This window comes from Variovorax boronicumulans (genome assembly GCF_040544675.1).
Lineage (GTDB): Bacteria > Pseudomonadota > Gammaproteobacteria > Burkholderiales > Burkholderiaceae_C > Variovorax > Variovorax boronicumulans_D.
This window is the reverse complement of the sequence record NZ_JBEPKK010000008.1, coordinates 109,191-221,404: the sequence shown is the minus strand read 5'-3', so window position 1 is coordinate 221,404 and position 112,214 is coordinate 109,191. Positions and strand designations below refer to the sequence as shown.

Here is a 112,214-nt window from a genome sequence, read left to right as displayed (position 1 = left end):
CTGATGATGATCGCGGTGGCCTGGGGCTTTCGGCGCGCCACGCCGTCGCGCGTGGACCGGTGGTTCCGGCGGATGCAGCTGGTGTCTGCCGGGGCCTACAGCCTGGGCCACGGCGGCAACGACGCGCAGAAGACCATCGGCATCATCTGGATGCTGCTGATCGCGACCGGCTATGCCTCGGCGAGCGATTCGACGCCGCCGACCTGGGTCATCGTGAGCTGCTATGTCGCGATTGCCATGGGCACCATGTTCGGCGGCTGGCGCATCGTCAAGACGATGGGTCAGAAGATCACCAAGTTGAAGCCCGTGGGCGGCTTTTGCGCCGAAACCGGCGGCGCGCTCACGCTGTTCCTGGCAACAGCGCTGGGCATTCCGGTGTCGACCACCCACACCATCACCGGCGCCATCGTCGGCGTGGGCTCCGCGCAGCGTGCAAGCGCGGTGCGCTGGGGCGTGGCGGGGAACATCGTGTGGGCGTGGATCTTCACGATCCCCGCCTCGGCCTTCGTGGCTGCGATCGCCTACTGGCTCAGCATGCAGCTGTTCTGACGGCTACTGCGAGATCTTTCGGCCTTCTTCGATCTGGTGCTCGAAGTAGCGCTGGAAGCTGAACACGATGCTGGCCATCAGGATCGTGCTGCCGAAAAAGAGCGACATCACGACCGCGCCGATGGTGAACCAGTTCGTCTGGCCCGGCCTGGCATCCGCCGGCGCGCTGGTGTTGAAGCGGGCATTCCATTTCTCGGGCGTCATGAGGCCATAGACGATGGCCGTCAGGGCGCAGCCCGCAATGGTGAAGCCCAGCAGCGGGATCAACGCCCAGCTCAGGCCGTCGTCCACGCCGTACATGCGCACCCGCTCGATGCCGTAGACGCCGAGCGCCGTCGGAATGGGCAGCAGCCAGCCCAGCCAGTCGCCCATGCCCCGCAGGTAGAAGCGGTGCAGCCCCAGAGGGCCGCCGAGGAAGGATAGCCAGGCGGCGGTGGTCTTGTTTTTCATTCGGGTTTGGTGGTGCTGCCTTCGCCGAGCACTTTTTCCATCAGGACCACGTCGCGCCATTCGCCGAACTTCCAGCCGCAATCCTTGAGCACGCCCACATGCGTGAAGCCCTGGCTGCGGTGAACGCCGACGGAGCCGACGTTGGCCGAGTCGCCGATCACGGCAATCAGTTTGCGCACGCCGACCGCTTCGGCGGCCTGGGAGAGCGCCGACAGCAGTTGGGCGCCGAGGCCCTTGCCGCAGGCGGCCTCGGAGATGTAGATCGAGTCTTCGGCAGAGAAACGGTAGGCCGGCCGCGGCTTGAACCAGTTGCAGTAGGCAAAGCCCAGCACCTCGCCGTCTTGCTCGGCAACCAGGTAGGGCAGGTTCTTGCCGAGCACGTCGGCACGGCGCGCGGCCATGTCGGCGGCGGACGGCGCCTCGGTCTCGAAAGTGCCCGTGCCGTGCAGCACGTGGTGGGCGTAGATGGCGGTGATGGCAGCGATGTCGTCATCGATGCTGGGACGGATGGTGAGGGGCATGCGGTGGAAAAGCGACGAAAAGGAGACGGAAAGGGGTCGTAAAAAGACGGCGCGGCGCCGAAAACTCGGAGGAAACGCGCAGCGGGCTATAATCGCAGGCTTTTCAGCGTGTCGCTGGCCGGGTGGCCATGTCGCGTGTCTCGACGCTGGAAGAACATTGTGACCGAGCCTTCTCAGCTAGAAAATCTAGAGATGGGGCTTGTTGCACCACCCAAGGATAAATCATGGTCGTCATTCGACTCTCCCGCGGCGGCTCCAAAGGCCGTCCGTTCTTCAACATCGTCGTGTCGGACAAGCGCGTTCGCCGCGATGGTCGCTTCATCGAGCGCCTGGGTTTCTACAACCCGACCGCCAAGGAAAACGAAGAAAGCATCCGCATCGCCCAGGACCGCCTGACCTACTGGAAGAGCGTTGGCGCGCAAGCCTCGCCCACGGTCACTCGCCTGATCAAGCAAGCTGCAGCCGCAGCCCCCAAGGCGGCAGCCTAAGCGCCGACACGGCGATGTTGCCCGCACTCGAAGCCGCCGCATTGCCGGCGGACGCGATCGAGGTAGGCCGCATCGTCGATGCATGGGGCATCAAGGGCTGGTTCAAGGTCCTGCCCCACAGCGCCCAACCCGAGGCGCTTTTTTCTTCCAAGCGCTGGTTCCTGCAGGCTCCCGGAGCTGCTGCGAACGCCGCCTTCCGGCTCGCGATCCGCGAAGCCAAAGAACATTCCGACTGGGTCGTCGCATCGTCCGAAGACGTGCCAGACCGCAACGCCGCCGAGGCCTTGCGTGGCGCGCGCGTTTTCGTGCCGCGCTCCAGTTTCCCCACCGCCGGCGACGATGAGTACTACTGGGTCGACCTGATCGGCCTGTCGGTGGTCAACCGCGAAGGCGTGACGCTCGGCGCAGTGCGCGAGCTGCTGGCCACCGGCCCGCAGACCACGCTGGTGCTCACCGCCGAAGAAGACGGCAAGACCGTCGAGCGCATGGTGCCTTTCGTCTCCGTCTTCGTGGACAAGGTCGATCTGGCCGGCCGTCTCATCACGGTCGACTGGCAACCTGATTTCTGACGGGGCCTCGCGCGCATGCGCTTCGACGTCCTCACGCTCTTTCCCGAACTGTTCGCGCCTTTCATGGCCAGCGGCGTGACGCGCCGCGCCTACGAATCCAATCAGGTCGAAGTGGTGCTCTGGAATCCCCGCGATTTCGCGCAGGGCAATTACAAGCGTGTGGACGACCGCCCATTTGGCGGCGGCCCCGGCATGGTGATGATGGCCGAGCCGCTCACGGCGTGCCTCGATGCGGCGCTGGCCGCTCGCGGGGCGGATGCGCCGGTCGTGCTGTTTTCGCCCATCGGCGAGCCACTGCGCCACGAAGCGGTCGAGCGCTGGTCGGCCAGCGAAGGCGCGGTGCTGGTGTGCGGCCGCTATGAAGGCGTCGACCAGCGCTTCATCGACTTGCGCGTCACCCATCAGATCAGCCTCGGCGATTTCGTGCTCTCCGGCGGCGAGATTGCGGCGATGGCGCTGCTCGACGCCGTCGCTCGCCTGCAGCCGGGCGTGCTCGGCGACGAAGCCAGCCATGTGCAGGACAGCTTCAATCCCTCACTCGACGGCCTGCTCGACTGCCCGCACTACACCCGGCCTGAGCAATGGAGCGGGCAGGGCGTTCCGGCGCCCTTGCTCTCGGGCCACCATGCGCAGATCGAGCGTTGGCGCCGCGACCAGCGCCTGGCCATCACGGCTGCTCGCCGCCCTGAATTGATCGCCGCGGCCCGCGCCGCCGGTCGGCTGGACAAGGCCGATGAGGCCGTGCTGAAAAAAAAGCTATAATCTCGGGCTCCCCGATCCTCTGCCCGGCCGCGCCTGGCCTTTTGCACCGTGCGGTGCAAATGCCAACAAACACCAACGGCGCCTTTTGTGTAGCCCGACACGATCGAACATCAGGAAATCATGAACCTCATCGAAACCCTCGAGCAGGAAGAAATCGCCCGCCTCGGCAAGAAGATCCCCGATTTCATGCCCGGTGACACGGTCATCGTCAGCGTGAACGTCGTTGAAGGCACCCGCAAGCGCGTGCAGGCCTACGAAGGCGTCGTGATCGCCAAGCGCAATCGCGGCCTCAACAGCGGCTTCACCGTGCGCAAGATCTCCAGCGGCGAAGGCGTGGAGCGTACGTTCCAAACCTACAGCCCGCTGATCGCCGGCATCGAAGTCAAGCGTCGTGGCGATGTGCGCCGCGCCAAGCTGTACTACCTGCGCGAACGCAGCGGCCGCTCGGCACGCATCAAAGAAAAGCTGCCCGGCAAGTCGAACGCAGCATCGGCCGCCAAGTAAGCCGCCGTCCTGCAGTGCAAAAAGCCGCCGCTCTGGCGGCTTTTTGCGTTGTTGCCGCAGCTCGAAGACAACTTTTGATTTTTCCGCTCTACTCGTTCAACCTGGCTCCGGTACCTTTCAGCTCTTGACCACTTCACCCACTCTCCTGCAGGCCGATTCCGTCGAACCCGTCAATGCCGTGGTGCCGCCCACGTTGATGCAGTTCGACCCGCGCAACGCGCCGTTCGTGGTCGGGAGTGACGGGTTGCAGGCTGTCGCTGCCGAGCAACTGACGGCGCAGGCACTGCGAGCGCGATTCGCGTCACCGCCCGACTGGACGCCCGAGTTGCGCCTGGAGCCGCGCATGACCGACCGCGCACCCGCGCAAGCCGCCGTGCTGGTGACGATCGTGCAGCGCCCGCAGGGTGCGACCGTGCTCCTGACCGAGCGCACCGCGCATTTGTCGACGCACTCGGGCCAGGTCGCGTTCCCGGGGGGCCGCGTAGACCCCGAAGACGCCAACATTGCAGCCGCCGCCTTGCGCGAGGCCTGGGAAGAAGTCGGCCTCTCGGCGCAATACATCGAAGTGCTCGGCAACCTGCCGACCTACACGACGGTCACCTCCTTCATCGTGACGCCGGTGGTCGCGCTGGTGCAGCCCGACTTCGAACTCACCATCAATCCCCACGAGGTGGCCGACGCCTTCGAGGTGCCGCTCGCGTGGCTGATGGACCCGGCCAACCACCGGCACCACACCGTGCCCGCGCCCGACGGCACCCGGCGCCAGTGGTACTCCATGCCCTACCAGGACGGCCCCGACGAGCGCTTCGTCTGGGGTGCCACGGCCGGCATGCTGCGCAATCTTTACCGCTTCCTGAGCGCCTGAAGCTTCAGGCGCCCTCGCTATCATCGAAGGATGAGCTTCTTTGCCATCCTGTGCGCGTTGCTGATCGAGCAAGTGAGGCCGTTGGGTCCTCATAACCCTGTGTACGCCGCTGTTCTCGGGTGGACCCGCTGGACCAGCCGAAACTTCGACGCAGGCAAACCCCATCACGGATGGATCGCCTGGGGGCTCGCGGTTTTTCTGCCCACGCTGGTGGCGCTTGGCGTGCACTGGCTGCTGGTGCTCACGCTCGGACTCCCGTTTGCGGTGCTCTGGAGCATCGCGGTGCTCTACGTCACGCTGGGGTTCCGGCAGTTCAGCCATCACTTCACCGACATCCGCGATGCGCTCGACGAGGGCGACGAGCCGCTCGCGCGCTCGTTGCTCGCGCATTGGCAGGGCGTCGATGCCGCCGATCTCAAGCGCAGCGAGATCGTGCGCCATGTCATCGAGCATTCGGTCATTGCCGCGCACCGCCATGTGTTCGGCGTGCTGGCCTGGTTCTCGGTGCTTGCCGCCATCGGCCTGGGGCCGGCGGGTGCGGTGTTCTATCGCATGAGCGAGTTCGTCGCCCGCTATTGGGCCCACAAGAACGGCGCCGCTGTGCAGCCTTCGAGCGTCTCGGTGCAGCAGGCCGCCCGGAGCGCCTGGCACGGCATCGACTGGCTGCCCGCCCGCATCACCGCGCTGGGCTTCGCGGTGGTCGGGAGCTTCGAGGAGGCCATCGACTGCTGGCGCAACGATGCACGACGCTTCCCGAACGAGAACGACGGCGTGATCCTTGCAGCCACGTCCGGCGCGGTCAATGTGCGCCTGGGTGGCGGCGCGCTGAGCCCCATTCCCATCTCCGATCCATTGCCGCGCGCCCAGGCCGGCGAGTCGCTGGCCGATGGCCGCCCTGCCGACAGCGGCAGCACGCCGGGACGCGAACCCGAGCCTGCTCATCTGCGCAGCGTGGTCGGCTTGGTCTGGCGCTCGGTCGTGATGTGGATGGTGCTGCTGGCCTTGCTGACGCTTGCGCGCCTGCTGGGCTGAGCGACCGGCTGAACCGAGTGCGATGACCGCCGCAGTGCCGTCCTTCTGGAGCCCGCGCATCGGTGCGCTCGAGCCCTACGTGCCCGGCGAGCAGCCGCGCATCGCCAATTTGGTCAAGCTCAACACCAACGAGAACCCTTATCCACCGTCGCCGCTCGCGGTCGATGCGATCCAGCAGGCGGCTGTGAACGGACTGGAGCGCTATCCCGATCCAACGTCGCTCGCGCTGCGCGAAGCGGTTGCCGAGCGGCATGGCCTGAAGGCCGACCAGGTGTTCGCGGGCAACGGGTCGGACGAAGTGCTGGCGCATGCCTTCTTCGCCTTCTTCCAGCAGTCCCAGCCGCTGCTGATGCCCGATGTGAGCTACAGCTTTTACAAGGTCTATGCCCAGCTCTACGGCATCGATTGCGAACTGCAGCCGGTCGACGAAGGCCTGCGCATCGACGTCCAGGCCATGGCCGCGCGGGCGCGCAGCGGGTGCGCAGGCATCGTCATCGCGAACCCCAACGCGCCCACCGGCATCGGACTGCCGCTGTCGCAGGTCGAAGTGCTGCTCGCCGCTTGTCCCGACCGCGTGGTGCTGGTGGACGAGGCCTACGTCGATTTCGGCGGCCAAAGCGCGCTGCCGCTGATCGAAAAGTATCCGAACCTGCTCGTTGTGCAGACCCTCTCCAAGTCGCGCTCGATGGCGGGGCTGCGTGTGGGTTTCGCTTGCGGCCAGCAGCACCTGATCGACGCGCTGGTGCGCGTCAAGGACAGCTTCAATTCCTATCCGCTCGACCGTCTCGCCACGGCGGGTGCGGTGGCGGCGCTGGAAGACGAGGCGTGGTTCAAGACCACACGCGACAAGATCGTCGACACCCGCGAAGGGCTGCACCTGCAGCTCGAAGACCTGGGCTTCGAGGTGTTGCCGTCGCAAGCCAACTTCGTGTTCGCGCGCCACCCGCGACGCGATGCGGCCGAACTGGCCGCGCTGTTGCGCGAGCGCGCGGTGCTGGTGCGGCATTTCAGGCAGCCGCGCATTGCGCAGTACCTGCGCATCAGCATCGGCACGCGGGAGCAATGCAGCGTGCTCGTGCAGCGCTTGCAGGAGATTCTCAACCTGGGCCCTTGAGGCAAGTCTTCTCGATGTCGACCATTCACACCGATCCGCGAGCCGAGGCGCGCGCATCCTTCTGGCAAGCCTTGAGCGACCGCATCGAGAGCTTGCGCCCTTTGGCCGGCCATGAGCTGGTGAATGCGCTGAACGAGCTGCTGCAGCCCTTCTTCCCGAATCTGGCCGTCGAGGTGATGGGTGATCCGCCAGCTTTCACGCTGGTGCTGACGGCACACGGCGCCAAAGACGAGTTCGAGGACCTCATGGCGCTGGCGCAAAGCGCGCCGGCGTTGCCCCAGATCAAGGTGGAGGCCTTTAGGCAGCGCATGCGCGACGGCTTCAGCATGCGCATGAACAATTTCGAGCTTGCCTGTTCGGACGTTCTCGTGAAGCACGAACCCCACAGGGGGCTGGTGGCGCTGGAAATCGGCTTTGCCAAGCCCATTCCGATGGACATGCGGGACCACGCGCGTCAGATGAGCCTGATCATGCTCGACCACATCCTGGGCGAATACGACTTCGCGGTGAAGGTTGGACCTGTCGACCATGTGGCGCCCGATGCGCAGGCCGGTTTCGAAGGCGTGCCGCTCGATGACTTCGTGCATCTTTTCGATGCGTGCTGGCGTGGGGACCTGGGCCACACCGGCGTGTTCCCCGTTGGCGAGCACGACTGGTCGGGCTTGACCGCCACGCGTACGTCCCAGGACGGCCATGAGGTCGAGGCGGTCGTCATGCGCAACGATGCCGCGAATGCGCTGCTCGGACGTGCGGACCTGGGGCATCGGCTTTCGGCCTCGATTCCCGTCGAATCAGGTGAAGAGCTGGACGAAGCCCGCGTCTACGAGGACCGGCTCTCCAGCCTGCTGCAGACGCACGGGGAGGGCTGCTGCACGCACGTGGTGCTGGAGGAGGGCGTTCGAACCGTCCACTTCCAGGTGGCCGATCCGGAGACTGCCATTGCGCATGCGCAATCGGTGCAGGCGGAGTCCGATTTGCCCGTGACCCTCGGCCTTGTCTTCGATCCGAGCTGGAAGTCGTACCGCACCTGGCTGACCTGAGCACCGGCTGCCGCGCTCCCGTGCATCAGTAGCGCGTCTGGCTCAGCTCGGCGAACAGTTCGCCGTAGATCTTGTGGCGCGATGCGCTGATCGGCCCCGGATGCGTCGGCGTCTCTACATTCGAGAGCACGCCGCAGCCCGGTTCGTGCAGGTGCGTGCAGTTGTAGAACTTGCAGTCGCCGGTGTGCTCGGCGATGTCGGGCATCAAGCCGGCAAGCTGCATTGGCTCGATGTGGTTCAGGCCGAATTCCTGGAAGCCGGGCGAATCGATCAGGCCGGTGGTGCGGGCTTCATCGATCCAGTACCAGGTGGTGCTGGTGGTCGTGTGCTTTCCTGAATTCAGCGCCTGCGAAATCTCCTGGGTCAGCACGGTCGCGCCCGGCACCAGCAGATTGGTGAGCGTGCTCTTGCCCGAGCCGGAAGGGCCGAGCACGAGGGTGGACTTGCCGGACAGCAGTTTCATCAGCGACGCGTAATCCGCCTCGCCCGATGCCCTGAGCGAAAGCGGCAGCACGCCGTGGTGCATGCGCCGATACGGGGCCAGCTTGGCCCAGGCGCGCTCGAAGGGTTCGACCAGGTCGCTCTTGTTGAGCGCGATGATCGGCGTGATGCGTTGGGCCTCGGCCGCAATCAGCGCACGCGCCAGTTGATGCTCGGAGAACTCCGGCTCGGCCGCGATCAGGATCAGCACGTGGTCGAGATTTGCCGCAAAAGACTTGGTGCGGATTTCGTCCTGCCGGTAGAAGAGGTTGCGCCGCGGCAGCACTTCTTCGATGGTGCCTTCGTCTTCGGTGGCCTGCCAGCGCACGCGGTCGCCGACCACGGCCTGGCTCTTCTTGCCGCGCGGGTGGCAGATCAGCCGCTCTCCCATCGGTGTCTCGACAAGGCAGTGACGCCCGTGGCTGGCAACGACCAGACCGTCGTGCAGCGCCTTCCCGAGGTTGTGGGCGCCGGGTGTGGTGGCGGCGCGGCCGGGCTTAGCCACAGGCAGGCTTCCTCACGGGGCGGGGCTCGCCACGAGTGCGTCGGCTTGTCGCGCGCAATCGAAATCGGTGACCGAGAGGCCGTGCACATCGTGCGTGTTGAAGCGAACCACGCAGCGGTTGTAGTGCACCGACAGGTCGGGGTGGTGGTCCTGCGTGTGCGCCACAAGTGCCAACGCATTCACGAAGGCGATGGTCTCGAAGTAGTTCGCGAAGGTGAAAGTTTTTTCGATGGCGACATCGGCGCCGTCGCCGGTGAGCTTCCAGCCGTCGAGCTTGGCGAGGCCGGAGACTATCTCGGTGGCACTCAGTGCCTGGCGGGGAGGGAGGTTCTTCCAGTCCTTGGGTTTGAACATGCTGCTCATGAGGGTCTTCGAATGAAAAGGTGGTCGAGGGTCAGGCCGCGGTCATGCGCGCAAGGCGCTCGGATGCCGGCGGGTGGGAGTAGTAGAACTTGACGAACACCGGGTCGGGCGTGAGCGTCGAAGCATTGTCCTGGTAGAGCTTGAGCAGGGCCGCGGAGAGATCGGCGCCGCTGGTCTGCGCCACGGCGTAGGCATCGGCCTCGAACTCATGCTTGCGCGACAGGCGCGCCGGAAGCGGTGCCACGAAGAAGCCGAACACCGGCACCGCGAGCATGAACAGCAGCAATGCGAGTGCGCTGTTGGGGGCGGCCGGCGACAGGTTGGGCTGCACGCCCAGGCCCGTGTAGAACCAGACCTGGGTCGACACCCAGCCCAGCAGCGCAAAGCCGGCCAGGCTCAGCGCGAACATCGCGACCAGGCGCTTGACGATGTGGCGATGCTTGAAGTGGCCGAGCTCGTGGGCGAGCACGGCTTCCACTTCGCCGGCATTGAGCTGGCGCAGCAGCGTGTCATAGAACACCACGCGCTTGCTGGCGCCGAAGCCGGTGAAGTACGCATTCGCGTGCGCGCTGCGGGTGCTGCCGTCCATCACGAACAGGCCCTTGGCCGCAAATCCGCAGCGTTGCATCAGCGCCGTGACGCGCGCCTTGAGCATGGGGTCGTCGAGCGGCTTGAACTTGTTGAACAGGGGGGCGATGAAGGTCGGGTAGATCAGCATCAACAGCAGGTTGAAGCCCATCCATGCCGCCCATGCCCAGAGCCACCACAGCGTGCCGGCCGCGCCCATGAGCCACAGGATGAGGGCGGCAATCGGCAGGCCGATCAGCGCGCCGATCAACGTGGACTTGACGGTGTCTGCCAGCCAGAGCTTCCAGGTCATCTTGTTGAACCCGAATCGCTCTTCGAGCCTGAACGTCTGCCACAGCGTGAACGGCAGTTCGAGCAGCCCGCCGATCGCTGCGAAGGCAGCCAGCAGCACGAGTTGCTGCACCATGCCGCCGCCCAGCCACACCAGCAGGAGCTTGTTCAGGATGTCGAGCCCGCCGAGCAAGGTCCAGCCCAACAGCAGGGCGGCGCTCCAGGCCATCTCGACCAACCCGAAGCGTGCCTTGGCCACCGTGTAGTCGGCCGCCTTCTGGTGGGCCGAGAGCGTGATGGTCTGCGCGAAGGCTTCGGGCACGGTGCCACGGTGCTGCGCCACATGGCGCACCTGCCGCGAAGCCAGCCAGAACTTCACGAGCAGGCCTGCGACGAGCGCGGCCGCGAAGGCGATGGTGAAGATGAGCGAATAGGACATGGAGCGGCGAGTTTAGTCCCCGGCAATCCAGGCTCGCCCCCAGGCTGCGCGCACTTCGTGTCGCTTCTCCAACCCCCTGCCGGGGGCAACACCGGAGGCCCGGCAAAGCCGGTTCCTCGGTGTTTCTGGAGGCGCGGGCCTTCGACGACAATCCCGCGATGCCCGAATCCCTTGACCCGACGCCCCCCGCAGCCGTGCCCACCCTGAAGAAAAGCGACCAAAATCTGGTCTGGCTGGACTGCGAGATGAGCGGCCTCGACCCCGAAAAAGAGCGCCTGCTCGAAATCGCCGTGGTCGTCACCGGCCCCGACCTTACGCCCCGCATCGACGGCCCCGTGCTCGTCATCCACCAGAGCGACGCCGTGCTCGATGCCATGGACGCCTGGAACAAGGGCACACACGGCCGCAGCGGCCTGATCGACAAGGTGAAAGCGTCCACGCTGGATGAAGCCGCGGCCGAGCAGCAACTGCTGGAGTTCATCGCCAAGTACATTCCCCGAAGCGGCTCGCCGATGTGCGGCAACACCATCGGGCAGGACCGGCGCTTCCTGGTCAAGTTCATGCCCAAGCTCGAAGCGTACTTTCACTACCGCAACCTCGACGTCAGCACCCTCAAGGAACTGGCCAAGCGCTGGAAGCCTTCGGCCTACAGCGCTTTCAAGAAGCAGCAGGCGCACACGGCGCTGGCCGATGTGCACGAGTCCATCGAAGAACTCGCCCACTACCGCGAAACCTTCCTGCGCCTGACCGATTGAGAAAGAAGTTAGGTAAAAACCCGAAGCCGTGCCATAATCGCAGGCTTCGATGATCTGACAATGTCACAGGACACAGATCAGCGTCTCTTGCATCTCCCTATCTTGCACACCGCGCCCGATCGCAATTGCTGATCAAAAAGGGCCACAGCCTCAGGCGTTAGCCAGAAGCTGAATGTCGTTGGATGGTTGATGTTTTTAACCACCAACGGGGCGCCGCCTACGGCAGCGCTCGCGTTTGAGATTGATATCTACATGACCGACGCTTTTGAAGCGCAGGGCGAGTTCGCGCCTGTGCAATCCTCTACCAACAACGAATTCATCGCCGCTGTGTCCGAAGCGCCGATCCTCGAGGCGCTCGACGCAGCCGCTCCCGAGATTGCCGCGGTCGAACAGGAACCCAGCCTGCCCAACGGCTTCGTCCGCCTGGGCCTGGCTCCCGAACTGATCGCCGCCGTGGCCGACCTGGGCTTCACCCAGCCGACCACCGTGCAAGACAAGGTGATCCCGCTCGCGATGGGCGGTGAAGCCGGCCAGGACGGCAAGGCCCGTTTCGTCGACCTGATGGTCTCCAGCCAGACCGGCTCGGGCAAGACCGCGGCTTTCCTGCTGCCCGTGCTGCACACGCTGCTCAAGCGCCAGGCCGAAGCCGAAGCCGAAGCCAAGGCCGAGTTCCAGCGCCTGGCCGCCGAAGCCGCTGCCCGCGGCGAAGCCGTGCCGAAGAAGCCCAAGCGCAAGGACCCGACCAACACCCGCCATTTCAAGGCCGCCACCCCTGGCGCCCTGATCCTGTGCCCGACGCGCGAACTCGCCCAGCAAGTGGCGCACGACGCCATCGAACTGGTCAAGCATTGCCGCGGCCTGCGCATCGCCAACGTGGTGGGCGGCATGCCTTACCAACTGCAGATCGCCAAGCTGCAGAACGCCGACCTCGTGGTTGCCACGCCCGGCCGACTGCTCGATCTGCAGCGCTCGCAGCAACTCAAGCTCGACCAGGTCAAGTTCCTGGTGGTCGACGAAGCCGACCGCATGCTCGACCTGGGCTTCTCCGACGACCTGGCCGAAGTCAACCAGCTCACCATCGAGCGCCAGCAGACGATGATGTTCAGCGCCACTTTCGCGCCGCGCATCCAGCAACTGGCCCAGCGCGTCATGCGCGAGCCGCAGCGCATCACCATCGACAGCCCGCAAGAGAAGCACGCCAACATCAAGCAATCGCTGTACTGGGCCGACAACAGCCAGCACAAGCGCAAGCTGCTCGACCACTGGCTGCGTGACACCAGCATCAACCAGGCGATCGTGTTCGCCAGCACGCAAGTCGAATGCGACGGCCTCGCCAACGACCTGCAGCAAGAAGGCTTCAGCGCCGTGGCGCTGCACGGCGCCCTGAGCCAGGGCCTGCGCAACCGTCGCCTGATGGCACTGCGTCAAGGCCAGGTGCAGATCCTGGTGGCCACCGACGTTGCCGCCCGCGGCATCGACGTGCCGACCATCACCCACGTCTTCAACTTCGGCCTGCCGATGAAGGCCGAGGACTACACCCACCGCATCGGCCGCACCGGCCGTGCAGGCCGCGACGGCCTGGCGATCACCTTTGCCGAGTTCCGCGATCGCCGCAAGATCATGGACATCGAGCAATACAGCCGCCAGCAGTTCAAGGCTGAAGTGGTTGCCGGCCTTGAGCCGCAACAGCGCATGCCGCAATCGCGTCCCCCGATGGGCGAGTACCGCGGCGGCCGTGGCGACAACCAGTCGCGCGATCGCAAGTTCGGCAACGGCGGTGCAGGCGGCGGCGGTGGCGGTGGCTATCGCGGCAACAACGGTGGCGGCTATGCCGGCGCCAGCGGCTTCAACGACCGCAACGCACGCGGTCCGGCGCCGAGCCAAGGCCAAGGCCCGCGCGGCTTCCAGGGCGGCAACAACGCCGGCTTCGGCGGCGGTCGTGACGACGGCGGCAACAACGGCGGTGGCGCCGGCTACGGCCGCAAGCCGGGCTGGGGCGACAGCGCGCCGCGTGGTGGCCACGGCCATGGCGGCGGTCGCGGCGACGGCGGCTTCGCTCCCCGTGAAGGCTTCGCTCCGCGCGAAGGTTTCGCACCGCGCGGCAATGGCGCAGGCCATGGCGGCCCGGGCAAGGTTTTCGTGCCGCGCGACGCCCAAAAGCGTGCGTTCAAGCCCACGCGCTGATCCATTGCAGAGCGGCCAACCGGCCGCCTTGCCCCAAAAGAAAGCCCGCGCTTCGCAAGAAGCGCGGGCTTTTTCGTTGCGGGTTTCCGAGGAGGCTTTTGCGTCAGAGTTTGATTGACATCTGAATCGATGAAAAGTAATGTAATGACGCATTGCTCCCCGGTCCGCGCCGCGGCTGCCGGTTCATCGACATCTGCTTTTCAAACTTCGAATATGAAAATTGCGATTCTTGGCGGTGGTCACGGCGCTTACGCAGCCGCCGCGGACCTGTCCGAAGCCGGTCACGAAGTGCGCCTGTGGCGTCGCGATGCCGCGGCGCTGGAGCCGGTCCTGCAAACCGGCGCGATCACGCTCAAGGATGCCGACGGCACGCGCGAGGTCCCGCTGGCGCTGGCCACTGCCGACATCGGCGTAGCGCTCAAGGGCGCCGAGCTGATCGTCGTCCCTACCCCTGCCATCGCCCAGCACGACATCGCGCTCGCCATGGCGCCGCATCTGGTCGACGGGCAGGTCGTCTTCCTGCCGCCGGGCACCTTCGGCAGCTATGTGATGGCACGCACGGTCAGGCAGGCCGGCAACCTCGCCGACGTGGCTTGGGCCGAAACCGGCACCTTGCCCTACCTCGCACGCAAGCACGGCGAACGCGAAGTCAACGTCACGATCCGCGCCATCCGGCTGCCGACCGGCGTCTACCCAGCCCGCAAAGAGGCCGAGGCGATTGCCGTGATCCGCGAGGCCTACCCGGCCGTGCATGGCTGCGGCGATGCGCTCTCAGGTGCCTTGATGAACGCCGGCCCCGTCATCCACCCGCCGCTGATGGTGATGAACGCCGCACCGCTGCAGCACTTCGAGCGCTGGGACATCCACAACGAAGGCACCCAGCGCGCCGTGCGCGACGTGACCGACCGCCTCGACCGCGAACGCATGGCGGTGCGCGAGGCCTTCGGCCAGGGCGCGCCGCATTACCCGCTGGCCGACCACTACAACAACGACCAATGGATGTACGGAGACGCGCACAAGCAGCTCGTCAAGTCGGGCGACTGGCGCGAGAACATCGACCTGCACACGCACCGCTACATCACCGAGGACACCGAGCTCGGGCTCGCGTTTCTCGCCTCGGCGGCTCGCCACGCAGGCGTGGATGCGCCCATTGCCCACGGGCTGCTGGCCATCGTTGGCGGTTTTCTTGGACGCGAACTGCGTTACGGCCCGCGCACCTTCGAGGGCCTCGGGCTCGCGGACCTGAGCGCGGCGCAGCTCAGGCAGAGGCTGCACGATGGCGAATGAGCGCGCCTTGCCCCGCTTCGCCGCCGTCGGCGCCGGCCGCATGGGGCGCGGCATTGCGATCGCGTTCGCGTATGCCGGCCACCGCATCTCGCTGATCGACCTGCGCCAGCGTGATGACGCTGCCTGGCTGCGCCTGCGCGACGAGGCGAAAGCGGAGATCGAGGCCAGCCTCGCCGGCCTTGCGCAACTCGGCGTGATCGCCGAAGCGCAGATCCAATCCATCGCCGCCCGGGTGGACTTCGTGGATGCCGCCGCCGCGCCGCACGCGCTCGCTGCGGCCGAACTGGTGTTCGAGGGCGTGCCCGAAACCATGGATGCCAAGCGCGAAGCCTTCGCGCATCTCAACCGCCATTGCCGCGACGACGCGATCCTCACGTCGACCACGAGCAGCATCCTCGTGACGCAGCTCGCAGCGCTTGTGCGCTTGCCCGAGCGCTTCCTCAACATGCACTGGCTCAATCCGGCCTACGTGATTCCTGTGGTGGAACTCAGCTGCCACGCCGGCACCGATGCCGGCGTGCTCGCGCGCACCAAGGCGCTGATGGAAGAGATCGGCAAGCTGCCGGTGGTCTGCGGCGCGTCGCCGGGGTACATCGTGCCGCGGCTGCAGGCACTGGTGATGAACGAAGCGGCCCGCATGATCGAAGAGGGCGCCGCCACCGCCGAAGAGATCGACAAGGCCACGCGCTACGGCCTGGGCCTGCGCTTTGCGGCGCTGGGCGTGGTCGAGTTCATCGACTTCGGTGGCTGCGACATCCTGCATCACGCGAGCCGCGAGATGTCGGCCTCGATCGACAAGGGGCGCTACACCGCGCCGGCCATCGTCGATCGCATGGTCGAAGAGGGGCGCCTGGGTCTCAAGAGCGGCAGCGGCTTCTACGACTACGAGGGCCGTGACATCGCGGCGTACCGGCGCGATGTGCTGTCGCGCACGCTCGGCGAACTGCGGCACGCGGGGCTGTGGCGCGCGGCCGCCGAAGAGACGCGCTCATGACGGCGATTCGTCGCGCCTTCGCCGACCTCTCCGTGGGGCAGGTGCACTACGCGACTTGCGGCGATGCCGATGCGCCGGCCGTGCTGCTGCTGCATCAGTCGCCGCGCAGCTGGGCCGAGTACCGCGCCGTGCTTCCGCTGATCGGTGTGCGGCACCGCGCGATTGCGATGGATACGGCGGGCTTTGGTGATTCCGCGGATGGCGGCGTGCCCGCGAGCATCGGGCAATGGGCGCGCGTGGCGTGCGAACTGCTCGATGCGCTGAACATCGCGCGCGCCGATGCCGTGGGCCATCACACAGGCGGTGTCGTCGCGATGGAGCTGGCCGCTGCATTTCCAGATCGGGTGCGCAGCCTGGTGTTGTCGTCCACGCCGTATACCGACGAGGCGTTCCGCACGGCGCGCGCGCAGCGCCCGCCCATCGACGAGGTGGCGCCGAGCGAAGACGGCAGCCATCTGGCCGCGCTGTGGCAGAAGCGCCAGGGTTTCTATCCGCCAGGCCGCCCCGATCTGCTCGAAGCCTTCGTGCTCGATGCAATGAAAGTCGGTCATCGCGTGGAAGAAGGGCATCGCGCCGTGGCCTCGTACCGCATGGAAGAGCGCATCGGCCGCGTGACGCAGCCAACGCTCATCATCCGTGCCACCGACGATCCGTTCGCCGCGCCTCATGCGGCAGAGCTGAAACACCATCTGCCTCACGCTCGCATCGTCGACATCGAAGGCGGCATGGTTCCGTTGCCCGACCAGATGCCGCAAGCCTTCGCGCAAACGGTGCTCGACTTTCTCTCGACGCGGCCATGAAAGCCGTACGTATCCACGGCTTCGATGCGGCGCCTGTGTTGGAGGAGGTGGCGGAACCTGAAGCCCGCCCCGGTCGCACCATCGTGCGCATGCAGGCGGCCACGGTCGGCCACATTGACCGCACCGTCTGGCGCGGCAGTTTCCTGCGGCATCCGCCCTTGCCCTACACACCGGGTGTGGAGGCCGCCGGCATCGTCGTCTCGAGCGAGCGGTATGCCACTGGGCAGCGCGTATGGCTGCGCGGCAGCGGGTTGGGCACGCTATTCGACGGCACCTGGTGCGAACTAATCGACGCGCCCGATGAAGCGCTCGACCCGCTGCCCGATGCGCTGCCGATGACGCTGGGTGCGGCGTTCTTTTCGCCGACCACATCGGCATGGGTCGCCTTGCATGAAGTCGCAAAGCTGCAGCCTGGAGAGCAAGTGCTCGTGACAGGTGCAAGCGGCGCCGTGGGTTCGCTCGTGATGCAACTCGCACGCGATGCAGGCTGCGCCGCGACACCGGTCGATCCGAAGGCCGCACCGCCCGAGCTTGCCAGCGCGGACCTGCTCGTCGACACGGTCGGCGGCAATGTGCTTGCAGCCGCTTTGCCGGCCGTGCGACCCGGAGGCCGTGCCGTGCTGGTCGGCTACACCGCGGGTCCGGCGCTGTACCTCGACATCGCGCATTTTCTGCAGCGCGACGTTGCGCTGCTGCCGCTCAACATGTTCAGGCGGGAGGCCGCCGGCAGGGCCGCAGCTCCCGACTTGCTGGCACGGCTGGCCGATGGCCGCCTGCATCTCGACGTGCAGAGCTTTGCGCTCGCCGATGCTGCGGTTGCGCTCGACTGGATCGCGCAACGCGGCCACCGGGGGCGTGCGGTGCTGGTGCCGTAGGCGCGCGCAAAAAAGCCGAGGCGCTTCAGTCTTCTTCCGGCTCCTCGAGCGGCACATGCACGTGCAGGTCGATCATCTGCCGCAGCGTCTGCTTGAGTTCCTCGGCACGCCGCAGGCCGAAGGGCTCGAGCACGCGCCGCTCATGCTCGCGCGCCAGTTCCATCAGATGCTCAACCGCCTTGAGACCCTTGCGCGTGATGCGCACCAGGGTGATGCGGCGATCACTTTCATGGGGCAGCCGCTCCACCTGGCCGCGCGATTCCATGCGGTCCAGGAGGCGCGTCACCGTCGGCTGCTTGGTCACCGTCACCTGCGCGAGCTGGCCGATGCTGATCGCTTCGCTGCCCGCCAGCGAGGCCATCACGCGCCACTCCGACACCGAGAAGCCTTGCTGGCGCGCCACCTCGTGGAATTCGGAAGAGATCAGCTGGCTGGCCTGCGCCAGCAGCGCCGGCAGGTAGTCGTCGACAAAACGATGCGGTGGCGATTCGACGGGTTGATCAGCCATGAAGGCACCTCGCGGCAGCCGCGGGCACGCTGCTTGCATGTCTAGGGTAATTCATGATTGTGGATACATTCATTTGTCAACATTATAGAAAGCGTGATGTGGCACCTGAAGCGCATCCTCCCACGAGAAAGAAGAAGGACCCACATGGCTGAGCGTTCGTTCGTCGAGGAAGTCAAGAAGCTGCGGCTTGCTGGCGGAGATGTGTTTCGCGGTGAGGGCATTCTGGCGGTCACCAAGGCCTTGCTGGAATCAGGCGTGTCCTACGTCGCGGGCTACCAGGGCGCACCGATCTCGCACCTTATGGACGTGCTGGCCGATGCGCAGGACATCCTTGCCGAGCAGGGCATCCGCTTTGAGAACAGCGCGAGCGAGGCCACCGCTGCCGCCACGCTGGCCGCCTCGGTCAACTACCCGCTGCGCGGCGCCGTCACCTTCAAGGCCACCGTGGGCACCAACGTCGCATCGGATGCGCTGGCCAACCTCGCCTCAGGCGGCGTGACCGGCGGCGCTCTGATCATCGTGGGCGAAGACTACGGCGAAGGCTCATCGATCATGCAGGAGCGCAGCCATGCGTTCGCGATGAAGTCACAGATCTGGCTGCTCGATCCGCGCCCCAACCTGCCGAGCATCGTCGATGCGGTGAAGACGGGCTTCGATCTCTCCGAGGCCAGCAACACGCCCGTGATGCTGCAGCTGCGCATCCGCGCCTGCCATGTGCACGGCCACTTCATCGCCGGCGACAACAAGCGCGCCAAGTTCACGCTGCAGGAAGCGCTGGAGAACCCGCAGCGCGACGTGAGCCGCATCGTGCTGCCGCCCGCGAGCTTCGTGCACGAGCAGGAGAAGATCAAGGACCGCTGGCCTGCGGCTGTGCGTTTCATCGAGGAGCGCCAGCTCAACGAGTTCTTCTCGGAAGACGCCGACGACATCGGCATCATCGTGCAGGGCGGCAGCTACAACACGCTGCTGCGCGCGCTGGAGCGGCTCGACCTGGCCGACGTGTACGGCAACACCAAGGTGCCGCTGTATGTGATGAACGTGGCCTACCCGGTCATCGAGAGCGAAGTCATCCGCTTCTGCGAAGGCAAGCGCGCGGTGATGATCGTCGAAGAGGGCCAGCCCAATTTCGTCGAGCAGAACCTCGCGACCATCCTGCGGCAAGCCGGCTCGACCACCGCATTGCACGGCAAGGACATGCTGCCGGTCGCCGGCGAATACACATCCTCCGAACTGCTCAAGGGCGCACGCACCTTCTGCGAGCGCTATGAACGCCTCGCCCCATTGCCCGTGCCCGTCGCGGTGCGCAAGGTGATCCCGCTCAAGGAGGTGGCCGCCATCGGCGTCGATGCCGCACCCGAGCCGAGCATCCCATCGACGGCACTCGGCGATGTCGTGCATGCACGCCCGCCAGGCTTCTGCACCGGCTGCCCCGAGCGCCCGATCTTCAGCGCGATGAAGCTGGTCGAACGCGAACTCGGTGCGCACCACGTGAGCGCCGACATCGGCTGCCATCTGTTCTCGATCCTGCCGCCCTTCAACATCGGCAACACCACCATGGGCTACGGCCTCGGCGGCGCGGGCGCTTCCGCATTGAATGCGCCAGCGGGCAAACGCGCCATCTCGATGATGGGCGACGGCGGCTTCTGGCACAACGGCCTCACCAGCGGCGTGGCGAACTCGGTTTTCAACAAGAGCGACAACCTCACCATCGTCGTCGACAACAACTACACCTCGGCCACCGGCGGGCAGGACATCCTCTCGTCGAACGCCGTCAACAAGACGCGCAGCACCGGCCATGAGATCGAACGCGCCGTGCGCGGCGTTGGCGTGGAGTGGGTCAAGACGCTGCGCCGCACCTACGACGTGGCCGGCATGCGCGATGCGCTCAAGGAAGCACTCACCACCACGAAGAAGGGCCCCAAGGTCCTGATCGCGCAGTCGGAGTGCATGCTCAACAAACAGCGCCGCGAGAAGCCGCTGGTGCGCAAGGCCATTGCCGACGGCAAGCGCATGGTGCGCGAGAAGTTCGGCGTCGACTCCGACACCTGCACCGGCGACCACTCGTGCATCCGCCTGTCGGGCTGCCCGTCGCTCTCCATCAAGCCCAACCCCGATCCGCTGCGCACCGACCCGGTCGCGACCGTGCTCGACAGCTGCGTGGGCTGCGGCGTGTGCGGCGAGGTCTCGCATGCCGCCGTGCTGTGCCCTTCGTTCTACAAGGCGCAGATCGTGAGCAACCCCAGTGGCTGGGACAAGCTGCGCGAGCGGGTGCGCTCTGCCGTCATCGGCTGGCTGCAACGCGGCGAAGCGCGCCGCCGCGAAACCTATGCCTTCTGAAGCCATGGCGAACAACAAAGCCCAGCCGATCAAGATCGCGATCCTCGCCATGGGCGGGGAGGGCGGCGGCGTGCTGGCCGACTGGATCGTGGACATGGGCGAGGCCAATGGCTATGTGGCCCAGACCACTTCGGTGCCGGGCGTGGCGCAGCGCACCGGCGCGACCATCTACTACGTCGAGCTCTACCCGATTGCGCAAGCCGATGCCGATGGCGGACGCCCCGTGCTGGCGCTGATGCCGTTGCCGGGCGATGTCGATGTGGTTCTGGCTTCTGAATTGATGGAAGCCGGCCGCGCGGTGCAGCGCGGGCTGGTCACGAACGACCGCACCACGCTCATCGCCTCCACGCACCGCGTTTTCTCCATCGCCGAGAAGAGCGCGCTGGGCGACGGCCGCGTCGACAGCGCGCAACTGCTCGCACACACCGCCAAGGCCGCCAAGCGCTTCATCCGTTTCGACATGGCGCAAGCGGCCGAGGCATCGGGCAGCGTGATCAGCGCGGTGCTCTTCGGCGCATTGGCGGGTTCTGGCGTGCTGCCGTTCAGCCGTGCGCAGTTCGAAGCGACCATCGAGCGTGGCGGCGTGGGCGTGAAGCCCAGCCTGAAGGCCTTCGGTGGCGCCTTCGCCCGCGCACAGGCCGGCGACGACGGCGAGACACCGACCGAGGTGCCCGCCGCAATGCCGGTGCCGCAGCCGCGCCACCCCGTTGTGCGCGCGCTGGTCGAACGCGCGCAGCGCGACTTTCCACTCGCCGCGCAAGACTTCCTGCTCGAAGGCGTGCGCCGCCTCATCGACTACCAGGACACGGACTACGCCGCCCTGTACCTCGAACGCATGTCAACTATCGCTGCATTGCCCGGCAACGACGAGCACCGCTTGCTGCGCGAAACCGCGCGACACCTCGCGCTTTGGATGTCCTACGAAGACACCGCCCGCGTGGCGGCCCTCAAGACCCGAGCCACCCGCTTCGAGCGCGTGCGCGGCGAAGCCCGCGTGCAGCCCGGCCAGGTGCTGGCAATCAACGAATACATGCACCCGCGCCTGCAGGAAATCTGCGAGACGCTGCCGGGGGGCATCGGCCGCTGGCTGATGGGTTCCACGCTGCCGAAGAAGCTCGTCGAGCGCTTCACGCAGCACGGCCGCGTGATCCAGACCAGTTCGCTGCGCGGTTACCTGATGCTGCGCACGGTCGCCGCCATGAAGCGCTGGCGCCGTTCGACGATGCGCTACGCCGAAGAAAACCGCCGCATCGAGGAATGGCTGCGGCGCATCGCCGCCACCGCGCAGCGCAACCCCGAACTGGCGGTGGAACTCGCGCAGTGCCAGCGCCTGGTCAAAGGCTACAGCGACACGCACGAGCGCGGCATCCGCAACTACGACACCGTGATGCGCGCCGTCGAGCGCGCCGGTGCGCAACTCGCCCCCGCCACCTTGCGCGAGCTGCGCGATGCGGCGCTTGCCGACGAACACGGTCACAAGCTGCAAGCCGCACTGGCGCAGCACGCACTGGCCTGAAGAGACAACGGACGCACCATGACCGCTCCCGCCGCCACGCTCCAGCTTCGCGTTGCCGAAGCGCGCCAACTCAATCCGCTGATCCGCATGCTGCGCCTGCGCGCCGAAGACGGCCGGCCGCTGCCCGGCTTCGCGGCCGGCGCCCACATCCGCGTACAGGTGACGCTGCCCGACGGCAAGACCGACTGGCGCCATTACTCGCTGATCAACTTCGCGACCGCGCGCAACGCCACCAATGCACCCACCGAATACGTGATCGCCGTGCGCAAGGAGGCCGAAGGCCGCGGCGGATCGCGCTTCATGCACGAAGGACTCGGCGAGGGCGACACGCTCGCCATCGAAGCGCCGAAGAACGACTTCCCGCTGCACACCGGCCCCGGCGGCTCGGTGCTGGTGGCCGGCGGCATCGGCGTCACGCCGCTCGCCACCATGGCCGCGCGCCGCCGCGCCGAACAGGCCCCGGTGCGCATGCACTACGCCGGCCGCAGCCGCGAGCTGATGGCTTTCCTGCCCGAGCTGCAGACGCTGCTCCGCGACGACCTGCGCGTGCACGCCGACGCCGAGGCCGGCGCACCGCTGGACATCGACGCACTGCTCGACGATGTACCGGCCGGCGACCGCCTCTACGTCTGCGGCCCCAAGGTCATGCTCGACGCGGTGCTCGCCCGCACCCAGGCACGCGGTTGGGACCATGACCGCGTGCACTTCGAACTCTTCACCGAGCCGGTCGCGGAAGCGGGTGACCAGCCCTTCGAGGTCGAACTCGCCCAGTCGGGCCAGCGCTTCACCGTGGCGGCCGACCAGAGCATCCTCGATTGCCTCATCGACAACGGCTGCGACCCGATGTTCGACTGCAAGCGCGGCGAATGCGGCGTGTGCGCCGTGCCCGTGATCGAAGGCGAGATCGAACACCGCGACTACGTATTGACCGCGCGTGAGAAGGCGGCGGGCAATGTCATGCAGATCTGCATCTCGCGCGCCAAGGGTGCGCGCCTGGTGCTCGACATCTGAAGGAGCCAGGAGAAACATGCCTTCGTACAAAGACAACCCGGATGCCGTCCGCGCGCTTGTGCAGAACGACCGCGTGCACCGCGACCTGTACACCAGCCAGGAGCTCTTCGAGCTGGAGCAGGAGCACTTCTTCGCCAACACCTGGAACTACGTCGGCCACGAGAGCCAACTGCCCAAGCCCGGCGACTGGATCAGCAACGAAATCGCCGGCCGTCCGCTGATCGTGGTGCGCCACACCGACGGCAGCGTGCGCGCGATGATGAACCGCTGCGCCCACAAGGGCTCGCGCCTCGTGAGCGCGCCCTGCGGCAACACCGGCAAGTTCTTCCGCTGCCCTTACCACGCGTGGACCTTCAAGACCGATGGTTCGCTGCTGGCAATCCCGCTGAAGACCGGTTACGAGAACACCGCGCTGCATGAATGCGAATCGGCCAAGGGCCTGACGACCTTGAAGCATGTGCGCAGCCACCGCGGCTTCATCTTCGTGAAGATCAACGACGCGGGCCCCGACTTCGAGGCGTACTTCGGCGATTCGCTCAGCTCCATCGACAACATGGCCGACCGCTCGCCCGAAGGCGAACTCGAAATCGCCGGCGGGTGCCTGCGTTTCATGCACCAGTGCAACTGGAAGATGTTCGTAGAGAACCTCAACGACACCATGCATCCCATGGTGGCGCACGAGTCATCGGCGGGCACCGCGAAGCGCATGTGGGCCGACAAGCCTGCCGACGAACCCAAGCCGATGGCGGTGGAGCAGTTCGTGCCCTTCATGTCCGACTACAAGTTCTTCGAGGACATGGGAATCCGCACCTATGACCACGGCCACAGCTTCACCGGCGTGCACTTCAGCATCCACAGCAAGTACAAGGCGATCCCCGCATACGACGACGCCATGAAGGCGCGCTACGGCGAAGAGAAGACCGCGCAGATCCTCGGCATGGCGCGGCACAACACGGTGTACTACCCGAACCTCACGATCAAGGGTGCGATCCAGGCCATTCGTGTGGTCAAGCCGATCTCGGCGGACAGGACGCTGATCGAGAGCTGGACCTTTCGCCTGAAGGGCGCGCCGCCCGAGCTGCTGCAGCGCACCACCATGTACAACCGCCTCATCAACTCCCCGTTCTCGGTGGTGGGCCACGACGACCTGCAGGCCTATCGCGGCATGCAGGCCGGGCTGCACGCGAGCGGCAACGAGTGGGTGAGCCTGCACCGCGACTACGACCCGTCGGAGCTGAAAGGCGGCGAGATCACCACCGGCGGCACCAACGAACTGCCGATGCGCAACCAGTACCGCAGCTGGGTCGAACGCATGACGGAGACGATGTGATGACGGCCTCGGACATCACCCGCCAGGACCTGATCGACTTCGTCGTGAACGAGGCGCACCTGCTCGACACCCGCCGCTACGAAGAGTGGAACGCGCTCTTCACCGACGACGCCTTCTACTGGGTGCCGCTGGTGCCCGACCAGGAAGACGGCCTCAACCACACCTCGCACCTCTACGAAGACAAGCTACTGCGCGACCTGCGCATCGAGCGCCTGAAGAGCCCGCGCGCGTTCTCGCAGCAGCCGCCGAGCCGCTGCCACCATCTGCTGCAGGTGCCGGTGGTCGAGACCTTCGATGCCGAGGGCAACCGCTTCGTGGTGCGCACCAGCTTCCACTACACCGAGTCGCAGGGCGACGAGCTGCAGTTCTACGTGGGCACGTTCTTCCATCACCTCACCGTGCAGGACGGCGCACTGCGCATGACGCTCAAGCGGGTCAACCTGCTCAACTGCGATGCGGCGCTTCTCGCCGTGCAGCTTTTCATCTAGGGACGTGATGCCACACACCACCGTCCATCAAGTCTTCGCGGCGACGGCCGAGCGCACGCCGCAGGCCGAGTTCCTGTTCACCGAAACGGTGACAGCCACCGCATACGGCGTCGCCGCCGGCGCCATTCGCTGGGGCGAGGCTGCGACAAAGGTCGAGCGCTTGCGAGCGGCCTATGCGCAAGCCGGCTACGGGCACGGCCACCGCGTCGGTCTGCTGCTGGAGAACCGGCCTGCGTTTCTCTTTCATTGGTTCGCGCTCAATGCGCTGGGCGTGAGCGTGGTGCCGATCAACGCGGAGATGCGTTCGGCCGAACTGGTCTACCTGATCGGCCACAGCGAGATCGGCCTGGCCGTCACGCTGCCGGAGCGCGCCACCGACCTGCACGCTGCCGCGGCGCAAGCCGGCGTGCCCTTCGAGACCATGGGCCCCGACGACGCAGTGCCCAGCGCGAAGAGCGCCGCACCCCGCGCCCACGAGCCCATCGGTGGCGATACCGAATGCGGCCTGCTCTACACCTCGGGCACCACCGGGCGCCCCAAGGGCTGCATCCTGAGCAACGCGTACTTCCTGCGCGCGGGCGAGTGGTACGCCGCGCTCGACGGCGTGTGCAGCATCCGTCCCGACACCGAGCGCGTCATCACGCCGCTGCCGCTCAACCACATGAACGCGATGGCGTTCTCCACCATGGTGGTGCTGGTGGCGGGCGGCTGCCTGGTGCAGCTTGACCGCTTCCATCCGAAGACCTGGCTGGCGAGCGCCCGCGAAAGCGGCGCGACCATCGTGCATTACCTCGGCGTGATGCCGGCGATGCTGTTGTCGGCGCCCGCATCGGCTGCCGACCGCGACCACGCGATCCGCTGGGGCTTCGGCGCCGGTGTAGACCGCAAGAACCACGCTCCCTTCGAGGAGCGCTTCGGCTTCCCCCTGGTCGAGGCCTGGGCCATGACCGAGACCGGCGCTGCCGCCTGCATCATGGCCAACCGCGAGCCTCGCCTCGTGGGCACCAGCTGCTTCGGCCGCCAGGAAGATTTCGTGCAGATCCGCCTCGTCGGCGAAGACGGCAGCGAGGTCGGCATCGATGCCCCGGGCGAACTGCTCGTGCGTTCCACCGGCGACGATCCCCGGCGCTACTTTTTCTCCGGCTACCTGAAGGACGAGGAAGCCACGCGCGAAGCCTGGTCCGATGGCTGGTTCCACACCGGTGACCTGGTGCGCCGCGATGCCGAGGGCAACTTCTTCTTCGTGGACCGCAAGAAGAACGTGATCCGCCGCAGCGGCGAGAACATCTCGGCCGTCGAGGTCGAGAGCGTGCTCAACCAGCATCCGGCCGTGAAGACATCGGCCGTGGCCGCCACGCCCGATGCGGTGCGTGGCGACGAAGTGCTGGCCTGCATCGTGATGCGCGAAGGTACTGACGCATCGCACCGCGAACAGATCGCCGCCAGCATCGTCCAGCATGCGCTCGCGCAACTGGCTTACTACAAGGCGCCGGGCTACGTCGCCTTCGTCGATGCACTGCCGCTCACGCCGTCGCAGAAGATCCAGCGCGGCCAGCTGCGCGAGATGGCGCAGTCGCTGCCGGGGCAGGGCCACTGCATCGACACACGTGCGATGAAGAAGAGACAGGTGGGACAGGCATGACCCGCAACCGACTCGCCTACGAAGGCGTCGCTGTGGCCGTGCCGGTCACCGTGCCCTACGTGCGCTACTCCACGCGCACCGCGCACTGGTTCATCGGCCAGGCCGTCGAGGCGCTGGTGCAGGCCAGCGGCGTGCCGAAGGAACAGATCGACGGCCTGTGCCTGAGCAGCTTTTCGCTCGCGCCCGACACGGCCGTGGGCGTCACGCAGCACCTGGGCCTGTCGCCGCGCTGGCTCGACCATGTGCCGACCGGTGGCGCTTCGGGCGTGATGTGCCTGCGCCGTGCCGCGCGTGCGGTGCAGGCGGGCGATGCCGACATCGTCGCCTGCGTGGGCGCCGACACCAACCACGTCGACTCGTTCCGCCAGACGCTCGGCAGCTTCAGCAACTTCGCGCGCGATGCGAGCTATCCCTACGGCTCGGGCGGGCCGAACTCGATCTTCGCCTTCATCACCGCCAACTACATGCGCATCTACGGCGCCACGCGCGAGGACTTCGGCCGCATCTGCGTGGACCAGCGCACCAACGCGCTCGGCAACCCGAACGCGATGTTCAAGAAGGCGCTGACGCTGGAGGAGTACATGGCCGCGCGCCCCATCTCCGACCCGATCCATCTCTTCGACTGCGTGATGCCCTGCGCCGGCGCCGAAGCCTTCCTGGTGATGAGCGAGGAGCGCGCACGCGACCTGGGCCTGGCGCACGTGGTGATCCGCGGCGCCATCGAACGCCACAACGCCTACGCCGAAGACCCGGTGATGGTGCAGGGCGGCTGGCGCAAGGACCGCGACGACCTGTACGCGCAGGCCGGCGTGCAACCCACCGCGTTGGATTTCGTTCAGACCTACGACGACTATCCCGTCATCGCGATGATGCAATTCGAAGACCTGGGCTTCTGCGAAAAAGGCGAAGGACCGGCCTTCGTGCAGTCGCACACCATGACCTTCGACGGCAGCTTTCCGAACAACACCAGTGGCGGGCAGCTCTCGGCAGGTCAGGCGGGTGCGGCGGGCGGCTTCCTCGGCATGGTCGAGGCGATCCGGCAACTGACCGATCAAGCCGGTCCACGTGCGGTGCCCGACGCGCAACTGGGCCTCGTCGCAGGCTTCGGCATGGTGACCTACGACCGCTGTCTCTGCACAGGCGCCGTCATCCTCGGGAGATCCGCATGACCATGCCGATGATGCGCCCCCCGCGCAAGAACCCGGTGCTGCGCACCCGGCAGATGAACCTGCCACCCGGCGCGCGCGGCCGCGTCGCGCTCGGCCTCACGGCCGCCGCCGCAGAAGGCCGCTTTGAACTGCAGACCTGCGAAGACTGCGGCACCGTGCAGTACCCGCCGCGCGAGGTCTGCCACAAGTGCCTGTCGGCGTCGCTGCGCTGGCGCGCGCAGAGCGGCGGGGGCGAATTGCTCGGCAGCACCACGCTGCACCACAGCAACGACCTGTTCTTTCGCGAACGGCTGCCCTGGCGCCTGGGCTTGGTGCATCTCGACGTCGGCCCGACGCTCATGGTCCACCTGCACGGCGAGGTTGGCGATGCGCCCACGCGCGTGCGTGTCGGCGCCCGGCTCGACCGCGCGGGCCAGGCCGTTCTCATTGGTTTTCCGAATGAAGGGAGTGCCCATATGGCCGACGACAAGATGCTGCGTGAAATGACCAGCGACCCCAAGTTCCGCAAGGCGCTGGTGACCGACGGCAAGACCGAAACCGGCCAGGCGATAGTGCGCGCACTGGTGAAGGCCGGCGCCGACATCGTCTGGGTCGGCCACGCCGAGCCCTGGAAGAAGATGGGCGACGGCCTGGACGACATCTCGGCACTGCCGCAGGTCACGCTGGTGCCGCTGGATCTCACCAACGGCCGGCAGGTGACCGAACTCGCGGGCTCCATCGGCGGCAAGGTGGACATCGTGATCAACAACGCCGAGGTGCACCGCACCTTCGGCATCGGCGCGCGCCGCGGCACGGATGTGGCCAAGGCCGAGATGGACATCAACTACTTCGGCCTGCTGCGCCTGGCGCAGGAGTTCGGCCCCGCACTCAAGGGCCGCTCGGCCGATGGCGTAACGGGCGCGACCGCGTGGGTCAACCTGCTGTCGATCTACGCGCTCAGCAACTTCCCGCCGCACGGCACCTTCAGCGCCTCGAAGGCCGCGGCGCATTCGCTTGCGCAGTGCCTGCGCGCCGAGATGCGGCCGGCCGGCATCCGCGTGATCAACGTGTTCCCCGGTCCCATCGACGACGAATGGAACCAGCACACGCCGCCGCCCAAGCTGGCGCCCGCCGCGCTGGCCAACGCCATCGTCAAGGCGCTGCGCGACGGTGTCGAAGACGTCTACCCGGGCGACGTGGCGCAGGAGTGGCTGGAGCGCTGGCGCGACAACCCGAAGGTGCTCGAGCGCGAACTCGCGGCTGGCGGCTGAAGAAGGAAACCACGATGACAACAACCACCGAACTGATGTCCGCCGCAGAAATCCTCGGCGGCCTCGTGACCGCGATGGCCAGCGGCCGCATCCGCGTGATCGACCTCACGCAGACGCTGACGCCCGAGTTCCCGCAGATCGCGCTGCCGCCCGAGATGGGCCAGTGCTGGCCCTTCCGCATCGAGGAAGTGTCCAAGTACGACGAGCGCGGGCCGGGCTGGTACTGGAACAACTTCTCCTGCGGCGAGCACACCGGCACGCACTTCGATGCGCCGATCCACTGGATCTCGGGCCGCGACCTGCCGAACAATTCGGTCGACACCATCCCCGTGCAGAACTTCGTGGCACCGGCCTGCGTGATCGACTGCTCGGCGGATGTGCAGGGCAACGACGACTACCTGCTGAGCGTGGCCGACATCGAGCGCTATGAAGCCGCGCACGGCCGCATCCCGAAGGGCGCGTGGGTGCTGATGCGCACCGACTGGTCCAAGCGCAGCGACCCCGAGGCTTACCAGAACTTCGATGAGACCGGCCAGCACACGCCCGGCCCGAGCACCGAGGCCGTGCGTTTCCTGGTGGAGCAGCGCGATGTGCTGGGCTTCGGCTCCGAAGCCATCGGCACCGATGCGGGGCAGGGCTATCACCTGCGGCCGCCGTATCCGTGCCACTACTACATGCATGGCGCGGGGCGCTATGGGCTGCAGTGCCTGGCCAATCTCGATCTGCTGCCGCCGTCTGGCGCGGTGCTCATCTGTCCGCCGCTCAAGATCGAGAAGGGCAGCGGGAGTCCGCTGCGGGTGCTGGCACTGGTGGGAGCGCAGGCATGACACCGAAGGTCGCGGCCGTCACCGGCGGCAGCGCCGGGATCGGCAAGGCGATCTGCGAAGACCTGCTCGCGCAGGGCTACGAGGTGGTGTCGCTCGCGCGCCGCAAGGCCGAGATCGACCATCCGAAGCTGCACAGCCTCGAGGTCGACCTGAGCGACCGCGCCGCCACGGGCGAAGCCGTCCGCGAACTGGTCGAGCGCTTTGCGCCGACCACCATCGTCCACAACGCCGGCGTGATCCGCGCCGCGTTGTTGCCCGATGTGAAGCTCGACGATCTCGATGCGTTGGTCGACCTGCACCTGGGCTGCGCGATCCAGCTCGTGCAGGGCGCCTTGCCCGCCATGCGCGCACAGCGTTTCGGCCGCGTGGTGCTGCTGTCGTCGCGCGCCGCGCTGGGCCTCGCGACCCGCACCAGCTATTCCGCGACCAAGGCTGGCATGCTGGGCATGGCGCGCACCTGGGCGCTGGAACTCGCAGCGGACGGCATCACGGTGAACGTGGTGGCGCCCGGCCCGATCCGCACCGACATGTTCTATGACGTCGTCGAAGCCGGCAGCGAGAAAGAGCGCGCGCTCGCGGCTTCCGTGCCGGTCAAGCGCCTGGGCGAATCGGCCGACGTGGCACGCGCGGTGCGATTCTTCGCCGACGCCGACAACAGCTTCGTCACCGGCCAGGTGCTCTACGTCTGCGGCGGCACCAGTGTCGGCAGCCTGGCCCTCTAATTTTCTTTCTCGTTCCGTTTCAAAAACATCACCTCTGGAGCATCGCCATGAAAGTCCTGAACCGATTCCGTGCCCTCGCTGGCATTGCTGTAGGCCTCGGCGCCTTGAGCGCCGTCGCGGGCGCCTGGGCGGCCGACCTCAAGGTCGGTTTCATCACCTCGCTGTCGGGTCCGGTGTCGTCGCTCGGCATTCCTTATGAAAAGGGCATGAAGGCCGCGCTCGCCTACAAGGCGGAGCTCGGCGGCCGCAAGATCCAGATGGTGCAACTCGACGATGCATCCGACCCTTCCACGGCCGCGCGCAATGCCCGCAAGATGATCGACGAGGACAAGGTCGACGTCATCATCGGCACGGCAGGCTCGCCCGGTGCGCTGGCCATTGCCGGCGTGGCGCGCGAAACGAAAACCCCGCTGATCTCCATCGCCAACGCCAACCTGCCGGGCGAAGAGGGCGCATGGATGGTCACGCTGCCGCAACCCGCGCCGCTGATGGTGAGCGCGGTGGTCGAGCGCATGAAGAAGTCGGGCGTCAAGACGGTCGGCTACATCGGCTTCTCCGATGCCTGGGGCGACCTGGTGTACGACGCGCTGCAGAAGAGCGCGGAGCCGGCGGGCATCAAGATCGTTTCGAACGAGCGCTATGCGCGCGCCGATTCGTCGGTGACCGGGCAGGTGCTGAAGATCGTGGCCCTGCGCCCCGATGCGGTGATCACCGGCACTTCGGGCACGCCGGGCGCGCTGCCTTACCTGGCACTCGCCGACCGCGGCTACAAGGGCCAGATCTACGGCATGCATGCGCTCATCAACCCCGACTTCGTGCGCGTGGGCGGTGCGGCCGTCGAAGGGCTGCTCGCGCCGACCGGCCCGGTGATCGTGGCCGAGCAACTGCCAAACGACAACCCGATCCGCAAGGTGTCGATGGACTTCCGCGCGGCCTACCAGAAGGCCAACGGCGCGCCGCCGACCGACGCCTTCTCGGCCTACACCTTCGACGCCTGGCTGCTGTACCTCGATGCGGCCCAGCGCGCACTGGCCACCAAGGCCGAGCCGGGCACGCCGCAGTTCCGCCTCGCGCTGCGTGACGCCATCGTCAGCACCAAGGAGCTCGTGGGCACGCACAGCGTCTACAACTTCAAGCCGACCGATCGCTATGGCTCGGACGAACGCTCGCGCGTGGTCGTGAAGCTTGAAAAGGGACAGTGGAAGCTGGTGCCCTGATGCAACGCACACAACACACGCTGGAGCAACCTCGATGAAAAAGAAACTGGTCCGCATCCTCGGCCTCACCGCCGTCGCGCTGGCAGCTGCACAGGCCATGGCGGCTGATCTCAAGATCGGCTTTATCAGCTCGTTGTCGGGTCCTGTCGCCGCACTGGGTGTGCCCTACGAAAAGGGCATACGCGCAGCCATTGCCGAGCATCCCGAGATCGGCGGGCGCAAGGTGCAGCTCATCGTGCTGGACGACGCCTCCGACCCCACCACAGCCGGCCGCAATGCGCGCAAGCTGGTGACCGAAGACAAGGTCGACGTGCTCATCGGCACCTCCGGCGTGCCGGGCGCGATGGCCATCGCCTCGGTGGCGCGCGAGCTGAACACGCCGCTGATCTCGCCCACGCCGGTGACCATCGCCGGACCCGAAGGCGCGTGGACAGTGACGGTGTCGCAGCCGTTCCAGCTCATGGTTGCGGGCGTGGTGGACCGCATGCAGAAGTCCGGCGTGAAGACGGTGGCCTTCATCGGTTTTTCCGACGCGCTGGGCGACCTGGCCTACGACTCGCTGATGAAGAGCACGGCCGCCGCCGGCATCAAGGTGGTGGCGAACGAGCGCTATGCGCGCAGCGATTCGTCGGTGGCGGGGCAGGTGCTGAAGATCGTCGCGGCCCGGCCCGATGCGGTGTTTGCAGGCAACTCGGGCACGCCCGGTGCGCTGCCCTACATCGCGCTGGCCGAGCGCGGCTACAAGGGCAGGATCTACGGCACGCACGGCCTCATCAACGCCGACTTCGTGCGCGTGGGCGGCGTTTCCATCGAAGGCCTGCAGGTGCCCAGCGGCCCGGTGCTGGTGGCCGATCAGCTGGCCGACAGCAATCCGATCAAGAGGGTGTCGATGGCTTTCCGTGCGGCCTACCAGAAGGCCAACGGCGCGGTGCCGACCGATGCCTTCTCTTCGTACACCTACGACGCCTACCTGCTGCTGGCCGACGCCGCCTCGCGCACCAAGGGCGAGCCGGGCACGCCGCAGTACCGCACCGCGCTGCGCGACGCGATCGTGAGCACGAAGGAGTTGGTGGGCACGCACGGCATCTACACCTTCAAGCCCGACGACCGCTACGGCTCCGACCAGCGCGGCGTGGTGATCGTGCAGATGAACAAGGGCCAGTGGAAGCTGGTCCCCTGAAAGCAAGCTGAGCGCCCGCCGATGACCAGCTACCGCCATCATCCCGACCGCATCGCCGCGCTGGTGCAGGACGACCGCGTGCACCGCGACCTGTACCTGAGCGAGGAGATCTTCGCGTTGGAGCAGGAACGCCTGTTCGCGAACACCTGGGTCTTCCTCGGCCATGCGAGCCAGGTGCCGGAGGCGGGCGACTTCGTGACGCAGGAGGTCGCGGGCCGTCCGCTGCTGATGGTGCGGCAGCCTGATGGCGCGGTGCACGTCATGTACAACCGCTGCGCCCATAAGGGCACGCAACTGGTGACCGACGAGAGCGGCAACGCCGGCCGTTTCTTTCGCTGCCCGTACCACGCGTGGACCTACAAGCTGGACGGCGCACCGCTCGGACTGCCGCTGAAGGCCGGGTATGAGGGCACGCAGCTCAAGGCCTGCGAATCGGGGCAGGGGCTTTCCGTGGTGAAGCATGTGAAGGTCTACCGCGACTTCGTGTTCGTGCGCCTCGCCGACACCGGCCCCGCGTTCGAGGACTACTTCGGCGAGGTGCTCGGCGCCATCGACAACATGGTCGACCGCTCGCCCGAAGGCAAGCTCAGCGTGGGCGGCGGCGTGCTGCGCAACATCGTCCACTGCAATTGGAAGATGTACCTGGAGAACATCAACGACACGGTGCACCCGATGTCGACGCACGAATCGGCCACCAAGGCGGCCGAGGCGCTGTGGGAGGGCCATGCGCCCACCGACCCCAAGCCGATGGCAATGGAGCAGATATTGCCCTTCGGTTCGGGCTATGAGTTCTTCGACAGGATGGGCGGACGCGTGTTCGCCAACGGGCACAGCGTGCTGGGCGTGAACTTCAGCATCCATTCCAACTACGCGCAACTGCCCGAGTACGAGGCCGCGATGCAGGCCGCCCACGGCGCCGAGCGCGCGGCCGACATCCTGCAGCGCTCGCCGCAGAACTCCGTCTTCTATCCGAGCCTTTCGGTGAAGGGCTCGCCGCAGGCCATCCGCGTGATCCGTCCGCTGGCCGCCGACCGCACACTGATCGAAGCCTGGAGCTTCCGCGCGGCCGGCGCACCCGCGCTGCTCTTCGAGCGCGCCATGAGCTACAACCGGCTCGTGTTCTCGCCGATGTCGGTGGTGGCGCACGACGATGTGCACCTGTTCGAGAGCATCCAGCAAGGCCTGCGTGCCGGCGGCAACGAGTGGGTGAGCCTGCACCGCAACTTCGACGCGGCCGAACTCGCGCAATCGACGATCACCACCAACGGCACGAACGAACTGCTCATGCGCAACCAGTTCCGTGCGTGGGCGAAGGCGATGGCACCGGAGGCCGCGGCATGAACGATCCGCGCGACTTCATCGCCTACGAGGCGGCCTTGCTCGACGAGCGGCGCTTGGACGACTGGCTGGCGCTTTTCGCGGACGACGGCCACTACTGGGTGCCGCTGCTGGGCGCGGCGCAGGCCGACCCGTTCTCGCACAACTCGCTGGCTTACGAAGACCGGCTGCTGCTGCAACTGCGCGTGGACCGCCTGAAGAACCCGCGCGCGCATTCGCAGCACCCCGCGAGCCACAGCCAGCATGTGCTGCAGCCCTCGCGCATCGAGAGCGAGACAGCCGACGAAGTGCACCTGCGCACGCCGTTCCTCTATGTGGAGGCGCGCGGCGAATCCCAGATCCTGCTGAGCGGCACGGCCCGCCATTACCTCGTGCGCACGCCATCGAAGCCCTCGGGCTGGGCCATCCGCCAGAAGCGCATCGACCTGCTCAATGCCGCGCGCGCGTTGCCGGCGATCCAGTTGTTCATCTGAGTCATCCGTCCTTTCCACCCTTCCTCACTGGAGCTACGACATGAAGAGCCTGATGCTGACCCTGACGCGCGGCGCCCTCGCCGCGGCACTCACCGCCTGCGGCGTGGCGAGCGCTTTCGCGGCCGACTTGAAGGTCGGCCTGAGCGTGTCGCTCTCCGGGCCGAACTCCTCGCTGGGTGTGCCCTATGCGAAGGGCATGCAGGCCGCGCTGGCCTACAAGCCCGAGATCAACGGCCGCAAGGTGCAGCTGATCGTGCTGGACGATGGCTCCGACCCCACCACGGCCGGGCGCAACGCGCGCAAGCTGGTCGAAGAAGAAAAGGTCGATGTGCTCATGGGCACATCGGGCGTGCCGGCGGCCATTGCGATGGCACAGGTCGGCCGCGACGCGAAGACGCCGATGATCGGCCTCACGCCCATCCTGCTGGACCCCAACGAGAACCCGTGGGTCATGACAGTGGCGCAACCCACCCAGCTGATGATCGATGCGGTGGTCGAGCGCATGAAGCGCAACAACGTGAAGACCGTGGGCTACATCGGCTTCTCCGATGCCTGGGGCGACCTGGTGTACGACGCGCTCATGAAGGCCGCGCCCGGCGCCGGCATCAAGGTGGTGAGCAACGAGCGCTATGCGCGCGCCGATGCCTCGGTGACCGGCCAGGTGCTCAAGATCGTGGCGCTGCGCCCCGACGCGGTGATGACCGGCGGCGCCGGCACGCCGGGCGCGCTGCCGTTCCTGGCGCTGCAGGACCGCGGCTTCAAGGGCGGCGTGTATGGGCAGCACGGCCTGATCAACCCCGACTTCGTGCGCGTGGTCGGCGCGGCGGGCCAGAACGCGCTGATGCCCACCGGCCCGGTGATCGTTGCCGAGCAGTTGCCCGACAGCTACCCCACCAAGAAGATCGCGACAGAGTTCCGCGCGGTCTTTCAGAAGGTCAACAACGCGCCCACCAACGACGCGTTCTCGGCCTATTCCTTCGACGGCTGGCTGGTGTTCGCCGATGCCGCTTCGCGTGCGATGAAGAAGGCCGAGCCGGGAACCGCCGAGTTCCGCGTCGCCCTGCGCGATGCCATCTTCAGCACCAAGGAGGTGGTGGGCACGCACGGCGTGTACAGCTTCAAGCCCGGCAGCCTCTACGGCGTGGACGAGCGCGCCCGCGTGATCGTCAAGCTGGACAACGGCCAGTGGAAGCTCGCCCCTTGAATCTCTTCATCACGATGTTTTTGCCAGGGGTTTTTCTATGACATGGGACGTGGCGCTGATTCTCGTCACCGATGGCCTGGCCAACGGTGCCGTCTATCTGCTGGCCGGCCTCGGGCTGGTGCTGATCTTTTCCGTCACGCGGGTGGTGTTCGTGCCGTTCGGCGACATCGCGGCCTTCGCGGCCCTGTCGCTCGCGGCCTTCGAAACCGGCCGCGTGCCGCCGACCATCGGCATGGTCGCCGTGCTTGCCGCTTTGGCACTGGCCACCGAAGTCGGCAGCTTGCTGCGGCGCGGTGAAGCAGCGCGCATTCCGAAGGCGGTGCTGATGTGGGGCGTGCTGCCCGCGATTCCCTGCGTGCTCGCATGGCTCGCGGCGCGGCCCGGCGTGCCGGTGGCGGTGCACATCGCCGTCGCCGTGCTGCTGGTGGTGCCCATCGCGCCGCTGCTCGCACGGGTGGTGTTCCAGCCGATCGCCGATGCATCGGTGCTGGTGCTGCTGATCGTGTCGCTCGCGCTGCACTTCCTGCTGTCGGGGTTGGGCCTGTTGTTCTTCGGCCCTGAAGGCTCGCGCACCACGCCGCTCACGAGCGCGGTGTTCACGCTGGGCGACGGGTTCACGGTCAGCGGCCAGGTGGTGCTGATGGTGGGCGCGGCCATTGTGCTGAGCGGGCTGTTCTTTCTGGTGTTCGAGCGCACGGTGGCCGGCAAGGCGCTGCGCGCCACGGCGGTCAACCGGGTCGGCGCGCGGCTGGTCGGCATTCGGCCGGTGCGCACGGCGCTGCTGGCGTATGGCTGCGCCTCGCTGCTCGCGGGGCTCATCGGCGTGCTGATCGCACCGGTGACCACCATGTACTACGACTCGGGTTTCATCATCGGCCTGAAGGCCTTCGTGGCCGCGATCATCGGCGGGCTCGTGAGCTACCCGATGACGGCGCTGGGAGCGCTCGCGGTCGGCGTGGTCGAGAGCTTTGCCTCGTTCTGGAGCGGTGCGATGAAGGACGTGATCGTCTTCAGCCTGCTGATCCCGGTGCTCATGCTGCGCTCCTTCATGGCGGCGCACAGCGAAGAGGAAGAAGACGAGGTGGACCAATGAGCCCGAACTGCAAACGCGTGGCGTGGATCGCCGCGGTCGTCGCCGTGCTGGCCCTGTTGCCGGCCGTGGCGGGCAGCTTCACGGTCTCGCTGCTCAACGACATCGGCATCGGTGCGCTGGTGGCGCTGGGGCTGGTGTTGCTCACCGGCGTGGGCGGCGCCACCTCCTTCGGGCAGGCCGCCTTCGTCGGCATTGCCGCCTATGCGACGGCGTGGCTCACGACCGCGCAGGGCTTCTCGCCATGGATCGGTCTGCTGTTCGCGCTGTTGCTCACCGGCCTTTCGGCGCTGGCCATCGGCATGCTCACGCTGCGGCTGGGCGGGCACTTCCTGCCGCTCAGCACCATCGCCTGGGGGCTGTCGATCGCGATGCTGTTCGGCAACGTCGATGCGCTCGGGCGGCACACGGGCCTGTCGAACATTCCGGCGTTGCAGATCGCGGGCTGGTCGCTGGCCGATCCGCGGGCGATGTACTACCTGATCTGGGCGATCGTCGGACTGGCCTGCCTGTTCAGCCACAACCTGCTGCAGTCGCGGCCGGGGCGTGCGATTCGCGGGCTGCGCGGCGGTGCCACGCTGCTGGCGAGCGTTGGGGCCGACGCCTATCGCGTGCGGCTGTCGCTCTTCGTGACGGCCGCGCTGTTCGCGGGGCTGGCGGGTTGGCTTTATGCGCACATGAACCGCTTCGTGAGCCCGTCGCCCTTCGACGTGCGCGCGAGCATCGAGTACCTGCTGATGGCGGTGGCCGGGGGGCTCGGACACCTGGCGGGTGCGCTGGTGGGGGCCGCGCTGGTGCTGATCTTGAAGAACGGCCTGCAGGACGTGCTGCCGATGCTCACGCAACGCTCGGGTCAGCTGGAGGCCGTGGCATTCGCCACGCTCTTCATCCTGCTGTTGCACTTTGCGCGCGGCGGCTTGATGGGGCTGCTGCGGCGCTGGACGCGCAAGCGCGGCGGCACGCAGGGCGCTTCACGCCACGAGGCCGCGCCGGTCGATCCGCTGCCGCATCGCCAGTTGCCGGCGCGCGGCACACAGGTGTTGTCGGTCAACGGTGCGGTCAAGCGCTTCGGCGGCCTGGTGGCGGTGAACGACGTGAGCTTCGACGTGAAGGCGGGCGAGATCGTCGGCCTGATCGGGCCGAACGGCGCGGGCAAGTCGACCATGTTCAACCTGCTGACCTGCACGCTGCCGATGACATCGGGCCAGGTGCGCTTTCTGGACCACGACATCGCCGGCATGCCGCAGCGGCAGGTGGCACGGCTGGGCCTGGCGCGCACCTTCCAGCATGTGAAGCTCAGGCCGCACATGAGCCTGCTGGACAACGTGGCGCTGGGCGCGCATTCGCGCACGCGCTCGGGCATCCTCAAGGCGGGCCTGCGGCTGGACCGCACGGAAGAAAACCAGATCCTGCAGGAGGCGCAACGCCAGCTCGACCGCATCGGCCTGGGCGACCGTGCGCACGAGCTCGCGGGCAGCCTGCCGCTGGGCACGCAGCGCATCCTGGAGATTGCGCGCGCACTGGCCGCCGACCCCGTGCTGCTGGTGCTCGACGAGCCCGCGGCGGGCCTGCGCCGCAAGGAAAAGATGGCGCTCGGCGACCTGCTGCGCAAACTCCGCGAGGAGGGCGTGACCATCCTCATCGTCGAACACGACATGGACTTCGTGATGAAACTGGTGGACCGGCTGGTGGTGATGAACTTCGGCTCCAAGCTCGTGGAGGGCGTGCCGTCGGCGGTGCGCGCGGACGAGCGTGTGCAGGCGGCTTATCTGGGGAGTGTTGTATGAGCGCCGCACGGCCGCCCGAAGGCGCGGGCCCCCTTCAGGGGGTGGGAGAAGTACACGAAGTGACAAGCCTGGGGGTAACGAAATGACTGCGATGCTGGAAATCGGCGATTTGCATGTGTCGTATGGGCAGGTAGAGGCGGTGCGTGGCGTGTCGCTCAACCTGCAGCCCGGCCAGATCATTTCGGTGATCGGCCCGAACGGCGCCGGCAAGACCACGCTGCTGGCCGCCGCCATGGGCTTGCTGCCCTGCAAGGGCACGCTGCGCTTCGAAGGCGAAGACCTGCAGGGGCTCGATGTGGAGGCGCGCGTGGAGCGGGGTCTCTGCCTGGTGCCCGAGAAGCGCGAGCTGTTCGGCGAACTCACCGTGCTCGATAACCTGCAACTGGGCGCCTACGCCAAGCGGCTGCGCAGCGATGCGATGAAGCGGCAACTGCAGTCGGTGTACGACCGCTTTCCGCGGCTGGCCGAACGCCGCTCGCAGCGCGCCGACACGCTCTCGGGCGGCGAGCGGCAGATGCTGGCGGTGGGGCGCGCGCTGATGTCGGCGCCGCGCCTCCTGATGCTCGACGAGCCCAGCCTGGGCCTGGCGCCGCTGATCGTGCGGGACATCCTGACCATCGTGCGCAAGCTGCGCGATGACGGCGTCTCGATCCTGCTGGTCGAGCAGAACGCGCGCGCGGCGCTCGAGACCTCCGACCAGGGCTATGTGCTGGAAACCGGAGAGATCGCGCTCTCGGGCGCCTCGGCCGACCTGGCGAGCGATCCGCGCGTGCAGGCGACCTACCTCGGCGGAGGCACGCACGATGATGAATGAGGTGCGCGCACTGCCGCCGTCGCAACGCACGCTGCCCGCGATGCTGCAGCGGCAGTCGTCGCAGTTCGCTGCGCGTGCGCTGCTGCGGATGGCGGGGCGGCAGTGGACGCACGGCGACGCGGCCGAGGCGGCTGCGGTGCGCGCCGGGGCGCTGGCGCAGGCCGGCGTTGTGCGCGGAGATCGCATCGCGGTGATGTGCGGCAACCGCATCGAGTTTCTCGAGAGCTTTCTCGGTGCGGGTTGGTTGGGCGCTTCAGTGGTGCCGGTCAACACGGCATCGATGGGGCCGCAGATCGCGTACCTCCTGGCCGACAGCCAGGCGAAGCTGCTGGTGGTCGAGGCGGGCTTTCTCGAGCGGCTGAAGACGGCCGACCTGGCGCGCACGGCGTTGCGCGAGGTGTGGGTGGTCGGCGAGAGCGATGCTTCCTCCTGGGAGCCGCCAGCCGGCGTGCGTGTCTCGCGCTATCCCGACGGGGGCGATGCCGTCCCACCTGCCGCCGTTCAGCCGGGCGATCCGCTCGCCATTCTCTACACCTCCGGCACCACAGGCCCGGCCAAGGGTGTGATCTGCCCGCATGCGCAGTATTTCTGGTGGGGCGTGAACAGCGCCGAGGTGCTTGGCGTGGGCCGAGACGACGTGCTGTGCACCACGCTGCCGCTCTTTCACATCAATGCACTCAACACCTTCGCGCAGGCCGCGCTGACGGGGGCTGAGGTGGTGTTCGAGTCGCGCTTCTCGGCGTCGGGCTTCTGGCCGTCGATGCGCGCGAACGGCGCGACGGTGGTGTACCTGCTGGGCGCGATGGTGCCGATCCTGCTCGCGCAGCCCGAGGGGGATGGCGAGAGGGATCACCGGGTGCGCATCGGGCTCGGGCCGGGCGTGCCTTCGGCGGCCGGGCAGGCGTTCAAGGCGCGCACGGGCGTGTCGCTGCTGGAGGGCTACGGCTCGACGGAAACGAATTTCGCCATCGCCACCGCACCCGATTCGCCGCGCGGCGGCGTCATGGGATGGCTGCGTGCGGGCTTCGAAGCGCGCGTGGCGGACGAGGACGATGTCGCGCTGCCGCCCGGCGAGGCCGGCGAACTGCTGCTGCGCGCGGACGATCCGTACGCCTTTGCCAGCGGCTACTTCAACATGCCAGAAAAGACGGTCGAGGCCTGGCGCAACCTGTGGTTCCACACGGGTGATCGCGTGGTGCGCGAGGCCGATGGGGCCTTCCGCTTTGTGGACCGCATCAAGGACGCGATCCGCCGTCGCGGCGAAAACATCTCGTCGTTCGAGGTCGAGCAGGTGCTGCTGAGCCATCCCGCCGTGGGCTCGTGCGCGGTGTATCCGGTGCGCTCCGAACTGGCCGAAGACGAGGTGATGGCTGCGCTGGTGGCGCGCGAAGGCGCATGCATCGATCCCGCGGAGCTCGCGCGCTTTTGCGAAAGCCGCCTGCCTTACTTTGCAGTGCCGCGCTACATCGACCTGCTGCCCGACCTGCCGCGCACCGAGAACGGCAAGGTGCAGAAGTTCAAGCTGCGCGAGCGCGGCGTGGGGCCATCGACCTGGGACGGTCGGCCCGCGAGGTCGTAAGGCACATGACCACCGCGCCGCTGCCGCTTTCGGGACGCGTGGCGTTCGTGACGGGCGCGGGGCAGGGGTTGGGCGCGGCCATTGCCCGCGGGCTGGCGGATGCGGGCGCGCGGGTGGCGTGGGCCGACATCGATCTTGCCAATGCCGAGTCCGTGGCAGCGCAAACAGGCGGGCTTGCGTTGCAGCTCGACGTGCGCGACGAAGCGGCGTTCAGTGCCTGCTTCGCACAGGCCGTCTCGCACTTCGGCGCCGTCGACATCATGGTCAACAATGCGGCGCGCACGCCGGTCACGTCGATCTGGGACATCACGCCGGGCGAATGGGACGAGGTGCTTGCCGTCAACCTGCGCGGCAGCTTCTTCGGCTGCCGCATCTCCGGGCGCCACATGCGTGAACGCGGGTGGGGCCGCATCGTCAACCTGGCATCGCTGGCGGGGCAGCAGGCCAGCACCGCGACCGGCGCGCACTATGCGGCCAGCAAGGCCGGGCTGCTGGCGTTGACGCGCTCTTTCGCCCAAGAGCTCGCGCCGCATGGCGTGACGGTCAACGCGCTGGCGCCCGCAGCCATCGCGAGCCCGGCCCTCCAGGCGATGGATGCCTCGCGCCAGCAGGCGCTGAAAGCAGGTATTCCGCTCGGTCGCTTCGGTCTTGCCGAAGAGGTGGCCGCTGCGGTCGTTTACCTGGCGTCCCCGGCCGCGGGCTTCATGACGGGCGCGACGCTGGACCTCAACGGCGGGCGTTTCATGCGGTGACAACCTCGCAGGCGCACGCCGTTAAAATCATTCAGAACTAAAACATTCAGTCATGCAAGCAAATTCACTCACCGGCCGCCACGCACTCGTTACCGGCGCCGCGCGCGGCATCGGTGCCGAGATCGCCCGCACCCTGGCTGCCGAAGGCGCCGTGTTGACGCTGCTGGGCCGCGACCGCGAAGCCCTGCAGCGCGTGGCCGAAACGCTCATCGGCAAGGGCCACGGCGTGGTGACCGCCGATGTTTCCGACGCCGAGGGTGTGCAGGCGGCCTTTGCAGAAGCCCGCAATGCGCGCGGCCCGATCGTCGTGCTCGTCAACAACGCGGGTGCCGCCGAGAGCGCGCCGTTCCTGAAGACCTCGGTCGCGCTGTGGCAGCGGATGCTGTCGGTGAACCTCACCGGCAGCTTCCTGTGCGCGCAGGCCGCATTGCCCGACATGCTCGGCGCCGGTTGGGGCCGCATCGTCAACATCGCGAGTACGGCCGGGCAGAAGGGCTACGCGTACGTCTCGGCCTACACCGCGGCCAAACATGGCGTGATCGGCCTCACGCGTTCGCTGGCGCTCGAAGTGGCGCGCAAAGGCATCACGGTGAATGCCGTGTGCCCGGGCTACACCGACACCGACATCCTGCGCAACAGCGTCGCCAATGTGGTCGGCAAGACCGGGCGCAGCGAAGCCGACGCCCTGGCCGAGTTCTCCAGCGTGAACCCGCAGAAGCGCATCGTGCAGCCCACCGAAGTGGCCGATGCCGTCCGCTGGCTGTGCGGCGAAGGGGCAGCGTCGGTCACCGGGCAGTCGATCTCGGTTTCGGGGGGGGAAGTGACATGACGCGCAACGACGCCTCGCACGCTGCATTGAGCGACGCGGACGAACTCGGCCACGAAGGCCGCGCCGGCCACGAAGACCACGCAATGCTCAAGCTGTGGCTGCGCATGCTGGCGAGCACCACGCAGATCGAAGCCGAAATCCGGCGCCGGCTGCGCGAGCGCTTCGGCATCTCGCTGGCGCGCTTCGACTACATGGCGCAGCTCTACCGCTACAAGGACGGGCTCAAGATGCGCGTGCTGTCGCGTTACCTGATGGTGACCGGCGGAAACGTGACGGGGCTGACCGACGAGCTCGAACGCGAAGGCATGGTGGCGCGCGCGCCCAGCCCGGACGATCGCCGCGCGTGGATCGTGAGCCTCACGCCCACAGGCCGGCGCACCTTCGAGACAATGGCGAGCGAGCACGAGCAGTGGATCCTCGAAATGTTCTCGGGCCTGGACATGAAAACCGTCAAGCAGATGCACAGCCAGTTGGGGCTGCTGCGCGTGCACGTGATGCGCGGCGAGCCGGCGGGCGAGGAGCGTTGAGCATGAGCGACCCCACCCATGTGGACCTGGCTGCGGCGAGCACGGAGTTCAGGCGGCCGCGGCTGATTCGGTTTTCGGACTGCGATCCGGCGGGCATCGTGTTCTATCCGCAGTACTTCGTGATGCTCAACGGGCTGGTTGAAGACTGGGTGAACGAAGGCCTGGGCCTGAGCTATCACGGACTGGTGGCCGAGCGCCGCATCGGTCTGCCGACCGTGAAACTCGAGGTGGATTTTCGTGCCGTGAGCCGGATGGGCGATCGGGTGATGCTCGGTCTCGGCGTGCAGCGCTTGGGCTCGCGTTCGATGACGCTGGCGGTGCGCTGCTTCGACGCGGCGACCGGTGAAGTGCGCATGCAGATGACGCAGGTGATCGTGACCACGTCGCTGGAAAGTCATCGCGCGGTCGAGATTCCGGGCGATATGCGCGCGGCGATATTGCGCAGCGCGCCCTCATTGGCGAGTTGAAATTCAGGGGGGCGGCTCAGCGCCTTGCTTGTGTTTCTTCAGCCAGCCGCTGAGTTCTCTTTTCCCTTTGGCATTGGCGGTGCGCCATGCCTCGCGCGCGGCCGCAATGAAGCGCTCTTCCGCCGCATCCGGCACTTCGGAGGGCCGGTCTTCCTCGTCGAGCCAGCCGGGTTCCACCTCGCAATGCCGCTCGATCTGCCGGGCGAGGTTGTCGCCGATGGGCCGGGAACTCTTGATCTGGCTCCACATGCTCGGAGAGATTTCGATCTTCTTCGCGAAGGACTGGTCCAGTCCCTTGGCTGGTAGGCCCGCTGCAACGGCGGCCTCGAGAAAGCGGCGATGCAACGCAAGGACATTGCGACGGCGCGCGACGGTGGTATTGGGCACTGTTCAAAAACAACAACAACGAGACAAGGAAAGATTGTCCCGGTTGTTGACGACGACGTAAACACTATTTACAGTTGTCCTCACTCCCGGCCCAGGCCATCTTTTTTTCTCAGTTCTTTGACTGCCGACATCGGCAAATCTGATCAGGACCCATCGTGAACACCGCATCGACCCTCGCCCACATTCGACCCGCATCGGGCCGGGCGTTCGTGCGCACGTGGCCGTGCGGTGGGTTCGACATGCCGTCGGCCCTATCGGATCTTCGCCAGAGCTACGTGCATTCCACGAAAGCCGCAGCCCGTCTGCGCGTTGGCAAGTTCGAGGATCAGGCGATACCGGGTGGAGGTTGCGCATAGGCGCAAACCTTCCAAGCTCTCTTCAGCAGAGGCCCGGACACTGAAAGGTTCCGGGCCTTTTTGTTTTGTTTTTCTTGTTCAGCCGTGCTTTGCCATTTCGGGTGTGCCTTCACCACACCGCCAGAGCCCACCGCGTCGACGGTCTGGCGGGATGTGCAGGAGATTGATCACTCCTGTGCAGCGACGTCGTACGGGACAGCGCCCCAGCGCGCTGCCTGTCGCGTGAGGACACAACCGAAATGGAAAAGAGGTATCCATTTTTTTCATCCCGCGTTAGCTCAATGGATCAGAGCACTTGCCTACGAAGCAAGGGGTTGCACGTTCGAGTCGTGCACGTGGGGCCATGTTTTTGTTTTGCTGTCACGCCCACCAAGGAGAGTCACCATGCCCAAGCGCAACACCCCGATCCGCATGATCATCGTGCGCCCGGCCCAGCCGCGCAAACGCATGGTGCTCGCGTGGGCGCAACGCTTCGGCATCGCGACCGGTGCCCGGCATGCGACCCAAAGCACGTCGACTTCGCCCGCCCGTGAGTGCCGGCTCGAGAGCCTCGATCTCGACCAGCGTGTGCGCGAAGTGGGCGAGTGGTAGCGGGCCGCTCGACATTTTCATCCGTTCATTCACCTCTCAATCAACCATCGCCGCGAAAGGAGGCGAGCCATGAACCCTCACGTCCTGCAACTCGACATTCAGGGCACGCCGCAAGCCTGGATTTCGCTGGAGCAGGCGGTGCTGCACTACGCCACCGAATCGGTCGCATGGGAAGACGGCGGCCTGCCGCTGGCCACGCTGCGCGGCGGCTTCAACGTTGCGCGCGGCGTGCAATCGCGCATCGACGTGGCGCCGATCATCGCGCTGCGCGGTGCGTCGAAGATCAACCTGTTCGACGTGGTGCCCAGCGTCACCAAGAGCAAGCTGCTGCGCCGCGACCGCCATACCTGTGCGTACTGCGCGGGCGTGTTTCACGAGCGCGATCTGCAATGCGAACACGTTCTGCCCGAATCGCGCGGCGGCCCCTGGACCTGGACCAACCTCGTGAGCGCGTGCGCGGTCTGCAACAACAGAAAGGCCGCTCGCACGCCGGAAGAAGCCGGCATGCCGCTGGTCTATTTGCCCTATGTGCCGAGCCGCTTCGAGAACTTCCTGCTCGAAGGCCGCAACATCCGGGCCGACGTGCACGAGTGGCTGACGAAGCGCCTGCCCAAGGGCTCGCGGCTTCAGTAAAGAGGGGGTCGTGTGGTTGGCAGGCCCCATGCAAAAAGCCCGCTGTCGTTCGGACAGCGGGCTTTTTTATGCGTGGTGCGGTTCAGCGCCCGACGCCGAAAACGCGGTAGGCGATGAACCCGGCAGCCGTCAGGCCGCCGACGATGACGCAGAGCATTTTGGTGACGCGACCGTTGCCGCGCCTTGATCGGCCCCAGTGTTCCGGCCCGATCAGGTCGATGGGAACCGTGGGTTTGCCTATGTCCGAAGCCTTTTCCATGGGACAAATATAGCGCAGGCCTAAAGCGCCCGGGCGGGCAAAAAAATACCCGCCGTAGCGGGTTCAACGAGCATTCAGCCTCGAAGTTCTGATGTCCCTGTCTTCGTTGTCGTTGTGATGCGTGACAGCAGATGCAAGATGCCACGCCGAGCCCGCGACTTTGACCCGTCACGGGGCGGGAATCGCAAGTGACAACCGAAAACTGTGAAATAGTGCCCCATGAACAAAGAAATCATCCTCGAGAGTTTGGCGCGTGCGCTCGACAGCTGGATTCGGAACGCCTCCGCGCAACAGCTCTGGCAAGTGCTACAGGCCGGCGGGCTCGGCGCATCCATTCACGTGGAAGACGACATCGTTCAGGCCCGCGTCGTGCTGGGTGGCCCACGCGATGCGCTGTCGGACATCGGCAAGACCGATGGACGATTGCCTGTCACGGAAGCCTTTCTGGGCAAGAGCGTTGCGGCCTGGGGAACGCCGCCGCCGCAAGGCAGTTCGGCGCGGACGCAGTGGTTCCTGTCGAACGAACTGGCCCAAGAGCATGCGCGGCAGTATCTGGTGGCGGAGGTGAGCGAGGAGCGCGAGGTGCTCAGCGGCTTCGTCGACGACTGGATTCGCGCGCATGCGCCCAGATGACGCACAAGTAAAAAAGCCTGCTACCGGTGAGGTAGCAGGCTTTTTTAGCGTTTCCGCGATGTTGGTGGTGGGCCCTGAGTGACTCGAACACTCGACCTACGGATTAAGAGTCCGCTGCTCTACCAACTGAGCTAAGAGCCCCAGCGCTGTAAACGGCTAGCGTTTTCAGGCAAGACCACGAGTATATCCCAGAATTTTCGGGGCGCCAAAAAATTTATGAACAGCGGCGTTAGGATGCGCCACCCACGGGGCCTGGCCCCTCTATCAGGAGCAATTTTCATGAGCGATGCAAACGCCGTTTCCCATGTCGTGATCACCGGGGCCGCAGGCGCGCTCGGTCGCGCCGTGGCCCAGCACTTTCTGGCGCAGGGCGCACGCCTTGCATTGGTCGATCATCACGCGGAGCGCCTGGCCGAGGCCTTTCCGGGGCTCGACAACTCGCAGCACCTGTTGCTTTCGGGCGATGTCACTTCCGCGCCGGAGATGGCCGAGCTGACCGGCCAGGTGCTCAAGGCCTTCGGCCATGTCGACGCGCTCGTCCACATTGCCGGCGGCTTCGAGATGGGCGAGGCGACGCATGCGCTCACGCGCGCGAGCTGGGACCGGATGATGAACCTCAACGCATGGTCGTTCGTCGCGGTGACGCAGGCCGTTTTGCCCTCGATGATCGAGCGCCGCAGCGGAAGCATCGTTGCGGTCACCGCCAAGGTGGCGACACGCGGGGTGCCGGCAATGGCCGCATACATCGCATCGAAGAGCGCGCTGCAGCGGCTGGTGGAAGCCATGGCCGCGGAAGCCGCGCCGCACGGCGTGAACGTGAACAGCGTGGCGCCCAGCGTGCTCGACACACCCGCCAACCGCCAGGCGATGCCCGACGTCAACCCCGAGGAATGGGTGTCGACCTCGGTTGCCGCGCAGACCATCGGTTTTCTTGCATCGCCGGCGTCCGCGGCCTTGCATGGGCAGCATCTGACGCTCGACACCTGAGCCGCGAAAAAAAGAAAGGCCCTGGCAGTTGCCAAGGCCTTTCTGAATCGGTTGGTGGAGAGGATGAGGATCGAACTCACGACCTCCGCATTGCGAACGCGGCGCTCTCCCAGCTGAGCTACCCCCCCGAAACACGAAGAAATTCTAACCAGACTCCCGCGCGGACGCACGCGTGGCGTGCCAAGATTCGCGCCTCGCGAACCCTGGAAACCTGGAGCAGCAACCGCATGGCCTCGAACGATCCCGCCTGGCTGGAAGGCATGTACAACAACCTCGCCCGGGTCAAGGAGCATCCGGCGTACTTCGAGCGATGGACGCGCGATTCGGCCGCCGCACGCGATGCCCTGGCCGGCCGCATCGACATGCGCTACGGCGACGGCCCGAACGAGATGCTCGATGTGTTCGCGGCGCCGGTGCCCGATGCGCCTGTGCTCGTCTTCATCCACGGCGGCTACTGGCGCGCCATGGACAAGAGCCAGCACTCGTTCATTGCGCCGCCCTTCAACGACCGTGGCGTGTGCGTGGTCGTGCCCAACTATGCGTTGTGCCCCGGACCGGTCGATGCGCCCGTGACCGTGCCGGGCATCCTGCTGCAGATGGTGCGTGCGCTCGAGTGGACGTGGCGCCATGTCGCGGCCTATGGCGGCGATCCTTCGCGCATCACCGTCGCCGGCCATTCGGCGGGCGGGCACATGGCGGCGGCGCTCCTGGCTTGCGACTGGAAAGCGGTCGCGCCCGATCTGCCAGCACAGCTGGTGCGCAACGCGCTCTCGGTCTCGGGCCTGTACGACCTGCGGCCGCTGCAGCGCACGCCTTTTCTCGAGCACACGCTGAAGCTGAGCGATGCCGATGCCCGCCGTGCCAGCCCCGCGCTCTGGCCCGCACCGCCGCGCGGCCAGCTCTATGCCGTCGCGGGCGGGGAGGAGAGCCCCGAGTTCATCCGCCACAACGCGATGATCCGCGAGGCCTGGGGCCGCAACACCGTACCGGTGTGCGAGCTGCTCGCGGGCCTGGACCACTTCAGCGTGGTCGACGCGCTCGCCGATCCGACCCATGCGCTGCACCGCTACGCCGTGCAACTTCTCGAAGCCTGACGGACCAACAGAGAGAACGAGACCGACGACGCGCCGGCGCTCACATCAGCAGGTGCTCGCCCTCGTTGGCGCCGCCCAGCGTGACGTAGTTGACCTTGCGGATGTCCATCAGCGTGCGGCCGCCCGCGTAGCTGATAGAGCTCTGCACGTCCTGCTCCATCTCGACCAGCGTGTCGGCCAGCTTGCCCTTGATGGGCTCCAGGATGCGCTTGCCTTCGACGTGCTTGTACTCGCCCTTGTTGAAATCGCTGGCCGAGCCGTAGTACTCCTTGAAGAGCGTGCCGTCGACTTCCACCGTCTTGCCCGGCGACTCTTCGTGCCCCGCGAACAGCGAGCCGATCATGACCATCGACGCCCCGAAGCGCACGCTCTTGGCGATGTCGCCGTGGTCCCGGATGCCGCCGTCCGCAATGATCGGCTTGGTCGCCACGCGCGCGCACCACTTGAGCGCCGACAGCTGCCAGCCGCCGGTGCCGAAGCCGGTCTTGAGCTTGGTGATGCAGACCTTGCCCGGGCCGATGCCGACCTTGGTCGCGTCTGCGCCCCAGTTTTCCAGGTCGATCACCGCTTCGGGCGTGCCTACGTTGCCGGCGATCACGAAGGCCTTGGGTAGCTTCTCCTTCAGGTAGCCGATCATGTTCTTCACGCTGTCGGCGTGGCCGTGCGCGATGTCGATCGTGATGTATTCGGGCACCAGGCCCTCGGCCACCAGTTGGTCGACCGTGTCGTAGTCGGGCTTCTTCACGCCGAGCGAGATCGAGGCGAACACGCCCTTGCCCTGCATCTCCTTGACGAACTTCACGTTGTCCAGGTCGAAGCGGTGCATCACGTAGAAGTAGCCGTTCTGCGCGAGCCACAGGCAGATGGACTCGTCGACCACCGTTTTCATGTTGGCGGGCACCACCGGAAGGCGGAAGCTGCGGGCGCCGAGCGTGACGCTGGCGTCGCATTCCGAGCGGCTCTCCACGCGGCACTTGCGCGGGAGCAAAAGGATGTTGTCGTAATCGAAAATCTGCATGACCAGGCTCCAGTAAATATGGCCCCCCGGCTTGCCACTGCGTGTGCTTCGCCACCCCCCGAGGGGGAGGCTCGAGCCGCCTTGGGGGCGGCCCGGCGGCGGCCGGGATCGTTAGAAAAAAACGAATGAGCGCTTGGTCCGGCCGGCTTTGGCGGCGCGTTTCAAAAAGAAAACGCCCACAAAAAACCGGGCGCAAGAATCTTGGGCCCGGTGATTGAGTCTACGCGCTGTCCCGGTGGCGGGTCTTCCGATTCTTCATATAACCCGCATACGCCGTGGTTTCTACAATCGAAGGATGTTGTTTAACGATCCTGCGGCTGACGCCCACTCTGCGGACCTGCCGCTGCTCAAGAACCTGAACGCGGAGCAGCTTTCTGCGGTCACCCTGCCGGCGGGCAATGCGCTCATCCTGGCGGGCGCCGGCTCCGGCAAGACGCGGGTGCTGACCACCCGCATCGCCTGGCTGCTGCAAACGGGCCAGGTCTCCGCCGGCGGCATCCTGGCCGTGACCTTCACCAACAAGGCCGCCAAGGAAATGATGACGCGGCTGACGGCGATCCTGCCGGTCAACGTGCGCGGCATGTGGATCGGCACCTTCCACGGCCTGTGCAACCGCCTGCTGCGCGCGCACTGGAAGCTCGCGAACCTGCCTTCGACCTTCCAGATCCTCGACACGCAAGACCAGCTCTCGGCCATCAAGCGCCTGATGAAGCAGTTCAACGTCGACGACGAGCGCTTCCCCGCCAAGCAGACCCAGTGGTTCATCGCCGGCGCGAAAGAAGATGGCCTGCGCCCGAAGGACGTGGAGATCCGCAGCGACGACGACCGCAAGAAGGTCGAGCTCTACCAGCTCTACGAAGAGCAGTGCCAGCGCGAAGGCGTGGTCGACTTCGGTGAACTCATGCTGCGCAGCTACGAACTGCTGCGCGACAACGATCCGGTGCGCGAGCACTACCAGCGGCGCTTTCGCCACATCCTGATCGACGAGTTCCAGGACACCAACCGCCTGCAGTACGCGTGGATCAAGATGCTCTCGGGCAGCACCGTCGGCGGGCAGTTCACGCCCAACCCCAACAACAGCGTGATCGCCGTGGGCGACGACGACCAGAGCATCTACGCCTTCCGCGGCGCGCGCGTGGGCAACATGGCCGACTTCGTGCGCGAGTTCGATGTGCAGCACCAGATCAAGCTGGAGCAGAACTACCGCAGCTACAGCAACATCCTCGACTCCGCCAACGAACTCATCAGCCACAACAAGAAGCGCCTGGGCAAGAACCTGCGCACCGACCAGGGCCCAGGCGAACCCGTGCGCGTGTACGAGTCGCCCACCGACCTGGCCGAGGCGCAGTGGATGGTCGAGGAAATGCGCCAGCTCGTGCGCGACGGCTTCGACCGAAAAGAGATGGCCGTGCTCTACCGCAGCAATGCGCAGAGCCGGGTGATCGAAACCGCGCTCTTCAACGCCTCGGTGCCGTACCGCGTGTATGGCGGCCTGCGCTTCTTCGAGCGCGCCGAAATCAAGCATGCGCTGGCCTACCTGCGCCTCATCGAGAACAAGGACGACGACACCAGCTTCCTGCGGGTCGTCAATTTCCCGCCGCGCGGCATCGGCGCGCGCACGCTCGAAACCCTGCAGGACGCGTCGCGCGCGGCCGGCCGTTCGCTGCACGACGCGGTGAGCGTCGTCGGCGGCAAGGCGGGCGCGAACCTCACGGGCTTCGTCGCCAAGATCGACGTGCTGCGCGAGCAGACCCAGGGCGTGAGCCTGCGCGAGATCATCGAACTGGTGCTCGACCACAGCGGCCTCGTCGAACACTACAAGGCCGACCGCGAAGGCGCCGACCGGCTGGAAAACCTTGGCGAACTCGTGAACGCGGCCGAGAGCTTCGTCACGCAGGAAGGCTTCGGCCGCGATGCGGTGGCGCTGCCGGTCGACGAGCTGCGCCAGTCGCTCACGAGCCAGGGCATCGACCTCACGCGTCCGCTGGTCGACGAGCCGCTGGCGCCCGATGCCGAAACCGGCGAAACGCTGAGCCCGCTGGCCGCGTTTCTCACGCACGCCGCGCTCGAATCGGGCGACAACCAGGCGCAGGCCGGGCAGGACGCGGTGCAGCTCATGACGGTGCATGCCGCCAAGGGCCTGGAGTTCGACTGCGTGTTCATCACCGGCATGGAAGAGGGCCTGTTCCCGCACGAGAATTCGATGAGCGACTTCGAGAGCCTCGAGGAAGAGCGCCGCCTGATGTACGTGGCGATCACGCGCGCCCGCAAGCGCCTGTACCTGAGCTATTCGCAGACGCGCATGCTGCACGGCCAGACCCGCTACAACCCGAAGAGCCGCTTCTTTGAAGAGCTGCCCGAAGGCGCGCTCAAGTGGCTCACGCCCAAGAACCAGGGCTTCACGCCCTCGGCCTTCGGATACGGCGGCGGCTATGCCAGCACGCGCGGCGGAAGCGGGGCTTACAGCGGTGGCGGTGGTAGTGGCAGTGGCAGTGGCGGCTACGGCGGCAGCAAGGAGACTTTTGCAAACCCGCCGGTGCCGCCGCAGAAAACAGCGCCTTCGCACGGGCTGCGCTCGGGCATGCAGGTGTTCCACAACAAGTTCGGCGAAGGCACGGTGATCGCGCTCGAAGGCACGGGCGACGACGCACGCGCGCAGGTCAAGTTCACGCGCCACGGCGTGAAGTGGCTGGCGCTGTCGGTGGCCAAGCTCACGCCGGTTTGAATCTTTTGCTACTAAAGCTATAGCTGACGGCATAGGCCAGGCGGGCGTCGCCGCAGTTTCAGCCGGGATCGAACGTACACTCCGGACTCGCCAAACAAGGGGAGTTCGGGATGTGGTTCATTGGCATGATTGCCGGCCTGTTCATCGGGGCGCTGTTCGAATCGGTGCCTGTGGCGCTGGTCCTCGCGGTTGTGGGCGCCATCGCATTCCCGCAGATGTTCGGCAAGAAGAAAAAAACCGCGCCGCAGCGGACCGAGGCTGAAGGCGGCCTCGCTGACGGAATCGCTGAGGCAGCCGCAGACGGCCGCGCCGCCGGCACACCGGCCACCGGTGCTCCCGCGGGCGGCATGCTCGGGCTGCAGCAGCGGGTGGCGGAACTGGAGGCGCGCGTCGGCCAGCTCGAACGCCGGCTCGCGCAGGGCGCGCAAGAAGCCGCCGCCGCTCCGGCCGCCCTGCAGGCCGGCGATCTTGCGACGTCGATGGCCGGCACGCCGAGCGCCGGATCGCCTTCGCTGCCGCTGGGGCAGCCGGCATCTCAGGCGGCCGGGATCGCGCCACCGCATGTTTCCACGATGCAGGCACCGTTGCCAATCGCCGTTGCCAAGGCGCCGCTGGCTGAAGCTCTGCCTGCACCCGATGCCCCCGACGCCGCCGAGACGCCCGCGGCGCCGCGCCCGCCGGAAACCGTCGCACCACCCAAGCCGCCGGTCGCCGTTGCGCCGCCGGTCCGCCGCCCACCCCCGCCGCCGCCACCGCCTGCGGTGCCGCTGCGCGACCGCCTGCCCGCACCCATCGCCAGCCTGATCTTCGGCGGCAACATGCTGGTGAAGCTCGGCGTGCTGATTCTCTTTCTCGGCCTGGCCTTCCTGCTGCGCTACACGGCCGAACGCGTGACCGTGCCCATCGAACTGCGCTACGCCGCGGTCGCCCTGGTGGGCGCGGGCCTGCTGGCGCTGGGCTGGCTGCTGCGCCGCAAGCGGGCGGGCTATGCGCTGATCCTGCAGGGCGCGGGCATCGGCATTTTTTATCTCACGACGCTCGCGGCGATGAAGCTCAGCGGCCTCATGCCGGCCAGCGTGGGTTTCGCCTTTCTCTTCGGCGTGGCGGTGCTCAGTGCCGTGCTGGCCGTGTTGCAGAACGCGCCAGTGCTCGCCATCGTCGCCGCGCTCGAAGGCTTTGCCGCGCCGGTGCTGTCGTCGACCGGCTCGAACCAGCCCGTGGGGCTCTTCACCTACCTGCTGGTGCTCGACGTGGGCATCGTGCTGATCGCCTGGTTCAAGGCCTGGCGCGTGCTCAGCCTGATCGGCTTTGTCGGCACCTTCACGCTCGCGGCCGGGTGGGCGCACAAGTACTACACCGACGACCAGTACGGCATCGTGCAGCCTTTCCTCATCGTGTTCTTCCTGCTGTTCACCGCCATCGGCCTGTTCTTTGCGCGCCGCACGCTGTTCGATGCGCCGGTGCAGCCTGCGCAACCGCTGGCCACGCGCGCGCTCGACACGCTGCGCCGCGCCGGCCGCGTCGACAGCGCGCTGGTGTTCGGCACGCCGATGGTCGCCTTCGGCATGCAGGTGCTGCTGATGCGTCCGTGGGAATACGGCGCCGCCTTCTCTGCGATGGCGCTCGCGGCCTTCTACCTCGTGATGGGCCGGCTGGTGTTCGCCACGCAGCCCAAGGGCCTGGCGCTGCTGGCCGAGGCCTACGCCATCGTCGGCGTGATCTTCGGCACGCTGGCCATTCCGCTCGGGCTCGAAGGGCGGTGGACCGGCGCGGCATGGGCGGTCGAGGCGGCCGGCATGTACTGGCTGGGCGTGCGACAGGGGCGCGTGTATGCGCGCGCTTTCTCTTTCCTGGTGTTCGCCGGTGCGGTGTGGAAGCTGCTCGAAGCCACGCAGGTCGATGCGGCCGCGGGGCATCCGCTGCTGCAGGGTTCGGTCATCGGGCCGCTGCTGGTGGCGGTGAGCGCCTTCGCAATGTGGGCCATTCACCGCCGCGCGAAGCTCGATGAAGGCGGCAGCCTCGAAGCGCTGGTCGGCAGCGCCTTGCCGTGGCTGGGCATGGCCGCGCTCACACTGCTGCTGTGGCAATGGTTCACCCCGCCCTGGGCGGCTGCGGCGACCGCCGTGCTCGCGTCGCTCACTTTCGCGGTCGCTGTGCGCTTCGCGTTGCTGCCGCTGACTCATGTGAGCTTCGGCATGCAGGCGCTGGCGGTGGCGGGCTTTGTCGCCACGCTGCATCGCACGGGCGATGCCAGCGGCAACCAGGCGCTGGAAAGCGGCTGGCAGGGCGCGGTGGCCGCCTGCCTGATCGCACTCAGCGTGCTCGGCAGCACCGCCTGGTCGATGCTGCAGGCGCATCGCGCCGCCTTGGCGCGCGGCGTGCAGCCGGTATGGTCGTTGGGCAATGTGGTGGGCGTGCTCGCGGGCGTGAGCCTGCTGCACCTGGCGATGCTGTTCCAGGTCAGCCTCGCGCAGGCCGCGCTGCTGTGGCCGCTGACCGCCACGGTGGTGCTGTGGGTGGCGCTGCGCATGGCGCACGGGCCGCTCGCTGCGTTGGCGGGCCTGCTGCATGCGGTGTCCGCATTTCTTTTCGTCTCGCTGGCAGTGTTCGACGACGGCACGGCGCGCCCGGCCTTCGCGCACCTGGGCTTCTGGACGCCGGTGGTGATGGGCCTGACTGCGCTGCTGGCCGGCGACCGGCTGCGCGACGAGGCGCGGCCTCGAGGGGGCGAGCCGGTCGGCGCGGCGCGCAAGCGCTGGGTCAATGCCTGGTGCGCGAACCCGGTGGTGCAGTGGGTGCCGGTGGTCTGGGGCCTGGGCTGGTGGCTGTTCGGCATGCTGGCTGAAAGCATCCGGGTGCTGGCCCGCCACGATCTGGCGATTTATGTTCCCGCAGCCGTGATGGCGGTGGTGCTGGTGACCTCGGCGCTGTCCGCGCTGGTGGCGCACCGGCGCGACTGGTCGCAACTGGGCCGGGCGACGCTGGCCACGCTGCCGGGTTTCGGCCTGGTGGCGGCTGGCGTCATTGCCGGTGGAGTGGCGGGCGGTGTGACGGGTGACGCCATGCTGTTCTACGTGCCGTCGAGCGCGCTCGGCTGGATCGTCTGGCCGCTGGCGCTCGCGTGGCATCTGCGCCTCTTGCACGCGCAAAGGCGCTGGCTCGGCGTGTCGGCGCTCACGCCGTTCCACGTCGCTGGCTTCTGGCTCTTCCTGCTGCTCGCGGCGCGCGAATGCCAATGGCAACTCGGCCGCATCGGCGCCGAGTGGTCGAGCTGGCAGTTGCTGGGCTGGGCGATGGTGCCGGCGCTTGCGCTGTGGGCGCTGCGCTCGCGCGTGCTGCTGCAACGCTGGCCGCTCACCGAATACCGCGGCGCCTACCTCGAACTGGCGGCCATGCCGGTGGCGGCCTACCTGCTCGCCTGGGTCTGGATCACCAACGCCGTCAGCCCCGGCGATGCGGCGCCGCTGCCTTATGTGCCGTTGCTCAATCCGCTGGAACTGGCGCAATGGCTGGTTCTGTTCGCGCTGGTGCTCTGGTGGCGCGCGTTGCCGGCAGGCTCGTTCGCGCGCGTGCAGCCGATGGTTGCCAAGGGTGCGCTCGGCTTCACGGGGCTCGCGCTGCTGACCGGCATGGTGCTGCGCACCTGCCACCACTATGCGGGCGTGGAATGGCGCTTCGATGCGCTCTATGCCTCGTGGCTCACGCAGGCGGCGCTGTCGATCACGTGGGCCGTCTGCGGCGTGGTCGCGATGGTGCTCGGCCACGGGCGCCGGGTGCGCACCTTGTGGATCGCCGGTGCGGCGCTGCTCGGGGTGGTCGTGCTGAAGCTGTTCTTCGTCGAACTGGCGGACCGTGGCGGGTTGTTCCGCATCGTGTCGTTCATCGCGGTGGGGGCCTTGCTGCTGCTCGTGGGGTACTTCGCGCCGGTGCCGCCGAAGAAAGAAGAAGCGCAAGAGGCGCTGCCGAACGAAGAGAAGGCGCCGGCCGAAGGAGGTGCCGCATGAAGCGCCATGTCACGCGCATCGTCCTCGCCGCGGTGATGGCGGGTGCGGGTGCTGCACAGGCGCAGCCGGTCATCTCCGCGCCCATCGCCTTGCAGGGCCCGGGGCCCTACCACCGGCTCACGCTGCCGCTGTCCATCTACAGCCGCACCGCCTACGAAGACCTGCGCGATCTGCGCGTGCGCAACGCAGCAGGGCATGCCGTGCCCTACGCGTGGCTGGGCAACGAAGCCGCCATGCCGCGCACCGCCTCGCAAGCGGTGCCGTTCTTCGCGTTGCCCGGCAGCGCAACAGGTGCCGCGACCGGCGATCCCGTGCTCGCGTTCTCGGTGCGGCCCGACGGCTCGCTCGCGCTGAGCGGAGGCAAGGCTGCCGCCGAACGCGCGGCGAACGATGCGGCGGAATGGCTCATCGACGTGAGCCAGGTCAAGGGCAGCCTGCTGCAGGCCCGCTTCGAGATCGCGCCCGAGGCACGCGGCCTGTTCGCCTTCCGCCTGGAGGCCAGCGACGACCTGCGGCGGTGGCGCCCGGTCGGCGGCGAAGAACAGCTGGTGCGCCTGGCTCATGGCGGCCAGACCATCGAACGCCTGGCGGTCGACCTGGGCAGCCTGCGCACCCGCTTCCTGCGCCTGCGCTGGACCGACCCGCAGCACGGCGCACCGATCACGAAGACAGAGATCGACAGCGTGCAGGCGGTCGAGCCGGTGGCGCCGCTCGAATGGTCCGCAGCGCTCAGGCCCGAGCGCTGCGCCGCCGACTACTGCGACTACCTGCTGCCGCGCGGCCTGCCGGTGCAGAGCCTGCGCATCGACCTGGCCGACATCAACACGCTGGCGCAGGTCGGTGTGTCGGGCCTGATCGATGCCGCGCCCGCGTCGTCGGCAACCGCTGCGCCGCATGTGTCGCGCAACCCGCTCTATGCCCTGCGCCACCAGCAACGCCGCACAGTCCTTCCCACCGGCCCCGGCGAGGTCCCGTTGCTCGACACCGTGGTCTACCGCCTTGCGCAGGCCGGCGGCGAGGCCCGGTCGCCCGTGCTGGCACTCGACGGCGCGGTGTATTCGCGCCTGCGCCTTCGCACCTCCGGCCCGGTGAGCGTGCTGGGCGCCACGCCGCCGACGATGGCCGTGGGGGCGGCGCCGCGCGCGCTGGTGTTCCTCGCGCAGGGTGGGGCGCCGTTCTCGCTGGCCTGGAATGCCGCGCCCGACACCGCGGGCACCGTGCAAGGCGCCGCGCCCGGCGCGCCGCTCGCGCTGGCGACCTTGATTCCCGGGTATGCGGCGGACAAGCCCGTCGTGGCCGATGGGGCTTCGGTCACCTTGCCGGTGGCTGCGGTCGAGGCCGCCGTGGCAGCCGCCGCACTGGTGCCCGTGCCGGCGCCAGAGGACCTGTCGCGCCAATGGTGGCTCTGGGGTGCGCTGGGGGTAGGCCTGCTCTTGCTGGCCGGCATGGCGTGGTCGCTGTTTGCGAGCCTGCGCAAGGACAGGGCGGCGGAATGACCGCGGCGCGCCTCGTTGGCTGCCGGGTCGGCCGGATCAGTTCGGATTGAAGCTGTCGCGGAAGGTGAACCAGGTCGAGCTCAGCGACATGGCTGCCAGCACCAGCGCGGTGCCGATCATCAGGATGTTGCCGACCGCCACGGCCGCGCCGCCGGCGCCCAGCGCGCCGACGCCCACCAGCACCGTGGCCACCAGGCCCATCGCGATGCCTGCCAGCAGCAACACGCCCAGCCATGCAAGGCCGAAGAGCGCATAGGCGCCGAAGTTGCGAAACAGCGCCACGATGCTGAAGAAGATGCTCTTCACCGGCTCCACGCGATGCCAGTGCACCAGCGCCGGTGCGTGCCACATCGCCAGCGACAGCGGCAGGTTGAGGAACATCAGCAGCAGGCGTGCCATCTGAAAGTCGCTGCTGGCCATGATTTCGGGCGTGATCGTTTCGTCGATCAGGTAGGCGCGCATGAGCTGGCCGCCGTCGACCAGCGCCGTGAGCATCACCGCGAGTACGAAGTACACCGCCGAGATCACGCCCAGCACCACCAGCGAGCGCCATTCGGTCCGCATTGCGGCGATCACCGCCACGAACATCGTGGAGCCCGCGGGCCGCTTGGCTTCTCCCTCGGGGCCCAGGACATCGGCGTTGTCGGTGAAGGCCACCGAGGTCGCGACCATCATGCCCAGCGTCATGAAGGGCAGCAGGATGGGAGCGATCAGGCTGCCGATCAGCGGCAGCACCGACGCCATCGAGATCAACGCCATCAGCAGAAAGAACAGCGAGATAAAGGCCAGCGGCTGCCGCCAGAAGGTCTTGAACCCGAGGCGGACCCACTCGACGCCGGTTCGCGCCGGCACGATATTGAGTTTCATGTGTTGCGGATCATGCGGCCATGAGCGGCTCCGAGGCCGGTGCCATGGCATGCGGGTGGGTGGAGCGCTCGCGCAGCACGCGCTCGAAGTGCGTGGGATCGTGGGGCTTGAGCATGCTGGCCTCGCGCGGCAGGTGGAAGTCCCAGAGGCGCGAGATCCAGAAGCGCAGCGCCGCGGCGCGCAGCATCGCGGGCAGCAGCGCGCGCTCGGCGGCGTTCAGCGGGCGCACGCTTTCGTAGGCCGAGAGCAGGGCGCCGGCGCGTTCGGCATCGTGTTCGCCCGTAGACAGGTCGATGGCCCAGTCGTTCAGGCACACCGAAAGGTCGAACAGCCAGGTGTCGGTGCCGGCGAAATAAAAGTCGAACACGCCGGTCAGGCGCGGCGCCGCGCCCGGTTCGTCGCCGGAGGCGAACATCACGTTGTCGCGGAACATGTCCGCATGCACCGGGCCGCGCGGCAGCGCCGCATAGGCCGACGATTCGGCGATGTGGTTCTGGTAGGCCAGCTCGGCGCGCAACAGCGCGGCCTGCGATTCGTCGATGTAGGGCAGCACCACCGGCACGGTGTCGTTCCACCAGGCCAGGCCGCGCAGGTTCGGCTGGATGCGCGGAAAGTCGCGCGCGCCGATGTGCATGCGCGCCAGCATCGCGCCCAGCTCGGCGCAATGGGCCGGCCCGGGGGCAAGTTCGCTGTGGCCCGAGAGCCGTTGCACCAGCGCCGCCGGCTTGCCGGCCACCCGGTGGAGCAGCTCGCAGGGCGCATTGGCGGCCAAGGTCAGCGCGTGGCCCTGGGGCGGCGCCATGGCCGGGTCGGCCACGGGCGCCGGCACCGGGAGGCCGCCGGCCGCCAGGTGCTTCATGAGGCAAAGGTAGTAGGGCAGCTGCTCGGCGCTCAGGCGCTCGAACAGGGTGAGCACGAACTCGCCGGACTCGGTGGTCGCGAAGTAGTTGGTGTTCTCGATGCCGCCCTCGATGCCGCGCAACTCGCGCAGCGCGCCCATGCCCAGGCGCTGGACGAGCGCGTCCGCCTCGCCGAACTCGACTTCGGTAAAAACTGCCATGGGGGTGCTCAGCGAAGAGCTGGAAATGCGGTGAACAGGAGCTGCGAAGGCACGGGTCAGAACTTCATCACGTTCCAGACGCGGGCGCCGTTGCCGGTGGCGTTCGAGTCGTTCGATCCGCGGGCCGTGCCGGCGTCGTTGGGCAGGACTTCGTAGCCCGGCATGTTCGACTTGGGCTTGACGTTGATGCTCTGGGTGCGGCCGCCGTAGCGGACTTCGTCGACCGAGGCACCACTGTCTTCCGTGTGGATGTGCTCCACCTTCTGGTTGCGCCGGCCGTCGGCCTGCTCCTGATTTTGTAGCGGTTCCGCGGGCGCCGGGATGGCGGCCGGCGCGGACTGCGCGTGCGCGGCGGCAAAGGGTGCGGCAAAGGCGAGCGCCAGCAGGATGCGGCGGGCAATCAGGAGTGTGGAGCTGGGCATCCGCGGATTGTAGGCTCGCACCCCGCTTCGGGGGCGTCGGTGCGCAGCGCGGCCGCTGTGGTGCCATGCGCCGCCCGGGGCACGGCAAAATGGCCCGATGACCGACAAGAAAACGCTGCTGCTCGTCGATGGCTCGAGCTACCTGTACCGGGCCTTCCACGCCATGCCCGACCTGCGCGCCGTGCCCGGCGACCCCAAGAGCCCGGCCACCGGCGCCATCCGCGGAATGATCAACATGATGACCGCGCTGCGCCGCGAGGTGCGCGCCGACTACGCGGCCTGCATCTTCGACGCCCCCGGCAAGACCTTTCGCGACGACTGGTATCCCGAATACAAGGCCAACCGTTCGCCGATGCCCGACGACCTGCGCAGCCAGATCGACCCCATCCACGAAGTGGTGAAGCTCTTGGGCTGGCCGGTGCTCAGCGTGCCCGACGTGGAGGCCGACGACGTGATCGGCACGCTCGCCAAGATCGCCGCCGCGCAGGGCATCGAGGTGATCGTCTCCAGCGGCGACAAGGACCTGAGCCAGCTGGTCGACGAGCACATCACCATCATCGACACGATGAACGGCAAGAAGCGCGACGTGGCGGGCGTGACGGCCGAGTTCGGCGTGCCGCCCAACCTGATGGTCGATTACCAGACGCTGGTGGGCGATTCGGTCGACAACGTGCCCGGCGTCGAAAAGGTCGGCCCCAAGACAGCCGCCAAGTGGCTGCTCGAATACGGCTCGCTCGATGCGCTGGTCGAGCGCGCCGCCGAAGTGAAGGGCGCCGCAGGCGAGAACCTGCGCAAGGCGCTCGACAAGCTGCCCCTGAGCCGGCGCTTGGTCACCATCCGCACCGACTGCGATCTCGAAGGCCACGTCACCGGCCTGCCCTCGCTCGAAGCCTTGCCGGTCAGCGCGCCGCAGACCGAGCAGCTCAAGCCCTTCTACGAGAAGTTCGGTTTCAAGAGCCTGGTGAAGTCGCTCGAAGCGCAGGCGGTGCCGCCCGAGCTGATCGAGGAAAACATCAAGAAGAAAACCGCCAAGTCCAACACCGACCAGGGCGGCCTGTTCGACGAGCCCTCGGACCTGAGCGCGCTCGATGCCGCCGCGCCCGCGAGCAACCTCAAGTACGACACCATCACCACCTGGGAACAGTTCGACACCTGGCTCGCGCGGCTCGAAGCCGCCGAGCTTGCGGCCGTGGACACCGAGACCACATCGCTCGACGAAATGGTCGCGCAGATCGTGGGCGTGAGCTTCAGCGTCGAGCCCGGCGAGGCCGCCTACATACCGCTCGCGCACAACTACCCCGATGCGCCCGCGCAATTGCCCATCGACGAGGTGCTTGCGAAGCTCAAGCCCTGGCTGGAGAACGGCGACAAGAAGAAGCTGGGCCAGCACATCAAGTACGACCGCCATGTGTTCGCCAACCACGGCATCGAGGTGCAGGGCTACGCCCACGACACCATGCTGCAGAGCTACGTGCTCGAAGTGCACAAGCCGCACGGGCTGGCATCGTTGGCCGAGCGCCACCTGGGCCGCAGCGGCATCTCGTACGAAGATCTGTGCGGCAAGGGCGCGCATCAGATCTCCTTCAGCCAGGTCGACATCGCCAAGGCCGCCGAATACTCCTGCGAAGACAGCGACCAGACGCTCGACGTGCACCGCACGCTGTGGCCCCAGCTCGAAGCCGACGAAAAACTTCGTTTCGTCTACCAGTTGGAGATGGATTCGAGCGAGGCGCTCTACCGCGTGGAGCGCAACGGCGTGCTGATCGACAGCCCGACGCTCGCCGCGCAGAGCCACGAACTGGGCACGCGCATCATGGCGCTGGAGCAGGAGGCCTACGAGATCGCGGGCCAGCCCTTCAACCTCGGTTCGCCCAAGCAGATCGGCGAGATCTTCTTCACCAAGCTGGGCTTGCCGGTGGTCAAGAAAACGCCGAGCGGCGCGCCCAGCACCGATGAAGAAGTGCTCGAAAAACTTGCTGAGGACTATCCCCTCCCGGCCAAGATCCTCGAGCACCGCGGCCTCTCGAAACTCAAGGGCACCTACACCGACAAGCTCGGCCAGCTGGCCAACCCGCGCACCGGCCGCGTCCACACACACTATGCGCAGGCCGTGGCCGTCACGGGCCGCCTGAGCAGCAACGACCCCAACCTGCAGAACATCCCGATCCGCACGCCCGAAGGCCGCCGCGTGCGCGAGGCCTTCGTGGCGCCCGCGGGCAGCGTGATCGCCAGCGCCGACTACTCGCAGATCGAGCTGCGCATCATGGCCCACATCAGCGGCGACGCGTCGTTGCTGCGCGCCTTCACAGAAGGCATCGACGTGCACCGCGCGACGGCCGCCGAAGTGTTCGGCTCCACGCCCGACCAGGTGTCGAGCGAGCAGCGCCGCTATGCGAAGGTCATCAACTTCGGGCTCATCTACGGCATGAGCAGCTTCGGCCTGGCGCGCAACCTGGGCATCGAGACCAAGGCCGCGGCCTCGTACATCGAGCGCTACTTTGCGCGCTACCCGGGCGTGAAGGCGTACATGGACGAGACCAAGGCGCTCGCCAAGGAGCAGGGCTATGTGGAGACCGTGTTCGGCCGGCGCCTGTACCTGCCCGAGATCAACTCGCCCAACGGTCCGCGCCGCGGCGGCGCCGAGCGCGCGGCCATCAATGCGCCCATGCAAGGCACGGCCGCCGACCTCATCAAGCTCAGCATGGTCAAGGTACAAAACGTGCTTGACGAAGAGAAGCGCGCCACCAAGATGATCATGCAGGTGCACGACGAACTGGTGTTCGAAGTGCCCGAGGCCGAAGTCGAATGGGTGCGCACCGAAATCCCGCGCCTGATGGCCGGCGTGGCCGACCTCAAGGTGCCGCTGCTGGCGGAGATCGGCATCGGTCCCAACTGGGACAAGGCGCATTGATCCGCCGCGCCATCGACAAAAGACAACGAACCGGAGAACAACCAGCCCCATGACACGCAATCCCCGCCAATTCCTGCTCGCCGCCGTCTGCGCTGCCTTTCTGGGCACCGCCTTCGCCGCCCCCGATGCCGGCATCGCCGCGCTCGCCGCGAAAGAAAAACCTGCGCTGCTCGACACGCTGAAAGAACTGGTCTCCATCGAATCGGGCAGCCGCGACCTCGAAGGGCTGGAAAAAATCTCCGACCTCATCGCCGCGAAGTTCAAGGCGCTGGGCGGCGAGGTCGAGCTGATCGATCCGAGCGCCGAGGCCTACCGCATGGAAGACACGCCCGAGAAAGTCGGCCGCGTGGTGCGCGCCACCTTCAAGGGCACGGGCACGAAGAAGATCATGCTCATCGCGCACATGGACACGGTCTACACCATCGGCATGCTCAACAAGCAGCCCTTCCGCATCGACGGCGACAAGGCCTACGGCCTGGGCATCTCCGACGACAAGCAGGGCGTGGCCGTCATCACGCACACGGTGGCCATGCTGCAGGCGATGAAGTTCAAGGAATACGGCACGCTCACCGTGCTGATCAACGGCGACGAAGAGATCAGCTCACCCGGTTCGCGCGCGCTCCTCACGCGCCTCGGCGGCGAGCACGATGCGGTGATGTCCTTCGAGGGCGCCTCCATCAAGGACGACAAGCTCTCGCTGGCCACCGCGGGCATCGCCTCGGTCACGCTGAACGTTACCGGCAAGGCTTCGCATGCGGGCTCGGCGCCGGAGCTGGGCGTGAACGCGCTGTACGAGCTCTCGCACCAGATCCTGCAGATGCGCGACCTCTCCGACCCGGCGACGGGTTTGAAGATGAACTGGACCATCTCCAAGTCGGGCAGCAACCGCAACGTGATTCCGGCATCGGCCACCGCAGGCGCCGACGTGCGCGTGCTCAAGGTGGCCGACTACGACCGCATCGAGCAGCAGGTCAACGAGCGCGTGAAGAAGCAGCTGATTCCCGAAGCCAAGGTCGAGCTCAAGTTCGAGCGCCGCCGTCCGCCGCTCGAAGCCACTGCCGCCTCGGTCGCGTTCGCCAAGCATGCGCAGGCCATTTACAAGGACGAGCTCGGCCGTCCGCTGGGCGCCGACGACAAGGCCGCCGGCGGCGGCACCGATGCCGCCTTTGCCTCGCTCAAGACCAAGGCGCCCGTGGTGGAGCGCTTCGGCCTGCAGGGCTTTGGCGCGCACTCGGCCGACGCCGAATACGTGCTGCTCGATTCCATCGAGCCGCGCCTGTACCTGGCCACGCGCATGGTGATGGACATCGCCCGGGGCAAGACCGGCGCCAACTGATACGGCCATGCGGCTGCGCCACATCGAGGTCTTCAACGCGATCATGCTCACCGGCAGCGTGAGCGCGGCGGCGCGGCTCATCAACATCACGCAGCCGGCGGTGAGCCGCACCTTGCAGCATGCCGAGCTGCAACTGGGCTTTCCGCTGTTCCAGCGCGCCAAGGGGCGGCTCACGCCGACCACCGAGGCGCTCACGCTGTACCCGCACATCGAGCGCCTGTTCGCGCAGCTGGACGAGGTGCAGCGGCTCGCGTCCAACCTCAAGGCCGGCAGCGACACGGGCGAGCTGCGCATCCTGAGCGTGCTCGCGCTGAGCTACGAGATATTGCCGCGCGCGCTCAAGGCCTTTCGCGAAAAGCATCCGGGCTATGCGATTTCGGTCGAGTCGCTGCACTCGCCGCAGATCATGTCGGCGCTGCTGCTGCAGGAGGCCGACGTGGGCTTCGCTTTCAGCCCCGTGGTGCACCCGTCGCTCACGCAGGAGACGCTGGCCGACAGCCGCATGGTGTGCATCGCGCCCAAGGGCATGTTGCCGCGCGCGCTGGTGCGCAACGGCTCGGTGGCGCTGCACGACCTGGTCGACCGCCCGGTGATCGGCCTCGACAGCCGCGACCCCGTCGGCACCAGCCTCAGCCAGGCCTGCCGGCAGGCCGGCGTCGGTTTCCAGCAGGCGGTGGTGACGGTGCAGACCTACCACGCGGCGCTGGCCATGGCGCACCACGGCCTGGGCGTGGCGCTGGTCGACGGCTGCACCGCGCTGTCGGCGGACCGCGAAAAGGTCGACGTGCTCATGCTGGAGCCGCACATCCCGGTGCCGGTGCGCGCGCTGCGCTTCGCGGGCAGGCCCGATTCGGTGGCGGTGCGCGGCATCACGCGGTGCATGCAGCAGGCGATTCAGGAAGCGCTTTAGCCGCTCGCGCTCAGGCGGCTTGCAGCGCCTGCCCGATCTTCAGCGCCGAGCCGAAAGCCAGCGTGAAACCCAGCGCGCCGTGTCCGGTGTTGAACAGCATGTTCGACGGCGCACTCGCAAGGCGCCCGATGATCGGCAGGCCCGTGGGGGTGGCGGGCCGCATGCCGGTCCACGGGTGCAGCTCTTCGAGCCGGCTCGCGTGCGGGAAGAGGGCGCGCGTGGCGGCTGCGAGGGTCTCGATGCGGGTGGCCGGAATGCGCGCGTCGTGCCCTACCAGCTCGGCCATGCCCGCCACCCGCAGGCGCGAGCCGATGCGCGCGAACACCACCTTGCGCGCGCTGTCGGTCACGTTCACGCGGGGCGCCGCGCCGGGCGAAGGGTCGACCTCCACCGTGATGCTGTAGCCCTTGAGCGGATACACCGGCAGGTAGGCACCCAGTGCGCGGCCGAGCTTGTGCGAGGCCGAGCCCAGCGCCATCACGAAGGCATCGGCCTCGATGTCGCCCTCACTGGTTTTCACTGCCGCGATACGCCCCCCGGTGCGCGCAAAGCCGTGCACGTCGGTGCCCAGCAGAAAGCGCACCCCGCGCGCCTGCAGTGCGCGCATCAGCTCGGCGCACACCTTGAGGCAATCGGCTGCGCACTCGCTCGGCGTGTGCACCGCGCCGGCCATCTGGCCGCGGTAGCCCGCAAGCGCGGGTTCGATGGCGATGCACTCGTCGGGCGTGACCACGCGCTGCTCGCTGCCCATCGTGCGCTGAAGCTCGACCTGCGCACGCGCTCCTTCGAGGGAGGCAGGGCTCGCATAGAGCACCAGCTTGCCGGTGGCGGAGAAGTCGCAGTCGGGGGCGATGTCGGCCTGCATCGCCTCGAACTCGGTGCGGCTCGATGCGGCCAGCGCCAGCAGCTTTGCGGTGGTTTCGCGCGAGGTCGCGGCGTTGCAGGCGGCAAGAAACCCCAGACCCCAGCGCCATTGCAGCGGGTCCAGCTGCGGGCGCAGCTTGAGCGGCGAGGTGGGCGAGAGCAGCAGCTTGGGCAACTGCCGCCAGATCGACGCATCGGCCAGCGGCTGCACGTACGAGTAGCTCAGTTGCGCGCCGTTGCCGCCGCTCGCGCCGGCCCCCGGCGTCGCACGGTCGACAACAGTGACCTGATGGCCCCGGCGTTCGAGCTGCCAGGCGGTGGCCAGGCCCACGATGCCGGCACCGAGCACACACACATGCATGAAGACAACTTTCCGGGAGTGAAGACAAGAGACGGCTTGACTGTAGAGGCGCCCCGCGCCGCCCGGAAATGCCAAAAGAACCCCCGCCCATAACCTTTGGGCATGACCCCGGGGTTAATTGGAATTGTCCGGGCGTGTCACTCCTTCTTACACTGGCCTTCTGTTCAATCCAACCGAATGAAGGCTCGAATGAAACTCTCCGTCTTGATGGCATCCATGGCTGCCGCGGTGCTCTTCACCGCCACCGGCGCGCAAGCTGCCGACACGCTCGCCAAGATCGCCGAGTCCGGCAAGATCACGCTCGCCTACCGCGAATCGTCGGTGCCCTTCAGCTACCTGGACGGCCCCAACAAGCCGATCGGGTTCTCGGTGGAGCTCTCCAACGCCGTGGTCGAAGCGGTGAAGAAGAAGCTGAACAAGCCCAACCTGCAGGTTTCGCTGATGGCGGTCACCTCGCAGAACCGCATTCCGTTGATCACCAACGGCACCGTCGACCTGGAGTGCGGCTCCACCACCAACAACAGCGCGCGCGGCAAGGATGTGGCCTTTGCGGTCAATCACTTCTATACCGGCACGCGCCTCTTGGCGAAGAAGTCTTCCAAGATCAAGGACTACGCCGACCTCGCCAAGAAGACCGTGGCCAGCACCACCGGCACCACCAACGCGCTGGTCATGCGCAAGTACAACGCCGACAAGAACCTGGGCATGGACATCGTGCTCGGCAAGGACCACGCCGATGCGTTCCTGCTGGTCGAGAGCGACCGCGCCGTGGCCTTTGCCATGGACGACATCCTGCTGTTCGGCCTGATCGCCAACGCCAAGACGCCCGCCGACTACGAAGTGGTGGGCGAGGCGCTGCAGGTCGAGCCCTACGCCTGCATGCTGCCCAAGGACGACCCGGCCTTCAAGAAGCTGGTGGACGACACCTTCATCGGCATGATGAAGAGCGGCGAGTTCGAGAAGCTCTACACCAAGTGGTTCATGCAGCCGATCCCGCCGAAGAACGTGCCGCTGAACCTGCCGATGAGCGATCAGCTGAAGGAAAACCTGAAAGCCTTCAGCGACAAACCCGCCACTTGAGCTCGCCCCCAGGCTGCGCGCACTTCGTGTCGCTGCGCCAACCCCCTACCGGGGGCAATACCAGCGGCCCGGCAAAGCCGGTTCCGCGGTATTCCTGAAACAGAGAAAGACCATGGCTTCGACGAACGTAGTTGGCATCTTGGGGGGCATGGGCCCCGCGGCGGGCGCCGACTTCGTCCGGCTCTTCGTGCAGGCGTGTGCGCAGCAGATGCAGGCACGCGGCGAGCCGGTGCGCGACCAGTCCTTTCCCGAACACTGGCTCGCGCAGGTGCCGGTGCCCGACCGCACCGGCGCGCTGGCCTCGCAAGCGAACGGCGCGCACCAGCCGCTGGAGCCGATGCTGCAGGCGCTGGGCCGGCTGGCCGCGCTGGGCAGCCGGGCCGTGGCCATTGCCTGCAACACCGCGCATGCCTGGCATGCCAGCCTGCAGGAGCGCTTTCCGCAGGTCGAACTGCTGCACATGGCCCGCGAGACCGCGCGGCAGCTGGCCGCGCAGGGCGCGACCGAGGTGGCGCTCATGGCCACTGAGGGCACCTACCGCGTGCGTCTTTACGAACAGGCGCTGGCCGAAGCGGGCCTGGGCTGCCATGTGCCGCTGGCCGACGAGCGCCAGACCATCATGCGAGGCATCTTCGACGGCGTGAAGGCCGGCAACATGCCGCTCGCGCAGCAGTGCTTTTCCGAGGTCGCGCTGCGGCTCGCCGAGCGGCACGGCCCGGTCACCATCATCATGGGCTGCACCGAGGTGCCGCTGGGCCTGCAGGGCTCGGCCGCGGTGGCGGGCCTGGACCTGGTCGACCCCGCGCAGGTGCTGGCGGCCGCATTGGCGCGCCGGGCCTACGGGACATAAGCGGCGCCGTCGGCGCAAGCGGTCGGTGCAAAGGCGCAGGCCTCGACCCCACTGAATTCCCGGTCATCGAAGCAGGGCGCCGATTTCGCCTACATTGCGGCGTGCGTTTTCCGCGCAGCACCCCTTCGACCTTTGTCCGATGAATCAACTGGAGCCTTCACATGCCCGCACTCGACGACAGCCGTTCCGAATTCGATTCGCTCCGCCCCGGCGAGAGCACCGAGCAGGGTGCCACGCGCCGCACCGCGCTCAAGGCCGCCATCGGTGTGGGCTACGCCGCCGCGGTGATGCCAGTGGCGGCACAGACCGCCATCGTCACCCCGGCCGACGGCCTGAAGGCCGGCCCCATCAAGTACACCGTCAACGGTTTCGAGGTGCCCGCATATGCGGCGGCACCGGCCGGCAAGACCGGCCTGCCTGTGATCCTGGTGGTCCAGGAGATCTTCGGCGTGCACGAATACATCGCCGACACCTGCCGCCGCTTCGCCAAGCTGGGCTACATGGCCATTGCCCCCGAGCTCTATGCGCGCCAGGGCGACCCGCGCGGCTACACCGACATTCCCAAGCTGCAGGCCGACATCGTCACCAAGGTGCCCGATGCGCAGGTCATGGCCGACCTGGACGGCGCGCTGGCCTATGCCAAGGCCAACGGCGGCGACACCAGCAAGGCCGGCATCACCGGCTTTTGCTGGGGTGGGCGCATCACCTGGCTTTATGCGGCCACCGGCAAGGTCAAGGCCGGTGTCGCCTGGTACGGCCGGCTGGTCGGCCAGGCCAGCGACCTGACCCCCAGGCACCCCGTCGACGTGGCCGCCAGCCTGCAGGCGCCGGTGCTCGGTCTCTACGGCGGAAAAGACCAGGGGATCCCCCTTGACACGGTTGATAAGATGAAAGCTGCTCTGGCCACGGGAACCCCGGCGGCCAAGGCATCGAGCTTCGTCGTGTATCCCGAAGCAGGCCATGCGTTCCATGCCGACTACCGTCCCAGCTACCTCAAGAGCGCAGCAGACGACGGATGGCAGCGCGCTACCGCCTGGTTCAAAGCCAATGGTGTCGCCTGACGACGGCGCCTTGTAGCCATTCCCGCCGAAGGCCGTCCTGTGTGACGGCCTTTTCCTTTTTATGAACGGTATGCGGCCCTGAATGGCCGCTCTCCTCTCTTGCGCAAGCAGCTATGAATTTGATAGTCATCATCGCGGCGACCCTGGTCGCCGGCATCGGAAGTGTCTGGTTGGCCGCGTTGCTGCTGCGTGTGGGCGTGCGCAACGGCTCGGGCGGGGTCAATCCGCAGCATCTGCTGAGCCTGGCCGCCGGCGCGCTGCTGGCCACGGCCTTCATGCACCTCTTGCCCGAGGCCTTCGAAAGCCGCATCGAACCCGCGGTGCTGTTCGCGGTGCTGCTGTTCGGCCTGGTGTTCTTCTTTCTGCTCGACAAGGCCGAGTTGTGGCACCACGGGCACGAGCATCACCATGGCGATGCGCACGATCACCACGATGACCACGGGCACGCCCATGGCCATGCGCACAGCCACGCACCCAAGGGCGGCGGCAGCTGGGCCGTGCTCACCGGCGACAGCGTGCATTGCTTCGGCGACGGCATCCTGATCGCTTCGGCTTTCATCGCCGACATTCGCCTGGGCCTGGTGGCCGCCCTTGCAGTGCTCGCCCATGAGGTGCCGCATCACATCGGCGACCTCGTCGTGCTGCGCCAGAGCTCGGCCAACCCGCGCACCGCGCTCATCAAGGTTTCGCTGGCCGGCACCATGACCATGCTCGGCGGTATCGCGGGCTGGTGGCTGGTCGACCAGCTGCACGGCTGGCTGCCTTACTTCCTGGTGTTGGCCGGCAGCAGTTTTGTGTATGTGGCGCTGGCCGACCTGATTCCCCAACTGCAAAAACGTTTGCCCGCCCGCCAGACCGCCGCGCAGATTGCGTGGCTGGTCGCGGGCATCGTGCTGGTCACGCTGGTGAGCCGCCTCGCACACGGCGAACACGGGCATGACCATGGCCACGACGACCCCGGCCACGGCGAACACGGCCACGTCCACAAGGACTGACCACCACACGAGCGGCGGCAGCAGCGGCGGCGGGGCGAGAAACTTTCAGACACCGACGCTGGCCATCGAATGAACCGGACCGGGCCAAACAGGCGCACCATAGGGGGCCGTTCAGCATTCAGCCCAGGAGCCGATCATGAATCACGTCGACGCCACCGTGCGTTCCGCCGCGCCATCCGATGAAGAAGACGACAACACGCCGGCCGACGATTTCGAGGAAACCGACAGCGACGTGACCGACGACCTGTCGGAAGAAACCGGCATCGATCTCACCGATGCCAGCGACCTCGATGCGGACAACGTGCCGGCCGATGAGGAGTTCGACCGGGTGGTCAACGCGCCGGACTGAGTCAGGCAGGTTCCGGCCAGGCCGCCTGTGCAGGCCGCACGGACTCGTAGAACCGCGCCGCCTGCAACACCCCCAGATCGTCGAAGCGCCTGCCTGCAATCTGAAGGCCGATGGGCAGGCCGTTCTTGGCGTAGCCGCAGTTGATGGACGCCGCCGGCTGCTCGGAGTGATTGAAGACCGAGGTGAAGTGCGAGTCCTTCAGCGGATTTTCGGAGCCGCTGTTGATGGCCTCCGCGGCAAAGGGCAGCACGGGCGATACCGGCGACAGCACGAAATCGTACGGCTGCGTGGCGGCCACCGTGGCGGCACGCAGCGCCTGCATCCGCGTGAAGGCGCGGAAGGTGTCTTCCGGCGTCAGCGAGCCAGCGTAGGCGGCCGCGTCGTGGATGTAGGCCGCCGCCAGCTGCGCACGTTCCGGCGGCATGCCGGCCAGGTCCACCCGGCAGCGCATGGTGAAGAAATGCGCCATGCCCATGCGCATCTCCGTGGTGCTCCAGTCGGCCACCGGCTCGACGATGGCACCGGCCTGCTCGAACAGGCGCGCCGCGGCCAGCACCGCCTCTTTCACTTCGGCGTCGATGGGCCATCCGCCGGCCGGCTCGGTCCACAGGCCGATGCGCAGGCCCTTCATGCTGCGCTCCAGGTGCTGCCAGGCGATATCGCTCGGCGGCAGGCTCATGTGGTCGCGTGCGTCGGGCCGTGAGACCACCTGCATCAGCAGCGCGGCGTCGGCCACCGTGCGCGTCATCGGGCCGATCACGCGGGCGGCGGCGGGCGGATCGACCGGAATGCGGCCGTGGCTGGGCTTGAGCCCGAAGACGCCGCAGAAGCTCGCGGGAATGCGCACCGAGCCGCCGATGTCGGTGCCCAGGTGAAGCGGGCCGTAGCCCGCAGCGGCGGCCGCGCCGGCGCCGGAGCTCGAGCCGCCGGTGTTCCTGTCGAGGTTCCACGGATTGCGGGTGAGCGCGTGAAAGCTCGATGGCGCAGCCCCCAGGAAGCCGAAGTCGGGCATCGTGGTCTTGGTGACGATGACGGCGCCCGCTTCGCGCAGCCGGGCGGCGGCCGGCGCGTCCGAGGCCGCCGGCGCGAGCACCGTGGCGGCGCTGCCCACCGGCACCGGCGTGCCGCGCGTGGCGATGTTTTCCTTGAGCGTCACCGGCACGCCGTCCAGGTCGCCCTGCGGCGCGCCCTGCGCCCAGCGGGCTTCGGAGGCGCGGGCCGCGGCCAGCGCGGCTTCGGCATCCAGCGCATAGGTGGCGTGGATCGATGGCTCCCAGCGCTCGATGCGCGCGAGCACCGATTGCGTCACTTCCACGGGCGAGAGCGCGCGGTCGCGGTAGTGCGCCAGCAACTGGGTGGCGCTGAGTTCGTACAAGGGTGTGTTCATGTCCTGTTGTCTCTTGGTGGTGGATGGATGAATGAATGGATGGATGAGCGAAGGAGGGCGGCGCGGTGTCAGCCGCCCCCGAAGGCGTAGCCCTGGCCCGGTGCCGCGGCCAGCAGCGAGCGCGTGTAGGACTCGCGCGGCGACTGCAGCACTTCATGCGCCGAACCCTCCTCGACGATGCGGCCCTTGTGCATCACGATGAGCCGGTCGCAGATCTGGCTGGCCACCCGCAGGTCGTGCGTGATGAAAAGAATGCCGATGGACAGGCGCTGCTGGATCTCCGCGAGCAGCTTGAGGATCTGGTCCTGCACCGACACGTCGAGCGCCGAGACGGCCTCGTCCGCGATCAGCACCCGGGGCTCGCAGGCAAGCGCGCGCGCAATGCACAGGCGCTGCCGCTGGCCGCCCGAGAACTCGCTCGGATAGCGGTGCAGCACCTCGGGCTGCAGCCGCACCAGCCCCATCAGCGCCTCCGCGCGCCGCCATGCCTCCGCAGGCGGTACGCCGAAGTTCACCGGCCCCTCGACGATCGACTGGCCGACGGTGCGGCGCGGGTTCAGCGAGCGGTTCGGGTCCTGGAACACCACCTGCACCATGCGGCGGAAGGCGGAGCGCCCTGCGGCACCTGTGCCCGCGCCATGTGCCTGGGAATGCGGCACGCGGATGTCGCCCGCCGTCGGCTCGATCAGCCGCGCGATGCAGCGCGCGACGGTCGATTTGCCCGACCCCGACTCGCCCACGATGCCCACCGTCTCGCCCGCGTGAAGCTGCAGCGACACATCGGTCGCCGCCTGCACGGTGCGGCGCTTGCCGGGCCAGGAGCCGCTGCGATAGGTCTTCGATACGCCGCGCGCATCGAGCAGCGGCTGCGACGGCGCCAGCGGCGCGCGCAATGCCGGTTCCAGGCGCGGCACCGCGTCCAGCAGCATGCGCGTGTACGCCTCCTTCGGGCGGCGCAGCACCTCGTCCTTGGCGCCGCTTTCGACCTGCCGCCCGAGCTGCAGCACCACCACGCGATCCGCAATGTCCGCCACCACGCCGAAATCGTGGGTGATGAACAGCACGGCGGTGCCGTTCTCCTGCTGCATCTCGCGGATGAGCGCCAGGATCTCGGCCTGCGTGGTCACGTCCAGCGCGGTGGTCGGCTCGTCGCAGATCAGCAGCGCGGGACGCAGGATCAACGCAATCGCGATCACGATGCGCTGCCGCTGTCCGCCCGACAACTGATGCGGGTAGGCGTCGTAGATGCGCTGCGGCTCTGGCAGACGGACCCGCTCGAAGATGCCGAGCACGCGTTGCCGGCGCTCGGCCGCGCCCAGGCGCGTGTGCTCGGCCAGGATCTCGTCGACCTGCGCGCCGCAGCGCATGACCGGGTTGAGCGCCGTCATCGGTTCCTGGAACACCATCGCCATGCGGGCGCCGCGCAGCGCGCGCAGGCGTGATGCGCTGGCCGCGAGCACGTTCTCGCCCTGCACCTCGATGCATCCGCCCGAAGGCACCAGCGACGGTGGCAGCAGGCCCATTGCGGCCTGCGCGATCACCGACTTTCCGGAGCCCGACTCGCCCAGCAGGCATACGACCTGCCCGGGCATGACATCGAAGGAAATGGCGTCGACCGCATGCGGGCGGTCCGCGCCGGTGGGCAGGTCGATGCGCAGGTCGCGCACGACGAGGCAGGGCGCGTCGCCCGACGGCGAGGTGGGGTGCGTGATGGTCATGGTCAGCCTCCGCGCTGGTTGAACTTGGGATCGAGCGCATCGCGCAGGCCGTCGCCGAGCATGTTCACCGCCAGCACCGTGAGCGCAAGAAAAGCGCCGGGCAGCAGCACGCTCGAAGGGTGCGAGCCGAAGTGCGCGCGGCCCTCGGACATGATGTTTCCCCAGGTCGGCACTTCGGAGGGCAGGCCGATGCCGAGGAAGGACATGGCCGCCTCCACCAGCATCGCAGCCGCGCAGATGAAGGTGCCCTGCACGATCAACGGCGCCACCGTGTTGGGCAGGATGTGCCGCACCATCAGCTTCCAGGCCGGCGTGTCGAGCGCGACGGCGGCCTCGACGTAGGGCTCCTCGCGCACCGACAGCACCACCGAGCGCACGAGCCGCGCCACGCGCGGCGTCTCCGGCACGACGATGGCCAGGATCACCGTCAGCAGGCTGGGCCGCCAGACGGCCACGAGCACGATGGCGAACAGGATGCCGGGGATGGCCATCATCCCGTCCATCACCCGCATGATCGCGCCGTCGAGCCGGCGGAAGTAGCCCGCGACCATGCCCACCACCAGCCCCAGTGCGATCGAGCCCAAGGCGACCGCCACGCCCACGGCCAGCGAGATGCGCGCCCCATAGGCCGCGCGGCTCCAGAGGTCGCGGCCCATGCTGTCGGTGCCCATCGGGAAGAAGCGCTCGAAGGTGTCGCCGGCCAGCGTCGTGAACTCGGCGCGCGCGCCGGGCGGCAGGTGCGAACTCGCGGGGTCCATCGTGTTGGGGTCGATGGTGTAGAGCCAGGGCGCGGCCACCGCCATCACGACCATGAGGCCCAGGAGCACGGCGCCGATGCGCACCGCGCCGTTGGCGAAGATGCGGCGCAGAAGGGCCGGCTTGCGCGCCCGAGGTGCCGCCGTCGGCAGTGCATCGGGTTGGAGAGGAATCGATGTCATGGGAAGGCTCCGGTTCAGTAGCGGATGCGCGGATCGAGCAGCAGGTAGCTCAGGTCCACCAGCAGGTTGACCACCACGTACACGAGCGAAAAGAAAAGCGTGATGCCCTGGATGAGCGGGTAGTCGCGCGAGAGCACCGCGTCCACCGTGAGCTGGCCCAGTCCGGGAATCGCGAAGATGGTTTCCGTGACCACCACGCCGCCGATGAGGCCGGCAACGCTCAGGCCGATCACCGTGGCGATCGGCACCGCCGCATTGGCGAGCGCGTGGCGCACCAGCATGCGACGCTCCGAAATGCCTTTGGCGCGCGCGGTGCGCACATAGTCTTCGGTGAGCGCTTCGGACACGGCGGCCCGCGTGACCCGCGCGATCAACGCCGCATACATCAGGGCCAGCGTGGTGCAGGGCAGCACGAGGTTGCGCAGCCAGGGCCCGATGCCGTCGGCGATGCGGCTGTAGCCCTGCGAAGGCAGCCAGCCGAGCTGCATCGAGAACACCCAGATCATCACGTAGCCCGCAACGAACACCGGCACCGAGAAGCCCAGCACCGAGGCGCTCATGATGAGTCGGTCCAGGCGCCCGCCGCGCCGCGCGGCCGCCAGCACGCCCAGCGGCACGGCGATCAGCACCGTGAGCACCATGGTCAGCGCGGCCACCGAGAGCGTGGGTTCCAGGCGCTGTGCGATCAGGTCGCTCACGCTCATCTTGTAGAAGAACGAGTAGCCGAGGTCGCCGCGCACCACCTGGCCCAGCCAGCTCGCGAACTGGCTGAGGATCGACGCGTTCAGGCCGAGCTGCGTGCGAATGCGCTCGATGTCCTGCACGCTGGCCGCGTCGCCCGCGATGGCCGCCGCCGGATCGCCGGGCGTCATGCGCAGCAGCAGGAAGACGATGACGGCCACGATCAGCAACACGGGGGCGGTGGCCAGGCCGCGACGGAGCAGGAAGTTGAGCATGCGCAGGGGTCTCGTTGAAAGGATCGGTCGTGTGTCGGGTGGCTGGTGCGGACGAAGCTGTTCCCGGGCGCCCGGCCGGCCGCCGCGAGGCAGCCGGCTCGACGCGCCGACAGGGAGCTGCGAGGGGGCGCTTGCGCCTATTTCTTCTGCACGTTCCAGTACAGCACCGCGGGCGACGGCAGCAGCCCGCTCACCGTGCCGCGGCGCACCGCGGTCGGCGCCTTGCCTTCGCCCAGTGGCGCCAGCACGCCGTTGTCCAGCGCGACCCGCTGGATTTGCGTGGCGATCTCTTTGCGCTGTGCAATGTCGGAGGTTGCGATGAAGCGCGACTTCAGCGCTTCGAGTTCCGGCTGCACCGGCCAGCCGAAGTAGCCCTGGTCGCCATTGCCGGTGAGCGGTCCGTAGCCGATCGGGCTGCTGGCATCCACGCCGCCCCAGAAGGTGATGAAGGCGTTCCAGCCGCCGTTCTCGGGCAGGTCCTTGCGGGCGCGCCGCGTCACCAGCGTGGCCCAGTCGGTGGTCTGCACGTCGACGTTGAAACCCACCTGCTTGAGCAACTGCCCGTAGACCGCGGGCATCTTGTTGAGCGCGGGCGCGTCGCCGGGCAGCATGATGACCACCGGCTTGCCGTCGTAGCCCGATTCCTTCAGCAGCTTCTTCGCCTCTTCGAACTGCGGCTTGCCGGTGAAGAAGCCGGTCTTGTCGCTCGCATAGGGCGAGCCGCAGAGGTAGATGGAGGCGCAGGGCTTGTAGAAGTCGCGGTAGGTGGCCTGTGCGCGCAGCATGGCCTCCTGGTTGATGGCCAGCATGGCGGCCCTGAGCGCCTTCGGGTTGTTGAAGGGCGGCACCTTGTGGTTGTAGATCACGGTGAACGGCCCCGCGGGCATCACGTCGACCATTTCGATCCGCGCATCGGTGCGCATGCCGGCGTAGGCGGAGGCGGGCACCGATTCGAGCATGTCGACCTCGCCGTTGAAGAGCGCGTTGGCCTGCGTCTGCGGATCGCGCAGCAGCACCCATTCGACGCGGTCCACATGCACCACCTTGCCGCCCGCCAAGCCCGAGGCGGGCTCCTTGCGAGGCACATAGGCGGTGTTCTTGCGGTAGATGACGCGGTCACCCGGGCGGAAATCTTCCTTCGCGAGCGTGAACGGGCCCGAGCCGATCATCTCCTCGATCTGCTTGTCGGCGGGCGTTTCGGCCACGCGTTTGGGCATGATGAAAGGCACCAGCGGGTTGGGCTTGCCCAAGGCATCGAGCACCACGCCGAAGGGCTGCTTGAACGTCATGCGAAAGGCCGTGGGGCTGTCCGCGACGATGCTGTCCATGGCCTCGTACATCTTCTGGCCCAGCGTGTCGCGCTTGGCCCAGCGCGCGAGCGAGGCGATCACGTCCTGCGAGGTGACGGGCTTGCCGTCGTGAAACTTCAGGCCCGGGCGCAGCGTGAAGGTCCACACCTTGTTGTCGGGGCTCGCGGTGTACTTGTCGACCATCTGCGGCTTGATCGTGCCCTTTTCGTCCATCGCGAAAAGGGTGTCGTAGATCATGAGCCCGTGGTTGCGCGTGATGTTGGCCGTGGTCCAGATCGGGTCGAGGATCTTCAGGTCCGACGAGGGCACGGTGCGCAGCACCGTTTCGCCGGAGGCTCCGGTGGAGAACGCGAGGGCCAGCGCCGCGAGGGTTGCCGCGGCGGCGCGGCAGAGCGAGGGTTGGATAGCCATGAAGCCTTACTTCTTTCGGGTGGAGGACGAGGTGGATGCAGAAGGGGAAGGTGCCGCGTCGGCGGCCTTGCTCTCGCGCAGCTGCGCGATCAGAAACTCGAAGATGTCGCGCGAGCCGGCTTCCGCATCGATGATCTTGTGAAGGATGCGGCTCAGGGTCTGCACTTCGGAGACGCTCAGGCAGTCGAGAAAGCGCGCCTCCATCTCGTGGCCGATGGGCTCCGCGCGCAGCACGAGCTGCATGCCGGCATCGGTCAATGCCAGGTGGATCTGCCGCGCGTCCTCGGTGCCGATGCTGCGCTGTACCAGCTCACGCTGCACCAGCGAAGCGACGAGCTTGGAGACCAGCGTTTTCTCGATGCCGCAGGTCTGCACCAGCTGGCCCATGGTGATGCCGGGCGCGCCGCCGATCATCCGGAGCAGCCGCACGTCGCGGATCGACAGGCCGAGTTCGATCTCGTAGACGCGCGAACCGCGATCGCGCGTTCGCTCGGACGCCAGGTCGAGCAGGACGTTGATGTAGTCGGTTTTCAGCTGGAGCGGTGCATGCATGATCGAATAGAAGAAACATTCAATAGTTGAAATGTTCAACTATATGTTCGATCCATGCAAGCTCCGGGCCAGCACGCAAGGGAAATCCCCTACAGCGGCCTGCCGCCTGGGAAAACGCGTTGAGGAGGGGTGCAGCGAGGCTGTGCCGGCGGCGTGTCGGTCACCAATCCGGTGCGGCGCACGCACCGGATTGCGATGGAACTCAGGCGGCCGCGAGCGCTCGCGCCGTGTCGGTGCGAACGATGACCTGCCCATTGCGCGCACCGCTGTGCACGCCGTGTTGCCAGGTGACCGCGCCATTCACGATCACCGCGTCGATGCCTTCGGCCGGCTGCGTCGGTGTTTCGTAGTTCGCGGTGTCGCGCACGGTCGCGGCATTGAAGATCACTACGTCCGCGTGGTGCCCCGGCTTCAGCGTGCCGCGTTCATGCAGCCCGAAGTTGCGCGCGGTGAGCCCCGTCATCTTCCACACTGCCGTCTCCAGCGGGAACAGGCCCACGTCGCGGCTGTAGTGCCCGAGCACGCGCGGAAAGGTGCCCCACAAACGCGGATGCGGCTTGTCGCCGAGCGGAATGCCGTCGGAGCCGATCATCGTGTCTTCGAAGGCGAGGACGCGCTGCACGTCGTCCTCGTCCATCATGAAATAGATCGCGCTGCCCGGCTGCAGGCGAACGGCCGCTTCTTCGCCCGACACGCCCCATTCGGCCGCTATGTCCTTCAGGTCGCGGCCCGCGCATTCGGGGTGCGGCACGCTCGATGCGATGAGCACGCGGCCGTCCATCATTCCGCGGTCGGTGCGGATCATCGTGGAGCCCGCGGTGTACGGGTAGCAATCGAGGCCGATGCACTGGTGCTGCATCGCGGCCTTGATGAAGGGCAGCGTCACCTTGGTCTTGCCGAAGTTCTGCGTGTTCTGCACCTTGTGGTGCGACACCACCACCGGGATGTCGAGCGCGCGGCCGATGTGGAAGGTCTCTTCCAGCGACTCCATCACCCGGTCGCTTTCGTCGCGCATGTGGGTCACGTAGAGCGCCTTGCGCGCAGTGAGCGGGCGACCGACTTCGATGATCTCTTCGGTCGTCGCCTTCACGGCCGGTGGGTAGAAGGTGCCGGTCGACAGGCCGATCGCGCCGGCCTGCATCGCCTCTTCGACCAGCGCCTGCATCGCGGCGATCTCGGTGTCGTTCGCGGGGCGGTCGAGGTCGGACATGACCACCGCGCGCAGCGTCGAGTGGCCCACCATCGCGGCCACGTTCACCGAGGACGGCGTGGCGCGCAGCGCGTCGAGGTACGCGGCGAAGGTGGTGAAGCGGCCTTCGGCGGGCGAGTCGAGCAGGCTCAGCGGCATCGGCAGGTCCATGTCCAAACGCAGCGGCGCGGCGCTGATGCCGCAGTTGCCCGCCACCACCGTGGTCACGCCCTGCGACACCTTGAACGGCATCTGGGCCTGCGACAGCACGGCCTGGTCGTCGTGCGTGTGCGAGTCGATGAAGCCCGGCGCGACGATGCGGCCGTTGGCGTCGAGCGTCTGGTCGGCGGTGTGGCCGGTGAGCTTGCCGATGGCGGCGATGCGTCCGTCGATGATGCCTATGTCGGCGTCGAAGCGCGGTGCCTTGGTGCCGTCGATCACGGTGCCGCCTGTGATCAGCAGGTCGTAGTGGGGTGTCTTGTCGGTCATCGGTGAGGTTCTTTCTTCAACGGAAGTGGCAGGCCACCCAATGACCGCCATGGGAAGACGAAGGGCGTTCGCTCAGCTCGGGCGTCTTCTCCTTGCACACCGCCTGTGCCATCGGGCAGCGCGTGTGAAAGCGGCAGCCCGAGGGCGGGTTCGCGGGGCTCGGCGGATCGCCCTGCAGCAGCATGCGGCGCGCGGGGGTGCGCGGGTTGGGCACGGGCACGGCCGACAGCAGGATCTCGGTGTACGGATGCAGCGGCGCGGAGAACAGCGTGTTCCGGTCCGCGATCTCCACGATGTGACCGAGGTACATCACCGCGACGCGGTGGCTGATGTGCCGCACCACCGCGAGGTCGTGCGCGACGAAGAGGTACGCGATGCCGAACTCCGCCTGCAGGTCCATCAGCAGGTTGACCACTTGCGCCTGCACCGACACGTCGAGCGCGGAGACCGGCTCGTCGCAGACGATGAGCTTGGGGTTCAGCGCCAGCGCGCGTGCAATGCCCAGGCGCTGCCGCTGCCCGCCCGAGAACTCGTGCGGAAATTTCTTCGCGGCTTCAGGCCGCAGGCCCACGCGCGAGAACAGCCACTGCACGCGCTCGCGCCGTTCGGCCGCCGCGCCCATGCCGAAGTTGCGCAGCGGCTCGGCCACGATGTCGCCGGCTGTGAGGCGCGGGTTCAGCGAGGCATACGGGTCCTGGAAGATGATCTGCAACTGCCGCCTGCGGAGGCGCATCTCGTTGGCCGAGAGTGTCAGCAGCTCTTCGCCGTCGAGCGCCACCGAACCCGAAGTCGGCTCGATCAGCCGTATCACCGACTTCGCGGTCGTCGTCTTGCCGCAGCCCGACTCGCCGACCAGCGACAGCGTTTCGCCGCGTGCAACGGAAAACGAGACGCCATCGACCGCCTGGATCGCCGGCTTCGCGGGCCGCAGCCAGCGCTTGGGGGAGATGTAGTGCTTGCGCAGGTTGCGCACCTGGAGCAGCGGGGCTGCGTTCGTCGTCATGCGGTCACCTCTGCATCGGCCCATTGTTCTTCGACGGCAAAGCACGCCACCACATGGTCGCTGCCTTGCTGCGTGAGCTGCGGCGTCTCGACGCGGCAGCGCTCGCGCGCATGGCTGCAGCGCGCGGCAAAGGCGCATCCGCGCCCCAGTTCGTGCGCGGCCGGCACCAGGCCCGGAATCTCCGTGAGCCGCGCGCTCGCGGTGTTCATCGCGGGCATCGAGGCCATCAGCGCCCGTGTGTAGGGATGCAGCGGCTGGTCGAACAGGTCGATCACGTCGGCTTCCTCGACCTTCTTGCCGGCATACATCACCACCACGCGGTCGCAGCTCTCGGCCACCACGCCCAGGTCGTGCGTGATCATCACCACGCCCATGCCCAGCTCTTTCTGCAGCCGGCGGATGAGGTCCAGGATCTGCGCCTGGATCGTCACGTCCAGCGCGGTGGTCGGCTCGTCGGCGATCAGCACCTCGGGGTTGCAGGCCAGCGCCAGCGCGATCATCACGCGCTGCCGCATGCCGCCCGAGAGCTGGTGCGGGTACTCGTTCACGCGCCGCTCGGGCTCGGGGATCTGCACCACGCGCAGCATCTCGACCGCGCGCTGCATCGCTTCGGCGCGGCTCGCGTTCTGGTGCAGCTGCACCGTTTCGGCGATCTGCCGGCCCACGGTGAGCACCGGGTTCAGCGAGGTCATCGGCTCCTGGAAGATCATCGAGATGCGGTTGCCGCGGATCTGCCGCATCTCGCGCTCGCTCAGCTGCATGAGGTCGGTGCCGCGCAGGCGCACCGCGCCCATGTGGCGACCGGGCGGCGTAGGCACCAGCCGCAGGATGGAGAGCGCGGTCACGCTCTTGCCGCAGCCCGACTCGCCGACCACGCCGAGCGTGCGGCCCGCGCGCACCGTGTACGAGACACCGTCGACCGAGCGAACCACGCCGTTGAGCGTGTGGAAGTGCGTGCGCAGGTTGTCGACTTCGAGCAGGGGCTCGCCGGGGGCGAGGGCAACGTGGGACATGGGCTTCATGGCGCGCTCACAGTTGCCGCGCCAGACGCGGATCGAGCGCATCGCGCAGGCCGTCGCCCAGCAGGTTGATCGCCAGCACCGTGGCCGCCAGCAGCAGTCCCGGGTACAGGATGATGTGGAACGCCACCGCCACGAAGTTGCGGCCTTCGGCCATCATGTTGCCCCAGCTGGGTGTCTGCGCGGGCACGCCCACGCCGAGGAAGGAGAGGGCGGCTTCGGTCAGCACCGCGGCGGCCGCGACGAAGGTCGATTGCACGATCAGCGGCGCAATCATGTTGGGCAGCACATGGCGGAACAAAATCACCGGCAGTCGCGTGCCCACCGCATGCGCAGCCTCCACATAGAGCTGTTCGCGCAACGTGAGCGCGAGCGAGCGCACCAGCCGCACCACACGCGGTATCTCGGGCACCGTGATGGCCACGATCACCGTCGTGAGGCTGGCGCGCGTCACCGCCATGAGCGCGATGGCCAGCAGGATGCCCGGGATGGCCATGAGCCCGTCCATCACCCGCATCACCGGCCCGTCGGCCCAGCGCACGAAGCCCGCGAACAGGCCGATCAGCACGCCGAACGCGGTCGCGAGCAGTGCGACCGAAGCGCCGACGATCATCGACACCTGCCCGCCCCACACGGCGCGGCTGAACACGTCGCGGCCCATTGCATCGGTGCCGAACCAGTGCTCGGCCCCGGGTGGTTGCATGCGTGCGAGCGGGTCGATGTCCTGCGGGTCGTGCGTGGCGATCCACGGCGCGGCGATGGAAAGGGCCGCAACCGCGATGAGCAGCAGCGCACCGACGATCAGCGTCGGGTGCTTGCGCACCCAGCGCCAGCGGGGCGGCACGAAGGGCGCTTCGTCGGCCTGTGAGAGATCCGCTCGGGCTGAGCTTGTCGAAGCCTTGCGCGGCGCTTCGACAGGCTCAGCGTGAACGGGTTCGTGTTTCATCGAGGGGGAGGCGAGGGACATGGCCGGGCTCAGTACTGGATACGCGGATCGAAGAGTCTGTAGCTCAGATCGATCAGCAGGTTGATCAGCACGTACACACCGGCCGACAGCAGCAGCACGCTCTGGATCACCGGGTAGTCGTGACGCTGGACCGAATCGATCACCAGCCGGCCCACGCCCGGGATGGCGAACACCGTCTCGGTGACCACCACGCCGCCGATCAGGAGCGCAATGCCCACGCCGATGGTGGTGGCGATCGGAATGGCCGCATTGCGCAGGGCGTGCCCCAGCACCGCCAGCACGCCCAGGCCCTTGGCGCGCGCGGTGCGGATGTAGTCCTCGTGCAGCACCTCGAGCACGGTGGCGCGCGTCATGCGGGTCACGAGCGCGATGTACACCAGGGCCAGGTTCACGCAGGGAAGGATCAGCCCGCGAAGCCAGTCGAAGGGGCTTTCGGCAAACCGCACATAGCCCTGCACCGGAAACCACGGCAGCTGTATTGCAAAAGCATAGATCAGCAGGTAGCCCACCAGGAACACCGGCATCGAGAACGCGAGCACCGCGAACAGCATCACCAGCCGGTCGACCCAGCTGCCCGCGCGGTAGGCCGCGAGCGTGCCCAGCGGCACCGCCACCAGCAGCGTGATCAGCATGGTGAGCGCCGCGATCGACGCCGTGGGCTCCAGCCGCTGGCCCAGCAACTGCGAAACCGGCACCTGCGTGAAGATGGAGGTGCCGAGGTCGCCGGTGAGCAGCCGGCCTACCCACACCGCGAACTGCTGCCACAGCGGCAGGTCCAGGCCCAGCACTGCGCGCAGTTTCTCGATGTCTTCCACCGAGGCGAGGTCGCCCGCGATCAGCGCGGCCGGATCGCCCGGCGACAGGTGGATCAGCAGGAACACCACCACGGCCACCACCGCCATGACCGGCAGCGTCGCAAGAAATCGTCGAAGGATGTAGCCCATGGCGTGGTCGCGGCGGCGCCGGCGTTACTTGTCGAGCATCCAGACCGTCGGCATGCCGGCCCAGAGTTTCTCGGTGCCCTTCAGGCTGGCGCGGGCGGCATACGCGGCCGAGTACTGGCCCGCGTTGATGTACGGCACGGCCTCGTAGGCGCGGGTCTGGAAGGCGTCGAGGATCTCCTTGCGCTTGGCCGGCACGGTCTCTTTGAGCCAGGCGTTGCGCAACTCGTCCAGCGGCTTGTCGCAGGGCCAGCCGGGCAGCGTGTTGCCGCAGGCCGCGCTGAGATACGCGTTGGTGATCGGCGAGTTGACGTCGAACTCGCCGGCCACCGTGACGTACATGTTCCAGCCGCCGGCCTCGGGCGCATCGCGCTTGGCGCGGCGCGCGCCGATCGAGGCCCAGTCCATGGTCTGTGCGTCGACGTTCATGCCGATGCTCTTCATGGTCTGCGCGGCCATCAGCGCCTCGGCGTTGAGGTAGGTCACGTCGCTGGGCACCAGCAGCGTGACCTTCTCTCCCTTGTAGCCCGAGTCCGCGAGCATCTTCTTGGCCTTGGCCACGTCGGGCTTGCGGTAAGGGTCGGCGCCTGCGCCGGTTTCATTGGGGCTGCCGCAGATGAAGAAGGTCTGGCAGTAGGCCATGCGCATGTCCAGCGGGTAGCCCATGGCCGCGACAAAGCGCTCCTGGCTCACCGCCTGCAGCAGCGCCTGGCGCACCTTGGGGTTGTTGAAGGGCGGCAGCAGATGGTTCATGACCAGAAAGCCCTGGTAGGTGCCGCCGGAGCCGATCTTCACCCCCGGGTCGGTGCGCAGCGGCGCGATGTAGTCGGGCGGCACCTGCTCCACCAGATCGACCTCGCCGCGCTTGAGCGCCGCGATGGCGCTGTTGGCGTCGGGCAGGTAGAGCCATTCGACGCGGTCGAAGGTGGTTTTTTTGCTGCCGGCCAGGCCGCTGGGCGGCTCGCTGCGCGCCACGTAGTTCGGGTTGCGCACGAACACCGTCTTGTTGCCCGGCACCCATTCGTCGCGCTTGAAGATGAAAGGGCCGGAGCCGATCACCTCGGGCAGCGGCGAGGTCGCGGGCATCTTAGCCAGCCGCTCGGGCAGGATCACCGGCGGAAAGCTCGACGGCTTGGCCAGCCCCTCGAGCACCAGGCCGAAGGGCTCGGTGAGCGTGAGCGTGAATGTGCGCTCGTCCACGGCCTTCCATTCGGCACCGCCGGCCACCATGGCGCGGCCGATGCTGTCGCGCGCGGCCCAGCGCTGCAGCGAGGCGATGGCGTCGGCCGAGGTGACCGCGGCGCCGTCGGAGAACTTGAGGCCGGGGCGCAGCGTGAAGCTCCACTGCTTGCCGTCCTTCGACGAGGTGTACTTCTCGGCCATCTGCGGCTGCGGCTTGCCGTTCGCGTCCTGCGCGAACAGCGTGTCGTAGACCATGTAGCCGAAGTTGCGCGAGATGTAGGCGGTGGTGAAGGTCGGATCGAGGATCTTCAGGTCCGCATGCGCCACCACCTTCAGCGTCTTGGGCGGCGGTGTCTGGGCGAGCGCCGGGAGGCACGCGGCGGAAAGCGCCAGAGTGGCAAGGGCGGCAAGCGTTCGTCGTTTCATCGTCGGTACTCCGGTAGAGGCTGAAAAGAAGTGGGTCGGATTCATTCGCGAACACCGCGGAACCGGCTTTGCCGGGCCGCTGGTGTTGCCCCCTGGAAGGGGGTTGGAGGCCACACGAAGTGGGCAAGCCTGGGGGTCATGCCGTGATCGGCCACTTGGGCAGGCGGGCCTTGCGGTAGGGCAGGGTGTTGAGATCGAGCGTCACCGCGCCAGGTGCGCCTGCATAGATCACATGCTTCGCAACCTTGGAATACGACGCATAGAAGTGCTGCGACGACTTCACCACGATGATCTTTTTCGCTGCCAGGTCGCAGCCCAGCTGCGTGAACAGGTCGGTGCCCATCGCCTGGTTGCGCAGCGTGATCAGCACGATCTCGATACCGTTGGCTTCGACGAGCGCGCAGTCGCCCATCGGCGTGGGCGTGCCGGCAAGACCCGTCATGACGAGGTCGTGCATCAACGCCTTCACCGTGCATTCGAGGTCCAGCGGATCGCCCGAGAGCGGGCTGATCTTGCCGCCGATGCGCATGGCCAGCTTGGCCCCCACGCCCGCATCGAAGGCGATGCGCACCGCAATCGGATCCCACAGCGGGCCGAGCGCCGCGTTGGCGATGCCGCGCTCGACCATGCGGCGCAGGATGAAGGTCGAATCGCTCGCCGCGCCGCCGCCGGGGTTGTCGGCGCCGTCGGACAGCACCACCGGGCCGCCGTCGAAGGCCAGGGCTTCGTCGAGCGAGGCGTCGATGCTCGGGTAGTTGACCGTGAGGCCGTCGCGCATGGCGATCACTTCATCGGCGAGCTGGCGGGCCAGTGCATCGGCCTTGGCCTGGTCGCCGTCGGCGTAGACCAGCACCTTGGTGCCCATCTCGGGCACATCGCCCCATGAGAAACCGTGCGTGAGCGAGACCGAGAGCACGCCATCCTTGCCTTCGAGCGACTGCATGCGCTGGACGAAACCGCGCGCCGGCTCGCGCGAGGTGTGCACCGTGACGATCATGTCGCAGTCGACCACCGCGGCCACCGGCTTCACCTTGCCCTCGACCATGGCGGCGCAGATGTCCACCAGTTCGAGCCCGCGCTCGAGCACGTCGGTGTGCGGATATTCCTTGAACGAGATCATCAGGTCGGCGTTGGCGACCATCTCGGGCGTGAGGTGGTTGTGCGGGTCGAGCTCGGCGCCGATGACCACCTTCGGCCCCACGATCCGGCGCACATGCGCCAGCAGGTCGCCTTCGCAGTCGTCATAGCCGTCGGCCACCATCGCGCCGTGCAGGCCGAGCAACACCATGTCCACCGGCAGCACCGCACGCAGGTCGGCCAGCAGTTCGTCGCGCAGCGTCTCGTAGGCGTGGCGCGTGGTGGTGCCGCTGGGCTGCGCGCCGGCCACCATGCCTTCGAAGAGTTGCCAGCCCTTGTCCGCACCGCGCATGCGCGCCGCCCACAGCGGGCCCGAGAACAGCGTCATCGCATCGGGGTGCTTGCCGGCGGGAAAGTGGCCGCGGTCCTTGAAGGAGGCCAGGCCGGTGGGCATCGGGCCGAAGGTGTTGGTTTCGGTGGCAAGGGAGGCACTGAAGACACGCATGGGATGGTCTCTTGGGTTGTTGTGGGGTGAGTGTTCTTTTCAGGCCGAAGCAGCAGCGATGCGAAGCCGCTGCGGACCCAGCATCTCGGCCGTGAGCCCGAAGGCCGCGATGTGCGCGGGCAGCGGCAGCCCGCGTGCCAGCGCGGCGCAGGCTTCGCCCATCGCCGCCGAGGTCTGTATGCCGTAGCCGCCTTGCGCCGCGACCCAGAAGAAGCCGGGCGCATCGGGCTCGAAGCCGCCGACCAGGTCGCCGTCGGCCACGAAGGAGCGCAGCCCGGCCCAGGTGCGCGCAGGCCGGCGGATGGTGAGCGTGGTCGCTTCCTCGATGCGGTGGATGGCGATGGCGATGTCCAGCTCTTCGGGCTGCACGTCCTGCGGATCCACCGGGTCGGCATTGGCCGGCGAGCCCAGCAGCATGCCGGCGTCGGGCTTGATGTACCAGCCCTCGTCGGCACCGAAGACCATGGGCCAGTGCGCAACGCTCGCGCCCTCGGGCGGCGCGAAGACAAAGGCCGAGCGGCGCCGCGGCTCGATGCCGATGGGCCGCACGCCCGCCAGCCGGGCGATGGCGTCGACCCATGCGCCCGCGGCGTTGATCAGCACCGGGGCTTCGTAGACCGTGCCGCCGGCCGTCACGCGCCAGCGCTCGCCGATGCGTTCGATGGCCGTCACGCCCGCATCGCACACCAGCTTGCCGCCGGCCTGCCGCATGCCGCGCAGGTAGCCCTGGTGGATGGCATGCACATCCATGTCGGAAGCATCGGGCTCGTACACGGCGCCGGCCACCTGGTCCGCGCGCAGCACCGGCACCATGGCGATGGCTTCCTCGCTGCTCAGGCGCCTGGCGCCGGTGTCCATGGCGCGAAGCACGTCCCAGTGGGCATCGAGTTCTGCGAGTTGCGCTGTGCCGCCGACCATCATCGCGCCGCGCGGCGTGAGCAGCGGGTGCTCGGCAAAGCCCTCGGGCGGGTGTTGAAGGAAGGCGCGGCTTGCCATGGTGAGGGCGCGCACCTGCGGCGTGCCGTAGCTTTCCATGAAGAGAGCGGCCGAGCGGCCGGTGGAGTGATAGCCCGGCTGGGCCTCGCGCTCGAGCAATGTCACACGGGCATGCGGCGCCAGCCAGTGGGCCACCGAAGCCCCGGCAATGCCGCCGCCAATCACAAGGTAGTCGGCCGTTGCGGGCGCTGGTGAGTTGGAGGTCATCGGCGAAAAGTGTAGGTAGAAATTTGCGTATACGCAAATAAAATGCGGGATACCAAGGGGAAACCATGGTGCACCGCTTCGGTGAAATTTGCGTCAATGCAATTTGCGTATACGCAACTTCCGGGCCTGCGCCATGCGGGTTGCCATGGGTGGCGGCCCGGCCCGCTGGCAGAATCGCCCTGCATCACAAAAAGAAAGCCAAGCGTGAATCCACACACAGGGACCAAGCCGGGGACCAGGCAAAAGGACGAGGCGCCCACGCTGGACCGCACCACTTTCGGTCATCGCCTGCGCACCGCGCGCAAGCGTTTCGGCTGGACGCTGGCGCAGCTGGCGGAGCGCTCGGGCGTGTCGATCACCACCATTTCGCGCGCCGAGCGCGGGCAGCTTGCGCTGGGCTACGAAAACTTCACCGCGCTGGGCCGCGCGCTGCAGATGGACATGAACGCGATGTTCGCGGGCGCAGGCGTCAAGCCGGCGCAGCTCGACGGGCCGGTGGTCACGCGCGCGGGCAAGGGTGTGGTGTACCGCGGGCTCTCCATTGCCTACGAGTTCCTGGGCACCACCGCGGCCGGCAAGCAGATGAGCCCCATCGTGGGCACGGTGCATGCGCGGCGCATCCATGGGCCTGAAGACTTCGTGCGGCACACGGGCGAGGAGTTTGCGTATGTGCTCTCGGGCGAAATCGAGGTGCACTTCGACAACGGCGAGATGGTGCGCCTGTCACGCGGCGATTCGCTGTATTTCGACAGCCGCATCGGCCATGCCTATGTGAGTGTGAGCCGGCAACTGGCCAAGATCGTGGGCATGACCTCGGGCGAGAGCGGCCACATGAAATCGGCGCGCGAGGCGCCTGTGTTGAAGCCGGCGCGCAAGGTGGCGGCACCGAAGAAGGTGGCGCGCGGCGGCAAGGGCTGAAGCGCCGACGACGCGGCGCCGGCGAGGCGTCAGGCCTGCACCAGCGCCGCGATCTCCGTGGCGCCGAGTGCGCCGCTGTAGAGGCGGAAATCGTCCACCCGCCCCTTCAGGTCGGGATCGATGGCGAACTGCGAGCGCCCCAGCCAGTTCTGCGTGGTCTCGCCGAGGTCGAAGGGGGCGAGCGTCATCTGCGGGTTGCTGCCGGCTTCGGTGCCATCGACATACAGCGTGCCGAGCGTGCCGGACAAGGTCACCGCCACATGCACCCAGCGGCCGGTTGCCAACGGCTCGGCGCCGTCGATCACCTGCTCGTTGTAGCCGTGGACCGTGGAGATCGCATAGCGCACCGCTCCGGCGTTGCTGCGCGCCGTGAGCATCATGTAGCGGCGCTCGCCCGAGCCGAAGTCGAACACGCGGGACCATGTGGCGGCGCTGTCCAGGAACACGCGGGCCGCGATGGTGAAGTCGGCGACGTTCTTCGCCAGGCCGACCGCGAGGCTGGCGCGGGTGCTCGTGCTGCCGTCGGGCTTCCACTGCAGCAGCAGCTCGGGCTGCATGGCCACCCGGGCTTCGGCGGACGGGGCGCTGTCGCCCGACGCTGTGGTGGCGATGATCGCGTAGTGGTACGTGCCCGTGGCGCCGGCCGATGCATCGGTGAAGGTGAGCGTGTCGGCGATGCCCGAGGCGATGGTGTCGTACGGGCCGCCCGCGGCTGTGGCGCGCAGCACCGAGTAGCTCAGCGCATTGGTGCAGCCCCACCAGGACAGCTGCACCTGCGTGCCGCGCAGGTGTGCCGTGAGGCCGCTCGGCCGCAGGGGCGTTGTGAGCGGATCGCGCGTGAAGGTCAGCGTGCCGAAGCCCAGCTGGTCGCCGTTGTTGCTGTCCCCCTCGGGGCGCATCTGGATGGCCTGCAGCTCGCTGTAGGGCGTCGCGATGCCCAGTCGGTTCGCGTAGTGGTTGTGCACGCTCTCCCAGATGCCTCGGCGATTTCCCTGGCCTGCCGTCGACAGCACGGACTGCGTGCCCTGCCTGTTGATGTTGGTGAAGAAGGGCACCGTGTAGAAGGCGCCGGAGCCATCGCGCAGGTTGGACTTGGCCACGTACTCGGCGCCGGCCAGGAAGCGGTTGTTTTCGTAGCCGTAGATGTCGTCGCCCTGGTTCCACGCCATCTCGCAGAAGGCGCCTGCCAGGCCGATGCCCAGCGTGCAGTGTCCCTGGTCCCGCCCGCTCTCCTGCCACTGGCCCAGATTGCCGGGATGCACCTCATATACCGCCTGCAGGCCCGCGCCGTTGCCCTGGCCTGTCTTGTAGTAGCCGATGGCCTGGTCGTAGATGTCCTGCCTGTCGCACAGAACGCCGATGGCCAGCATCGAGGCCATGGCGCACTGGTCCCAGTTGGCCCAGTAGTTGGTGATCTGGGCGTCGTTGTGATCGCGAAGGAAGCTTTGGTTGAGCGGATAGAACAGCTTCAGCATCATGTCTTGGAAGCGCGCGAAGTCTTCCGCCGCCCAGCCGCTGTAGGTGCGCATGATCTCGGCCGCGTTCGCGAACTGGTAGCCGTAGATGCCGCCGGCGAGAAAGCGGTCCGCATTGCCCGTGAGCGATGTCAGCGTGGAGGACCATTCGTTCAGGAAGACCACCGCCAGGTCGGCATAGCGCGCGTCCTGCGACACCTTCCAACGCAGCGCCAGCTGGTAGGCGCGCGCGATGTCGATGTACATCTGCGCGAAGTTCTGCCCGTCGCCGCCTCGGATCACGGTGGCCAACGGGCGCGGTTTGGCACCGAGCTGCGCGCGGCCGTTGGACGTCAATGCATTCCAGCCGCTGAGCCAGGGTTGCGCCTGGTCCTTGACCTTCTGGCGCATGCGCTCGAAGTCGCTTTCGGTGTGCAGGAGGCCGGGGTGGACGAACTTGCGTGCCTGTGGGGACGGGTCCGGGGCAGGGGGCGGAGCGACCGCAGGGTCGTTGGAAGGATCGGCAGGGGCAGGTGCCGCGGGCACGCCTGGGGCACCGGGTGTCGTGGCGCCCGCGGCGGTGCCGGGAACAAAGAAACTGCCGCTGTCGCCGCCGCAAGCTGTTGTGCCCAGCGTGACAAGGCCGATTGCGCCTGCGCAGAAGGCACGGCGGTCCAGGGAGGAGTTGTTCTTGTTGTTCGATGAAAGCATTACAGAAGGAGAGTTGGGAGGCGTGTGCGATGCCCGTTGGACGCAACATGCATGCCGACCGGGTGAACGAACTGGATGGTTTTTCTGCAAGGCAGATCGGGTTTGCGGGATGTCAGCTTCGGTTCAGCGATTTGCTTGAGGGGCGTACCTCATGCCACGACGGACACGCGGCTCTTCGAGGATGCGGACGGCGTCGAGCGGGGTGCTGATGTAGCACATGCAGTCCGGAAGCCGCAATGCCATTGCATCGAAAAATGAGTGGCTGAATCTCGTTTTTCGACTGGGTCGGCTTTTGTCAGTCGCGATGCGAAGGCCGGCCACTATTTGTCGCACGCCGAATCCGGAGTGACGCTGCGTGTCACTTTCCGGCTCGATTCGCGTGCTCCGCTCGTGAAAACAGAAATGGGTATGGATCGTGCGCCACGGCATTGCTGCCCGTGGGCGGTGCCTTTCAATCTCAAACAACTCTTTCCATGATCAAGTTTTCCGGACGATGCTTCTCTGTGCTCACGCTTTCACTGCCGCTGTTGTTGCTTGGCTGCGGTGGCGGAAGCGGTGGTGGCCAAGGGGGCGGCCTGTCCGGCCTGTTCGGCTTCGCCGGAAGCAGTGGCAGCCCAGGCGCAAGCGGCGCAGGGCAGGGTGGCGACAGCCAGGGTGAGGGTGAGGGCGATGCGGGCGATGCGGGCGGCGCGGAAGAAGAAGGAACTTCGTCCGTCGCAGCGACCACCGCCTTGGTGAGCAGGCTCGGCAAGCCCGCGCGGGTGCTCATCGGGCTCGGCTCGGGCAGTCCCATCGACGAGATGAAAAGCCAGGACATACACCCGGACATCATGGACACCTACCTCGTGGGCGTCGGCGCAGGCGCCTGGCCCACCTGGAACAGTCCTGAGGGGGCCTACCTCACCTACACCGCGCAGGCCATTCGAGACTACGGCGCGATTCCCATGTACACGCTGTACCAGATGACGGCGAACGGCGAGGGCAATCTCGGCGGCATCAACGATGCGGCGTTCATGAACAAGTACTGGGCTCAAGCTCGGCTGATGTACCAGCTCATTGCGAATCTCGACGGCCCCGTCCTGGTCAATCTGGAGCCGGACTTCTGGGGATTCGTTGCGTCGCAGGCGACGGATCGCGATGCCACGAAGATGCCCGCCGTCGTGAGCAACCAGCCCGAGTGTGCTGGCTTGCCCAACTCCGCCGCGGGCCTGGGCCAATGCCTGGTGCAGATGGGCCGGCGGATCGCGCCCAAGGCGCTGGTGGGATTTCCGCCCGCGTTCTGGAGTGGCACAGCCGCCGAGATCGGTGCGCAGATGCGAGCGGTCGGCGCCCACAAGGCGGACTTCATCGTCGCCCAGACCAGCGACCGCGACGCAGGCTGCAGGGAAGTCGACCCGATGCCCGACGAATGCAAGGGACGAAGCGGGCCGTTCTATTGGGACGAAACCAACATGACCAGCCCCAACTTCCACGAATCGCAGCGCCAGATTTCGGAGTACCGCACTGCACTCGGCAATGGCCTCCCCATCCTGTGGTGGCAGACGCCGATGGGCGTGCCCTCCGACACGCCCGGCGGCACCGACTGGCACTACCGTGACAACCGTGTGGACTACATGCTGCGCAACACGCAGGAGTACGGCGACATCCACACCTTTGCCATCGTCTTCAGCCCGGGAGGCAGTTTTCAGACTTCGATCGCTACCGACGGGGGTCAGTTTGCACGCCTTTCGGGCCAGTACTTCGCGCGAGGCGGGGCTGCCTTGAAGTAGCGGCAAGGGCCTGCGGCCAAGCGCCGGAGCGCTGGCCACGCCGACGCTAAATTGCCACGAAGCACAAGCATGTGAAGGACCTTTTGCCTGCACATGCTTGCCCGCGTCATCGTTAGCTAAGAGAATTCAATTAACGTTAGGTTACATATGTGGATTGTCGCGGCCTACCCCGCTTTGCCGTCTGGCCCAGCGGGGTTTGTCATTTACGGCGCTGCGCGAACACGGCAATCGACTCGCCGTTTGACCCATTTTGCAACACGCGGCATGCCGCCAGGCCCGGTCTTTTGTCTTTGAAAATCGTTGATGCGTTCTCTAGTACTCGTCCGTTGCCGCGTGCATCGCACACCGATGGCCGCGGCGGCAAGATGAGCGCCATGGCGAGCCGCGTCCGTGCCCTGGGCTTGGGTTTGCTCGTGGCCGGCACATTCGGCGCGGCCCATGCGCAGAACGCGATCAAGGCGGTCACAAGCTCGATGCAGCAGGGCGAGGAGGTCATCCAGATCGAGCTGGCGCAACCGCTCGCGGACCTCCCCGGCGGGTTTTCAGTGCAGAGCCCTGCGCGCATCGCATTGGACTTTCCCGGTGCCAGCAACGACGTCGGACGCAACGCCATCGAGGTGAATCAACCCAACCTGCGCTCGATCAATGTGGTGCAGGCAGGCGAGCGCAGCCGGGTGGTGCTGAACCTCAGGCAGCCGACGCTCTACAAGGCGCAGATGCAAGGCAGGTCGCTGCGGGTCACCCTTCAGGCGATTGTCGAAACACGCCCGGCCGAGTCTTTGCTGCCGGACACGCTTGCTGTTCCTGCCGCGCCGACGTCGGGGCGCAACGGGCCGGTCACGCTGAACTTCGCCGACGCCAGCATCGAAGCCGTGGCCCGCACCATTGCGGTGGTCACCGGGCGCGACGTGGTGGTCGATCCGCGCGTCCGGGGCACGATGAACCTCATGACCGACCGCGCCGTCCAGCCGGCCGCCGCCTTCGACCAGTTCGCCGCGGCGCTGCGCATGCAGGGCTTTGCGGTGGTGGAGTCCGAGGGCCTCTACAAGGTGGTGCCCGAGGCCAGCGCCAAGCTGCAGAGCAGCGCGGTGAACACCTCCATCGGCGCGATATCGTCGTCGGGCAGCAACCAGATCGTCACGCAGATCTTCAGGCTCCAGCACGAATCGCCCGGCAACCTCCTGCCGGTGCTGCGCCCGCTGATTCCGCCCAACAACACCATCAACGTGAACCCGGGCAACAACTCTCTGGTGATCACCGACTACGCGGACAACATGCGGCGGCTCGCGCGCATCGTCGCGGCGCTCGACGTGCCCAACGCGTCCGATGTCGAGATCATCCAGCTGAGGCACTCGATCGCCACCGACGTGATCCCGTTGCTGCAGCGGCTGATCGATGGCGGCGGCTCGGGCGCAGCGGGCGCGGGTGCTGCAGCGGGCACTGCCGACACCGCGTTTCGCACCACGCTGCTGGCCGATCCGCGCAGCAACTCGGTGCTGCTGCGCGCGGCCAACCCCGCGCGCGCGCAGCTCGTGCGCTCGCTGATCGACAGGCTGGACCGCGCGCCCATCGAAACCGGCAACGGCGCGGCCGGCAACATCTACGTGGTCTACCTCCGCAACGCCGATGCGGTGCGCCTGGCCGCCACGCTGCGCGCCGCGATGGCGGCGAACCAGCAGTCCGGCGGGCTGGGTGCGGCAGGCACTACGGACAGCAGTCCAGCGCCGCAGCAGGCCGTGCAAGGCGGCACCAGTGGCACCGGCGGGCAAGGCGGCTCGCCTGCCGCGAATGCGCCGCTCAACAACGCCAACCAGCCATCGACCGGCGGCCAGATCCAGGCCGACCCGACGACCAACTCACTCATCATCACGGCGTCCGAGCCGCAGTACCGCCAGATGCGCGCGGTGATCGACAAGCTCGACGGCCGGCGCGCGCAGGTGATGATCGAGGCGCTCATCGTCGAGGTCGGCGCCAACAAGGCCGCGAACTTCGGCGTCCAGTGGCAGAGCGCGCTGGGCAACAACGGTGTGGTCGGCACCAACTCCAGCCTCAACAAGACCAACATTCTCGCGCTCACCCAGGCGCTGGCCACCCGCAATGCCGGCAGCCTCGCGTCGTCGATCCAGCCGGGGCTGAATCTGGGCCTGGCCGGCAAGATCGGCGGCCAGTACATCCTGGGCGCCATCGCCAGCTTCTTCAGCAGCGACGGCGACGCCAACGTGCTCTCCACGCCCAACCTGCTCACGCTGGACAACGAAGAGGCCAAGATCGTCATCGGCCAGAACGTCCCCTTTCCGACGGGCTCGTACGCCAGCACCTCGGGCTCGGTGGGCGTGAATCCGTTCACCACGGTGGAGCGCAAGGACGTGGGCCTCACGCTGCGCGTGCGCCCGACCATCAACGAGAACGGCACTGTGAAGATGACGATCTTCCAGGAGACTTCGAACGTCGATGCGGCCACGCTCACCAACGCCAACGGCCCCACGACCAACAAGCGCTCGATCGAGTCGAGCGTGCTGGTCGAGGACGGCGGACTCATCATGCTGGGCGGCTTGCTGTCGGACACATACAACACCAACATCGAGAAGGTGCCGCTGGCCGGCGACATCCCGGTGCTGGGCAATCTGTTCAAGAACGAGAACCGCACGCGCAACAAGAGCAATCTCATGATGTTCCTGCGCCCCACGGTGATGCGCGACGGCGCCTCCAGCGAGGCCTTCGCCTACGACCGCTACGACGAAATTCGCGGCATGCAGCAGAGGGCGCAACCGAACACCGACAACGTCATGCTGCGCAACGTGGACGCCGCGCCCGTGCTGCCCGACGCACTGCTCGCGCGCTCGCCCAACCGCGGCGAGGGCAGCCTCAGCATGGAGGGCACGCGCCTCATTCCTGCACCGCGAGCAGCGGCGGACAACGGCCGCAAGGCAGTGCCGAGCCCGATGCGCGGCGCCTTGCCTCCCACCGCGGACCCGGCCAGCGGACACGAGCTGCCGTAGGGCGCGTTAGCGGGCGGTGGCCCGCAAGCCCTGGATCAGCGCGAAGGCAGGCAGCGAGAGCCTGCGCGTCGGCGACTCTCAGGGCTGCTGACGCGGCGGCTCGCCTGGGCGATTGCCCGGCGGCCGTTGGTTGGCCGCTGCCGCTTGTGCTGCAGCCCGTTGCTGCTGCTGGGCCTGCCGCTGCTGGTTCTCGGCCTGACGGGCCTGCTGTTGCTGCTGGCGTTGCTGTGCCGCTTGCTGCTGTTGTTGCGCGCGTGCAGCCTGTGCTTGCTGTTGCTGTTGCTGTTGCTGGCGGCGAGCTTGTTCCTGCTGCTGACGGGCCTGGTTCTGAACCTGCTGTTGCTGCGCCTGTTGCCGCTGGACCTGCTGCTGTTGAGCCTGTTGCTGTTGCTGCACTCGGGCCTGTTGCTGTGCCTGCTGTTGCTGCTGCGCCTGCTGACGGCGTGACTGTTCCTGCTGGGCTTGTTGGGCCTGCTGGTTCTGTTGGCCCTGCGCCTGGCGCTGCTGTTCCTGTGCTCGCTGCTGTTGCTGTTGCTGCGCTTGCACGCGCGCCTGCTCCTGTTGCCGCGTCTGCTGGCGACGCACCTGGTCTTGTTGCTGCCGTTGCTGTTCAAGCGCTTGTTGTGCCTGCGGGTTGGCATTGCGGTCCGGGCGCTGGGCCTGCTGCGCCTGCTGGCGGCGCAGTTGCTCTTGTTGTTGCTGCTGCTGTTGTTGTTGGGCTCGGTCCTGCTGTGCCTGCTGCTGTTGTTGCTGAGCCTGTTGTCGCTGGGCTTGTTGTTGCGCCTGTTGCTGCGCGCGCTGCTGGGCTTGCTGCTGCGCTTGGGCCTGCTGTTGCTGTTGTTGCATCGCCGCCTGCTGCTGACGTGCCTGCTGTTGCTGCTGTTCCTGCTGCTGGCGCTGCTGCGCCAACTGGGCTTGTTGCTGCTCTTGCGCAAAGCGCGGTCCGCCGGCGGCGAAGTTGGGCGGCGGCGCGCCCGGCGGCAGGCTGCGCGGCGCACCGCTGTTGTTGCTGTTGTTGTAGACGTTGCGCACGTTGTTGTTGACCACCGTGGTCGAGCGCGAGATGTACGTGCTGTTGTTGTAGACCACGGCCGGACGCGCGTAGGCCGGTCGGGGCGCGGCGCGGTCACCACGGTCGCGGTCTCGCCCGCGCGGTGCGCCCCAGTTCATGTTCCAGGAGTTCCAACCCCAGTTGTGCCGCTCCAGCGCCGAGCCGACGACCACGCCGAGCCCGAAGCTGAGCGCGCTGGCCGCGGCAACCTGGCCGCCGCTGTACCCTGGCGCCGCCTCGACCGGCGGTGCATACGCATAGCCGGGGTACACGGGCATGGGATCGCCGTAGATCACCCGCGGGTCGTAGGCCGGCACGTACACCACATCCGGTTGCACCGGCTCGATGGTGATCAACTGCCGCGGCGCCTCGATCACCGAAACGCCCGCATAGGTCGCCTGCATGTCCGGCGCCGGCGTGTAGCCCTGCGGCGGCGCCGCGCTCGCAACGCGCAGCCTGTTGTTGTTCTTCAGGCGGCCCGCGCTTTGCGCACGCTGGCGCATGACCTGGATCGCGTTCATCACATCGTCCGGGTCGTTGTAGTAAGCCTGGCCCAGCGATCGGGTCCATGTGATGTTGCCCGCGAGTTGGTCGACCACGGGCCGGAAGGCGGTGAGCGATTTCACGCTCGGGTCCCACGGCTGCTGGTTGGCGGCATCGGCGAGCGGGCCGGCCTTGAGCGTCTTGTTCTGCGCGAGCCAGTCGTGCGCTGCGGTGATCTGCTCGGGGTAGGTGGCGCCGGCCAGAATCTGCGCGACCAGCTTGTCGGGGTAGAGCGCGATGGGTGCGACCAGCTGGTAGAGCTGCTCGGCGGTTGGCGGCGTGTAGGCAACCGGCACTGGCGCTGCCGGTGCGGCAGCCGGCGTTTGCGGCACCGTAGGCGGAGGAATCGACATGCCCTGCTCCGCGACGGGGGCGGGCGGTGCGGCCTTGTCGCAGCCTGCGAGGGCAAGCGCAGCGGCGCACAGCGAGATCGCCACGAGTCGCGGGAAGGGAGGACGTTGTTTGTTCATGTGGAGTTCCATCAAGGCAAGGCGCCTGCGTCACGCCCGACTCTCTCAACGGTCCCTGACGGCCTGCGATGACCGACTGTGCGCCGGTGATGCAACCGTCTGTGTCGTCCCCGCGCTGTTGCCGGTGTGGGGCGTGGCCCACACGCCGTCGCCGGTGGCGGAGTTGCGTTCGGCCCTGGTCTGGCCTGGACCGCGCGCGTTTGCTCCATCGAACGCGGGATGCGGCGCCGCCCGTGCGAGGTAGGCACGGCAGCAGTGGGCTAAGCCATCCGGCCTGTGCCCGCCGTGCTCAGGGTGTCCTCAGGCTTGCGGATCGACAAGCCGGAAACGGAGACTACTTGGCGCCGCCCGTGTACTTGGTGACGCTGCTCGCGCTCACGTGGTAGCCGCTCACGCCCATCATCGAGTCGTTGCGTTTGGTCTGCAGCTTGCCGGTGACCCACACGGTGTCCATGGCGCGGAACTTGGCGCCCTTCTGCGGAATGACGTGCAGGATCTGGTTGGCCGGCGGCGGCGGCGTGTGGATGCAGGCGCCGAAGTAGGGCACCAGCAGGAACTCGGTGACCTCGCCCTTGGCCTCTTCGAGCGGCACGATGAAACCCGGAATCTTTATTTCGGCGCCATTCATCGCGGGGTTGGTCGGTGCGTTGTTCGACACCTCCTGCATCTTCATGAGCAGCTCGTTGGCGCGCGGGTCGCCGTCGTCGAGCGCGCTCAGGTCCATGCCCTTGAACTCCTTCGCGGGGTCCCAGTCCTTGGGCACCAGTTCTTCCCAGGTGATCTGGCGCGGCTGGCCCACCGCCGGCTTGGCGGCGGCGGCCGGCGCGGCGGTCTTTCCGCCCAGCGGGTTCGTGGCGGTGGTGTCCTTGGGTGCCGGCTCGGCGGCCCATGCGACGGCTGCAAGGCCGGCGCCGGCCAGCAGCAGCGAGAGGCGGGCAAAGGCGTGGATCGTGGGCGTTTTGTTTGCGATGCGCATGGTTCAAATCCTCGGGGAGAGGCCATCGGCCAACGAGAGCCGGTAGGCACGGATGCCGGGCAAGAGGCTGGCCAGCCAGCCTGCGACCAGCAGGCTCGCCATCAGCAGCCATTCGTTCAGTGTAGGTTCCGAAAGGCTCAGCGTCAGTCCGAACTGCGACTGCAGCCATGGCGAGAGCAGGGCGATGCCCAGCACCCCCATCACCACGCCCAGGGCCACGCCCAGCACGGTGACCATGGCGCCTTCGAGCGCCAGCAGCGCCAGCACATGGCGCAAACCGGCGCCCACGGCGCGCAGCACGGCCAGCTCGCGCCGCCGCTCGTTCAGGCCCGCCATCACCACCGAAACCAGGCCTGCGAGGCTGACGAGCGCGACCAGCGCCGACATCAGCAAGAGCGCGTTTTCGCCGATGCCGATCACGCTCCAGAGCTCGTCGAGCGCGACGCCGGGGAGGATGGCCATCAGCGGTTCGCCGGTGTAGGTGGAAATCCAGCGCTGCACGCCGAACACCGCCGCGCGGTTCTTCAGGCCCACGAGCGCGGCCGTCACGTTCTTGGGCGTGAGGTCGAACTTGCGGACCTGCTCGGCGGGAATCTTCACGCCCGGCATCGGCGCGCCGCCCACCCATTCGAGGTGGATGGCCTCCATCGCTTGCAGGCCGATGTGCACCGTGCGGTCGACCGGCGTGCCGGTGCGCGCGAGCACGCCCACCACAGTGAAGGGCTTGTCGGCATGCTCGGCCACGTTGAGTTCACCGCTGCCGTGCGCCAGGATGATCTTCTTGCCCACGTGGTAGCCCAGCTTGTCGGCCACCTCGGCGCCCACCACTGCATCGAAGAGTTCGCTGAAGGGCCTGCCTTCGCGCATCTTCAGCAACTGCTTGTCGCCGTAGCGAAAGCGCGTGAAGTACTCGGGCGAGGTGGCCAGCACCGCAAAGCCGCGGTGCGAATCGCCCAGCGACAGCGGCACCACCCAGTCGACGCCCTGGTGCGCGGCCAGCGCCTGCACGCTCTTCCACGAGATGTTGTTGGTGGCCGCGCCGATGCGGAACACCGAGTACAGCAGCAGCTGCGTGGAGCCGGTGCGCGCGCCCACGATCAGGTCGGTGCCCGAGACGGACGATGCGAAGTTCTCGCGCAGCTCGGTGCGGATGCGCTCGACGCCGAGCAGCAAAAAGGTGGACAGCGCGATGGAGAACACGGTGAGCGCGAGCGTGAAGCGCCGGTTCCAGGCACTGCGCCATGCGATGGAAAAGAGTGCCCGCATCAGTAGACCTCCGCGCTGCGCGCCGCGGTACTCGCCTTGGGAACAGCCCGGCGGCTCATGCATCCACCGCCATTGCGTTGGAGGCCGCCCGGTTGATTTCGGGCAGCAGCACATGCCGCGCAAAGCGCTGCGCGATGCGCTGGTCGTGGCTCACGAAGACGAGCGCGCTGTGATTGATCGCGCAGGCCGTGAGCAGCACGTCCAGGAAGGCCTCGCGCCGGTCTTCGTCGAGCGCGGAGGTGGGTTCGTCGGCAATCACCAGCTCGGGCTGGCCGATGAGCGCGCGCGCCGCGGCCACACGCTGCTGCTGGCCGACCGACAGCTGCAGCGCCTGCCGCTTCCACAGGGTGCGGTCCAGGCCCATCTGGTCGAGCAGGTGCTCGGCCGCTTCGCGTGAACTGTGCGTGCCGCCGTTGACGCCGATGCTGCCTGCGGCCTGTGCCTCGCGACGGGCCGAGAAGCGGCAAGGCAGCAGCACGTTGTCGAGCACGCTCAGGTACGGCAGCAGGTTGAACTGCTGGAAGATGTAGCCCACGTGCGCCACGCGGCAACGGTCGCGCGCGGCGCCCGAGAGCTGCGACCAGTCGTGGCCCAGCAGCGTGACGCGGCCCTCGTCGGCCACCAGCACACCCGCCAGCAGCGACAGCAGCGTGCTCTTGCCGCAGCCGCTGGGGCCATGCAGGAACACCGATTCACCGGCGGTGATGCGAAAGGCCTCGATGTCGATGCAGGGCGTCTTCGTGCCGGGCCACGCAAAGCGCAGCGCTTCGGCGGAGAGCACGACGCGCAGCGGCGCCGTCTCGGCCTGCGGGGCGGTGCTCACGGTCTTACTTGCCCCAGCTCAGACGGGCGGGCTGAGCCGCTTGCGCGCCGGCGGGGCGCTTGAGCTGGCGCTTGAACTGGCCCTGCGAAGAGGCGATTTGCGAATCGATCTGGCGCAGCCCCTTGAACGCGGTGAACAGGCCCACGTCGATGAACTTCGCGGCGGCCGCGTTGGTGCAGTTGAACGAGAAGGTGGCGTCCAGGTCCGCATGGCCCGCGGGTTCGGCCGGGTCGGGATTGCCCAGGCCCAGCGCGCTGGAGCGCAGGTCGACCGGGCCGAGCTTGCAGTTGGCGGCGGGGTCGATGGCAAAGAGCTTGTCGGCCGCGCGCAGCTGGGCGATGGCGTCGGCCACGGTTTTCTTCTCGGCATCGGTCTTCGGTGCGCGTTCGAAGCCGACGATGTTGTCCAGCGGCGATTCCATGTCGATCACCACCGTGGGGCCGTCGACGGCCACGTCGAGCTTGAGCTGGCCGTGCACATGCGCGTGCTGCTGCTGGGCTTGCGCGGAAAGGACCGGGGCCGCCGCGAACAGCGTGGCAGCGATTGCGAGACCGGAGATGCGTCGGAGTCGGATGTGTTTCATGGTTCTGCGCCTTGCCGGGTCGGCAGCCCCGGCGTGTTGCTCCATTCGCTCCAGCTGCCGGCATAGAGCGCGGTCGTCCCGAGCCCGGCGATCTGCATCGCAAGCAGGTTGGGCACGGCGCTCACGCCGCTGCCGCATTGGTGGACGACCGTCGCCGCATCGCGTCCCGCGAGCAGCGCTTCGAACTCGGCACGCAATTGCGATGCCGGCTTGAACTTGCCGTCGGGGCCGAGGTTGTCGGCGAAGGGCCGGTTCAGGGCCCCGGGGATGTGACCGGCAATCGGGTCCAGAGGTTCCACCTCGCCGCGATATCGTGCACCGGCCCGTGCGTCGATCAGCTGCTGGTCAGGTTGGCCGAGCCGATGCAACACGGTGTCGGTAGTCACCAGCTGAACCAGGGGCTCGCCCTGCACGAAATTCGACTGGAAGCGCGCGGGCTCCTCGCGGTCTGTCACTTCGCCGCCAACGGCCTGCCAGGCCTGCAGGCCGCCGTCGAGCACGGCGACCGCATCGTGGCCCATCCACTTGAGCATCCACCACAGGCGCCCGCAGTAGTTGGCACCGTTGCGGTCGTACACCACGGCCTGCATGTCGTTGGAGAAGCCGACGCTCGAAAGCCAGGCCGCGAACTTCTCGCGGCTGGGGAGCGGGTGGCGCCCGCCCGAGGCCGGCACGCCGTCTTCCTGCGCAACGACCACTTCGCCGTGCGCGCCGGGGACGCCGTGCTTTGCGCTCAGGTCGGTGTCGAGGTTGGCGTAGTGCGCGCCCGGAATATGAGATGCCGCATAGAGCTGGGGGCCGGCGTCGGGTTTCATGAGCTCGAAGCTGCAGTCGAACACCATGAAGGGCGTGTCGCCGGCCTGCAGTTGCTGGAGTTGTTCGACGCTGACGAGGGTGGTGTACATGGCGCGTTCTCCTTCGAAGGGGTTGTTCTTCAGTGTTCTTCGGCCGGCGCCTTGGGCACCGCCCGCTGGCGCAATACGGTGGCCGCGATGCCGCTCAGCACGATGAGCGCCATGCCGGCCCATCCCATGGCGTCGATGCGGTCATCGAACAGCACCACGCTGTAGAAGGCCGCAAAGACAATGCCCGAATACTGCAGGTTGGCTACCACGAGGGTGCCGGCCTGGGTCTTGGCGGTGGCATAGGCGCGTGTCATGCAGAGTTGGCCGAGGGCGGCGAGCAGGCCGATGGGCAACAGCCACAGCGCATGCTGCCACGTCCACGAACTGCCGCCCGAAAACCCGGTGACGGCGGTCGCCAAGGCGCCGGCCACGGCGGAGCCGACCGCGAAATAGAACACCGTGCGCAATTCGGGCTCGCCGATGCGCGACAGCGCCACCACCTGCATGTAGGCAAAGGCGGCCGTCAGCCCCGACAGCAGGCCCAGCAGGCCCGCAAAGCCCTCGTTGCCGTTGACCGTGGGCTTGAGCATCAGCACCACGCCCGCGAAGCCCGCGAGCACGGTCATGGCCAGGGCGCCCTGCAGCGGCGGCTTGTCGACACGCCCGTCGCGGCCGGGCACCGGCACCCAGGCCAGCAGCGCGCCGCCGATCAGGAAGGCCGCGACCCATACGCTGCTCATGTAGTTGAGCGTGACGGCGGTGGCCAGCGGCATGTGGGCGATGGCGTAGAACCAGGCGCCCAGGGAGATCACGCCGATGGTGCTGCGCCAGGCATGCATGCCGGGGTAGCGCGTGGCGAGCGAGACGCCGCGGTTGCGCGCGAGCAGCCACAGAAAAACGATGCCGATGAGGCCGCGGCCCAGCACCATCTCGCCGCTGTTGAACCACTCCGATGCGATCTTGACGACCACGCTCATCGTCGCGAACAAAAAGGCGCCGAGCACCATCCAGAGCGCTTGCACTATGGGCTCTCCTCCAGGCTTCGCGCACTTCGTGTCGCTTCTCCAACCCCCTCGTCGGGGGCAACACCTGCGGCCCGGCAAAGCCGGTTCCGCGGTGTTCCCGGAACACCCTTCGATGTGGCAGTCATCGACTCAGGTGCTCTGCATCGCGGCCTTGTACCACTCGTGGAACTGCTGCATGCCGTCTTCCATCGGGCTCTGGTAGGGGCCGGTTTCGTTGTCGCCGCGCAGCATCAGCGCGCGGCGGCCGGCGTCCATGCGCTCGGCGATCTCGTCGTCTTCCACGCAGGTTTCCATGTAGGCGGCCTGCTGGGCCTCGACGAACTCGCGCTCGAAGGCGACGATTTCCTCGGGGTAGAAGAATTCGACCATGTTGAGCGTCTTGGTCGGGCTGACCGGGTGCAATGTGGACACGGTGAGCACATGCGGATACCACTCGACCATCACATGCGGGTAGTAGGTCAGCCAGATCGCGCCGTACTTGGGTGGCTTGCCCTCGCGGTACTTGAGCAGCTGCTCCTGCCACTTCTGGTAGATGGGGCTGCCCGCGCGGCCCAGGCGGTTGGCCACGCCCACGGTCTGCACCGAGTAGTTGGGGTTGAACTCCCAGCGCAGGTCGTCGCAGGTGACGAAGCTGCCGAGGCCCGGATGGAACGGGCCGACGTGGTAGTCCTCCAGGTAGACCTCGATGAAGGTCTTCCAGTTGTAGTTGCACTCGTGCAGTTCGACGCGGTCGAGCGTGTAGCCCGAGAAATCGAGATCGGCCTGCGGGCCCAGGCCGCGCATGTCGGCGGCCACGTCGCGGCCCGTGCCGTCGGCATTTTTCTCGAACAGAAGACCGTTCCACTCGGTGAGCGGGTAGTTGTGCAGGTGCAGGCAGGGGTCCTGCTCGAAATGCGGCGCGCCGATCAGCGTGCCCGTGGTGCGCGGGTCGCTCGCGGCGTAGGTCCAGCGGTGCAGCGGGCACACGATGTTGCCGCCGGTCTGGTTGTCCAGCTGGCCGCGGCCGTGCAGGATCAGCGCCTGGCGGTGGCGGCACACGTTGGAGATCAGCTCCACGCCCTTGGGCGTGTGGACCAGCGCGCGGCCCTGGTGCTCCTGCGGCAGGGTGTGGAAGTTGCCCATTTCGGGCACGGCGAGGCGATGGCCGACATAGCGGGGCCCTCGCGAGAAAAGGTTCTGCATTTCGCGGGCGTACAAGGCCTCGTCGAAATACGCGGAAACTGGAAGTTGGCTCGCGGCCTGCTGCAGTTGAAGACTTAAATCAGACATGGAGGACCTGACCAAGCTCCCCACAGGGAGAGAAAAGGAAGTAACGGAAGGCGCCGTCTGTAGGAGTCGATGGCGCTAGAGGTGTGCTGGTTTTTGCCAACAAGAAGGGTTCGCATTGTACCCGTGAGGCATCTTTCAGCCCCCCGGCTTTTCACTGCGCTTTGCTTCGTGTAATTCGCCACCCCCCGAGGGGGAGGCGCGGCTCGCCTTGGGGCGGCCCGGCGGCGGCCGCCGTCCGATTCGGTCCCCGTCCTAAAATGCCCTTTTTCACCCACGCTCTCACCCAAGTCCTGCTGCATGCCCAAGGTGCCATCCTCTTCTTCGTCCAGCCCGGCGGCCACGCCAGACACCGGCCCGCTGCCCGTCAGTTACGAAGCGGGGCTTCAGGAGCTGGAACAGCTGGTGGCGGAACTCGAATCGGGCCAGATGCCGCTGGACCAGCTCCTGGGCAGCTACCAGCGCGGCGCCGCATTGCTCGCCTTCTGCCGCGACAAGCTGCAGGCGGTCGAAGACCAGATCAAGGTGCTCGATGCGGGCAGCCTCAAGGTCTGGACGGCCGAATGATGGCGGCCACCACCACCGATTGGGACGCCGCGCGGCTCGCCGGCTGGAGCGAACCCCACCTGGCCCGCGTCGAAGCGGCGCTGTCGCGCTGGGTCGGCGTCGATGCCCCGGTGCTGCTCGGCGATGCGATGCGCTATGCCGTGCTCGACGGCGGCAAGCGGCTGCGGCCTCTGCTGGTGCTCGCGGCCAGCGAAGCAGTCGGCGGCAACGAGGCCGCGGCGCTCCGCGCGGCCTGCGCCACCGAGCTGATCCACGCCTATTCGCTGGTGCACGACGACCTGCCGTGCATGGACAACGACGTGCTGCGCCGAGGCAAGCCCACCGTGCATGTGAAGTTCGGCGAGGCCGACGCGCTGCTCGCCGGCGATGCGCTGCAGGCGCTGGCCTTCGAACTGCTCACGCCCGAAGGCGACGAGATTCCCGCGGCCACGCAGGCCACGCTGTGCCGCTTGCTCGCGCGCGCCGCCGGCAGCCAGGGCATGGCGGGCGGCCAGGCCATCGATCTCGCCAGCGTCGGCATTGCGCTGGACGAAGCACAACTGCGCGAAATGCACCGCCTGAAGACCGGTGCGCTGCTGCAGGGCAGTGTCGAAATGGGCGCCGCCTGCGGCAACGTGTCCGCCGACGCGCTGAAGGCGCTGTGCGAATACGGCGCGGCCATCGGCCTCGCATTTCAGGTGGTGGACGACATCCTCGACGTCACCGCCGATTCCCAAACCCTGGGCAAGACCGCCGGCAAGGACGCTGCCGCCGACAAGCCCACCTACGTGTCGCTGCTCGGCCTCGACGGCGCGCGAACGCAGGCCCGCCAACTGCTGGCCGATGCGCTCGCCGCCCTGGCGAAGAGCGGCCTGGCCGACACCGCCGCTTTACGCGCGCTGGCCCACATGGTGGTCGACCGCCACCGCTGAAATGAAACTTACCCCCAGTCTTCGCGCACTTCGTGTCGCTTCGCCAACCCCCTTTCAGGGGGCGACACCAGCAGCCCGGCAAAGCCGGTTCTGCGGTGTCTCCCGAACGAATCACGACAGTTTCATAGATCGCGGGTCACGCGAAGCGTGATGGAAAACTGAGAAAAGAAAACACTTCCCCATGGCTCCGCTGCTCCCCACTCTCCACGACCCCTCGCCGATCCGCCAGTACGACCGCGCACAGCTGCGGCAGCTGTCCGACGAGGTGCGCGCCTGCGTGCTCGACAACGTCTCGCGCACCGGCGGCCACCTGAGCTCCAACCTCGGCACGGTCGAGCTGACGGTCGCGTTGCACCATGTGTTCAACACGCCGCACGACCGGCTGGTGTGGGACGTGGGCCATCAGACCTATCCGCACAAGATCCTCACCGGCCGGCGCGAGCGCATGCCCACGCTCAGGCAGATCGGCGGCATCTCGGGCTTTCCGCAGAGGAGCGAAAGCGAGTACGACACCTTCGGCACCGCGCACTCGTCCACCAGCATCTCGGCCGCGCTCGGCATGGCCATGGCCGCCAAGCAGAAGGGTGAAGACCGCTACACCGTGGCGATCATCGGCGACGGCGCGCTCACGGCCGGCATGGCCTTCGAGGCGCTCAACAACGCGGGTGTGTGCGACTGCAAGCTGCTGGTGATCCTGAACGACAACGACATGTCGATCAGCCCGCCGGTGGGTGCGCTCAACCGCTATCTCGCGCAGCTGATGAGCGGCAATTTCTACGCCGCCGCCAAGAACGTCGGCAAGAGCGTGCTGCGCGCCGCGCCGCCGCTCTTCGAGCTGGCCAAGCGCTTCGAGCAGCATGCCAAGGGCATGGTGGTGCCGGCCACGCTGTTCGAGCAGTTCGGCTTCAACTACGTGGGCCCCATCGACGGCCACGATCTCGATTCGCTGGTGCCCACGCTCGAGAACCTCAAGCACCTCGACGGTCCGCAGTTCCTGCATGTGGTCACGAAGAAAGGGCAGGGCTACAAGCTGGCCGAAGCCGACCCGGTGGCCTACCACGGTCCGGGCAAGTTCGATCCGCAGGTGGGGCTGGTCAAATCCGCCTCGGTGGCCAAGCAGACCTTCACGCAGGTGTTCGGCCAGTGGCTGTGCGACACGGCCGCGCACGACGGCCGGCTCGTGGGCATCACGCCCGCGATGCGCGAAGGCTCGGGCATGGTCGAGTTCGAGCAGCGCTTTCCCGAACGCTACTACGACGTGGGCATTGCCGAGCAGCATGCCGTCACTTTTGCCGCGGGCCTGGCCTGCGAAGGGCTCAAGCCGGTGGTCGCGATCTACTCGACCTTCCTGCAGCGCGCCTACGACCAGCTGATCCACGACGTGGCGATCCAGAACCTGCCGGTGGTGTTCGCGCTCGACCGCGCGGGGCTGGTGGGCGCCGACGGCGCGACGCATGCGGGCGCCTACGACATTCCGTTCCTGCGCTGCATTCCCAACATGAGCATCGCCTGCCCGGCCGACGAGCGCGAGTGCCGCGAGCTGCTGTCCAGCGCCTACGAGCAGAGCCATCCGGTGGCGGTGCGCTATCCGCGCGGCGCGGGCGCGGGCACCACGCCGCAGCTCTCGCTGGCCGCGCTGCCGTTCGGCAAGGGCGAAGTGCGCCGCGAGGGCAAGCGCATCGCGATCCTCGCCTTCGGATCGCTGCTGTACCCCGCGCTCACCGCCGCCGAATCGCTCGATGCCACGGTGGTCAACATGCGCTGGGCCAAGCCGCTGGACGTCGAACTGCTGCTGGAGGTGGCGGGCACGCACGAGGCCATCGTCACGCTCGAAGAAGGCGCCATCATGGGCGGCGCGGGCAGTGCGGTGCTCGAGGCGCTGCAGGCCGCGAATGTGCAGAAGCCGGTTCTGCAACTGGGCCTGCCCGACCGCTTCATCGAGCATGGCGATCCGGTCAAGCTGCTCGCTTCCATCGGGCTCGATGCCGCGGGCATTGCCGCCTCGATCACCCAACGCTTCGGCGCGCTCGCAGGGTAAACCCCCGCCGGACGCCTGTAAGCCGGTTTTTACAATGAAGAAGACTTAGACAAAAGTCCCCAACGCGGTCACAAGCCGCGTTTCGTTTTTTCCAAGAACTCGGAGTGCATTCAATGGATCGTCGTTCCCTCATCAAAAACGCGGGCATCGCTGGCGTTTTGGCCGCCGGCATTGCGCCGGCCGTTCACGCGCAATCCGCGATTCGCTGGCGCCTCGCGTCCAGTTTTCCCCGCTCGCTCGACACCATCTTCGGCAGCGCCGAAATGCTCTCGAAGACCGTCAAGGCGCTGTCGGGCGGCAAGTTCGAAATCTCGGTCCATCCGGCCGGCGAGCTGATGCCCGCCTTCGGCGTGGTCGATGCGCTGCAGGGCGACACCCTGGAGATGGCGCAAACCGCCGCCTACTACTTCACCGGCAAGGACCCGATCTTCGCGTTCAGCTGCGCCGTGCCCTTCGGCCTGACCGCTCGCCAGAACGACTCCTGGAAAGAGTACGGCAACGGCCGCAAGCTGCTGGACGCCTTCTTCGCCAAGTACAACTTCCGCACCGCCAGCGCCGGCAACACCGGCACGCAAATGGGCGGCTGGTATCGCAAGGAAATCAAGACCGTCGCGGACCTGAAGGGCCTGAAGATGCGCATGGGCGGCGGCGTGTTCGGCGAGGCCATGGCCAAGCTGGGCGTGGTGTCGCAGAACATGCCCGCGGGTGATATCTACCAGGCGCTCGAAAAGGGTACGCTGGACGCCGCCGAGTTCGTCGGCCCCTACGACGACGAGAAGCTGGGCTTCAACAAGGTCGCGCCGTACTACTACTACCCCGGCTGGTGGGAAGGCGGCGCCGACCTGGAGTTCTTCATCAACAACAAGGCCTTCGCCAAGTTGTCGGACGAGAACAAGGCGATCCTGGATGCGGCAACCAAGGTCGCTGCGCGCGACATGATCGCCAAGTACGACGCGTTCAACCCGGTCGCCATCAAGCGCCTGGTGGCCGCCAAGACCCAGCTCAAGCCGTTCCCCAAGGCCGTGATGGACGCCGGCTTCAAGGCCTCGATGGAAGTGTTTGCCGAGCACGAGGCCAAGTCGCCCGAGTTCAAGAAGATTCACCAGGACATGCGCGCGTTCCAGCGCGACCAGATCCTGTGGAACCGCTTCTCCGAGTACCCGTTCAACCAGTACATGAACTCGGTGAAGATCTGAGGACCCGCCTGCAGGCCGTTCGCGGCCTGCAGCAAAAAGGCCGGACTGCTTTGGCAGTCCGGCCTTTTTTTCGGGTTCTTCGCGGGGGGCGGGTTGCCGCCCCCCGCTTCAGGTCATCAGGCCGTCACGGCTTCTGCGCCTTCAGCGCGTCCTGCATGGCCTTCATCGGATCGCTCTCGCCGCTTTCGGTCGACGGCTCCGGCGTGGCGCCGGGTTCGGCCGGCTCGATCTGCGGCGCCTGTTCTTCCGGCGTGCCGTAGGGATCGGTGGGCGTGGCGTCGTTGTCCGGGCCCAGGCTGTCGCGCATCTGCGCGCCGATGTCCTCCAGATTGAACTTGACCTCCTTGTCCAGCGCACCCGTCACGATCTGCGGGAAGGCGATGAGCAGGCCCACCATCGTGAGCTGGATCAGCACGAACGGAACCGCGCCCTTGTAGATCTGCATCGTTGTCACCGGCTCCATGACCTTCTGGGTCACGCGGTCTACGTACTGCTTTTCAGGAGCGACGGAGCGCAGGAAGAACAGCGCGAAGCCGAACGGCGGATGCATGAACGAGGTCTGCATGTTCACCGCCAGCAGCACGCCGAACCAGATGAGGTCGATGCCCATCTTGTGGGCCACCGGGGCCAGCAGCGGCACCACGATGAACGACAGCTCGAAGTAGTCCAGGAAGAACGCCAGGAAGAACACCAGCACGTTCACCGCGATCAGGAAGCCGATCGGGCCGCCCGGCAGGCTGGTGAGCAGGTGCTCCACCCAGATCGGGCCGTCGGCGGCCTGGAACACCAGGCTGAACACCGTGGCGCCGATCAGGATGAACATCACGAAGCTGGAGAGCCGGGTGGTCGATGCCAGCGCCTGCTTGAGCAGCGAGAAGCTCATGCGCCGGCGCACCCAGGCCATGACCAGCGCGCCCATGGCGCCCATCGCGCCGCCTTCGGTGGGCGTGGCCACGCCCAGGAAGATGGTGCCCAGCACCAGGAAGATGAGCAGCAGCGGCGGAATGAGCACGAAGGTCACGCGCTCGGCCAGCCGCGACAGCAGGTTGAGCTTCAGGCCCTTGTTGATCAGCGCGATCACCAGCGCCACGAACACGCCGCCGCACATGGCGACCACGACCTTTTCGTCGGTGGCCACGAAGGTGACCGGCTCGCCCTGGAACCAGGTGTGCACGGCCTCCATGTTGCGGGCCAGCACCACGGCCACCACCGCCGACAGCGAGGCGAGGCCCACCAGCGAGGCATAGCCGCCGCCGCCGTTGGGCTCACGGTAGGTGCGGGCCTCGGGCGGCAGCGCGGGAACCTGCGCGGGCTTGAAGATCGCCAGGAACACGACGTACAGCACGTACAGGCCCATCAGCATGAAGCCGGGCAGGAACGCGCCCTTGTACATGTCGCCGACGCTCTTGCCGAGCTGGTCGGCCATGATGATCAGCACCAGCGAGGGCGGGATGATCTGCGCCAGCGTGCCCGAGGCGGCGATGACGCCGCTGGACAGCCGCCGGTCGTAGCCGTAGCGCAGCATGATCGGCAGCGAAATGAGGCCCATCGAGATGACCGAGGCCGCGACCACGCCGGTGGTGGCCGCCAGCAGCGCGCCCACGAAGATCACCGCCAGCGCCAGGCCGCCGCGCATCGGGCCGAACACCTGGCCCACCGTGTCCAGCAGGTCCTCGGCCATGCCGCTTCGCTCCAGGATGAGCCCCATGAGCGTGAAGAAGGGCACCGCCAGCAGGGTGTCGTTGGCCATGATGCCGATCAGCCGCTGCGGCAGCCAGGCCATGACCGATGACTGGAATACCCCGAGCTCTATACCGACGAAACCGAAGAAGAGGCCGCAGGCCCCGAGGCTGAACGCCACGGGAAAACCCAGCAGCAGAAAGCAGATGAGGCCCGCGAACATGATCGGGGCGAAGTTGGCAACAATGAATTCCATGGTGTTTTTCTCGGCGGCCGTTCAGTGTTGCGGCTTGGGGGCGCTGCCCGCGGCGGCGGCGGCCTTGGCGGCGTCCACCTCGGCCTGAAGGCGCAAGGCCTCGATCAGTTCGGCTTCGGCTGTCTTGTCGGTGAGGCGGCCCATGGGGTCCGGGCCTTCGCCGCGCAGGAACGCGATGCGCTTGATGAGTTCCGACCAGCCCTGCAGCATCAGCAGGCTGAAGCCCACCGGCAGCGCCGCCCACACGGGCCAGCGGATCAGGCCGCCCGAGTTGCCCGACGTTTCGCCCGAGTTGTACATCTGCAAGACCACCGGCGTCGACAGATAGAGCACCGTGATGCACAGCGGCGTCAGGAAGCAGGTGAAGCCGATGATGTCGATCCAGACCTGCTTGCGCTTGCTCAGGCGGCTGTTGACCACGTCGATGCGCACGTGTTCCCGGTGCAGCAGCGTGTAGCCGGCGGCGATGAGGAACGACCAGGCAAACAGGTACCACTGCACTTCGAGGAAGGCGTTGGAGCTGGTATTGAACACCTTGCGCACGATGGCGTTGATGGCGCTGATCGCGGTCGCGGCCAGGATCAGCCATATCGCGTATTTGCCCACCTGGGCGTTGAGCCAGTCGATGGCCCGGGACAGCTTGAGCAAGCCTTGCATTACATCTCCATCTTTGTATTGGATTGCCTCCAGATACGAACACACCCGACGCACCGGCGTTGTACGCCGACAGGTCGGGTGCTTGAGGCGGAGCGGATTTTATCGGGGTAATTGAAAGTGTCGTTGGGGGCCTACCCGGACGGCGGTGTGCTCATAATGTTTCATGGCCCAGCCACCATCGCGCCCACCATCGGCCT

General features: G+C 67.2%; 100 protein-coding genes and 3 tRNA genes (2 of these 103 cut by a window edge). 63 read left to right on the top strand and 40 right to left on the bottom strand.

All coding sequences use genetic code 11. The features are described from left to right. Positions 1 to 549, top strand: the 3' portion of a protein-coding gene (locus ABIC90_RS16430; RefSeq protein WP_354355718.1) for an inorganic phosphate transporter. The gene continues 462 nt to the left of window position 1, outside the view; only the last 549 of its 1,011 coding nucleotides appear in the window; its start codon lies beyond the left edge, outside the window; the stop codon is at positions 547 to 549. A 3-nt stretch (positions 550 to 552) separates the two neighbouring features. Here the strand turns inward: ABIC90_RS16430 and ABIC90_RS16425 are convergent, their stop codons facing one another. Further along, on the bottom strand, positions 553 to 999 hold the full coding sequence (locus tag ABIC90_RS16425) for a hypothetical protein (protein WP_354355716.1): 447 nt from the start codon (positions 997 to 999) through the stop codon (positions 553 to 555). Continuing rightward, positions 996 to 1,520: a GNAT family N-acetyltransferase gene (locus tag ABIC90_RS16420; protein ID WP_354355714.1), complete on the bottom strand. Its 525-nt coding sequence runs from the start codon at positions 1,518 to 1,520 to the stop codon at positions 996 to 998. Before ABIC90_RS16420 ends, ABIC90_RS16425 begins: the two co-directional genes overlap by 4 nt. 224 nt (positions 1,521 to 1,744) lie before the next feature. Between ABIC90_RS16420 and rpsP the strand changes: the two genes are divergently transcribed. The 8 genes from rpsP (at position 1,745) to ABIC90_RS16380 (ending at position 7,894) form a co-directional block, all read left to right on the top strand. After that, entirely contained in the window at positions 1,745 to 2,008 is a 264-nt protein-coding gene (gene rpsP, locus ABIC90_RS16415; RefSeq protein WP_028248676.1) for a 30S ribosomal protein S16, read from the top strand. Between the two features lie 14 nt (positions 2,009 to 2,022). Next, the gene (gene rimM, locus ABIC90_RS16410; protein ID WP_354355711.1) at positions 2,023 to 2,577 is read left to right on the top strand and encodes a ribosome maturation factor RimM; all 555 of its coding nucleotides are present in this window, start codon (positions 2,023 to 2,025) and stop codon (positions 2,575 to 2,577) included. Positions 2,578 to 2,592: 15 nt separating this feature from the next. Then, on the top strand, positions 2,593 to 3,339 hold the full coding sequence (trmD, locus tag ABIC90_RS16405) for a tRNA (guanosine(37)-N1)-methyltransferase TrmD (RefSeq protein ID WP_354355709.1): 747 nt from the start codon (positions 2,593 to 2,595) through the stop codon (positions 3,337 to 3,339). 120 nt (positions 3,340 to 3,459) lie between these two features. Further along, positions 3,460 to 3,843, top strand: a complete 384-nt coding sequence (gene rplS / locus ABIC90_RS16400; RefSeq protein ID WP_354355707.1) for a 50S ribosomal protein L19 — start codon at positions 3,460 to 3,462, stop codon at positions 3,841 to 3,843. Between the two features lie 124 nt (positions 3,844 to 3,967). Continuing rightward, positions 3,968 to 4,708, top strand: coding sequence for a CoA pyrophosphatase (locus ABIC90_RS16395; RefSeq protein ID WP_436318218.1), 741 nt, complete (start codon positions 3,968 to 3,970; stop codon positions 4,706 to 4,708). Between the two features lie 30 nt (positions 4,709 to 4,738). Then, on the top strand, positions 4,739 to 5,740 hold the full coding sequence (locus tag ABIC90_RS16390) for a CobD/CbiB family protein (protein ID WP_354355705.1): 1,002 nt from the start codon (positions 4,739 to 4,741) through the stop codon (positions 5,738 to 5,740). 22 nt (positions 5,741 to 5,762) lie between these two features. Further along, the gene (gene hisC / locus ABIC90_RS16385; protein ID WP_354355703.1) at positions 5,763 to 6,854 is read left to right on the top strand and encodes a histidinol-phosphate transaminase; all 1,092 of its coding nucleotides are present in this window, start codon (positions 5,763 to 5,765) and stop codon (positions 6,852 to 6,854) included. A 14-nt stretch (positions 6,855 to 6,868) separates the two neighbouring features. Then, complete coding sequence (locus tag ABIC90_RS16380) at positions 6,869 to 7,894, top strand: hypothetical protein (RefSeq protein WP_354355701.1); 1,026 nt, start codon at positions 6,869 to 6,871, stop codon at positions 7,892 to 7,894. 25 nt (positions 7,895 to 7,919) lie between these two features. On the opposite strand, the gene rsgA is transcribed toward ABIC90_RS16380, so the two are convergent. From rsgA to ABIC90_RS16365, 3 genes are read right to left on the bottom strand one after another with little or no spacing between them, the layout of a single operon-like run. Continuing rightward, positions 7,920 to 8,879: a ribosome small subunit-dependent GTPase A gene (rsgA, locus tag ABIC90_RS16375; RefSeq protein ID WP_354355699.1), complete on the bottom strand. Its 960-nt coding sequence runs from the start codon at positions 8,877 to 8,879 to the stop codon at positions 7,920 to 7,922. A 12-nt stretch (positions 8,880 to 8,891) separates the two neighbouring features. Beyond that, positions 8,892 to 9,242, bottom strand: a complete 351-nt coding sequence (locus tag ABIC90_RS16370) for a 4a-hydroxytetrahydrobiopterin dehydratase (RefSeq protein ID WP_354355697.1) — start codon at positions 9,240 to 9,242, stop codon at positions 8,892 to 8,894. 31 nt (positions 9,243 to 9,273) lie between these two features. Then, positions 9,274 to 10,539, bottom strand: coding sequence for a M48 family metallopeptidase (locus ABIC90_RS16365; protein ID WP_354355695.1), 1,266 nt, complete (start codon positions 10,537 to 10,539; stop codon positions 9,274 to 9,276). 158 nt (positions 10,540 to 10,697) lie between these two features. Here ABIC90_RS16365 and orn point away from each other — a divergent pair, with 158 nt between their 5' ends. The 6 genes from orn (at position 10,698) to ABIC90_RS16335 (ending at position 17,434) form a co-directional block, all read left to right on the top strand. Continuing rightward, on the top strand, positions 10,698 to 11,294 hold the full coding sequence (gene orn, locus ABIC90_RS16360) for an oligoribonuclease (protein ID WP_354355693.1): 597 nt from the start codon (positions 10,698 to 10,700) through the stop codon (positions 11,292 to 11,294). 252 nt (positions 11,295 to 11,546) lie between these two features. Further along, on the top strand, positions 11,547 to 13,478 hold the full coding sequence (locus ABIC90_RS16355) for a DEAD/DEAH box helicase (protein WP_354355691.1): 1,932 nt from the start codon (positions 11,547 to 11,549) through the stop codon (positions 13,476 to 13,478). 213 nt (positions 13,479 to 13,691) lie between these two features. Then, positions 13,692 to 14,765, top strand: coding sequence for an NAD/NADP-dependent octopine/nopaline dehydrogenase family protein (locus ABIC90_RS16350; RefSeq protein WP_354355689.1), 1,074 nt, complete (start codon positions 13,692 to 13,694; stop codon positions 14,763 to 14,765). Then, positions 14,755 to 15,759 carry a 3-hydroxybutyryl-CoA dehydrogenase gene (locus ABIC90_RS16345; protein ID WP_354355687.1) on the top strand — a complete coding sequence of 335 codons (1,005 nt, stop codon included), beginning with the start codon at positions 14,755 to 14,757 and terminating at the stop codon, positions 15,757 to 15,759. Before ABIC90_RS16350 ends, ABIC90_RS16345 begins: the two co-directional genes overlap by 11 nt. Beyond that, positions 15,756 to 16,559 (top strand): alpha/beta fold hydrolase, encoded by an 804-nt coding sequence (locus ABIC90_RS16340; RefSeq protein WP_354355685.1) that lies wholly within the window; start codon positions 15,756 to 15,758, stop codon positions 16,557 to 16,559. Before ABIC90_RS16345 ends, ABIC90_RS16340 begins: the two co-directional genes overlap by 4 nt. Then, entirely contained in the window at positions 16,556 to 17,434 is an 879-nt protein-coding gene (locus tag ABIC90_RS16335) for a quinone oxidoreductase family protein (protein ID WP_354355683.1), read from the top strand. The genes ABIC90_RS16340 and ABIC90_RS16335 overlap by 4 nt, the downstream gene beginning before the upstream one ends. Before the next feature lie 25 nt (positions 17,435 to 17,459). Here the strand turns inward: ABIC90_RS16335 and ABIC90_RS16330 are convergent, their stop codons facing one another. Next, a complete protein-coding gene (locus ABIC90_RS16330) occupies positions 17,460 to 17,942 on the bottom strand; it encodes a MarR family winged helix-turn-helix transcriptional regulator (RefSeq protein WP_354355681.1) in 483 nt (160 codons plus the stop codon). A 144-nt stretch (positions 17,943 to 18,086) separates the two neighbouring features. Here ABIC90_RS16330 and ABIC90_RS16325 point away from each other — a divergent pair, with 144 nt between their 5' ends. From ABIC90_RS16325 to ABIC90_RS16215, 23 genes are all read left to right on the top strand, one after another. Next, positions 18,087 to 20,279 (top strand): indolepyruvate ferredoxin oxidoreductase subunit alpha, encoded by a 2,193-nt coding sequence (locus ABIC90_RS16325; protein WP_354355679.1) that lies wholly within the window; start codon positions 18,087 to 18,089, stop codon positions 20,277 to 20,279. Positions 20,280 to 20,283: 4 nt separating this feature from the next. Next, positions 20,284 to 21,795, top strand: a complete 1,512-nt coding sequence (locus ABIC90_RS16320; RefSeq protein ID WP_354355677.1) for an indolepyruvate oxidoreductase subunit beta family protein — start codon at positions 20,284 to 20,286, stop codon at positions 21,793 to 21,795. A gap of 18 nt (positions 21,796 to 21,813) precedes the next feature. Continuing rightward, positions 21,814 to 22,806 carry a PDR/VanB family oxidoreductase gene (locus ABIC90_RS16315; protein WP_354355675.1) on the top strand — a complete coding sequence of 331 codons (993 nt, stop codon included), beginning with the start codon at positions 21,814 to 21,816 and terminating at the stop codon, positions 22,804 to 22,806. Between the two features lie 16 nt (positions 22,807 to 22,822). Continuing rightward, positions 22,823 to 24,136 (top strand): aromatic ring-hydroxylating dioxygenase subunit alpha, encoded by a 1,314-nt coding sequence (locus ABIC90_RS16310; protein WP_354355673.1) that lies wholly within the window; start codon positions 22,823 to 22,825, stop codon positions 24,134 to 24,136. Then, on the top strand, positions 24,136 to 24,624 hold the full coding sequence (locus ABIC90_RS16305; RefSeq protein ID WP_354355671.1) for an aromatic-ring-hydroxylating dioxygenase subunit beta: 489 nt from the start codon (positions 24,136 to 24,138) through the stop codon (positions 24,622 to 24,624). The genes ABIC90_RS16310 and ABIC90_RS16305 overlap by 1 nt, the downstream gene beginning before the upstream one ends. Positions 24,625 to 24,631: 7 nt before the next feature. Further along, positions 24,632 to 26,266, top strand: coding sequence for an AMP-binding protein (locus ABIC90_RS16300; protein ID WP_354355669.1), 1,635 nt, complete (start codon positions 24,632 to 24,634; stop codon positions 26,264 to 26,266). After that, the gene (locus tag ABIC90_RS16295) at positions 26,263 to 27,435 is read left to right on the top strand and encodes a thiolase family protein (RefSeq protein WP_354355667.1); all 1,173 of its coding nucleotides are present in this window, start codon (positions 26,263 to 26,265) and stop codon (positions 27,433 to 27,435) included. Before ABIC90_RS16300 ends, ABIC90_RS16295 begins: the two co-directional genes overlap by 4 nt. Continuing rightward, positions 27,432 to 28,685 carry an SDR family NAD(P)-dependent oxidoreductase gene (locus ABIC90_RS16290; protein ID WP_354355665.1) on the top strand — a complete coding sequence of 418 codons (1,254 nt, stop codon included), beginning with the start codon at positions 27,432 to 27,434 and terminating at the stop codon, positions 28,683 to 28,685. The genes ABIC90_RS16295 and ABIC90_RS16290 overlap by 4 nt, the downstream gene beginning before the upstream one ends. 14 nt (positions 28,686 to 28,699) lie before the next feature. Further along, positions 28,700 to 29,512, top strand: coding sequence for a cyclase family protein (locus ABIC90_RS16285; protein WP_354355663.1), 813 nt, complete (start codon positions 28,700 to 28,702; stop codon positions 29,510 to 29,512). Then, the gene (locus tag ABIC90_RS16280) at positions 29,509 to 30,234 is read left to right on the top strand and encodes an SDR family oxidoreductase (protein ID WP_354355661.1); all 726 of its coding nucleotides are present in this window, start codon (positions 29,509 to 29,511) and stop codon (positions 30,232 to 30,234) included. The genes ABIC90_RS16285 and ABIC90_RS16280 overlap by 4 nt, the downstream gene beginning before the upstream one ends. Before the next feature lie 47 nt (positions 30,235 to 30,281). Then, positions 30,282 to 31,451, top strand: coding sequence for an ABC transporter substrate-binding protein (locus ABIC90_RS16275; RefSeq protein ID WP_354355659.1), 1,170 nt, complete (start codon positions 30,282 to 30,284; stop codon positions 31,449 to 31,451). Positions 31,452 to 31,485: 34 nt separating this feature from the next. Then, positions 31,486 to 32,631 carry an ABC transporter substrate-binding protein gene (locus ABIC90_RS16270; protein ID WP_354355657.1) on the top strand — a complete coding sequence of 382 codons (1,146 nt, stop codon included), beginning with the start codon at positions 31,486 to 31,488 and terminating at the stop codon, positions 32,629 to 32,631. A gap of 21 nt (positions 32,632 to 32,652) precedes the next feature. After that, positions 32,653 to 33,972: an aromatic ring-hydroxylating dioxygenase subunit alpha gene (locus tag ABIC90_RS16265; protein ID WP_354355655.1), complete on the top strand. Its 1,320-nt coding sequence runs from the start codon at positions 32,653 to 32,655 to the stop codon at positions 33,970 to 33,972. After that, positions 33,969 to 34,442: an aromatic-ring-hydroxylating dioxygenase subunit beta gene (locus ABIC90_RS16260; protein WP_354355653.1), complete on the top strand. Its 474-nt coding sequence runs from the start codon at positions 33,969 to 33,971 to the stop codon at positions 34,440 to 34,442. Before ABIC90_RS16265 ends, ABIC90_RS16260 begins: the two co-directional genes overlap by 4 nt. Positions 34,443 to 34,482: 40 nt before the next feature. Beyond that, positions 34,483 to 35,646, top strand: coding sequence for an ABC transporter substrate-binding protein (locus tag ABIC90_RS16255; protein ID WP_354355651.1), 1,164 nt, complete (start codon positions 34,483 to 34,485; stop codon positions 35,644 to 35,646). A 37-nt stretch (positions 35,647 to 35,683) separates the two neighbouring features. Next, positions 35,684 to 36,739, top strand: a complete 1,056-nt coding sequence (locus tag ABIC90_RS16250) for a branched-chain amino acid ABC transporter permease (RefSeq protein WP_354355649.1) — start codon at positions 35,684 to 35,686, stop codon at positions 36,737 to 36,739. Next, the gene (locus tag ABIC90_RS16245) at positions 36,736 to 38,523 is read left to right on the top strand and encodes a branched-chain amino acid ABC transporter ATP-binding protein/permease (RefSeq protein ID WP_354355647.1); all 1,788 of its coding nucleotides are present in this window, start codon (positions 36,736 to 36,738) and stop codon (positions 38,521 to 38,523) included. The genes ABIC90_RS16250 and ABIC90_RS16245 overlap by 4 nt, the downstream gene beginning before the upstream one ends. Before the next feature lie 82 nt (positions 38,524 to 38,605). After that, positions 38,606 to 39,337 carry an ABC transporter ATP-binding protein gene (locus ABIC90_RS16240; protein ID WP_354355645.1) on the top strand — a complete coding sequence of 244 codons (732 nt, stop codon included), beginning with the start codon at positions 38,606 to 38,608 and terminating at the stop codon, positions 39,335 to 39,337. After that, entirely contained in the window at positions 39,327 to 40,916 is a 1,590-nt protein-coding gene (locus ABIC90_RS16235) for an ATP-dependent acyl-CoA ligase (RefSeq protein WP_354355643.1), read from the top strand. The genes ABIC90_RS16240 and ABIC90_RS16235 overlap by 11 nt, the downstream gene beginning before the upstream one ends. A 5-nt stretch (positions 40,917 to 40,921) precedes the next feature. Then, positions 40,922 to 41,668: an SDR family NAD(P)-dependent oxidoreductase gene (locus ABIC90_RS16230; RefSeq protein ID WP_354355641.1), complete on the top strand. Its 747-nt coding sequence runs from the start codon at positions 40,922 to 40,924 to the stop codon at positions 41,666 to 41,668. 52 nt (positions 41,669 to 41,720) lie between these two features. After that, positions 41,721 to 42,497 (top strand): SDR family NAD(P)-dependent oxidoreductase, encoded by a 777-nt coding sequence (locus tag ABIC90_RS16225; protein WP_354355639.1) that lies wholly within the window; start codon positions 41,721 to 41,723, stop codon positions 42,495 to 42,497. Then, the gene (locus ABIC90_RS16220) at positions 42,494 to 43,024 is read left to right on the top strand and encodes a MarR family winged helix-turn-helix transcriptional regulator (RefSeq protein WP_354355637.1); all 531 of its coding nucleotides are present in this window, start codon (positions 42,494 to 42,496) and stop codon (positions 43,022 to 43,024) included. The genes ABIC90_RS16225 and ABIC90_RS16220 overlap by 4 nt, the downstream gene beginning before the upstream one ends. A gap of 2 nt (positions 43,025 to 43,026) precedes the next feature. Continuing rightward, positions 43,027 to 43,491 (top strand): acyl-CoA thioesterase, encoded by a 465-nt coding sequence (locus ABIC90_RS16215; RefSeq protein WP_354355635.1) that lies wholly within the window; start codon positions 43,027 to 43,029, stop codon positions 43,489 to 43,491. A 3-nt stretch (positions 43,492 to 43,494) separates the two neighbouring features. Here ABIC90_RS16215 and ABIC90_RS16210 read toward each other — a convergent pair whose 3' ends face one another. Then, positions 43,495 to 43,878: a hypothetical protein gene (locus ABIC90_RS16210; RefSeq protein ID WP_354355633.1), complete on the bottom strand. Its 384-nt coding sequence runs from the start codon at positions 43,876 to 43,878 to the stop codon at positions 43,495 to 43,497. Positions 43,879 to 44,501: 623 nt separating this feature from the next. Here ABIC90_RS16210 and ABIC90_RS16205 point away from each other — a divergent pair. The 3 genes from ABIC90_RS16205 to ABIC90_RS16195 all read left to right on the top strand — a co-directional run bounded on the left by ABIC90_RS16205 (position 44,502) and on the right by ABIC90_RS16195 (position 45,458). After that, positions 44,502 to 44,578, top strand: a tRNA-Arg gene (locus ABIC90_RS16205). A gap of 40 nt (positions 44,579 to 44,618) precedes the next feature. After that, a complete protein-coding gene (locus ABIC90_RS16200; RefSeq protein WP_354355631.1) occupies positions 44,619 to 44,825 on the top strand; it encodes a short-chain dehydrogenase in 207 nt (68 codons plus the stop codon). Between the two features lie 69 nt (positions 44,826 to 44,894). Next, positions 44,895 to 45,458 carry an HNH endonuclease gene (locus ABIC90_RS16195; RefSeq protein WP_354355629.1) on the top strand — a complete coding sequence of 188 codons (564 nt, stop codon included), beginning with the start codon at positions 44,895 to 44,897 and terminating at the stop codon, positions 45,456 to 45,458. Positions 45,459 to 45,540: 82 nt separating this feature from the next. Here ABIC90_RS16195 and ABIC90_RS16190 read toward each other — a convergent pair whose 3' ends face one another. Then, a complete protein-coding gene (locus ABIC90_RS16190; RefSeq protein WP_354355627.1) occupies positions 45,541 to 45,717 on the bottom strand; it encodes a hypothetical protein in 177 nt (58 codons plus the stop codon). A gap of 219 nt (positions 45,718 to 45,936) precedes the next feature. Between ABIC90_RS16190 and ABIC90_RS16185 the strand changes: the two genes are divergently transcribed. Then, positions 45,937 to 46,350 (top strand): hypothetical protein, encoded by a 414-nt coding sequence (locus ABIC90_RS16185; RefSeq protein WP_354355625.1) that lies wholly within the window; start codon positions 45,937 to 45,939, stop codon positions 46,348 to 46,350. Positions 46,351 to 46,415: 65 nt separating this feature from the next. Here ABIC90_RS16185 and ABIC90_RS16180 read toward each other — a convergent pair. Next, positions 46,416 to 46,491 (bottom strand) — tRNA-Lys (locus ABIC90_RS16180). Positions 46,492 to 46,629: 138 nt separating this feature from the next. Between ABIC90_RS16180 and ABIC90_RS16175 the strand changes: the two genes are divergently transcribed. Next, positions 46,630 to 47,337 carry an SDR family oxidoreductase gene (locus ABIC90_RS16175; protein ID WP_354355623.1) on the top strand — a complete coding sequence of 236 codons (708 nt, stop codon included), beginning with the start codon at positions 46,630 to 46,632 and terminating at the stop codon, positions 47,335 to 47,337. 52 nt (positions 47,338 to 47,389) lie between these two features. On the opposite strand, the gene ABIC90_RS16170 is transcribed toward ABIC90_RS16175, so the two are convergent. Next, positions 47,390 to 47,465: transfer RNA gene (locus tag ABIC90_RS16170), tRNA-Ala, on the bottom strand. Between the two features lie 99 nt (positions 47,466 to 47,564). Between ABIC90_RS16170 and ABIC90_RS16165 the strand changes: the two genes are divergently transcribed. Continuing rightward, a complete protein-coding gene (locus tag ABIC90_RS16165; protein ID WP_354355621.1) occupies positions 47,565 to 48,431 on the top strand; it encodes an alpha/beta hydrolase in 867 nt (288 codons plus the stop codon). 40 nt (positions 48,432 to 48,471) lie between these two features. Here the strand turns inward: ABIC90_RS16165 and ABIC90_RS16160 are convergent, their stop codons facing one another. After that, on the bottom strand, positions 48,472 to 49,449 hold the full coding sequence (locus tag ABIC90_RS16160) for a GMP reductase (RefSeq protein WP_354355619.1): 978 nt from the start codon (positions 49,447 to 49,449) through the stop codon (positions 48,472 to 48,474). Between the two features lie 295 nt (positions 49,450 to 49,744). Between ABIC90_RS16160 and ABIC90_RS16155 the strand changes: the two genes are divergently transcribed. From ABIC90_RS16155 to ABIC90_RS16145, 3 genes are all read left to right on the top strand, one after another. Beyond that, positions 49,745 to 52,174, top strand: coding sequence for a UvrD-helicase domain-containing protein (locus ABIC90_RS16155; protein ID WP_354355617.1), 2,430 nt, complete (start codon positions 49,745 to 49,747; stop codon positions 52,172 to 52,174). Positions 52,175 to 52,284: 110 nt separating this feature from the next. Continuing rightward, on the top strand, positions 52,285 to 56,178 hold the full coding sequence (locus ABIC90_RS16150; protein ID WP_354355615.1) for a DUF2339 domain-containing protein: 3,894 nt from the start codon (positions 52,285 to 52,287) through the stop codon (positions 56,176 to 56,178). Beyond that, positions 56,175 to 57,674 (top strand): DUF3999 domain-containing protein, encoded by a 1,500-nt coding sequence (locus ABIC90_RS16145; RefSeq protein WP_354355613.1) that lies wholly within the window; start codon positions 56,175 to 56,177, stop codon positions 57,672 to 57,674. Before ABIC90_RS16150 ends, ABIC90_RS16145 begins: the two co-directional genes overlap by 4 nt. Positions 57,675 to 57,710: 36 nt before the next feature. Here the strand turns inward: ABIC90_RS16145 and ABIC90_RS16140 are convergent, their stop codons facing one another. From ABIC90_RS16140 to ABIC90_RS16130, 3 genes are read right to left on the bottom strand one after another with little or no spacing between them, the layout of a single operon-like run. Next, positions 57,711 to 58,541 carry a BPSS1780 family membrane protein gene (locus ABIC90_RS16140; RefSeq protein ID WP_354355611.1) on the bottom strand — a complete coding sequence of 277 codons (831 nt, stop codon included), beginning with the start codon at positions 58,539 to 58,541 and terminating at the stop codon, positions 57,711 to 57,713. A gap of 10 nt (positions 58,542 to 58,551) precedes the next feature. Continuing rightward, positions 58,552 to 59,601: a homoserine kinase gene (locus ABIC90_RS16135; protein WP_354355609.1), complete on the bottom strand. Its 1,050-nt coding sequence runs from the start codon at positions 59,599 to 59,601 to the stop codon at positions 58,552 to 58,554. 56 nt (positions 59,602 to 59,657) lie between these two features. Beyond that, on the bottom strand, positions 59,658 to 60,023 hold the full coding sequence (locus ABIC90_RS16130) for a hypothetical protein (protein ID WP_354355607.1): 366 nt from the start codon (positions 60,021 to 60,023) through the stop codon (positions 59,658 to 59,660). A gap of 97 nt (positions 60,024 to 60,120) precedes the next feature. On the opposite strand from ABIC90_RS16130, the gene polA reads away from it, so the two are divergent. The 3 genes from polA to ABIC90_RS16115 are packed head-to-tail and all read left to right on the top strand — an operon-like array spanning position 60,121 to position 65,180. Beyond that, complete coding sequence (polA, locus tag ABIC90_RS16125; protein ID WP_354355605.1) at positions 60,121 to 62,934, top strand: DNA polymerase I; 2,814 nt, start codon at positions 60,121 to 60,123, stop codon at positions 62,932 to 62,934. Positions 62,935 to 62,983: 49 nt separating this feature from the next. Then, positions 62,984 to 64,270, top strand: coding sequence for a M20/M25/M40 family metallo-hydrolase (locus ABIC90_RS16120; protein ID WP_354355603.1), 1,287 nt, complete (start codon positions 62,984 to 62,986; stop codon positions 64,268 to 64,270). A gap of 7 nt (positions 64,271 to 64,277) precedes the next feature. Then, on the top strand, positions 64,278 to 65,180 hold the full coding sequence (locus tag ABIC90_RS16115; protein WP_354355601.1) for a LysR family transcriptional regulator: 903 nt from the start codon (positions 64,278 to 64,280) through the stop codon (positions 65,178 to 65,180). 10 nt (positions 65,181 to 65,190) lie between these two features. On the opposite strand, the gene ABIC90_RS16110 is transcribed toward ABIC90_RS16115, so the two are convergent. After that, the gene (locus tag ABIC90_RS16110) at positions 65,191 to 66,405 is read right to left on the bottom strand and encodes a D-amino acid dehydrogenase (RefSeq protein ID WP_354355599.1); all 1,215 of its coding nucleotides are present in this window, start codon (positions 66,403 to 66,405) and stop codon (positions 65,191 to 65,193) included. Between the two features lie 189 nt (positions 66,406 to 66,594). Here ABIC90_RS16110 and ABIC90_RS16105 point away from each other — a divergent pair, with 189 nt between their 5' ends. The 5 genes from ABIC90_RS16105 (at position 66,595) to ABIC90_RS16085 (ending at position 70,740) form a co-directional block, all read left to right on the top strand. Then, on the top strand, positions 66,595 to 67,485 hold the full coding sequence (locus ABIC90_RS16105; RefSeq protein ID WP_354355597.1) for a transporter substrate-binding domain-containing protein: 891 nt from the start codon (positions 66,595 to 66,597) through the stop codon (positions 67,483 to 67,485). 112 nt (positions 67,486 to 67,597) lie between these two features. Further along, positions 67,598 to 68,335, top strand: coding sequence for an aspartate/glutamate racemase family protein (locus tag ABIC90_RS16100; protein WP_354355595.1), 738 nt, complete (start codon positions 67,598 to 67,600; stop codon positions 68,333 to 68,335). 161 nt (positions 68,336 to 68,496) lie between these two features. Beyond that, on the top strand, positions 68,497 to 69,396 hold the full coding sequence (locus ABIC90_RS16095; protein ID WP_354355593.1) for a dienelactone hydrolase family protein: 900 nt from the start codon (positions 68,497 to 68,499) through the stop codon (positions 69,394 to 69,396). 113 nt (positions 69,397 to 69,509) lie between these two features. Next, the gene (locus ABIC90_RS16090) at positions 69,510 to 70,391 is read left to right on the top strand and encodes a ZIP family metal transporter (protein WP_354355591.1); all 882 of its coding nucleotides are present in this window, start codon (positions 69,510 to 69,512) and stop codon (positions 70,389 to 70,391) included. Between the two features lie 136 nt (positions 70,392 to 70,527). After that, entirely contained in the window at positions 70,528 to 70,740 is a 213-nt protein-coding gene (locus ABIC90_RS16085; protein WP_354355589.1) for a hypothetical protein, read from the top strand. A 1-nt stretch (position 70,741) separates the two neighbouring features. On the opposite strand, the gene ABIC90_RS16080 is transcribed toward ABIC90_RS16085, so the two are convergent. The 14 genes from ABIC90_RS16080 to ABIC90_RS16015 all read right to left on the bottom strand — a co-directional run bounded on the left by ABIC90_RS16080 (position 70,742) and on the right by ABIC90_RS16015 (position 88,013). Then, positions 70,742 to 72,127 (bottom strand): amidase, encoded by a 1,386-nt coding sequence (locus tag ABIC90_RS16080; protein WP_354355587.1) that lies wholly within the window; start codon positions 72,125 to 72,127, stop codon positions 70,742 to 70,744. Positions 72,128 to 72,195: 68 nt separating this feature from the next. Beyond that, a complete protein-coding gene (locus ABIC90_RS16075; protein WP_354355585.1) occupies positions 72,196 to 73,845 on the bottom strand; it encodes an ABC transporter ATP-binding protein in 1,650 nt (549 codons plus the stop codon). Positions 73,846 to 73,847: 2 nt separating this feature from the next. Further along, entirely contained in the window at positions 73,848 to 74,783 is a 936-nt protein-coding gene (locus tag ABIC90_RS16070; protein WP_354355583.1) for an ABC transporter permease, read from the bottom strand. A gap of 14 nt (positions 74,784 to 74,797) precedes the next feature. Continuing rightward, positions 74,798 to 75,739: an ABC transporter permease gene (locus ABIC90_RS16065; protein ID WP_354355581.1), complete on the bottom strand. Its 942-nt coding sequence runs from the start codon at positions 75,737 to 75,739 to the stop codon at positions 74,798 to 74,800. A gap of 137 nt (positions 75,740 to 75,876) precedes the next feature. Beyond that, the gene (locus tag ABIC90_RS16060; protein WP_354355579.1) at positions 75,877 to 77,460 is read right to left on the bottom strand and encodes an ABC transporter substrate-binding protein; all 1,584 of its coding nucleotides are present in this window, start codon (positions 77,458 to 77,460) and stop codon (positions 75,877 to 75,879) included. Between the two features lie 6 nt (positions 77,461 to 77,466). Continuing rightward, entirely contained in the window at positions 77,467 to 78,012 is a 546-nt protein-coding gene (locus ABIC90_RS16055) for a MarR family winged helix-turn-helix transcriptional regulator (RefSeq protein WP_354355577.1), read from the bottom strand. 202 nt (positions 78,013 to 78,214) lie between these two features. Further along, positions 78,215 to 79,690, bottom strand: coding sequence for an N-acyl-D-amino-acid deacylase family protein (locus tag ABIC90_RS16050; RefSeq protein WP_354355575.1), 1,476 nt, complete (start codon positions 79,688 to 79,690; stop codon positions 78,215 to 78,217). 16 nt (positions 79,691 to 79,706) lie between these two features. Next, complete coding sequence (locus ABIC90_RS16045; RefSeq protein WP_354355573.1) at positions 79,707 to 80,693, bottom strand: ABC transporter ATP-binding protein; 987 nt, start codon at positions 80,691 to 80,693, stop codon at positions 79,707 to 79,709. Continuing rightward, positions 80,690 to 81,715, bottom strand: coding sequence for an ABC transporter ATP-binding protein (locus tag ABIC90_RS16040; RefSeq protein WP_354355571.1), 1,026 nt, complete (start codon positions 81,713 to 81,715; stop codon positions 80,690 to 80,692). Before ABIC90_RS16040 ends, ABIC90_RS16045 begins: the two co-directional genes overlap by 4 nt. 7 nt (positions 81,716 to 81,722) lie before the next feature. After that, positions 81,723 to 82,679: an ABC transporter permease gene (locus tag ABIC90_RS16035; RefSeq protein ID WP_354355569.1), complete on the bottom strand. Its 957-nt coding sequence runs from the start codon at positions 82,677 to 82,679 to the stop codon at positions 81,723 to 81,725. An 8-nt stretch (positions 82,680 to 82,687) separates the two neighbouring features. Beyond that, a complete protein-coding gene (locus ABIC90_RS16030; RefSeq protein WP_354355567.1) occupies positions 82,688 to 83,623 on the bottom strand; it encodes an ABC transporter permease in 936 nt (311 codons plus the stop codon). A 24-nt stretch (positions 83,624 to 83,647) separates the two neighbouring features. After that, positions 83,648 to 85,228, bottom strand: a complete 1,581-nt coding sequence (locus ABIC90_RS16025; protein ID WP_354355565.1) for an ABC transporter substrate-binding protein — start codon at positions 85,226 to 85,228, stop codon at positions 83,648 to 83,650. A gap of 136 nt (positions 85,229 to 85,364) precedes the next feature. Then, positions 85,365 to 86,810 carry a M81 family metallopeptidase gene (locus ABIC90_RS16020; RefSeq protein WP_354355563.1) on the bottom strand — a complete coding sequence of 482 codons (1,446 nt, stop codon included), beginning with the start codon at positions 86,808 to 86,810 and terminating at the stop codon, positions 85,365 to 85,367. Between the two features lie 39 nt (positions 86,811 to 86,849). Then, positions 86,850 to 88,013, bottom strand: a complete 1,164-nt coding sequence (locus ABIC90_RS16015; RefSeq protein ID WP_354355561.1) for an NAD(P)/FAD-dependent oxidoreductase — start codon at positions 88,011 to 88,013, stop codon at positions 86,850 to 86,852. Between the two features lie 204 nt (positions 88,014 to 88,217). On the opposite strand from ABIC90_RS16015, the gene ABIC90_RS16010 reads away from it, so the two are divergent. Next, entirely contained in the window at positions 88,218 to 88,931 is a 714-nt protein-coding gene (locus ABIC90_RS16010) for a helix-turn-helix domain-containing protein (protein WP_354355559.1), read from the top strand. A gap of 29 nt (positions 88,932 to 88,960) precedes the next feature. Here ABIC90_RS16010 and ABIC90_RS16005 read toward each other — a convergent pair whose 3' ends face one another. Further along, positions 88,961 to 91,096: a LamG-like jellyroll fold domain-containing protein gene (locus tag ABIC90_RS16005; RefSeq protein ID WP_354355557.1), complete on the bottom strand. Its 2,136-nt coding sequence runs from the start codon at positions 91,094 to 91,096 to the stop codon at positions 88,961 to 88,963. A gap of 473 nt (positions 91,097 to 91,569) precedes the next feature. Between ABIC90_RS16005 and ABIC90_RS16000 the strand changes: the two genes are divergently transcribed. Both ABIC90_RS16000 and gspD read left to right on the top strand, forming a co-directional pair. Continuing rightward, a complete protein-coding gene (locus ABIC90_RS16000; RefSeq protein WP_354355555.1) occupies positions 91,570 to 92,865 on the top strand; it encodes a hypothetical protein in 1,296 nt (431 codons plus the stop codon). Between the two features lie 365 nt (positions 92,866 to 93,230). Continuing rightward, positions 93,231 to 95,864, top strand: a complete 2,634-nt coding sequence (gspD, locus tag ABIC90_RS15995) for a type II secretion system secretin GspD (protein ID WP_354355795.1) — start codon at positions 93,231 to 93,233, stop codon at positions 95,862 to 95,864. Positions 95,865 to 95,942: 78 nt separating this feature from the next. Here gspD and ABIC90_RS15990 read toward each other — a convergent pair whose 3' ends face one another. The 8 genes from ABIC90_RS15990 to ABIC90_RS15955 form a co-directional block, all read right to left on the bottom strand. Continuing rightward, positions 95,943 to 97,928, bottom strand: coding sequence for a DUF3300 domain-containing protein (locus tag ABIC90_RS15990; protein WP_354355553.1), 1,986 nt, complete (start codon positions 97,926 to 97,928; stop codon positions 95,943 to 95,945). A gap of 334 nt (positions 97,929 to 98,262) precedes the next feature. Beyond that, positions 98,263 to 98,904 (bottom strand): DUF3299 domain-containing protein, encoded by a 642-nt coding sequence (locus tag ABIC90_RS15985; protein ID WP_354355551.1) that lies wholly within the window; start codon positions 98,902 to 98,904, stop codon positions 98,263 to 98,265. A 3-nt stretch (positions 98,905 to 98,907) separates the two neighbouring features. Next, positions 98,908 to 100,170 (bottom strand): ABC transporter permease, encoded by a 1,263-nt coding sequence (locus tag ABIC90_RS15980; RefSeq protein ID WP_354355549.1) that lies wholly within the window; start codon positions 100,168 to 100,170, stop codon positions 98,908 to 98,910. Between the two features lie 55 nt (positions 100,171 to 100,225). Beyond that, the gene (locus tag ABIC90_RS15975) at positions 100,226 to 100,993 is read right to left on the bottom strand and encodes an ABC transporter ATP-binding protein (RefSeq protein ID WP_354355547.1); all 768 of its coding nucleotides are present in this window, start codon (positions 100,991 to 100,993) and stop codon (positions 100,226 to 100,228) included. Between the two features lie 4 nt (positions 100,994 to 100,997). Beyond that, the gene (locus ABIC90_RS15970) at positions 100,998 to 101,576 is read right to left on the bottom strand and encodes a DUF2796 domain-containing protein (protein ID WP_354355545.1); all 579 of its coding nucleotides are present in this window, start codon (positions 101,574 to 101,576) and stop codon (positions 100,998 to 101,000) included. Then, entirely contained in the window at positions 101,573 to 102,481 is a 909-nt protein-coding gene (locus ABIC90_RS15965) for a sulfurtransferase (RefSeq protein ID WP_354355543.1), read from the bottom strand. The genes ABIC90_RS15970 and ABIC90_RS15965 overlap by 4 nt, the downstream gene beginning before the upstream one ends. Before the next feature lie 29 nt (positions 102,482 to 102,510). Then, positions 102,511 to 103,428: a DMT family transporter gene (locus tag ABIC90_RS15960; RefSeq protein ID WP_354355793.1), complete on the bottom strand. Its 918-nt coding sequence runs from the start codon at positions 103,426 to 103,428 to the stop codon at positions 102,511 to 102,513. Between the two features lie 147 nt (positions 103,429 to 103,575). After that, entirely contained in the window at positions 103,576 to 104,715 is a 1,140-nt protein-coding gene (locus ABIC90_RS15955) for an aromatic ring-hydroxylating oxygenase subunit alpha (RefSeq protein WP_354355541.1), read from the bottom strand. Between the two features lie 297 nt (positions 104,716 to 105,012). On the opposite strand from ABIC90_RS15955, the gene xseB reads away from it, so the two are divergent. The 4 genes from xseB (at position 105,013) to ABIC90_RS15935 (ending at position 109,424) form a co-directional block, all read left to right on the top strand. Continuing rightward, entirely contained in the window at positions 105,013 to 105,279 is a 267-nt protein-coding gene (gene xseB / locus ABIC90_RS15950) for an exodeoxyribonuclease VII small subunit (RefSeq protein WP_354355539.1), read from the top strand. After that, positions 105,276 to 106,190: a polyprenyl synthetase family protein gene (locus ABIC90_RS15945; RefSeq protein ID WP_354355537.1), complete on the top strand. Its 915-nt coding sequence runs from the start codon at positions 105,276 to 105,278 to the stop codon at positions 106,188 to 106,190. The genes xseB and ABIC90_RS15945 overlap by 4 nt, the downstream gene beginning before the upstream one ends. A 181-nt stretch (positions 106,191 to 106,371) precedes the next feature. Continuing rightward, positions 106,372 to 108,228 carry a 1-deoxy-D-xylulose-5-phosphate synthase gene (dxs, locus tag ABIC90_RS15940; protein ID WP_354355535.1) on the top strand — a complete coding sequence of 619 codons (1,857 nt, stop codon included), beginning with the start codon at positions 106,372 to 106,374 and terminating at the stop codon, positions 108,226 to 108,228. Positions 108,229 to 108,341: 113 nt separating this feature from the next. Beyond that, entirely contained in the window at positions 108,342 to 109,424 is a 1,083-nt protein-coding gene (locus ABIC90_RS15935) for a TRAP transporter substrate-binding protein (RefSeq protein ID WP_354355531.1), read from the top strand. Positions 109,425 to 109,548: 124 nt separating this feature from the next. Here ABIC90_RS15935 and ABIC90_RS15930 read toward each other — a convergent pair whose 3' ends face one another. Beyond that, on the bottom strand, positions 109,549 to 111,360 hold the full coding sequence (locus ABIC90_RS15930; RefSeq protein ID WP_354355529.1) for a TRAP transporter large permease: 1,812 nt from the start codon (positions 111,358 to 111,360) through the stop codon (positions 109,549 to 109,551). A gap of 21 nt (positions 111,361 to 111,381) precedes the next feature. After that, the gene (locus ABIC90_RS15925; protein ID WP_354355527.1) at positions 111,382 to 112,017 is read right to left on the bottom strand and encodes a TRAP transporter small permease subunit; all 636 of its coding nucleotides are present in this window, start codon (positions 112,015 to 112,017) and stop codon (positions 111,382 to 111,384) included. A 163-nt stretch (positions 112,018 to 112,180) separates the two neighbouring features. Here ABIC90_RS15925 and ABIC90_RS15920 point away from each other — a divergent pair, with 163 nt between their 5' ends. After that, positions 112,181 to 112,214, top strand: the start of a protein-coding gene (locus tag ABIC90_RS15920) for an SUMF1/EgtB/PvdO family nonheme iron enzyme (protein ID WP_354355526.1). 1,268 nt of this gene lie beyond the right edge of the window; 34 of the gene's 1,302 nt are visible here — the first part of the coding sequence; the start codon lies at positions 112,181 to 112,183; the stop codon falls past the right edge of the window.

What these genes read in the sequence shown, in the direction of transcription:
- ABIC90_RS15965 (WP_354355543.1), bottom strand. Translation starts at nt 102,481, where the DNA reads ATGTACACCACCCTCGTCAGCGTCGAACAACTCCAGCAACTGCAGGCC.
- ABIC90_RS16350 (WP_354355689.1), top strand. Translation starts at nt 13,692, where the DNA reads ATGAAAATTGCGATTCTTGGCGGTGGTCACGGCGCTTACGCAGCCGCC.
- ABIC90_RS16115 (WP_354355601.1), top strand. Translation starts at nt 64,278, where the DNA reads ATGCGGCTGCGCCACATCGAGGTCTTCAACGCGATCATGCTCACCGGC.
- ABIC90_RS15930 (WP_354355529.1), bottom strand. Translation starts at nt 111,360, where the DNA reads ATGGAATTCATTGTTGCCAACTTCGCCCCGATCATGTTCGCGGGCCTC.
- ABIC90_RS16065 (WP_354355581.1), bottom strand. Translation starts at nt 75,739, where the DNA reads ATGCTCAACTTCCTGCTCCGTCGCGGCCTGGCCACCGCCCCCGTGTTG.
- polA (WP_354355605.1), top strand. Translation starts at nt 60,121, where the DNA reads ATGACCGACAAGAAAACGCTGCTGCTCGTCGATGGCTCGAGCTACCTG.
- hisC (WP_354355703.1), top strand. Translation starts at nt 5,763, where the DNA reads ATGACCGCCGCAGTGCCGTCCTTCTGGAGCCCGCGCATCGGTGCGCTC.
- ABIC90_RS16080 (WP_354355587.1), bottom strand. Translation starts at nt 72,127, where the DNA reads ATGAACACACCCTTGTACGAACTCAGCGCCACCCAGTTGCTGGCGCAC.
- ABIC90_RS15945 (WP_354355537.1), top strand. Translation starts at nt 105,276, where the DNA reads ATGATGGCGGCCACCACCACCGATTGGGACGCCGCGCGGCTCGCCGGC.
- ABIC90_RS15980 (WP_354355549.1), bottom strand. Translation starts at nt 100,170, where the DNA reads ATGCGGGCACTCTTTTCCATCGCATGGCGCAGTGCCTGGAACCGGCGC.
- ABIC90_RS16145 (WP_354355613.1), top strand. Translation starts at nt 56,175, where the DNA reads ATGAAGCGCCATGTCACGCGCATCGTCCTCGCCGCGGTGATGGCGGGT.
- ABIC90_RS16195 (WP_354355629.1), top strand. Translation starts at nt 44,895, where the DNA reads ATGAACCCTCACGTCCTGCAACTCGACATTCAGGGCACGCCGCAAGCC.
- ABIC90_RS16030 (WP_354355567.1), bottom strand. Translation starts at nt 83,623, where the DNA reads ATGGGCTACATCCTTCGACGATTTCTTGCGACGCTGCCGGTCATGGCG.
- ABIC90_RS16005 (WP_354355557.1), bottom strand. Translation starts at nt 91,096, where the DNA reads ATGCTTTCATCGAACAACAAGAACAACTCCTCCCTGGACCGCCGTGCC.
- ABIC90_RS16095 (WP_354355593.1), top strand. Translation starts at nt 68,497, where the DNA reads ATGCCCGCACTCGACGACAGCCGTTCCGAATTCGATTCGCTCCGCCCC.
- ABIC90_RS16110 (WP_354355599.1), bottom strand. Translation starts at nt 66,405, where the DNA reads ATGCATGTGTGTGTGCTCGGTGCCGGCATCGTGGGCCTGGCCACCGCC.
- ABIC90_RS16315 (WP_354355675.1), top strand. Translation starts at nt 21,814, where the DNA reads ATGACCGCTCCCGCCGCCACGCTCCAGCTTCGCGTTGCCGAAGCGCGC.
- xseB (WP_354355539.1), top strand. Translation starts at nt 105,013, where the DNA reads ATGCCCAAGGTGCCATCCTCTTCTTCGTCCAGCCCGGCGGCCACGCCA.
- ABIC90_RS16265 (WP_354355655.1), top strand. Translation starts at nt 32,653, where the DNA reads ATGACCAGCTACCGCCATCATCCCGACCGCATCGCCGCGCTGGTGCAG.
- ABIC90_RS16420 (WP_354355714.1), bottom strand. Translation starts at nt 1,520, where the DNA reads ATGCCCCTCACCATCCGTCCCAGCATCGATGACGACATCGCTGCCATC.
- ABIC90_RS16020 (WP_354355563.1), bottom strand. Translation starts at nt 86,810, where the DNA reads ATGCGTGTCTTCAGTGCCTCCCTTGCCACCGAAACCAACACCTTCGGC.
- ABIC90_RS16120 (WP_354355603.1), top strand. Translation starts at nt 62,984, where the DNA reads ATGACACGCAATCCCCGCCAATTCCTGCTCGCCGCCGTCTGCGCTGCC.
- ABIC90_RS16295 (WP_354355667.1), top strand. Translation starts at nt 26,263, where the DNA reads ATGACCCGCAACCGACTCGCCTACGAAGGCGTCGCTGTGGCCGTGCCG.
- ABIC90_RS16380 (WP_354355701.1), top strand. Translation starts at nt 6,869, where the DNA reads ATGTCGACCATTCACACCGATCCGCGAGCCGAGGCGCGCGCATCCTTC.
- ABIC90_RS15960 (WP_354355793.1), bottom strand. Translation starts at nt 103,428, where the DNA reads ATGGTGCTCGGCGCCTTTTTGTTCGCGACGATGAGCGTGGTCGTCAAG.
- ABIC90_RS16285 (WP_354355663.1), top strand. Translation starts at nt 28,700, where the DNA reads ATGACAACAACCACCGAACTGATGTCCGCCGCAGAAATCCTCGGCGGC.
- ABIC90_RS16130 (WP_354355607.1), bottom strand. Translation starts at nt 60,023, where the DNA reads ATGCCCAGCTCCACACTCCTGATTGCCCGCCGCATCCTGCTGGCGCTC.
- ABIC90_RS16070 (WP_354355583.1), bottom strand. Translation starts at nt 74,783, where the DNA reads ATGACATCGATTCCTCTCCAACCCGATGCACTGCCGACGGCGGCACCT.
- ABIC90_RS16220 (WP_354355637.1), top strand. Translation starts at nt 42,494, where the DNA reads ATGACGCGCAACGACGCCTCGCACGCTGCATTGAGCGACGCGGACGAA.
- ABIC90_RS16355 (WP_354355691.1), top strand. Translation starts at nt 11,547, where the DNA reads ATGACCGACGCTTTTGAAGCGCAGGGCGAGTTCGCGCCTGTGCAATCC.
- ABIC90_RS16190 (WP_354355627.1), bottom strand. Translation starts at nt 45,717, where the DNA reads ATGGAAAAGGCTTCGGACATAGGCAAACCCACGGTTCCCATCGACCTG.
- ABIC90_RS15955 (WP_354355541.1), bottom strand. Translation starts at nt 104,715, where the DNA reads ATGTCTGATTTAAGTCTTCAACTGCAGCAGGCCGCGAGCCAACTTCCA.
- ABIC90_RS16085 (WP_354355589.1), top strand. Translation starts at nt 70,528, where the DNA reads ATGAATCACGTCGACGCCACCGTGCGTTCCGCCGCGCCATCCGATGAA.
- ABIC90_RS16045 (WP_354355573.1), bottom strand. Translation starts at nt 80,693, where the DNA reads ATGACGACGAACGCAGCCCCGCTGCTCCAGGTGCGCAACCTGCGCAAG.
- ABIC90_RS16075 (WP_354355585.1), bottom strand. Translation starts at nt 73,845, where the DNA reads ATGACCATCACGCACCCCACCTCGCCGTCGGGCGACGCGCCCTGCCTC.
- ABIC90_RS16185 (WP_354355625.1), top strand. Translation starts at nt 45,937, where the DNA reads ATGAACAAAGAAATCATCCTCGAGAGTTTGGCGCGTGCGCTCGACAGC.
- ABIC90_RS16325 (WP_354355679.1), top strand. Translation starts at nt 18,087, where the DNA reads ATGGCTGAGCGTTCGTTCGTCGAGGAAGTCAAGAAGCTGCGGCTTGCT.
- ABIC90_RS16250 (WP_354355649.1), top strand. Translation starts at nt 35,684, where the DNA reads ATGACATGGGACGTGGCGCTGATTCTCGTCACCGATGGCCTGGCCAAC.
- ABIC90_RS16055 (WP_354355577.1), bottom strand. Translation starts at nt 78,012, where the DNA reads ATGCATGCACCGCTCCAGCTGAAAACCGACTACATCAACGTCCTGCTC.
- ABIC90_RS16305 (WP_354355671.1), top strand. Translation starts at nt 24,136, where the DNA reads ATGACGGCCTCGGACATCACCCGCCAGGACCTGATCGACTTCGTCGTG.
- ABIC90_RS16270 (WP_354355657.1), top strand. Translation starts at nt 31,486, where the DNA reads ATGAAAAAGAAACTGGTCCGCATCCTCGGCCTCACCGCCGTCGCGCTG.
- ABIC90_RS16330 (WP_354355681.1), bottom strand. Translation starts at nt 17,942, where the DNA reads ATGGCTGATCAACCCGTCGAATCGCCACCGCATCGTTTTGTCGACGAC.
- gspD (WP_354355795.1), top strand. Translation starts at nt 93,231, where the DNA reads ATGAGCGCCATGGCGAGCCGCGTCCGTGCCCTGGGCTTGGGTTTGCTC.
- ABIC90_RS16225 (WP_354355639.1), top strand. Translation starts at nt 41,721, where the DNA reads ATGCAAGCAAATTCACTCACCGGCCGCCACGCACTCGTTACCGGCGCC.
- rpsP (WP_028248676.1), top strand. Translation starts at nt 1,745, where the DNA reads ATGGTCGTCATTCGACTCTCCCGCGGCGGCTCCAAAGGCCGTCCGTTC.
- rimM (WP_354355711.1), top strand. Translation starts at nt 2,023, where the DNA reads ATGTTGCCCGCACTCGAAGCCGCCGCATTGCCGGCGGACGCGATCGAG.
- ABIC90_RS16000 (WP_354355555.1), top strand. Translation starts at nt 91,570, where the DNA reads ATGATCAAGTTTTCCGGACGATGCTTCTCTGTGCTCACGCTTTCACTG.
- ABIC90_RS16245 (WP_354355647.1), top strand. Translation starts at nt 36,736, where the DNA reads ATGAGCCCGAACTGCAAACGCGTGGCGTGGATCGCCGCGGTCGTCGCC.
- ABIC90_RS16155 (WP_354355617.1), top strand. Translation starts at nt 49,745, where the DNA reads ATGTTGTTTAACGATCCTGCGGCTGACGCCCACTCTGCGGACCTGCCG.
- ABIC90_RS16230 (WP_354355641.1), top strand. Translation starts at nt 40,922, where the DNA reads ATGACCACCGCGCCGCTGCCGCTTTCGGGACGCGTGGCGTTCGTGACG.
- ABIC90_RS16200 (WP_354355631.1), top strand. Translation starts at nt 44,619, where the DNA reads ATGCCCAAGCGCAACACCCCGATCCGCATGATCATCGTGCGCCCGGCC.
- ABIC90_RS16035 (WP_354355569.1), bottom strand. Translation starts at nt 82,679, where the DNA reads ATGTCCCTCGCCTCCCCCTCGATGAAACACGAACCCGTTCACGCTGAG.
- ABIC90_RS16335 (WP_354355683.1), top strand. Translation starts at nt 16,556, where the DNA reads ATGAAAGCCGTACGTATCCACGGCTTCGATGCGGCGCCTGTGTTGGAG.
- ABIC90_RS16040 (WP_354355571.1), bottom strand. Translation starts at nt 81,715, where the DNA reads ATGAAGCCCATGTCCCACGTTGCCCTCGCCCCCGGCGAGCCCCTGCTC.
- ABIC90_RS15925 (WP_354355527.1), bottom strand. Translation starts at nt 112,017, where the DNA reads ATGCAAGGCTTGCTCAAGCTGTCCCGGGCCATCGACTGGCTCAACGCC.
- ABIC90_RS16275 (WP_354355659.1), top strand. Translation starts at nt 30,282, where the DNA reads ATGAAAGTCCTGAACCGATTCCGTGCCCTCGCTGGCATTGCTGTAGGC.
- ABIC90_RS16290 (WP_354355665.1), top strand. Translation starts at nt 27,432, where the DNA reads ATGACCATGCCGATGATGCGCCCCCCGCGCAAGAACCCGGTGCTGCGC.
- ABIC90_RS16100 (WP_354355595.1), top strand. Translation starts at nt 67,598, where the DNA reads ATGGCTTCGACGAACGTAGTTGGCATCTTGGGGGGCATGGGCCCCGCG.
- ABIC90_RS16370 (WP_354355697.1), bottom strand. Translation starts at nt 9,242, where the DNA reads ATGAGCAGCATGTTCAAACCCAAGGACTGGAAGAACCTCCCTCCCCGC.
- ABIC90_RS16280 (WP_354355661.1), top strand. Translation starts at nt 29,509, where the DNA reads ATGACACCGAAGGTCGCGGCCGTCACCGGCGGCAGCGCCGGGATCGGC.
- ABIC90_RS16140 (WP_354355611.1), bottom strand. Translation starts at nt 58,541, where the DNA reads ATGAAACTCAATATCGTGCCGGCGCGAACCGGCGTCGAGTGGGTCCGC.
- ABIC90_RS15990 (WP_354355553.1), bottom strand. Translation starts at nt 97,928, where the DNA reads ATGAACAAACAACGTCCTCCCTTCCCGCGACTCGTGGCGATCTCGCTG.
- ABIC90_RS16255 (WP_354355651.1), top strand. Translation starts at nt 34,483, where the DNA reads ATGAAGAGCCTGATGCTGACCCTGACGCGCGGCGCCCTCGCCGCGGCA.
- ABIC90_RS16015 (WP_354355561.1), bottom strand. Translation starts at nt 88,013, where the DNA reads ATGACCTCCAACTCACCAGCGCCCGCAACGGCCGACTACCTTGTGATT.
- ABIC90_RS15985 (WP_354355551.1), bottom strand. Translation starts at nt 98,904, where the DNA reads ATGCGCATCGCAAACAAAACGCCCACGATCCACGCCTTTGCCCGCCTC.
- ABIC90_RS16215 (WP_354355635.1), top strand. Translation starts at nt 43,027, where the DNA reads ATGAGCGACCCCACCCATGTGGACCTGGCTGCGGCGAGCACGGAGTTC.
- ABIC90_RS16165 (WP_354355621.1), top strand. Translation starts at nt 47,565, where the DNA reads ATGGCCTCGAACGATCCCGCCTGGCTGGAAGGCATGTACAACAACCTC.
- ABIC90_RS16300 (WP_354355669.1), top strand. Translation starts at nt 24,632, where the DNA reads ATGCCACACACCACCGTCCATCAAGTCTTCGCGGCGACGGCCGAGCGC.
- ABIC90_RS16150 (WP_354355615.1), top strand. Translation starts at nt 52,285, where the DNA reads ATGTGGTTCATTGGCATGATTGCCGGCCTGTTCATCGGGGCGCTGTTC.
- ABIC90_RS16060 (WP_354355579.1), bottom strand. Translation starts at nt 77,460, where the DNA reads ATGGCTATCCAACCCTCGCTCTGCCGCGCCGCCGCGGCAACCCTCGCG.
- ABIC90_RS16260 (WP_354355653.1), top strand. Translation starts at nt 33,969, where the DNA reads ATGAACGATCCGCGCGACTTCATCGCCTACGAGGCGGCCTTGCTCGAC.
- ABIC90_RS16135 (WP_354355609.1), bottom strand. Translation starts at nt 59,601, where the DNA reads ATGGCAGTTTTTACCGAAGTCGAGTTCGGCGAGGCGGACGCGCTCGTC.
- ABIC90_RS16025 (WP_354355565.1), bottom strand. Translation starts at nt 85,228, where the DNA reads ATGAAACGACGAACGCTTGCCGCCCTTGCCACTCTGGCGCTTTCCGCC.
- ABIC90_RS15970 (WP_354355545.1), bottom strand. Translation starts at nt 101,576, where the DNA reads ATGAAACACATCCGACTCCGACGCATCTCCGGTCTCGCAATCGCTGCC.
- ABIC90_RS16240 (WP_354355645.1), top strand. Translation starts at nt 38,606, where the DNA reads ATGACTGCGATGCTGGAAATCGGCGATTTGCATGTGTCGTATGGGCAG.
- dxs (WP_354355535.1), top strand. Translation starts at nt 106,372, where the DNA reads ATGGCTCCGCTGCTCCCCACTCTCCACGACCCCTCGCCGATCCGCCAG.
- ABIC90_RS16160 (WP_354355619.1), bottom strand. Translation starts at nt 49,449, where the DNA reads ATGCAGATTTTCGATTACGACAACATCCTTTTGCTCCCGCGCAAGTGC.
- ABIC90_RS16390 (WP_354355705.1), top strand. Translation starts at nt 4,739, where the DNA reads ATGAGCTTCTTTGCCATCCTGTGCGCGTTGCTGATCGAGCAAGTGAGG.
- orn (WP_354355693.1), top strand. Translation starts at nt 10,698, where the DNA reads ATGCCCGAATCCCTTGACCCGACGCCCCCCGCAGCCGTGCCCACCCTG.
- ABIC90_RS16050 (WP_354355575.1), bottom strand. Translation starts at nt 79,690, where the DNA reads ATGACCGACAAGACACCCCACTACGACCTGCTGATCACAGGCGGCACC.
- ABIC90_RS16365 (WP_354355695.1), bottom strand. Translation starts at nt 10,539, where the DNA reads ATGTCCTATTCGCTCATCTTCACCATCGCCTTCGCGGCCGCGCTCGTC.
- ABIC90_RS16175 (WP_354355623.1), top strand. Translation starts at nt 46,630, where the DNA reads ATGAGCGATGCAAACGCCGTTTCCCATGTCGTGATCACCGGGGCCGCA.
- ABIC90_RS16235 (WP_354355643.1), top strand. Translation starts at nt 39,327, where the DNA reads ATGATGAATGAGGTGCGCGCACTGCCGCCGTCGCAACGCACGCTGCCC.
- ABIC90_RS15935 (WP_354355531.1), top strand. Translation starts at nt 108,342, where the DNA reads ATGGATCGTCGTTCCCTCATCAAAAACGCGGGCATCGCTGGCGTTTTG.
- trmD (WP_354355709.1), top strand. Translation starts at nt 2,593, where the DNA reads ATGCGCTTCGACGTCCTCACGCTCTTTCCCGAACTGTTCGCGCCTTTC.
- ABIC90_RS16340 (WP_354355685.1), top strand. Translation starts at nt 15,756, where the DNA reads ATGACGGCGATTCGTCGCGCCTTCGCCGACCTCTCCGTGGGGCAGGTG.
- ABIC90_RS16310 (WP_354355673.1), top strand. Translation starts at nt 22,823, where the DNA reads ATGCCTTCGTACAAAGACAACCCGGATGCCGTCCGCGCGCTTGTGCAG.
- ABIC90_RS16345 (WP_354355687.1), top strand. Translation starts at nt 14,755, where the DNA reads ATGGCGAATGAGCGCGCCTTGCCCCGCTTCGCCGCCGTCGGCGCCGGC.
- rplS (WP_354355707.1), top strand. Translation starts at nt 3,460, where the DNA reads ATGAACCTCATCGAAACCCTCGAGCAGGAAGAAATCGCCCGCCTCGGC.
- ABIC90_RS16425 (WP_354355716.1), bottom strand. Translation starts at nt 999, where the DNA reads ATGAAAAACAAGACCACCGCCGCCTGGCTATCCTTCCTCGGCGGCCCT.
- ABIC90_RS16090 (WP_354355591.1), top strand. Translation starts at nt 69,510, where the DNA reads ATGAATTTGATAGTCATCATCGCGGCGACCCTGGTCGCCGGCATCGGA.
- ABIC90_RS16105 (WP_354355597.1), top strand. Translation starts at nt 66,595, where the DNA reads ATGAAACTCTCCGTCTTGATGGCATCCATGGCTGCCGCGGTGCTCTTC.
- ABIC90_RS16320 (WP_354355677.1), top strand. Translation starts at nt 20,284, where the DNA reads ATGGCGAACAACAAAGCCCAGCCGATCAAGATCGCGATCCTCGCCATG.